Source organism: Rhodococcus sp. AH-ZY2 (assembly GCF_030916465.1).
Taxonomy (GTDB): domain Bacteria; phylum Actinomycetota; class Actinomycetes; order Mycobacteriales; family Mycobacteriaceae; genus Rhodococcus; species Rhodococcus ruber.
In genome coordinates, this window is the sequence record NZ_CP126458.1 from 2,742,985 (window position 1) to 2,857,066 (window position 114,082).

The following is a 114,082-nucleotide window of genomic DNA, read 5'->3' on the forward strand; positions in this document are numbered from 1 at the left end:
GCGAACTCGAGGATCTCGAGGGGAAGAACATCTTCCACCATCCGGCGATCCACTACATCGACGACGCCTCCACGTCCAAGCGGATCAACGACGTCTCGGGAGCGATCATCATCGCGGCCTCGGGAATGTGCGAGGCGGGGCGCATCCGTCACCACCTGAAGCACAATCTGCACCGCCGGGATTCGACGATTCTGTTCGTCGGCTTCCAGGCGCAGGGTTCGCTCGGCCGCGTGATTCTCGACGGTGCGAAGCGTGTCCGCATCTCCGGTCAGGACATCGACGTGCGGGCGCAGATCCGGCGGATCGACAGCTATTCCGCACACGCGGATCAGGCCGAACTCCTGGACTGGATCACGGCACGCGGTCCCGTGGCAGGCAGCCTGTTCCTCACCCACGGCGAGCCGGAGGCCGTGGCGGCGCTGGCCGAACTGGTGCACGAGCTCGATCCTTCGCTGTCGATCGTCACCCCGGAGATCGGCGAGAGCTACCAGGTGGCGCCCGGCGCCCCCGCGTCACGGGTTCGACCCGCTCGCGCGGACGTCGCGCGCCTGAGCGGGCGCGATTGGCAGAACGACTACGCCGAACTGGCAGTGAGCCTCAAGCAGCAGCTCGGACGCATCGCGGATGCGGAGTCGCGCCGGAAGGCCGTCACCGAGATCCGCGAGATCCTCGACAGCTACGCGGATGTCCACCCCTCGCACGGCACGCGGAAGCGCCGCTGAGCCGGTCCGCACCCCCTCGAGGCGCCCGAATCGCCTGGTTCGGGACCTTCTACCCTGCCCGACCGGGCCGTTCTCCTTCACATCCGCTCGCAGGCCGCCTACGCTCGAATCCGGCCACGCCCCCCTGCACAGTGGCCCTGCCCCGCCGGCGACGACGCGCGAAGCCGGCGGGGCCTCGCATCCTCCCCCTTCGGCAGCACTGCAGCGCCCGCACCTACCGGGGCGGCTACCTCTTGCGGGCGGTGAGCAGCAGGTACTCGGCGTCGTACGCGGTCCGGCCGGGCTCTCCGGCTCGATTCCAGTCCGTGAGGAACTGCAGAAAGCTCCGGTCGAGCTCCGCGGTCCGGTCCGGGTCGGCGGCGTTGAACCGGTACACCGCGATCACCGGACCGTAGTTGCGCTTCCAGTACTCGCGGAACTCGGCCGGCTCCGGGCTGTGGTCCATCACCACGCTTCGGCGATCCATGCTCAGGTCGCTGATCCGATCGCCGAACAACTCGCGGACGTGCCGCTCGTCGCCCCACATCGGGGGCGGCGACGCGCCTTGCGGGGGCGGCGGCGCATACGGGGCCATGAGCCGGAACAGCTGACCGATGAAGCCCTCCGGTGTCCAGTTGATCATCCCGATCGTCCCACCCGGCCGGCACACCCGCAGCAGTTCGTCGGCGACGGCCCGGTGGTGTGGTGCGAACATCGCGCCCACGCTGGAGAGCACGACGTCGAAGCCGGCGTCGGGGAACGGCAGGGCCTCCGCGTCCGCCTCCACCCACTCGAGGTCCACGCCCCGCTCCGCCGCGGCGCTGCGGCCCGCGACGAACAACTCCGGCGTCAGATCGGCGGCGGTGACGATCGCGCCCCGTTCGGCGGCCGGGATGGCAGCGTTGCCGGATCCGGCGCCCACGTCGAGGACCCGCAGGCCCGCCACCACCCCGGCCGCGGCGACGAGCGTCGGCCCGAACGTCGGGATCAGGTCGGCCGCGACCGCCGGATAGTTCCCGGCCGCCCACAACGCCCGGTGCCTGGCCTTCAGCGCCCGGTCGCCGTCACGTTCCACGATGCCGGTCATGATCACTCCTTCGTCCGATGCTGCGGGATCGTGTGTCCCGCACTGGCACCGAGACAGACGTCGCCGCCGCCGCAGGGACGCAATCCCGGCGGAGCGTGCAGGCACCGACGTGGGAGTGCGTCCTTTCCCCGGTACCGTCGTCTGTGGAGGGACACCGCCCGTACAGCGCCCCTTCCCGGAGGACCACACCATGACCACGGCATCCACCCTGACCACGGCATCCACCAGGTCCGCGACGGACGCGGACGCCCTGACCACCGAAGCCGTCTGGCGCGAGTTCGGAGCGCAGCTCCGCGTCTTCGTGCAGCGGCGGATCGCCGATCCGGACCGCGCCGACGACGTGCTCGGCGAAATCCTGCTGCGCGTCCACAGGAACCTCGGCCGGGTCGAGGACCGCGAGCACCTGATCCGGTGGGTGTACCGGATCGCCCGCAGCGCGATCATCGACGACTACCGACGGGCCGCCCGGGATCGGGACCGGCTCGCACCGCTCACCGGCGACGCGCCCGACCCGGCCGGACCGGACGGGGACGACGCGGCGACCGCCCAGCGGGAGCTGGCCGCCTGCCTGCGCCCGCTGCTCGACGGGCTCTCCCCCGAGCAGCGCCGAGCCGTCGAGCTGACCGACCTGGAAGGTCTGACGCAGGCCCGCGCCGCCGCCGTCGAAGGGGTGTCGCTGTCGGGAATGAAGTCCCGGGTCCAGCGGGGCCGGCGGAAGCTGGCCGAACTGCTCGGACGGTGCTGCGCCCTGACCCTCGATGCGCACGGGATGCCCGTGGACTACACCACCCCGACCGACTGCCGCTGCGCCGGCGACCCCCGCTGATCCAGGGGTGCTGATCCTGCGGTGCGCGCCGGTGTGCCGTCGCCGGACGGCACACCGGGGCGAGTTCCGATCAGCCGCAGCAGGCCCCCGCTGTCGGGCTGTCCTCGCTCGCGCAGGCGACCGCACACGCCGAACCCGTCAGCCCGTCCGGGTTGGCGGGATCGTCGTCGGTCACGGCGTAGTACTCCCACCATCCGTTGGGCACGTCGGGCGCGTCGACGAAAACCTTGTCCTGCACGGCATGGCAGCACAGATCCTGCTCGGCGATCGTGGCGGTCAGTCCGGCAGCACGGAACCGAGCCAGCGCTCCGGACACCTCGTCGGGGCCGTCCGTCTCGATCCCCAGGTGGTTCAGACGTTCGCGCGCACCGGGATTCTCGATCAGCACCAGCTTCAGCGGCGGGTCCTCGATCGCGAAGTTGGCGTACCCGGGGCGCTGTTTGTGCGGTGACACCCCGAACAACGCGGTGTAGAACTCGGTCGCCGCGGTGATGTCCTCGACGTTGAGAGCGAGCTGGACTCGGGTGGCAGACATGGCGGTCTCTCCTCGAAATCGGGACACCGGCCCGGGAATCCACCATGGATCCTCGTCACCGTGTGTCCTCCCTACTGACGACCGTCGCGCCGAACGGACGCAGCCGCGTCGTTCGCGCTCGGCGAATGCGTCCTTCGCCGCGGTGCGACGTCCGAAAGGAGACCCGGTCACCGACTCGAAAGGACCCGTCGTGAACACCACATCGACCACGCTGCCCGAGAACTGGAACCGCGCGATGGCCGTCGTCGCGCATCCCGACGACCTCGAGTACGGCGCGGCCGGCGCCGTCGCCCGCTGGACCCGCTCGGGCAAGTCGGTGGCCTACGTCGTCGCCACCGACGGCGAGGCCGGCATCGACGGCCGCACCCCCGCCGAGGCGGCACCTCTGCGACGCCGCGAGCAGCTCGAAGCCGCCGCCGTCGTCGGCGTCGAGGACGTGACATTCCTCGGATACCGCGACGGCGTCGTCGAATACGGACTCGACCTGCGCCGCGCCATCGCCCGCGAGATCCGGAGGTTCCGGCCGGACGTGCTGATCACCGCCACGTACGAGCCCACCTACGGACTGGACGGCGGGCGCATCGTCAATCAGGCCGACCACCGCGCCGTGGGCCTGGCGGTACTCGACGGCGCCCGCGACGCCGGCAATCGCTGGATCTTCCCCGAGTTGCTCGACGAGAACCTGCCTCCGTGGCACGGGGTCGGCCACGTGTACCTGATGGGCGCGAACGAGCCGTCGCACGCCGTCGACGTCACCGAGAGTCTCGACGCCGGAATCGAATCACTGCGCGCCCACCGGTCCTACCTGGACGGGCTGGGCCGGGACTTCGATCCTGCGGCGTTCCTGCGCGAGTTCACCGCGGCCGCCGGAACCCGAATCGGCGTGCGGCACGCCGTCGCCTTCCAGCAGATCCGGCTCCAGGGGGTGTGACGGCCGGAGCGGGAAGGGTGGGGCGGGCGGGGCTCGAACCCGCGACCAATGGATTATGAGTCCACGGCTCTAACCGACTGAGCTACCGCCCCGTCCGCGCGTATCCGAAGGTACGCGACGTGTGCCGAATGCTACCGGCCGCGACGGCCGGTCCCGGTCGCGGGTCACCCCGTGTCGCCGGGCCAGGCCGAACCGCGGCCACGAGGAGGCGTGTGTAACTTCCGTCACACCGGCCACGGTTCGTGCCGGCCGGGACGCGAAAACCCCTTCCACCCGAGATCGGGTGGAAGGGGTTTTCCGGAAGCTCCCCCGGCTGGACTCGAACCAGCAACCGTTCGATTAACAGTCGAATGCTCTGCCAATTGAGCTACAGGGGATTGTCCTGCGTGCCCCGCCGTTTCCCGCGGTGCGTGAAGAACTGTAGCGCCCCACCCGACGCGGCACCAAATCGCCTGCCTGTGAGCCCGGGGACCTGGATCGGGCAGGATGGGTAAGACGCTGACACGGCTGAACGGAGACGACGTTGATCGGACTTTTGGTGGGGGTTGCCGCGGGCTACGTCCTGGGGACACGGGCGGGCCGCGCCCGATACGAACAGCTCAGCAGGACGGCGAAGGCGGTCGCAGGTAGCCCGGTGACGAAGAAGGCGATCGAGGTGAGCCGGCAGAAGCTGGCCGACTCCCTCAGCCCGGAGCCGAAGCTCGAACCGATGAAGCCGCTCGACGAGCAGACCACGATCCTCGTCCCCCGCGACCAGTTGCGGCGGTGACGCGGGTGGCGTGAGGTCAGCCGGCCAGGCCGTCGCCGCTGGTGTCGCCGATGGCCTGGTCGAGCAGGCTGCGCCGATACTGCTCGAGTGCGACGAGGTCCCCGAGCAGCGAGTGGAACTCGTCGGATTCGGTGGCCGGGGAGATGCGCTGCAGTTTGGATTTGAGTTCGGCGACCTGCTCCCCCACCCAGACCTCCTGCAGCCGCGCGAGGACCCCGCCGATGTAGCGGGGCATCCGGTCCTCCTCCGCGGGCAGCGAGTCCACCGCGAGTTCCATGACCAGCGAGTGCACCACGGGGTCGGTGGCGGCGCGGCCGACGGCGTCGACCCATTCCGCGCCGCCGAGTCCCGCGCCGGTCCCGCCGACCGCGGCCACGGCTTCGCGGACGGCCGCGTAGGCCGGATCGGTGAACGTCTCCGCGGGCAGCGAATCGAACACGGTCCCGGCGATGCCGGGGTACTGCAGCGCCGCCTTGAGGGCGTCGCGCTGCGGCCACAGCGCCGGATCGTCGGGACGCGGCCGACGCAGGACCGTCTCCGCGGGCCCCGCCTCCGCCCGCTGGTGCGGCGCGACGGTGCGTGCCTTCTCGTCGCCGCCGCGCGCGACGCGACGGGACTCCTCCTGCACCCGGCGGCGGACGGCCGGAATGTCGTCCCAGCCCACCCAGTGCGACAACTGCACCGCGTAACTGTCGCGCAGCGTACGTTCCTTGATCCGGGCCACCACGGGAACCGTCCGGCGCAGCGCCTCCACCCGACCCTCGGCGGTGTCGAGGTCGTGCTCGGCGAGAATCGACTTGACGACGAACTCGAACATCGGGGTGCGCCGGGCGACGAGGTCGCGCACCGCTCCGTCGCCGGACTCCTGCCGCAGCTCGCACGGATCCATGCCCTGCGGTGCGATCGCGACGAATGTCTTCGCCGTGGTCTTCTGGTCGCCCTCGAACGCCTTCATCGCCGCAGCCCGGCCGGCGGCGTCGCCGTCGAAGGTGTAGATGATCTCACCGCGGAAGTAGCTGTCGTCCATGAGCAGTCGCCGCAGCATCGCCAGATGCTCGTCGCCGAACGCGGTGCCGCACGCGGCCACTGCGGTTTTCACGCCCGACAGGTGCATTGCCATGACGTCGGTGTAGCCCTCGACGATCACCGCCTGGTGTGCCTTGGCGATCTCCCGCTTGGCCAGGTCGAGTCCGAACAGCACCTGGGATTTCTTGTAGAGCAACGTTTCCGGGGTGTTGACGTACTTTGCCGCGAGCGTGTCGTCGTCGAACAGGCGGCGGGCTCCGAATCCGATGACGTCGCCGGCGAGGTTGCGGATCGGCCACAGCAGCCGCCGGTGGAACCGGTCGATGGGTCCGCGGCGACCCTGCTTGGACAGACCGGCCGCCTCGAGCTCGGCGAATTCGAAGCCGCGGGAGAGCAGGTGCCTGGTGAGCGCATCCCAGCCGGCGGGAGCGTATCCGCACCCGAACGCCGCGGCCGCGGCTTCGTCGAAGCTGCGTTCGGTCAGGTAGTCCCGCGCCGCCTGAGCGTCGGGCGTCCGCAGCTGCTCGGCGTAGAACTCCTGCGCCGCCGCGTTGGCGGCGACGAGCCGTGCGCGGGTGCCGCGGTCGCGCTGCACCGACGGTCCCCCGCCCTCGTAGTTGAGGGTGTAGCCGACCCGGTCGGCGAGCTGCTCGACGGCTTCGACGAAACTGATGTGCTCGATCTTCTGCAGGAACGAGTACACGTCGCCGCCCTCGCCGCAGCCGAAGCAGTGGAAGTGGCCGTGGTTGGGACGGACGTGGAAGGACGGGGACTTCTCGTCGTGGAAGGGGCACAGCCCCTTCATCGAATCGGCGCCGCCGCGCCTGAGGGCGACGTACTCGCCGACGATGTCCTCGATCCGGACGCGGTCACGGACGGCCGCGATGTCCCTGTCTGAAATTCGCCCGGCCACGACGACGAGTCTAGGCGCTACCCCCAACTCGCCTGCGCGGCGAGGCTGTCGCGGTCGATCCGCTCGAGCCGGGACTCGGTGCACGAAGCGATCTGGTCGACGATCACCCGCATGCGGGCGGCGTCGTCGGGCGCGGCGTCCCAGAGGGGGACGAAGAACGGGTCGAGGCCGACAGGGGCCGTGCGCTCGAGCCATTCGGCGACGCGGTGGATCCGTTCCCGCTGCCGTTCCTGACGCTGCCGGTGGGCGGCATCGGACATCACGAACTGCAGGGCCATGGTCTTGAGCAGGGCCACCTCGGACGCGACGACAGGCGGGACGACGAGGTCGGCGTCGTAGCGGGTGACCGGGCGATCGCCGGTGACGGCGCGGGTGCCGATGATCGCGGCCGTCGCGAAGCGGCCGACGAGTTCACTGGTGAGCCGCTTGAGCGCCACCGAGCACGCGAGGCTGCCGTCGTAGGTGTCGACGGCCTGGACCACCGGCATCTGCGACAGTCGCTTCGAGGCCTCCACCAGCTCGTTCGGATCGAGACCGGAGAACTCGCGCATGCCGAGATCGACGAGCGTGTTCACCGACGCCGGGTCGGTGAGCACGCGCAGGTCGATCCGTCCGTCGATCACGCCGTCCTCGACGTCGTGGACGGAGTAGGCGACGTCGTCGGACCAGTCCATGATCTGGGCTTCGAGGCACTTGCGCCGGTCCGGCGCGCCGTCGCGCACCCACTCGAGGACGTCGGCGTCGTCGTCGTAGGCGCCGAACTTCGCGCCGGGCGCCGGGCGGGTCCACGGATACTTCAGTGTCGCGTCGAGGGCCGCGCGGGTGAGATTGAGACCGGCGCTCGCGCCGTCGGGATGGACGATCTTCGGCTCGAGGCACGTGAGGATCCGCAGATTCTGCGCGTTGCCCTCGAATCCGCCGCACCCGGCGGCTACCTCGTCGAGGGCGCGCTCGCCGTTGTGACCGTAGGGCGGGTGCCCGATGTCGTGCGCGAGGCCGGCGAGGTCCACCAGGTCGGGATCGCAACCGAGCCCGTCGGCGATGCTGCGGCCGATCTGGGCGACCTCGATCGAGTGGGTGAGCCGGGTGCGCGGAGTGTCACCGTCGCGGGGGCCGACGACCTGGGTCTTGTCGGCGAGCCGCCGCAGGGCGGCGCTGTGCTGGACCCGGGCGCGGTCCCGCGCGAACGGCGTACGGCTCGCGGTCGCCGGCCCGGCACCGGCGAGCGCCGATACCTTCGGGACCTCGGTGACACGCCGTTCGAGGTCGTGTTCGTCGTAGCCCGGCATCACGTCCTCTTTCACTGTGCGGCCGTGTAGGGGAAGTCCGCCGAGTCGTGGGTGAGCTGGTACCAGATCAGCGCGCCCGTCTCACGGGCGATCCCGTGCAGCTGCGACTCCCGGGTGTACACGGCGGGTCCGGTGCGGGTCGGCGCGGTCCACGCGTCGAGACCGGCGTCGCGGGCCATGGTGCGAGTACGCAGCGAATGCCACGGATCGCTCACCAGCACCGCGGAGTGCAGCCCCTGCGCGCTCATCTCGCGTCCGACCGCCTCGACACTGAGCAGCGTGTCCGAGCCCTCCTCGACCGCGGTGATCGCCGACTCCGGCACACCCTTGGCGACCAGATAGTTCTTGCCGGAGGCCGCCTCGGTGAACAGGTCACCCTCCTGCTTCCCGCCGACGGTGACGATCCGTTCGGCTACCCGGTTCTCGTACAGGGTGAAGGCCTGGTCGAGGCGGGCCTGGAACACCGACGAGGGGGTGCCGGAGTATTGGGCGGCGCCGAGCACGACGATGGCGTCGGCCGGGCTCCAGTCGTCGATGCGCGCCACCTGCCACACCCGCACCGCGGTCCCGGCGAGGACCGCGATCGCCGCGAGCACCACTCCGAGCACCAGCCGGCGTGTCCAGCGCGCGACGCTCGTCCCGAACCCACGCCGGGTTTCGGGGAGGGGCGGTGCTGGGCGTAGACGGGCTGCGGTACTCACTCCCCGATTCTGCCAGTGTTGCGTGTGTGCCCACCCGGCGACGCGCCACGGGCGACGACGCAGGCGAGCCGATAGATTCGAACGCATGTCACCGCATTCGGTCGTCGTCCGGCCACGTCCGGTCCGTCCGCTCCACCGTTCGCTGTCGCTGTCGGTGCCGGTCCTGCTGGCGGCGCTGGCCTGGTTGTTGCTGCCCGGTTCGGCGACGGCCGAGCCGCCCTTCCGGCTCCCGCAGCCGATCACCGACACGGCCGGCGTACTGGGTCCGGCGGAGACGGCGCAGATCGAGCAGGCGGCGGACGCGCTCTACGCCGAGCACGGGGTGCAGTTGTGGGTGGCGTACGTGCCGACATTTTCCGGACTGTCGTCCGACGACTGGACCGAGCAGACCGCGCAGGCCAGCAACTTCGGCACCGACACCGCCCTGCTCGCCGTGGCCACGCAGGACCGCGAGTACGCGCTGTGGACGCCGAACGCGTTGTCCGGGGTCACCGCGTCCGAGCGGGACGCCATCAGCACGGATCGGATCGTGCCGCAGCTGCGGGACGAGAACTGGGCCGGGGCCGCGGTGGCGGCGGCCGAGGGTCTCGACGAGGCGTTGTCGGCCTCGGGTTCGGGCTCGGGCTCGGGCTCGGGCTCGGGCACCACGCTGCTCGTGGGGGGCGGGGTCATCGCCGCCGGCGCCGGCGGGGTGTACCTGTACTCCAAGCGCGCCAAGCGCAAGCGGGCCGAGGCGGGCGCCCGGGCCGCGGCGGACACCGACCCGGCCGACACCGACGCACTGAGTGCACTGCCGCTCGAAGGGCTCGAACTACATGCCCAGAAGATCCTGGTCGAGACCGACAACGCGGTCCGTTCGAGCCACGAGGCGCTCGAACTGGCGCGCGGGGAATTCGGCGATGCCGCGGTTCAACCGTTCGACCACGCCTACCGTCAGGCGCAGTCGGCCCTGGCGTCCGCGTTCGAGATCCGGCAGCGGCTCGACGACGCCATCCCCGAGACGCCTCAGCAGCAGCGCGACATGCTCGTGCAGTTGATCTCGTCGTGCGGGCGCGCGGACCGGGAACTCGACGCGCAGGTCGAGGCCTTCGACCGGATGCGCGATCTGCTGCTCGATGCACCCGCCCGCCTCGACGCACTCACCCAGCGCGCGATCGCGTTGCGGGCCCGCCTCCCCGAGGCCGAGGCGACGCTGGCGAACCTGCGCACGGAGTTCCCGGCCGGCGCGCTCGCCCCGATCACCGACAACGTGGCGCTGGCCCAGGACGAGATCGAGTTCGCCGAGAAGTCAGTCGACCAGGGCCGCACCGCGGTGGCGCGCCCCGTCGGCGAGCAGGGCGACGCGGTGCGCGCCATCCGGGAAGCGGAAGGCGCTCTGGGGCACGCGGCGACCATGCTCGACGCGATCGACCACGCCGCCGACGACATCCGGCGGGCGATCGCGACGTTGCCGGCGGCGATGGCCGACGCCGAACAGGGCATCGCCGACGCGGGACAGCTCGCCGATGCCGGGGGCGCGGAACTCGCCGAAGCCCGCAGGGCCGCGCAGGAGGCACTCGACCACGCGCGGGCGGCGATGAACACCGACCCGCTGGGCAGCTTCACCCGAGTCGTCGAGGCGGACGCCCGCCTCGACGCGCTGCGCGCCCGCACCCGTCAGGCACAGGAGCAGGCGCAGCGCAGCCGTCAACGTCTCGAGCAGGATCTGACGGCCGCCCAGTCCCAGGTCACCGCTGCCGCGGACTTCATCGGGACGCGGCGCGGCGTGATCGGCGCCGAAGCCCGCACCCGCCTGTCGGAGGCGCAGCGCCATCTGCAGGCCGCGCAGCAGCTCGCCGCCCACGACCCGGGCCGGGCCCTGCAACACGCTCAGGCGGCGGGGACCCTCGCGGCGAATGCGCTGCGCGCAGCGCAGAACGACGTGCAGCGTTGGGACCGTCAGCAGCGTCCGCCCCGCGGCGGCGCCTCCGGCGGCAACATCGCCGGTGCGGTGCTCGGCGGCATCCTGATAAACAGCGTCCTGACCGGTGGCCGCGGGGGCTTCGGCGGCGGGGGCTTCGGCGGCGGGGGCTTCGGCGGTGGGGGCTTCGGGGGCGGCGGGTTCGGCGGCAGCAGCGGCGGGCGGTTCTGACCGCGACCGTGCAGTGAGGGGGTCGCCTCGGGCGAGGCGACCCCCTCACTGCGGCTGCGCGGTCAGGCGCCGATCAGCCGCTGGGCCAGGTAACCCTCGACCTGGTCGAGCCCGACGCGCTCCTGCGCCATGGTGTCGCGCTCGCGGATGGTGACGGCCTGGTCCTCGAGGGTGTCGAAGTCGACCGTGATGCAGAACGGGGTGCCGATCTCGTCCTGGCGGCGGTAGCGGCGGCCGATGGCGCCGGCGTCGTCGAACTCGATGTTCCAGTACTGGCGCAGCTGCGCGGCGAGGTCCTTCGCCTTGGGGCTCAGATCCGCATTGCGCGACAGCGGCAGCACCGCCGCCTTGACCGGGGCGAGCCGGCGATCGAGGCGCAGCACGGTGCGCTTGTCGACGCCACCCTTCGCGTTGGGTGCCTCGTCCTCGCTGTAGGCGTCGACGAGGAACGCCATGAGCGAACGCGTCAGACCCGCTGCCGGCTCGATGACGTACGGGGTGTACCGCTCGTTGGTGGTCTGGTCGAAGAAGCTCAGGTCGGCACCCGAGTGCTGCGCGTGCGTCGACAGGTCGAAGTCGGTGCGGTTGGCGACGCCCTCGAGCTCGCCCCATTCGCTGCCCTGGAAGTGGAAGCGGTACTCGATGTCGACGGTGCGCTTGGAGTAGTGGGACAGCTTGTCCTGCGGGTGCTCGTACAGGCGCAGGTTGTCCTTGTTGATGCCGAGTCCGGTGTACCAGTCCATCCGGTAGTCGATCCAGTACTGGTGCCACTGCTCGTCCTCGCCCGGCTTGACGAAGAACTCCATCTCCATCTGCTCGAACTCGCGGGTCCGGAAGATGAAGTTGCCCGGGGTGATCTCGTTGCGGAAGCTCTTGCCGATCTGGCCGATGCCGAACGGCGGCTTCTTGCGCGACGTGGTGAGCACGTTGGCGAAGTTCACGAAGATGCCCTGCGCGGTCTCGGGACGCAGGTAGTGCAGCCCCTCCTCGCTCTCGATCGGGCCGAGATAGGTCTTGAGCATCATGTTGAAGTCGCGGGGCTCGGTCCACCGGCCCTTGGTGCCGCAGTCGGGGCAGGCGATCTCCGACATCGGAACAGCGTCGGGATCGTCGAGCTTGTTCTTCTCGGCGTACGCCTCCTGCAGGTGATCCTGGCGGTGGCGCTTGTGACAGCTCAGGCACTCGACGAGCGGATCGTTGAAGACCCCGACATGACCCGAGGCCACCCACACCTGACGCGGCAGGATCACCGACGAGTCCAGTCCGACGACGTCCTCGCGGCTGGTGACCATGTTGCGCCACCACTGCTTCTTGATGTTCTCCTTGAGCTCCACGCCGAGCGGCCCGTAGTCCCAGGCCGACCTCGTACCGCCGTAGATCTCACCGCAGGGATAGACCAGGCCCCGGCGCTTGGCCAGGTTGGCGACGGTATCGATCTTGGATTTCGGTGCCACTCGGATTCACTCCATCTTCGATGCGGGGTTTCGCAGCGTGCGTCGACCCGTAAGCCTATCGCTCCGGTCGGCGGGGCCGAACGTCGCGCCGGTTGACATGCACATTCGTGCATATCAAAATGGGATCGGTTTGCAATAACGCGGCCGAGGACCCGAAGGAGACCCGTTGAGCGTTGCCGACACCGGCCCCGGCGGCGACGCCAGCGCCGCGCCCCCTCCGCACGAGGACTGCCGTCCGGGCTCGGCGGCACCCGCCCCGGCCCCGGCTCCGTCGCGGGAGACCCTCGCCGCCGCCGGCGAGCTCCTGCGCGCCCTGGCCGCACCCGTGCGCATCGCGATCGTGCTGCAACTGCGCGAGTCCGAACACTGTGTCCACGAGCTGGTCGGGGCGCTCGGCGTCACCCAACCGCTGATCAGCCAGCACCTGCGCATCCTCAAGGCCGCAGGCGTGGTCCGCGGCGAGCGCGCCGGACGCGAGGTGCTCTACCGTCTCGTCGACGACCATCTCGCCCACATCGTCGTCGATGCCGTCGCCCACGTCGAGGAAGGTTGACCCCAGCCGTGCCGCCCGCCCCCAAACCCGTCGTCGGAGTCCGCTCCACCAGACAACGCAGTGCGATCTCCGCGCTGCTCGACGAGATCGAAGAATTCCGTTCGGCCCAGGACCTGCACGACGAACTGCGCCGGCGCGGCGAGGGCATCGGCCTGACCACCGTCTACCGCACCCTGCAGTCCCTTGCCGAAGCCGGCACCGTCGACGTGCTGCGCACCGACAGCGGGGAGTCCGTCTACCGGCGCTGCTCGTCCGGTCACCACCACCATCTCGTGTGCCGCGCGTGCGGATTCACCGTCGAGGTGGACGGGCCCGCGGTCGAGCGCTGGTCCCACGAGGTGGCCGAGGACAACGGCTTCGTCGACGTCAGCCACACCGTCGAGATCTTCGGCACCTGCCGCGAGTGCGCGGACGCCGAGCCCCCAACCTCCCGCTGAGCGCAGCCCTCCCGCCGAGCGCAGCCTCCGCTGAGCGGTGACCCTCAGCGGCACCCGCAGCCGTCGCAACCGCACCCGCCCAGCAGATCGACGGTCTCGCCGCCCGGCTCGTCGAACACGCACGCCCGGCCGCCGAGCCGCGTTGCGAGGTCGGGAGCCGACGGCACCAGCGCCGCCACGACCGCGACCGCGCGCGCCAGGTGCGCCGGCACCAGCGGGTGCGCCGGGACGCGCTGCACCGCCGTCACCCGATCCTGGTGGAGTTCGAGTCTCGCGTCCGGCCACTGCGCCTGCAGGTCGACGAGGACCTCGGCCGCGCGGGTGCGACCGGCGATCCGCTCCACCAGGTACGTCGTCAGCTCCACCACCCCCGCTCGGGAGTCGACGACGACGTAGGTGAGCACATCGTCGACCCAGATCGGTACATCGCCGTCCGTGTCGGGTTCGATCTCCTCGGTGAGGACCGTCGACAGGACACGCAGCACGGCCGCGCGCAGCGCGTCGTCGTCCCCGGTGACGATCGGGAGGTCCCAGTCGAGTTCGCTCACTCGGATCCGCCCGTACCCGCGACGGCCGAGCGCGCGTCGCCGGCACCACCGAGCACGAGCAGCAGCATCGTCGTCAGGGGCGAATCGTCGAGACCGGTGGCGGGAAAGGAGTACCGGAGCACCACGTCCGCCTCGGCGTCCCGCTCGACGAGGTGGATCGACCCGAACTGCAGCGCGTCGGCTGCCGTGGCGACGCGTGTGCGCAACGCGTCGTCTAGTGGCAGGTCCCACGCGAGGATTCCGGTCAGCGACACCACGTCGAGGCCTTCGGTGAGGGTCACCACCCGCACGGCGCAGGGCACGCCCGCGTAGTCGAATCCCAGCGCGTCGTCGCCGTTCGTCCTGGGTTCGTGCAGGGCGACGAACTCCGCCAGCGCGGACGCGATCCGCTCGCGCAGGCCCAGTCCGCTCGGGTCCATTCCGCCGGGGTCGGGTGCCCGATCGCCCGGTCCGGTCCCGGCGTCCGTCACTTCACACCCCCGAATCGACGGTCGCGCGAGGCGTACTCCACACACGCGGCCCACAGGTCCCGACGGTCGAAGTCGGGGAACATCTTGTCCTGGAACACCATTTCGGCGTAGGCCGACTGCCAGAGCAGGAAGTTCGAGGTGCGCTGCTCACCGGACGGCCGCAGGAACAGGTCCACGTCCGGCATGTCGGGCTCGTCGAGGTACCGCCCCACCGTGGCCTCGGTGACGCGTTCCGGGTCGAGCTCACCCGCAGCCACGCGACGCGCGATTTCCCTTGCAGCATCGGCGATCTCGGCGCGACCCCCGTAGTTCACGCACATGGTGAGGGTCATCACGTCGTTGTCGCGGGTCAGTTCCTCGGCGATCTCGAGTTCCTTGACGACGCTGCGCCACAGCTTGGGCCGTCGTCCGGCCCAGCGCACGCGCACCCCCATCTCGTGCATCTCGTCGCGCCGGCGGCGGATGACGTCCCGGTTGAAGCCCATGAGGAAGCGCACCTCGTCCGGGCTGCGCTTCCAGTTCTCGGTGGAGAACGCATACGCCGAGAGCCACTTGACGCCCATCTCGATGCAGCCGCACACGGTGTCCATCAGCACCGCCTCGCCGCGTTCGTGGCCGGCGGTGCGGGGCAGGCCGCGTTCCTGTGCCCAGCGTCCGTTGCCGTCCATGACCAGGGCGACGTGCCGCGGGATCAGTTCGGGCTGCAGACCCGGTGGGCGGGCGCCGGACGGATGCGGGTCGGGCGGCCGGATCTCGCGGTCACGCGATGCTTGCGGGGTGCGGCGTCGAATCACGCCCCCCATCCTGCCCGACCGTCTCCCCCTCCACAGTCACGGCATGGGGACGACTGCGTTCGATGAGGGGCAGGGTCCGCAACTGCCGCTCCAGATGCCACTGTAGATGGGCGGCGATCAAGCCGCTGACCTGCCCACGCGTGGCCGCGGACACCGTTTCGGTGCCCTGCCAGCGACCGTGGAACAGCGCGTCCATCAGGTCCAGCACACCCGCGCCGGGGGTCGCGGCACCCGGCGGACGGCACCGCACGCACACCGCTCCCCCGGCCGCGACATGGAATGCGCGATGCGGGCCGGGCTCGTCGCAGCGGGCGCAGCGGTCGATCGCCGGTGCCCAGCCGGCGTAGGCCATCGCGCGCAGCAGGTACGCGTCGAGAATCAGCTCCGGCGGCCGGATCCGGTCGGACAGCGCACGGAGGGCACCGACGGTGAGGCGGTGCAGTTGCGGAACGGGAGCGCGTTCCTCACCGGCGAGCCGTTCGGCGGTCTCGAGCACGGCACACGCGGTGGTGTAGCGGCCGTAGTCGTCGACGATGTCGGCACCGAACGCGTCGACGGTCTGGACCTGCGTGACGATGTCGAGGCTGCGACCCGGATGTAGTTGCACGTCGATGTGCGCGAACGGCTCGAGCCGGGCCCCGAACTTCGAGCGGGTGCGGCGCACACCTTTCGCGACGGCCCGCACGAGCCCGTGGCGACGGGTGAGCAGGGTGACGATGCGGTCGGCCTCGCCCAGCTTGTGCTGGCGCAGCACCACCGCGTGATCCCGGTACAACCTCACGATCCGAGTCTGTCACGTCCGGCCGACACCGGGCGCACCCCGCGTCCGCATTCACCCGATCGGCTCAGGTGGCGCTGCGCTCCTCGGCGCCCATCGCACCGAGCACGGCCTGCCGGGCGGCCGGACCACCGGTGATCCGGCGCTCGCTGACACCGTTGACGAGCAGCCGGCCCCAGCGCTGCTCGTCGAACTCGGCGGGGGCGGTGGAGTCGAGGAACTCCTCGACCACCCGGACGAACCTGATGGGGTCGTCGCGGAACGGGAAGTGACCGGAGTTGCGGAAGACCTCGAGCCGGGAATGCGGCATCGCCGAATGCGCCAGGTGCGCGTGCCCGACCGGGATCACACTGTCGTGCTCACCCCAGATCAGCTGCACGGGCAGGTCCTCGGTCAGATAGCAGCGGTCGAGCATCGTCACCACCTGACCACGCCAGTCCACGACGGCGCGCAACGTGCGCAGGAACGCCTCGCACGCCGTGGGATCGGGCAGGCCCCCCAGAACCCGGATCAGGTCCGAGGTGTCGTGCAGCAGGACACCGGGACGCAGGGGCGTGTCGTGCCATCGGCCCAGTAGCCCCCCGGCGATACGCACAGCGGGCATGGCACCCGGGATCCGCAGCAGCTTGAGCGCCTCGCTCAGCCCCGGCAGGGACAGCGCCCGCAGGGCGGGGTGGACGTCCTTGGTGACGCCACCGGCCGAGACCAGCACGAGCCGGTCGACCATCTGCGGGAACTGGTACGCGAACTGCATCGCGACACCACCGCCGAGGGAATGCCCGACCACCGTGACGCGGGCGATGCCCAGCACCGACAGCAGATCTCGGACCCCGTTGGCGTATCCGGCGACCGAGTAGTCGCTGCGGGGCTTGTCGGAGCGGCCGTGGCCGAGCAGGTCCGGGGCGATGACCGTGTACTTGCGGGCCAGATGCGGGATGATCTCCCGCCAGGTCGAGGAGTTGTCGCCGATCCCGTGGATCAGCAGCAGGGCGGGCCCGTCACCGGCGATCCGGAACGCGCGGCGGTAGCCGTGGATGGTCCGGAAGACCGTCCGCGTCTCCGTATCCGGTACGCGCCGGAGGGTGCGTGTGCGTGATGAACCCATGTGTAACTCCTGACAGCCGGTCTCCCTGACATCACGGGAGGCGCCCGCGATGTCCCCGGGGCATACCCAGCGCCCCGCCGCTGATGGCCTAGATGTGACGAGCATCACATTTTCCGGTGCAGGCCCTCGACCGGAGCCACTGGAACACGTTACTGTTCGTTCGAACGAACAGCACAGGAGGACGCCGCCGTATGACCGCACCCCGCGCCGACACCCGCGCGCCGGGCCTCGCCGCCGAGGCCGCCGCCCTCGCCGCGGGCGCCATCACGTCCGTCGCCGCGACGCGGGCCGCCCTGGACCGCATCGCGGCCGCCGATCCCGCCCTCAACGCCTTCCGGAGCGTCCGGCGGGAGCGGGCCCTCGCGGAGGCCGAACAGGCCGACCGGCGTCTCGCCGCCGGGGTCCGCCTCCCCTTGCTCGGCGTGCCGGTCGCGGTGAAGGACGACACGGACATCGCACAGGAGGTCACCGCGTTCGGATGCGCCGGCGAGTTCACCGTCCGCGAGCAGGACGCCGAGGTGGTGCGGCGACTGCGGGCCGCCGGTGCGGTGATCGTCGGCAAGACGAACACCCCCGAACTGGGCCAGTGGCCGTTCACCGGCGGCAGCGCGTTCGGTCACACCCGCAACCCGTGGCACCGCGACCACACCCCCGGCGGGTCGTCGGGGGGCAGTGCCGCGGCGGTGGCAGCGGGGATGGTGTCCGCGGCCCTCGGCTCGGACGGCGCCGGATCGGTCCGCATACCGGCCGCCTGGACCAACCTCGTGGGTATCAAGCCGCAGCGCGGGCGGATCTCGATGTGGCCCGATCCCGAGGCGTTCTACGGCCTGACCACGCACGGCCCCCTCGCGCGCACGGTCGCCGACGCCGCACTGCTGCTCGACGCGGTCGCAGGCGGCCACGTCGGCGACCTGCACGAAGCCGAGGCCGTCACGGTGTCCGACGCCGTGGGCCGCGACCCGGGCCGGCTCCGCGTCGCGCTCTCGTTCGCCCTGCCGTACACCGCTACCCGCACCCGGCTGCACGGCGAGATCCGCGCGGGGGTGGACTCCCTGGCCGGTGCCCTGCGCGCCCTGGGTCACGAGGTCACCCTCGCCGACCCCGCCTACGGCCCACTGCTGGGCCTGAACTTTCTGCCCCGGTCGATGGCGGGGATCGACGACTGGGTGCGACGCCTGCCGGACCCCGCCCTGGCCGACCCCCGGACCCGGGCGAACGCGCGCACCGGCCGGGTGCTCCGCGGCCGCGCGCTCCGTGCCGCCCGGGCCGCCGAACCGCGCATCCGCCGGCGCATCGGCGCGATCTTCGACCGGTTCGACGTGATCCTCGCCCCCACCACGGCGACCCCGCCCCCGGCGGTGGATGCGATGGACGGACTCGGCGGCTGGGCCACCGACAAGGTGATCACCGCCGCCTGCCCCTACACCTGGCCATGGAACGTCCTGGGCTGGCCCAGCGTGAACATCCCGGCGGGATTCACCGGATCGGGCCTGCCGATCGGCGCCCAGCTCATGGGGCACGAGAACGCGGAGCCTGTGCTGATCTCCCTCGCCTCCCAGCTCGAGTCGGAACTGCGCTGGGATCGTCACACGCCGCGGCGATGGTGGTGAGCGCGATGGGCACGGATGTCCGCGGCAGAATCGTCGCGGCGACCCTGCACCTGATCGGCACGGACGGCATCGCCGCGGTCACCAACCGCCGCATCGCCGCCCGGGCGGGGGTCTCGCTCGGGTCGATCACCTACCACTTCCCCACCCAGTCCGATCTGCTGCGCTCGGCGCTCACGACGTTCGTCGCCGACGAGACCACACGACTGCGCGAGCTCGCGCAGGAGTACCGGAGCCGGGATCCGAGCCTGGTCGACGCCGCAGCACTCACCGAGCAGGTGGCCGAGGACCTGTCGTTCTCGGCCGAGCGGATCGCCCCGTTCGAGCTCTACATCCAGGCGGGCAGGGATGCCCAGCTGCGGGACGCCGCGGCACAGTGCTGGTCCGCCTACGATGCACTGACCGCCACCATTCTCACCGAACTCGGCGTTCCCCGAGCGGAATCGATCGCGCCGACGCTGGTTGCCACGATCACGGGCCTGCAGCTGCGGCGCCTCGCCACCGGCGGCGCGGTGGACATCGCGACCTCCGTCCTGCACCTGGTCCGCAGTGCGGTGTCCGCGGACACCGCCGGAGACGACGCGGCCACCGATCACACCACGGTGGCGACGACGAAGACCACGTAGGCCGCGAGGGCGCTCCGCACGACGACGTCGACCGACCGGCGCGGGGCGCGCACCGCGAACAGGACGGAGGCCGTCGCCAGCAGCGCCCAGCACACCGGGTGGCCGTAGCGGATCGCCGCTTCCTGCACCCCGGTCGTGGCGCCGGCCTTCGCCGGCACCACGAACACCCAGAGCACGGCGAGCCCGAGACACAGTGCCGCGAGAACGACGCCGACCGCGGCGCGATTCCGCGTCACCACCGCCCGCACACCGCTCGCCGAATCACCGTTCACGGCTGCCTCTTCCGTGTTCGCGGGCCGGGGCGTGTCCCCGAGACCCCGGGGACCACCGTAGATCAGAAGCCGAGGCGGCCGAGCTGCTTCGGATCTCGCTGCCAGTCCTTGGCGACCTTGACGTGCAGATCGAGGTAGATCTTCACACCGAGCAGCTTCTCGATCTGCGACCGGGCGGCGGTACCCACCTCGCGCAGGCGCGCACCGCCCTTGCCGATGACGATGCCCTTCTGGCTCGGCCGCTCCACGTACAGCAGCGCGTGCACGTCGAGCAGTTCGCCCTGCTTCTCGGTTCGACCCTCCCGCTCGGAGATCTCCTCGATCACGACCGCGAGCGAATGGGGCAGCTCGTCGCCGAGCCCCTCGAGCGCAGCCTCGCGGATCAGCTCGGCCATGAGCGTCTCCTCGGGCTCGTCCGTCAGCTCCCCGTCGGGGTAGAACGCCGGGCCGGGTTCCATGTGCGAGGCGAGAACGTCGACGAGGACCTCGAGCTGTTCCCCCGAGGTGGCGGACACGGGAACGACGTCCACGTCGGGTCCCAGCAGCTCGGACACCGCGAGCAGCTGCGGTGCGAGTCGTTCCTTGCTCACCTTGTCGATCTTCGTGACGATGCCGATCAGCTTCGTGCGCGGGGCAACCTGCCGCACCTGTTCGACGATCCAGCGGTCACCGGGGCCGATCTTCTCGTCCGCGGGAATGCACACGCAGACCGCGTCGACCTCCGAATAGGTGTCGCGCACCAGGTCGTTGAGCCGCTGCCCGAGCAGGGTCCGCGGCCGATGCAGGCCGGGGGTGTCGACGAGGATGATCTGTGCGTGTTCCCGGTGGACGATGCCCCGGATGGTGTGCCGGGTGGTCTGCGGACGCGACGAGGTGATCGCAATCTTGCTGCCCACGAGCGCATTCGTCAGCGTCGACTTGCCGGTGTTGGGGCGGCCGACGAAACACACGAAGCCGGAACGGAAGTCGGGATCGGTCAATGCAGAACTCCTCGTCTGTGGTGCCGCCGAACGGGTCGGCACGGGGTGTGGGGCCTCGGCGACGAGGTCACCCGTCGACCGGCTCCTCGGCGACCGCGGCGGCCTCCTCGGTCGCGGGAACCCGTTGCACGTACACGGTGTTGATGCGGACCCGGCCGCGGGCGTCGCGGCCGCCCTCGCCGCGCAGCCGCAAACCGTGGATCTCCACCTCGGAGCCCGGCAACGGTACCCGGCCGAGCACGAATCCGAGCAGTCCACCGGCGGTGTCGACCTCGAGATCGTCGAGCGCGACGTCGAACAGGTCACCGAGGTCCTCGACGGGCAATCGAGCGGAGACCCGGAAGGTGCCGTCGCCGAGATCCTCGACGGGGGCGATCTCTGCGGTGTCGTACTCGTCGGCGATCTCGCCGACGATTTCCTCGATGATGTCCTCGATGGTGACGAGACCGGCGATGCCGCCGTACTCGTCGACGAGCAGCGCCATGTGATTGCGGTCGCGCTGCATGTCGGCCAGCAGATCGTCGAGACGCTTGGAATCGGGGACGAACACCGCCGGCCGCATCACCTCGGCCACGGTCACGCTCCGGCCGCCGTCGCGTGAATAGTAGGTCTGCTGCACCAGATCCTTCAGGTACACGACGCCGCGGATGTCGTCGACGTTCTCGCCGACCACGGGGATGCGGGAGTGCCCGCTGCGCACCGCGAGCGAGGTGGCCTGGCCGGCGGTCTTGTCCGCCTCGATCCACACCATCTCGGGACGCGGCACCATCACCTCGCGCGCCGTGGTGTCACCGAAGTCGAACACCGACTGGATCATCCGCCGTTCCTCGGCCGCGACGACGCCCCGCTCCTGAGCCATGTCCACCAGCTCGCGCAGCTCGATCTCGTTGGCGAACGGCCCGTTCCGGAATCCGCGGCCGGGCGTGATCGCATTGCCGATCAGGATCAGCAGCCTGCTCAGCGGGCCGAGCAGCACACCGATCACGCGCAGCGGCACCGTTGCGCCCAGGGCAATGGAATACGCGTGCTGGCGGCCGAGGGTGCGCGGACCCACGCCGATCACCATGTAGTCCACGAGCACCATGACCACGGCAGCGGTGACCAGCGCCCAGGTGTGGTCCATCCGGTCGAGCAGCGCCGCCACCAGCACGACCGTCGCGGTGATCTCGCACAGAATGCGGAGCAGCACCATCAGGTTGACGTACCGGGGGCGGTCTCCGAGGATCACCAGCAGCTTCTGCGCGCTGGGCCGTTCCCCCTTCGCCAGTTCCTCCACCCGGGCCGGGGAGACCGTGTTCAGCGCCGAGTCGACCGCCGCGAACAATCCGCCGAGCGCCACCAGCACGACGGCGGCGACGACGAGCGCTGGGGCACTCATGCCGGTGCTCCGATCACGACGCCGCTACCGCTCGGTCGGGTCGAAGAACCCGGCCTTGCCGAGGAGCTGCTGGTCGCGGGCGGCGAGCCGGGCCTCGTGCTCCGCGCGCCGCAGTTCCTCGTACCACTCCTCGAGGAGCTGATTCTGCAGACCGAACATCTCCTTCTCCTCGTCGGGTTCGGCGTGGTCGTAGCCGAGCAGGTGCAGAACGCCGTGGACGGTGAGCACCGCGAGTTCGTGCGCGAGTGAATGGCCGGCCTTGTCGGCCTGTTCCGCAGCGAAGGACGGACACAGCACGATGTCGCCGAGCATCGAGGGGCCGGGCTCGGGAGCGTCGGGGCGGCCGCCGGGTTCGAGCTCGTCCATGGGAAAGGACATCACATCGGTGGGGCCGGGCAGGTCCATCCAGCGCATGTGCAGATCGGCCATGGTGCCGGAGTCGACGAGCACCATCGACAGTTCTGCGGCGGGGTGCACGTCCATCCGGGCGATGACGAACCGTGCGATGTCGATCAGGTCCTCCTCGGCGACGTCCATCCCCGATTCGTTCGAGATCTCGATGCTCATCTGTGGAGTTCCTTCTGGGCAGCTGCGGACACGGCGGGTGCGAGGCGGGAGGGGCCCTCGGTCGCGGTCACCGGCGCGGCACCCGGTTCTGGGCCGCTGCCCGCCGCTGGGCGCGGTTGCCCATCGCGACGCCGGCCGGCCGATCGGCCTCGAATCGCTCGTAGGCGTCGACGATGTCGGAGACGAGCCGGTGACGCACCACGTCGCTGCTGTCGAGGACCGCGAAGTGGATGCCGTCGATGCCGTCGAGGATCTCGGCGGCGGCGGCCAGCCCGGAGCGGGCGCCTCCGGGCAGGTCCACCTGTGTGGTGTCGCCGGTGACGACGATCTTCGACCCGAAGCCGAGCCGGGTCAGGAACATCTTCATCTGTTCGGCGGTCGTGTTCTGGGCCTCGTCGAGGATGATGAACGCGTCGTTGAGGGTGCGTCCGCGCATGTACGCCAGCGGTGCGACTTCGATGACTCCGGCCTGCATCAGCTTCGGGATGGCTTCCGGATCCATCATGTCGTGCAGCGCGTCGTGCAGCGGGCGCAGGTACGGGTCGATCTTCTCGTGCAGCGTGCCGGGCAGGAAGCCGAGGCGCTCCCCCGCCTCGACGGCGGGACGCGTGAGGATGATGCGGGTGACCTGCTTCGACTGCAGCGCCTGCACGGCCTTGGCCATGGCGAGGTACGTCTTGCCGGTGCCGGCGGGCCCGATGCCGAACACGATCGTGTTGGTGTCGATGGCGTCGACGTAACGCTTCTGGTTGAGGGTCTTGGGCCGGATGGTCTTGCCGCGCCGGGACAGGATGTCGAGGCTGAGGACGTCGGCCGGCGCGTCGGACAGGCCCTGCGTGAGCATGCCCACGGTGCGGCGCACCGCGTCCGGGGTCACCGGCTGCCCGCGTCCGACGAGGGTGACGAGTTGCCCGAGCACCCGTTCCGCGAGCGCGACGTCCGCGGGCGCGCCGGTGAGGGTGACGGAGTTGCCGCGTACGTGGATGTCCGCGCCGAGTGCCCGTTCGAGGGCGATGAGATTCTCGTCGGCCGAGCCGAGCAGCGGTGCCGCAGCTTCGGGAGGCAGGTCCAAGTTGGAACGGACGGTGGTCCGTTCGGCGTTCCCGGTGTCTCGGGTGTCGTCTGGTTCACTCACGTGGACGGTACGGCCTGCTTTCGGGTCGGCTGGCGCACGACGGGTGTCGTGACGATGTCAGTCTAGCGCCGGGTGTCTCCGCGCCCCACCGCATTGCCGCCCGGCGCGGGTGCCCGGTGCTGATCCCACGGCGTTCGCCGGGCCCGCTGGACGACGGCGACGGCACGCTCCGGTGGAACCCCCATCAGGACGAGGGCGGCCAGGGCGACCGACTCACCCGCGTCGTGCACCATGCCGCGGTTGGCCTGCTCGAGGGTGGCCATCGTGAGCCCCTCGAGCATCCCGACGAGGACGACGGGCGGCAGGTACGCGGAGAACACCCCCGACCGGCGGCCCCGCTCCACGATCGCGAGGGTGCGGGTGCGCAGCGGGGCGATGAGCTCACCGATGCGCTCGTCGCCGACCTCCTTGCGCGCGAAGGACAACAGCACGCGGAAGCGGTCTCCGACGGGCCAGGTCATGAGGGCGGCGACGGCGAGCGCCAGGTCGGGTTCCTCGGGATCCGGCCGGTCGACCGCCGCCGCGAGCGCGGCGGCCGCCTCTTCCGCGATGCCGTCGACGAGCGCCTCGCGGCTCGGGAAGTGGGCGTAGACGGTGCGGCGCACCACGCCGGCAGCCTGGGCGACGTCGTCCATGCTGGCGTCCGGGTCGGCCGCGAAACACCCCATCGCCGCCTCGAGGATCCGGGCTCGGTTCCGGCTCGTCCGCCGCCGCGGCTCCCGGCCCGGTTCGGCCACGCTGAACACCTTCTTCCACCGGAGAGTGTGACGTCCGTCAACTTTACTTGCACACAGGTGTGCAACTTTCTAACTTGCACATGGATGTGCAAATTGCCGCCGCACCGGCATGTCGTGAGGAGCGCCGATGACCTCGAGCCTGGTCCGTCCGGCCACGGATCCCACCCGCCCGTATCCGCGCCGGTGGGCCGGCCTCGCGGTGCTCTGCCTGAGCCTGCTGATCGTCGTGATGGCCAACACCGCACTCATCGTCGCGGCGCCGAGCATGCTGCGCGAACTGCAGCTGACCAGCACCGACCTGCAGTGGGTCATCGACGGCTACACCGTGCCCTACGCCGCGCTGATGCTGCTCGCGGGCGTCCTCGGCGACCGTTACGGCCGCCGGCGCGCCCTCCTCACCGGCCTCGCCGTCTTCGCCGGGGGCGCCGTGTTCGGCAGCCTCGCCGGCACCGCGGCCGAAGTGATCGGCGCCCGCATCACGATGGGCGTCGGCGCCGCGGTGATCATGCCCGCAACCCTGTCCCTGCTCGTCGCCATGTTCCCCGCCGCGGAACGACCCCGCGCAATCGCCGCGTGGGCCGCGACGTCCGGACTGGCGATCGCGCTCGGGCCCCTGCTCGCGGGGTGGCTGCTCGAACAGCACGCGTGGGGCTCGACGTTCCTCGTCAACGTGCCGATCGCGGCATTCGCCGCGGTCGGGGCGCTCGCACTGGTGCCGCCCTCGCGGGCCGAGCACGTCACCCGCATCGACTGGGTCGGCGGCGCCCTGTCCGTAGCCGCCGTCGGCGCGCTCGTCGCCGGCATCATCGAGGGTTTCCACTTCGGTTGGCACGCAACGGCGCTCGGCGCGCTGACGGTCGCCCTCCTCGCCGGCGGCGGCTTCGTCGCCTGGGAGCTGCGGCACCCGCAGCCGCTGCTGGCCCTCGGGCGCGTCGCCGACCGGTCCGTCGCAGGTGCGTGCCTGTCCGTGCTGCTGCTCTTCCTCACGTCGTTCGGGGCGATCTACTTCGTGGCGCAGCAGTTCCAGTTCGTGTTCGGCTACAGTCCGCTCGAGACCGGCCTGCGCCTGCTTCCACTGGCCGCCGCGGTCTCGGTCGGATCGGCCGTGAGCGGCCGGCTGGCGCCGCGTCTCGGCGCGCGCGTCGCGATCGGTGCCGGCACGGCGGTCGCCGCCGCCGGAGTCCTCACTCTGACCCTCCTCGACGCCGGTTCCGGATACACGATCTTCCTCGTCGCGCTCGTTCTCCTCGGCCTCGGCATCGGGCTGGCCGCTCCGCCGGCCACCGACCTCGTGATGAGCGGATTCCCCGAGCCCGAACTCGGCGCCGCGGGCGGCCTCAACGACACCGCCGTCGAACTCGGCGGATCCCTCGGCATCGCCGTGCTGGGCTCGGTCCTGGCCACCACGTACCAGCGTGAGATCTCCGCGTTCCTCACCGGACTACCGCTCGCGAACCTCGACGGGCCGACGGCCGCGCAGGCCGACACGGCCGTCGCCGCCGCGGGCGATTCCGTGGGCGGCGCTGCCCTCGTCGCCGAGGAGCTGGCGAAGAACCCGTTCGCCTCCTCTTACGCCCGACCGCTTCTCGACGCGTCGGCCGACGCGTTCTCGGAGGCGATCACGTCGGCAAGCCTCGTCGGCGGCGTCGCCCTGGCCGTCGGCGCCGTCGTCGTCACCGCGGTCCTGCCCCCGCGCCGCTGAACCGTCAGCCCTCCCGACGCACCCGCGAACCGATCGGCTCCGGGGCGAGCAGCAGCTCGCGCGACAGCGCCCAGCTGCGCGTCCGCTTGTCGAGGAACGCAAAGTGATCCTCACCGTCGACGACGTGCAGTGCCACCGGATCACCCGCGGCGGCCGCCGCCTCGGCATAGCGCTCGGCGACCCTCACCGGCACCTGTGCGTCCTCGGTGCCGTGCACGAGCGCGACCGGCACCCCGATCGGCACCCGGTGCCGGGGCGACGCCGACCGGTACAACTGCGGGTCCGCCTCGTAGGGCTGACCGAACAGATCCTCGATGTAGCCCACCCGGCGGCCACGTTCGCCCGCGGACGCGAGGTCGAGCGCACCCGCCTGGGCGACGACGAGTTCGGGACGCACCTGCGTTCGCTGGCCCGCGAGCCACACGGCGAGCTGACCACCGGCCGAGTGCCCGACCACCCGCACCCGGTCCGGATCCAGTGCGACGCCCCCGGCCCGGGCCCGCTCGGCCACCGCGGTAGCGACGGCGTCGAGGGCGGCGACGATGTCGGCGGACATCTCCGGCCACCGCCCGCCCGCACCGATCCGCCGGTACTCGACGTTCCAGGCGGCCACGCCGTGCGCGGCAAGTTCGAGCGAGAGTGGCGTACCGAGGGTGAGGTGGTACTCGCCGCTCCAGAATCCGCCGTGGACGACCATCACCACCGGTACGGGCACGCCCGGATCCGTGGCGTCCGGCAGGTACAGGTGGCCGAACTGCTGCGGCTGCGGACCGTAGGCGATGCGCACTCGGGACATGTTCTCGAGTGTGTCAGTGGAGCGGTCGCGCATCCCAACGCGGGGTCAGCACACCCACCGCGCCCAGCGCGACCGCCGCAGCCGTGGACGTTCGCAGTACCGTCGGCCCGAGCAGCACCGGCCGCGCTCCCGCCGTCGTCAGCGCCGCGAGCTCGGCGTCGTCGACGCCGCCCTCCGGCCCGACCACGAGCAGCAGTTCGGCGGCAGCGGCCAGGGGCAGCGAACCGAAGGGGTCGGTCGCGGACTCGTGCAGGACCGCCGCGACGCCCCCGCGAGCGACCGTCGCGCGCACGGCCTCGGCGACGTCCGCGGTCCGATGGACCGGCGCGACCTCGGGCACGTGCGGACGCCGGGACTGTTTCGCGGCCGCCACCGCGACGGCCTGCCATCGCCCGACGCCCTTGGCGGCCTTCGGTCCGTCCCACCGGGCGACGCACCGCGCAGCCTGCCACGGCACGAACGCGTCCGCGCCCGCCTCCGTCGCCAGTTCCACCGCCAGTTCGGAACGATCGGATTTCGGCAATGCCTGCACCACGGTGACCCGGGGGCGCGGTGCGGGAACCTCCCGACGCGCCAGGACGCGGGCCTCGAGCCGGTCCTTCGCGGTGGCCGTCACCTCCACGTCGGCGAGGTGGCCGCGCCCGTCCGACAGGACGAGACGCTCGCCCACCGCGATGCGCCGCACGGTCGCCGCGTGGCGACCCTCCTTGCCGTCGAGGACCGCGACCGCTCCCGCCTCGGGCAGCGGATCGAGGTAGAACAGGGTAGCGGCCACCGCGCGGCCTCAGCGCGCGCTGAACGCGTCGCGCAGCCGGGAGAAGAAGCCCCCGGCGTGCTGCGAGCCGGTGGTGACGACCTCGGGCACCTCGTGCTCGCGCTTGCGCCGGAACTCCTCGAGCAGCTTGACCTGCTTGCCGTCGAGCTTCGCCGGGACGACGACCTCGAGGTGGGCGTGCACGTCCCCGCGCACCCCGGAACGCAGTTTGGGCATGCCGTGGCCGCGGAGCACCACCACCGACCCGGGCTGAGTACCGGGATCGACGGTGATCTCGGCGGGCCCGTCGACGAGGGTGTCGAGCACGACGGTGGTACCGAGTGCCGCGTCGACCATCGGGACCCGGATCGTGCAGTGCAGGTCGTCGCCGTCGCGCACGAACACGTCGTGCGCCTGCTCGATGATCTCGACGTACAGGTCGCCGGCGGGGCCGCCGCCGGGGCCGACCTCGCCCTGCGCCGCCAGCCGGATACGCATGCCGTTGCTGACACCGGCCGGCACCTTGACCGTGATCTCACGGCGGGCCCGCACCCGGCCGTCGCCGCCGCACTTGCGGCACGGGTCCGGGATCGTCTCCCCGGCGCCGCGACACGTCGGGCACGGGCGCGACGTCATGACCTGACCCAGGAACGAGCGCTGCACCGACTGCACCTCACCGGCGCCGCCACACGTCTCGCACCGTACGGCCTTGGAGTCGCCGTGGGTACCGGACCCGGCACACCCGTCGCACAGGATCGCGGTCTCCACGGCGATCTGCTTGGTGACACCGGTGGCGCACTCCTCGAGTGTCAGCCGGGTGCGCAGCAGCGAGTCCGCGCCGGGCTGGACGCGGCCCCGGGGTCCGCGGGACGTGGTCGCCCCGCCGCCGAAGAACGCCTCGAACACGTCGCCGAGACCACCGAAGCCGGCTCCCGAGAAGCCCCCGCCCGCCGCCCCCGGGCCGGTTTCGAGCGGATCCCCGCCGAGATCGACGATGCGCCGCTTCTCCGGGTCGGAGAGCACCTCGTACGCCGTGGAGATCTCCTGGAACCTCTTCTGCGCCGCCTCGTCCGGGTTCACATCCGGGTGGTGCTCGCGCGCAAGCTTGCGGTACGCCCGCTTGATCTCCTGATCGGTCGCGTTCTTCGACACGCCGAGCGTCCCGTAGTAGTCCCGTGCCACGTGAGTTCTTCGTCCTTCTCTATTCGCACAGCTAGTTGTGTCGTCGGATGGTCCGTCGGCGCCGACCGGCGCTCAGCGTTCGCCGAGCACCTCACCGATGTAGCGGGCGACCGCAGCCACCGACGCAATCGTCCCCGGATAGTCCATCCGGGTGGGGCCGAGCACACCGAGGCCACCGAAGACGGTGCCCGCGGCACCGTACCCGGTGGACACCACGGACGTGCCGCGCATCTGCTCGACCTGGGTCTCCTCGCCGATCCGCACCGTCACCCGCCCGGCGTCCTGGGTCGCCGCCAGGAGCTTGAGAACCACCACCTGCTCCTCGAGCGCCTCGAGCACGGTACGCAACGAGCCGGGGAAGCCCGCATGCGCGTCGAAGTCGGCGGCGTTGCGTGTCAGGTTCGCCGTGCCGCCGAGCACGAGCCGTTCCTCGGGATGTTCGACGAGGGTTTCCACCAGCACGGTCGCGCACCGGATGACCGCATCGCGCAGTCCGTCGGGCGCGTCCCCGGCGAGCTCGCTGACCGCGATCGATGCCGCGGCGAGCCGCTTACCGGTCAGCGCCGCCCCGAGCAGATCCCGCAACCGCGCCAGGTCCTCCTCGCCGAGAACGTCACCGAGCTCGACGATGCGCTGGTCCACCCGGCCGGAGTCGGTGATGAGCACCAGCAGCAACCGCGCAGGAGTCAGCGCAACGACCTCGAGATGGCGGACCGAGGACGCCGACAGCGTGGGGTACTGCACCACCGCGACCTGCCGGGTCAGCTGCGCCAGCAGCCGGACGCCGCGGCGCAGCACGTCGTCGAGGTCCACGCCCGACTCGAGGAACTGCAGGATCGCGCGGCGTTCGGCTCCCGAGAGGGGCTTGACGTCGGCGATCCGGTCGACGAACTGGCGGTAACCCTTGTCGGTGGGAACCCGGCCCGAGCTGGTGTGCGGCTGGGTGATGTAGCCCTCGGCCTCGAGCACGGCCATGTCGTTGCGGACCGTCGCGCTGGACACACCCAGGTTGTGGCGTTCGACGAGGGTCTTCGAACCGATCGGTTCCTTGGTGGACACGTAATCGGCCACGATCGCTCGCAACACCTCGAAGCGTCGTTCCTCGGTGCTCGACACCCCGCCCACCTCCGTCTCTGCAGTCGCACCCGGAACGGCACGCATCACCGCAGGACGGTGCACTGCGTGCCGTTTCGCTCCAGTTTAGTCGCCGGGCCGGGGTGGCGAGCGGCACGGCGCCCGCCGACGATGCGTCGTAAGTTGGTGCCATGATCTTCAAGGGCGTCCGGGACGGCAAGCCGTATCCCGACCACGGGCTCTCGCTGCGCGACTGGGCGCAGATCCCTCCCCGGCAGGTGCGGCTGGACCAGATCGTCACCACCACGAAGGTGCTCGAACTCGACCGGCTGCTGTCCGAGGACTCCACCTTCTACGGCGACCTCTTCCCCCACGCCGTCCAGTGGAAGGGCGTGCTGTACCTCGAGGACGGCCTGCACCGCGCCGTCCGCTCGGCGCTGCGCAACCGCACCGTCCTGCACGCGCGGGTGTTCGACTACGACGTCCTGTTCCCGCACACGGCGGACACCGACGCCGCCGAGTCGTAGACGTCGCACTGCCGCGCGGGCATGGTGTCACGCCGCCGGGCGGTCGAGCCGGCCCGCCGCCGTGCAGCTCGAGCCGGCCCGCCGCCGTGCAGCTCGAGCCGGCCCGCCGCCGTGCAGCTCAGGGCGGCCCACCGCCGTGCAGCTCAGGTCAGGATCGTGCGCACCACGGCGTCGGCGAGGAGCCGGCCCCGGTCGGTGAGCACCAGCCGGCCGGCGCGCAGTTCGGCGAGGCCGTCCGCGACGACCGTCTCGGCGGCGCCTCGTTCGTCCGGGGTGAGCACGTCCAGCGGCAGGCCGGTGCGCAGCCGCACCTCGAGCATCACCCGCTCGGTGTGGACGTCGGCGGCGGTGAGCAGTTCGCTGCCGCCGACGGGGAGTTCACCGGCGGCGAGCGCGTCCGCATAGCGCGCCGGGTGCTTGACGTTCCACCAACGCACGCCGCCGACGTGGCCGTGGGCCCCCGGCCCGGCCCCCCACCAGTCGCCGCCGTCCCAGTAGCCGAGGTTGTGGGCGCACCGGGCCGGCGGATCGTCGGCGCGCGCCCAGTTCGACACCTCGTACCAGGTCAGACCGGCGGCCTCGAGCCGCGCGTCGATGCGCTCGTAGCGGGCCGCGAGCACGTCGTCGTCGGGGGCCGGCAACTCACCCCGCCGCACCCGGCGGGCGAGCGCGGTGCCGTCCTCGACGATCAGTGCATACGCCGAGACATGATCGACCCCCGCCGCGAGCACGGCATCGAGGGACGCGTCGAGATCCTCGTCCCGCTCCCCCGGGGTCCCGTAGATCAGGTCGAGATTGACGTGGCCGAACCCGGCGGCGCGTGCCTCGCCCGCCGCCGCGACGGCCCGGCCCGGGGTGTGCGTGCGGTCGAGTACCGCCAGCACGTGCGGGGCAGCCGACTGCATGCCCAGCGACACGCGCGTGTATCCGGCCGCACGGATCCGGTCGAAGAAGTCCGGGGACGTCGACTCCGGGTTGGACTCCGTCGTCACCTCCGCGCCGGGGGCGAGGCCGAAACTCGATCGCACCGCGCCGAGCACCTGCCCCAGGCCGTCGGCACCGAGCAACGACGGGGTACCACCACCGACGAAGACGGTCTGCGCCGGCGGAGACCCGAGTAGCTGCGCCGCGGCATCGAGCTCTCGGCGCAGGCCCTCGAGCCACGACTGCGGGGACGCCGACGTGCCGAGCTCCCCGGCGGTGTAGGTGTTGAAGTCGCAGTAGCCGCAGCGCGTCGCGCAGAACGGGACGTGCACGTACACACCGAACGGGCGGGAACCGATCCCGGCCAGCGCCGAAGCCGGCAGCTCGAGTCCTGCACCGACTCCGACACCCGTTCCGCTCACTCCCCCAGTGTTCCAGAAGGCCTGTGTTCCAGGAGGCCGGTGTTCCGGATGGCCGGTGTTCCGGATGGCCGGTGTTCCGGATGGCCGGTGTTCCGGAAGTCGCACGGGGCTGTCGCTCGAACACGACCCGGACACGCCACTCCGGGTCCGGCCCTGCCACCTCGGCATTTCCCCGATTTCCGGTGTAAATACCGCCACGTTTCGAGAACAGGGCCGTGACATGGCACAATGGTCGCCATGACCGGACCCGGAGTGCGACTCGTGGCGCGACGCCACGTCGACCTCAAGCGCGTCTGTGCATCGCGGTGTCTGTCCTGCACCGCCGGTTTCTGCGCCGACTGTCGATAGTCGGCCCACCCCCTCCGGCAGCCCCGATTCCTGCCGGATCGAGGCATGTCCGCGCCGGGCTCAGCCCGCCCTGCCGACCCCCGATCCGGTCCCCCGCGAATTCCAGGAGTACCCGTATGTCGTCGACCACCGACGTCTCCCCCGCCGGCGATACGACCGAAACCGCCGCGCCCCGCCCCCGGCCTGCTCGCCCCGCCAAACGACGCGCGGAGGGCCAGTGGGCTCTCGGATACCGTGAGCCGCTCAACCCCAACGAGCAGGTCAAGAAGGACGACAACCCGCTCAACGTGCGCCGTCGCATCGAAGACATCTACGCGCACACCGGATTCGACGGCATCGACCGGACCGACCTGCGCAACCGGTTCCGCTGGTGGGGCCTGTACACGCAGCGCGAACAGGGCTACGACGGCACCTACACCGGCGACGAGAACATCGATCTGCTCGAGGCGAAGTACTTCATGATGCGGGTGCGCTGCGACGGCGGCGCCCTGAATCTCGCGCAGCTGCGCACCATCGCGGGGATCTCGACCGAGTTCGCGCGCAACACCGCCGACCTGTCGGACCGCGAGAACGTCCAGTACCACTGGATCGAAGTCGAGAACGTCCCGGAGATCTGGCGACGCCTCGAGTCCGTCGGCCTGAAGACGACCGAGGCGTGCGGCGACTGCCCGCGCGTGGTCCTCGGCTCCCCCCTCGCCGGCGAGTCCCTCGACGAGATCATCGACGGCACACCGGCGGTCGAGGAGATCGTCCGCCGCTACATCGGCGACCCGAAGTACTCGAACCTGCCGCGCAAGTTCAAGACCGCGATCTCCGGCCAGCAGGACGTGGTGCACGAGATCAACGACGTCGCGTTCGTCGGCGTGAACCACCCGGAGCACGGCCCCGGGTTCGACCTGTGGGTCGGCGGTGGCCTGTCGACGAATCCGATGCTGGCGCAACGGGTCGGCGCGTGGGTCCCGCTCGCCGAGGTACCCGACGTGTGGGAGGCCGTCGTGTCGGTCTTCCGCGACTACGGCTACCGCCGGCTGCGGTCGAAGGCTCGGCTGAAGTTCCTGGTCAAGGACTGGGGCGTGGAGAAGTTCCGCGAGGTTCTCGAAACGGAGTACCTGAAGCGGCCGATGCTGGACGGGCCCGCCCCGGAGCAGCCGACTCGACCGATCGACCACGTGGGCGTGCAGAAACTGCGCAACGGACTCAACGCGGTCGGCGTCGCCCCCATCGCGGGCCGGGTCTCCGGCACGATCCTCGCCGCCGTCGCCGACGCGGCCGAGAAGGCGGGATCCGATCGCATCCGCTTCACGCCCTACCAGAAGCTCATCGTGCTCGACGTGGCCGACGAGAAGGTCGATCAGCTGATCGCCGACCTCGACGAGCTGGGTCTGCCCGCGAACCCGACGCCGTGGCGCAAGAACCTGATGGCCTGCACGGGCATCGAGTTCTGCAAGTTGTCGTTCGTCGAGACCCGCAAGCGCTCGCAGGCGCTGGTGCCCGAACTCGAGCAGCGCCTCGCCGACGTCAACGCCCAGTTGGACGTTCCGGTGACGATCAACATCAACGGCTGCCCCAACTCGTGCGCACGGTCGCAGGTCGCCGACATCGGCTTCAAGGGCCAGCTCGTCGACGACGGGGACGGCAACCAGGTCGAGGGATTCCAGGTGCACCTCGGCGGGACGCTCGGCATGGACGCGGCATTCGGCCGCAAGCTGCGCCAGCACAAGGTGACCAGCGCCGAGACGGGCGACTACATCGAGCGGGTGGTGCGCAACTTCGTCAAGCACCGCAACGCGGGAGAACGCTTCTCGCAGTGGGTGTTGCGCGCGGACGAGGCCGATTTGCGATGACCGGGGAGCAGACGATCGAAGGACGGAACGTGACGACGACACGGACGACGGAGGAACTGCGGGAACTGGCCGCGCAGGGGGCGGCCGCTCTCGAGGGCGCCTCGGCGCAAGACCTGCTGCAGTGGACCGAGGAGAACTTCGGCGACTCGTACATCGTGGCGTCGAACATGCAGGACGGGGTGCTCGTGCACCTCGCGGCGCAGGTGCACCCCGGCGTGGACGTGCTCTTCCTCGACACCGGTTACCACTTCGCCGAGACCCTCGGCACCCGGGACGCCGTCGCGCAGGTGTACGGCGTGAACCTGGTCGAGGCCAAGGCGCAGCAGACGGTGGCCGAGCAGGACGCCCTGCTCGGTAAGGACCTGTTCGCGCGGGACCCCAACGAGTGCTGCCGCCTGCGGAAGGTGGTGCCGCTGAAGCAGACCCTGGCGGGCTACCAGGCGTGGGTCACCGGCATCCGCCGGGTGGAGGCCCCGACCCGGGCCAACGCCCCGCTGATCTCCTTCGACGACGCCTTCGGGCTGGTGAAGATCAACCCGATCGCCGCGTGGTCCGACGAGGACATGCAGAACTACATCGACGAACACGGGATCCTCGTCAATCCCCTGGTCGACGAGGGCTACCCCTCCATCGGGTGCGCCCCCTGCACCGCCAAACCACTACCCGGAGCCGATCCGCGCAGCGGACGGTGGGCCGGCCGAGCCAAGATCGAATGCGGGTTGCACGCCTCATGACACTCATCGACACGAAATTCACCGAATCCCGGAACACGTCGGACGGCACCAGGTTCGACACCCTCGACGCCCTCGAGTCGGAAGCGATCCACGTCTTCCGCGAGGTCGCCGGCGAGTTCGAGCGCCCGGTGATCCTGTTCTCGGGCGGCAAGGACTCGACGGTCCTGCTGCACCTGGCGCTCAAGGCCTTCTGGCCGGCGCCCCTGCCGTTCGCGCTGCTGCACGTCGACACCGGGCACAATCTTCCCGAGGTCCTCGAGTTCCGCGACCACGTCGTCGAGAAGTACGGGTTGCGGTTGCACGTGGCGAAGGTCGAGGACTACCTCGCCGACGGCCGCCTCACCGAGCGGCCCGACGGGATCCGCAACCCGCTGCAGACGGTGCCGCTGCTCGACGCCATCGCCGACAACCGTTTCGACGCGGTGTTCGGCGGCGGCCGCCGCGACGAGGAACGCTCCCGCGCCAAGGAACGGATCTTCTCCCTGCGCAATGCGTTCGGCCAGTGGGACCCCAAGCGGCAGCGGCCCGAGTTGTGGAACCTCTACAACGGCCGGCACGCCCCGGGCGAGCACGTGCGGGTCTTCCCGCTGAGCAACTTCACCGAGCTCGACATCTGGCGGTACATCGCCCGCGAGGACATCGAACTCGCGAGCATCTACTACGCCCACCAGCGCCCGGTGTACCGGCGGGACGGCATGTGGATGACACCCGGCGTGTGGGGCGGCCCGGCCGAGGGTGAGGAACTCGAGGTCCGGTCGGTGCGCTACCGCACGGTCGGTGACGGGTCCACGACCGGCGCGATCCTGTCCGAGGCGGCCGACAACGAGGCGATCCTCGACGAGGTCGCCGCGTCGCGGCTCACCGAGCGCGGCGCCACCCGCGGCGACGACCGCGTGTCCGAAGCGGCCATGGAGGACCGCAAGCGAGAGGGATATTTCTGATCATGAGCGACCTCCCCGTGCACAGCACGCAGCTGCTCCGGCTCGCCACCGCCGGCAGTGTCGACGACGGCAAGTCCACCCTGGTGGGCCGGCTCCTGTACGACACCAAGTCCGTGCTCGCCGACCAGATCGACGCGGTCACCCGCGCCTCGGTCGACAAGGGGCTCGACACCCCGGACCTGTCCCTGCTCGTCGACGGCCTGCGTGCCGAGCGCGAACAGGGCATCACCATCGACGTCGCGTACCGCTACTTCGCCACCCCCCGGCGCAGTTTCGTGCTGGCGGACACCCCGGGACACGTGCAGTACACCCGCAACACCGTCTCGGGGGCATCCACCGCCCAGCTCGTGGTGCTGCTCGTCGACGCACGCAAGGGTGTGGTCGCGCAGACCCGCAAGCACGCCGCCGTGCTCGCGTTGCTCGGCGTGCCCAAGCTCGTGCTGGCGGTCAACAAGATCGATCTGGTCGACGACCCGGCGGCCGTGTTCGCCGACATCTGCGGCCGGTTCAACGAGCTGACCCGGTCGCTCGGCTGGTCGCCGGAGGACGTGCAGGAGATCCCGGTCTCCGCACTGCACGGCGACAACGTCGCGGTCCGTTCGGAGAACACGCCGTACTACGACGGCCCGACGCTCATCGAGCACCTCGAGTCCGTCCCGGTCGACGCCGACGTCCACGGCCGCCACGAGATCGGGCTGCGGTTCCCGGTGCAGTACGTGATCCGGCCCCGCACCGCCGACTACCCGGACTACCGCGGCTACGCCGGACAGATCGCGGCAGGCACCGTCCGGCCCGGCGACGAGGTCGTGATCCTGCCCGCGGGCACCCGGACCACGATCGAGCGGATCGACACCGCCGACGGCGAGCTCGCGTTCGCCCATGCCGGCCGCAGCGTCACCCTCGTCCTCGCGGACGACGTCGACGTCTCGCGCGGGGACGTCATCGCCGCCCCGGCCGCCGCCCCGGAACCGATCGGCCAGTTCGAGGCGACGGTGTGCTGGCTGGCCGAGAAGCCGCTGCGGCCCGGCGCCCGGCTGCTGCTCAAGCACGGCACCCGCACGACCCAGGCGATCGTCGGGACGCTCGAGGAGCGCTTCGACGAACAGACCCTGACGTCGGTTCCCGCCCCCGAGTCGCTCGAACTCAACGAGATCGCCCGCATCACCGTCCGGGTCGCCGAACCCATCGCGGCCGACGACTACAAGGTCAACCGCCGCACGGGCAGCTTCCTGCTCATCGACCCCGCCGGTGGGAACACCCTCGCCGCGGGCCTGGTGGGCAACAGCCTCGCCGAGATCGAGCTCGGGGACCGCGTCCCCGCATGATCCCCCTCGTCGCCGTCGCGCACGGCAGCCGTGACCCGCGCTCGGCGCGCGCCATGGCTGCCGCGCTGGCGGCGCTGCGGGACCGCCACCCGGACCGGGAGGTGCGGCTTGCGTTCCTGGATCTGAACACCCCCTCGGTGGGGCAGGTCGTCGATGCCGTCGCCGCCGAGGGGCACCGCCGCGTCGTGGTGGTCCCGTTGCTGCTGGGCAGCGCCTTCCACGCCCGGGTCGATCTGCCCGCGCTCCTCGCCGAGGCCCGCGTCCGGCATCCGCGTCTCGACGTGGTCCAGGCGGACGTCCTCGGCGCGGACGACCGTCTCGTGTCCGCGGTCCGCGAGACGATCGGCGCGGCCGGTGTCTCCCGGACCGACCCGAGCGTGGGCGTCGCCCTGTGCGCGGTCGGATCCCGGCGCCGGGACGCCAATGCCGCCACCGCGGCGATCACCCCGCGCCTGCTGCGGGGCACGGCGTGGGCGTGGGGCCGCACGTGCTTCGCCACCGCCGCGGCGCCGACGGTCGTCGACGCCCTGGCGGACCTGCGTGCCGCCGGTGCCAGCACGCTCGTGCTCGCCCCCTGGATGCTCGCGCCCGGACTGCTGTGGGACCGCGCCGTCGCCGCCGCCCGGGCGGAGTTCCCGGAGGTCGTCTGTTCCGGCACCCTCGCGGACTCCCCCGCCGTCGGGTTCGTGGTCGACGAGCGCTACCGGCAGTCGCTCGTGCACGCCGGGGTCGCGTCGCGTCGCACCGCCTGACGCCCACCGATTGCCTCTGGCGCACTCCGGTCCTGTCGGCACAGACTGGACTCGAGGCAAGGAGGCATCGTCATGGCCACAGCACCGATTCGGCACGGGATCGTCGTCGGGGTCGACGGTTCGGACGGCTCGTTCTCCGCGGCGCACTGGGCCGCGTCCGCCGCCCGGATCTTCGGTGAGCCGTTGCACCTGGTCAACGTGCTCCCCGAGGCGCCGAGCGCCACCGGCAGATCCAGGGAGGAGTTCGCCAAGCTCTTGCAGGCCGACAGCGAACGGCTGCTCGAACGTGCCCGGCGCGCGGCGCTCGACGGTCGTACGGATGTCGAGGTCGACTGCAGCAGCCGGTCGGGCCCCCCGGCGAAGACCCTCGTCGAACTGTCGAATACGGCCCGTCTGCTGGTGGTCGGCCGAACCACGACCGGGGAACTGCGCTCGATGTTCGCCGGCTCCGACGTCGTCCGCGTCGCCAACCAGGCCCGCTGCCCGGTCGTGGCGTGGCGGGGCGAAGGCGACCACGAGGAGGTGGACACCCGGCCGGTCGTCGTCGGTGTCGACGGCAGCGCCTTGAGCACGGCCGCCATCGAGCACGCGTTCGAGTTCGCCTCGTTCCTCGGCGTCCCGTTGATCGCGGTGCACGCGTGGACCGAGCAGTCCACCCTGCGCGGCTACGACGAGTCCGCGCGCTTCGTCGACTGGTCGACGTACGCGCAGCAGAAGGCCGCCGACCTCGCGGAGAGCCTGGGCGGGTGGCGCGAGCGATATCCCGACGTCGAGGTGCGGCCCGAGCTCGAGCGCCGCGGCGCGATGGTGGCCCTCATCGAGCGCTCCGTCGACGCGCAACTCGTCGCGGTGGGCAGCCACGGTCGCAGCACGATCGCGTCGGCCCTCCTCGGCTCCACCGGTCAGGGCCTGCTCCACCATTCCCGCTGCCCGGTGCTCATCTGCCGGGAATGACCCTCGGTCCCAGAACTCCGCTTCGCGCAAGGAATTTCGAGCGCCTCGACCGTGGGGGCGGCATCCTCCTACTTCGTCGCCTCGGCGTAGATCACGGCGATGCTGCCGGTGCCGGGCCGGAACAGCTCGGCCTCGACCGCACTCCAGCCACCGAGATCGTCGACGGTCCACAGCGTTTCGGGGGCCGGGAAGTCTCCGGCGAACTCCCGCGCGACGCCCGGGTCGGCCGGCCGGAATCCGGCGGAAGCCCAAATCCTCTGCGCCTGCGCGGTGTAGAGGAAGTCGTTGAACTCCTGAGCGGCCACCACGTCGGGCGCGTTGTCGATCACCACCGCGGGACTGTCGATCCGGAGGGTGGTGGTCAAGGGCACGCGCCGGACCGCGGCGCCGTCGCGCTCGAGCCGGACCGCGTCGCGTTCCGACAGGAGCAGCACGTCGCCGGCACCCCGCACGAACATCTCCACGGCCTCTTCGGCGCTCGCGGGCCAGGACTCGATGTGGTCACCGACCAGCGCCGTGAGGTAGTCCCGGCCCGCCTGCGGGTCGGCACCGCCGTTGCTCGTCGCGGCGTAGGCGGCGAGCAGGTTGAGCTCGGCCGCGCCGGAAGCCGACGGGTCGGGCGTGATCACCTCGAGGCCCGGAGCGAGCAGGTCGTCCCAGTCCGTCACGCCCCACGGGTTGTCCTCCCGCACGAGCATCGCCACGACGGATCCGTACGGAATCCCCCGGTACGCCCCCGCGTTCCAGTCCGCGTCGACCAACCCGGCATCGACGAGCCCGGACAGGTCCGGCACCGTGGCGAAGGTCACGAAATCCGCCGAGGCGCCGTCGACGACGGCGGCAGCCTGCTGCGCGGACGGACCGGACGTGACGTCGAAGCGGACGTCCTCGCCGGCGTCGGTGCTGCCGAACGCGGCGATCACCGCGTCCAGCGCTGCCCGGGCCCCCTCGGCGGCGTACAGGTCGACGGTGGGGCCGGCGCCGGCCCCACCGTCGTCGCTCCCCCGCCCGTCACCGGCCGAGCACGCCGTGAGCGCGGCGGCGGCTGCGAGCGCGACGACGTGCCGGCTCGGACGGAATCTCACGACACACCTCCGGCGCGGATCAACGGGTCAGCAGCCAGGCCACGACGACGAGAACGAGCAGGGCGGCCAGGGTGAGGGTCACGCGTGAGCGCGGCATGTCAGCGATCCTCCGTCTTCGGTTCGGACGCGGCCGGCTCCCTGCGCCCGACGGCCGCGAGGACGCCCGCGAGGGCACGGTCGAGCAACCAGGCCACGCCGGCGCACACCGGCACCACGACACCCAGCACGAGCGCGACCTGCGGGACGAACGGGAGGCCGGCCAGCCACAACTCGAAGCCGTCCCACCACGATGCCGCCCGATCCACGCCCCCACCCTAGTCGGCACCCGTTCGGTGGACGCCGGGGGCCGGGTGCCGGGATCATGTGGTGATGGCACACACGTTTGAAGGATCGGGGCTCTCGTCCGCGCATTCGCACCCGCCGCACCGGAGCCCCTACCCGCCGATCGACGACTACGCGTTCCTGTCGGACTGCGAAACGACCTGCCTCATCGCCCGCAACGGGGCGGTCGAATGGATGTGCCTGCCCCGGCCGGACTCGCCCAGCGTGTTCGGCGCGATCCTCGACCGCAGTGCCGGCTACTTCCGCATCGGCCCGCACGACCGCACCGTCCCGGCGGCACGCCGGTACCTGCCCGGTGGACTGATCCTCGAGACGACGTGGCAGACCGAGACGGGATGGATAGTGGTGCGCGACGCCCTGGTGATGGCGCCGTGGCATGCCGTCCAGGAGCGGTCGCGGACCCACACGCGGACACCGACGGACTGGGACGCCGAGCACATGCTGCTGCGCACCGTCCGCTGCGTGAGCGGGACCGTGGAACTCGAGGTCAGTTGCGCCCCCGCGTTCGACTACCATCGCGCCCCGGCGCGCTGGGAGTACACGGGCAAGGTGTACGAGGAGGCCACGGCGTACTGCACCGCCGGTGAACCCGGGGAGCACCCCGAACTGCGGCTCACCACCGATCTCCGGCTCGGCCTCGAGGACGGGGAGGCACGGGCACGAACCCGGATGCGCAAGGGCGACAAGGCGTTCGTCGCCCTGTCGTGGTCGGACGTGCCGTGCCCGGGGACGTACGAGGAGGCCGCCGCGAAGATGGCCGAGACCGCGGACTTCTGGCGGGAGTGGATCACCACCGGTCGTTTCCCCGATCACCCCTGGCGCAGCTACCTGCAGCGCAGCGCACTGACCCTCAAGGGACTGACCTACGCGCCCACCGGGGCACTGCTCGCCGCAGCCACCACATCCCTTCCGGAAACACCTGGCGGAGAAAGGAACTGGGATTACCGCTACGCGTGGGTACGCGATTCGACGTTCGCGCTGTGGGGTCTGTACACGCTCGGGCTCGACCGGGAGGCCGACGCGTTCTTCGCCTTCATCTCCGACGCGTCCCGCAGCGAGGACGGCACATTGCAGCCGTTGCAGGTCATGTACGGCGTGGGCGGCGAGCGGGTGCTCACCGAATCGCAGCTCGAGCACCTGTGCGGCTACGACGGAGCGCGTCCGGTACGGATCGGAAACGATGCGTATCATCAAGTGCAGCACGACATCTGGGGCGCGATGCTGGACTCGGTGTACCTGCACGCGAGGACCCGCCGGCACATGCCCCAGTCCTTCTGGCCGGCCGTGAAACGCCTCGTCGGGCAGGCCGAGCAGCACTGGCGCCTGCCCGATCGCGGCATCTGGGAGGTGCGGGGTGAGCCCCAGCACTTCACCTCGTCCAAGGTGATGTGCTGGGTCGCGCTCGACCGGGGCGCACGGCTGGCGCGCACACACGGCCGCCCCGACTACGCGGTGCGGTGGGAGGCCGTGGCGGACGAGATCAAGGCGGACATCCTCGCGCACGGCGTCGACGAGCGCGGGGTGTTCACCCAGCGCTACGGGCACCCCTCCCTCGACGCCTCGGCGCTGCTGGTGGTGCTGCTGCGGTTCCTGCCGGCCGACGATCCGCGGGTGCGGGCGACGGTCCTGGCGATCGAGGACGAACTCACCGAGGACGGACTGGTCCTGCGGTACCGGGTGGACTCGACCGACGACGGGCTGACCGGCGAGGAGGGCACCTTCACGATCTGCTCGTTCTGGCTGGTCTCCGCCCTCGTGGAGATCGGGGAGGTGGAAAGGGCCCGCATCCTGTGCGAACGGCTCCTCGGCTACGCCAGCCCGCTCAAGCTCTACGCCGAGGAGATCGACCCGCGCTCGGGCCGGCACCTGGGCAACTTCCCCCAGGCCTTCACCCACCTGGCCCAGATCAATGCGGTCGTGCACGTGATCCGCGCGGAGGAGCAGATCGCGGCCGGCGAGTTCCAGCCCGCGCGCCGTGCGCCGTGACCCGCTACCAGGATCGGCGCAACAGTTCCTCCGCACGGTCCGCGATGTCCCGGACGATCTCGCCGGCGGGCCGTTGTTCCCGCACGAGCCCGGCGGCCTCCCCGGCGTAGACCACGCCCCGCCGGGGGTCGGCCGCGTCGTACGCGGCGGCGAGCGTCTCCTCGTCGGCGCCGCGCGCGTGCCATTCGGCGGTGTAGTCGTTCGCCAGGGCCCGGCCACCCCACCGCGCCGGCCAGGGCTGGTGCCGGGCCCGGTCGAAGACGTCGGTGTAGACGGTGTCGCTGCTGCGCGCCGCGACGAGCAGGTCCCGGGCGTACTCCGGTCCCACCGTCTCGGGACTCGCCAGCAACGCCGTGCCGACGAGCGCGCCCTCCGCACCGGCCGCGAGCACCGCAGCCAGTCCCCGCCCGGACGCGATGCCACCCGCGGCGAGCACCGGAAGCGACGTCGACTCGAGCACCTCCTGCAGCAGCGGCAACGTCCCGATGTGTCCGGTGTGACCGCCGGCCTCGTGCCCCTGGGCGACGACGGCGTCGACCCCGGCGGCCTCGACGACCCGCAGGTCGTCGATCGTGTTGATCTGCGAGATCACGACGGCACCGGCCGCCCGCACGCGCGGCACGTAGGGGGCCGGGTCGCCGAACGACAGCGACACCACGCGGGGCCGTTCGGCCAGCACCGCGTCGAGCAGACTGTCGTCGTCGGCGAGCGACCAGGTCATCAGCCCGAAACCGAGCGGTCCACCCCCGAGTTCACGAGCCACCGCCGACTCGGCGGCCAGCCACTCCGAGGTGTTGTAGCGCGCGGCCCCGATCAGGCCGAGCCCGCCGGCCCGGGTCACCTCCCCGGCCAGGCGGCCGCCGGCACGGCCGCCCATGGGGGCGCCGAGCAGCGGGACGGTGATGCCCAGGGTGCGGGTGAGCCAGGTCTCGAGCACGGTGGACTACTTCCCCTTCGGCTTGTCCGAGGACGCCTCGGACGAGAGCGCGGCCACGAACGCTTCCTGCGGGACGTCCACCCGGCCGATCGTCTTCATCCGCTTCTTGCCTTCCTTCTGCTTCTCGAGCAGCTTGCGCTTGCGGCTGATGTCGCCGCCGTAGCACTTGGCGAGCACGTCCTTGCGGATCGCACGGATGTTCTCCCGGGCGATGATCTTCGACCCGATCGCCGCCTGCACCGGCACCTCGAACTGCTGACGCGGGATCAGCTCCTTGAGCTTGGTGGTCATCTTGTTGCCGTACGCGGCGGCCGCGTCCTTGTGCACGATCGCGCTGAACGCGTCGACGGCCTCGCCCTGGAGCAGAATGTCCACCTTCACCAGTGCGGCCTCCTGCTCCCCGGCCTCCTCGTAGTCGAGGCTGGCGTAGCCGCGGGTGCGGGACTTCAGCGAGTCGAAGAAGTCGAAGATGATCTCGGCCATCGGCAGGGTGTAGCGCAACTCGACCCGGGTCTCGGACAGGTAGTCCATGCCGCCGAGTTCGCCACGCCGCGACTGGCACAGCTCCATGATCGAACCGATGAACTCGCTCGGGGAGATGATCGTGCACTTGACGATCGGCTCGTAGATCGCGCGGGCCTTGCCTTCGGGCCAGTCCGACGGGTTGGTGACGATGTGCTCCTGCCCACCTTCGAGGACCACGCGGTAGACCACGTTGGGAGCGGTGGAGATCAGGTCCAGGCCGAACTCGCGCTCGAGTCGTTCCCGGGTGATCTCCATGTGCAGCAAGCCGAGGAAGCCGCACCGGAAACCGAAGCCGAGTGCCACCGACGTCTCGGGTTCGTAGGTGAGCGCGGCGTCGTTGAGCTGCAGCTTGTCGAGGGCATCGCGCAGGACGGGATAGTCCGACCCGTCGACCGGATACAGGCCGGAGTAGACCATCGGGCGGGGTTCCCGGTAACCGGTGAGGGGTTCGGCGGCGCCGCCCCGCGCCGAGGTGACCGTATCGCCGACCTTTGACTGACGCACGTCCTTCACGCCGGTGATGAGATAGCCGACCTCGCCGACTCCGAGCCCGGTGGTGACCTTCGGCTCGGGCGAGACGATGCCCACCTCGAGCAGCTCGTGGGTGGCGCCGGTGGACATCATCTTGATCTTCTCGCGCGGCACGATCCTGCCGTCGACCACACGCACGTACGTGACGACGCCACGGTAGGTGTCGTACACCGAGTCGAAGATCATCGCGCGGGCGGGCGCGTCGCGGTCGCCGACCGGCGGCGGTACCTGCCGGATCACCTCGTCGAGCAGTTCCCGCACGCCCACCCCGGTCTTGCCCGACACCCGCAGCACCTCCTCGGGCTCGCAGCCGACGATGTGTGCGATCTCGGCGGCGTAGCGGTCCGGGTCGGCCGCGGGCAGATCGATCTTGTTCAGGACCGGGATGATCGTCAGGTCCTTGTCGAGAGCGAGATAGAGGTTGGCGAGGGTCTGCGCCTCGATGCCCTGGGCGGCATCGACGAGGAGCACCGCACCCTCACACGCCTCGAGCGCACGGGAGACCTCGTACGTGAAGTCGACGTGCCCGGGCGTGTCGATGAGGTGCATGACGTAGTCCTCGCCGTCGACCTGCCACGGCAGCCGCACGTTCTGGGCCTTGATGGTGATCCCGCGCTCGCGCTCGATGTCCATCCGGTCGAGGTACTGAGCACGCATCTGGCGCTCCTCGACCACACCGGTGAGCTGCAGCATGCGGTCCGCGAGCGTCGACTTGCCGTGGTCGATGTGCGCGATGATGCAGAAGTTCCGGATCTTCGCGGGGTCCGTGAACGTGGTGTCGGCGAAGGTGCTGATGTCGGGCTCCTGACTCGGACGGGCAGCAGCCCTGGCGGGCCGCGGTCACCCCTGCAGAATATCCAAGTCGCGGCGGGTCCGGTCCCGCGGCCGCACCTGTGCGGCGGCGGGCGCCGCTAAGCTCGCCGACGTGGCTGGCACATGGAAGAAACTCGGCAGGCAACTGGGACGGCTCGCGGTCGAGCAGGGGCCGCGGTTGCTCGAGCAGATGCAGCGCTCCGGCGCTCTCGACCGGGCCCGGACCGCCCTCGGCTCCGGGACAGCCGACACCACCCGACCGGTCCCGAAGCCGGGCCGTCCGGTGACCTCCCGTACTTCCCCCACCGCGCAGCGCGCCCGGCAGATCGCGTACGCCCCCGATCTCGACGGCCGCGCCGACCCGGGCGAGATCGTGTGGACGTGGGTGGCCTACGAGGAGGACGCGACCAAGGGCAAGGACCGGCCCGTGCTCGTCGTCGGACGCAACGGCGGCACCCTGCTCGGCCTCATGCTGTCGTCGAACGACGACCGGGACGGTCACCGGGACTGGCTGGCGCTCGGTAACGGCAGCTGGGACGCCGGCAACCGGCCCAGCTGGGTCCGGCTGGACCGCGTGCTCGACGTGCCCGAGGACGGCATCCGGCGCGAAGGCGCGGTGCTCGGCCGGTCCCGGTTCGAGCAGGTCGCGGCGCGCCTGCGCGCCGACTACGGCTGGCGGTAGCCGGCCGTCCTGTCACCGTCGGCGGTAGCCGCGTCCCGTCACCGTCGGCGGACGCCGGCCGGCGGCGCCACGGACGGCCGCAGCCCGGCGAACCGGCCGAACAGCGACCGGTAGACGAGCGCCCCGAGGGCGCCGCCGATCAGCGGAAACAGGATGAACAGCCAGAGCTGCGCGAGCGCACCGTCCTGGTACGGAGCGACCGCGATGCTCCGGGCCGGATTGACGGAGGTGTTGTCGATCGGGATCGAGATCAGGTGGATCACTGTCAGGGTGAAGCCGATCGACACGCCGGCCAGCAGCACGTCCGAGGCCTGGTCCGTCGCGGCGAGCACCACGAACACCAGGAGTGCGGTCAGCAGCACCTCCACGATCATGGTCGCGCCGATTCCGTAACCGTCGATGAGCACCCCGCCCAGCGGTCCTTCCACTGCCGACGGGCTGTGCGGTCCCCAACCGTTGGCACCGAGTCCCTGCGCGGCCCGGTCGTAGGTCGGGAGCGACTGCGCCACCGAGTAGATCGTCACGCCCGCGACGAGCCCGCCGAGGATCTGGGCCACGATGTAGAACACCGCCCGCTTGGCGGTGACCCGCCCGATCGCGAGCTGACCGACCGTCACCGCCGGGTTCACGTGACACCCGGAGATCGGCCCGATGGCGTAGACGAGGAAGAGCAGCGTCAGCCCGAACGCCAGCGCGACGCCCAGATTGCCGACCTTGTCTCCGGCGAAGACCGCCGTGCCGACCGCGGAGAACACGAGCACGAACGTGCCGATCGCCTCCGCTGCGTACTTCTTCGCGTCCGAGAATTCTTCCTTCTCGACGGCTTCGAGCGCCGTCTCGGGCTCGGCACCGCCGCGTACCCGGTCCGCCTTCCGGTTCGCCGCCCGGTCCTCGGGACCAGTCTCGTGTTCGTTCGTCATGCGCCCACCTCGCGTCGTGCGGCCCCGAAGGACCGGATCCGATGTGTCGAACATCCGCACTGGCGAACACCGCGGGTCGAAGACGGGCCCACCGGCCGCACAGCACTACCGCAACAGAACACAGCGGACACTACGCAAGCCGGATGACCGCCACAACAACTTCCGGTGACGTCGAGGACAGTTCCCGGCAGGCCGGCCGGACGCGACCGTATCGGCACCCGGTGTGCGGTCCCGGGTACCAGTTTTGGGGTTCCGCCGGGCCGCTGGTATCGTGGCCCGTCGGTGCCGTAGTGCGCCCAGAGCTTTCCGACCAACTACCAGCAAGACGACAGGATTTTACGCGTGGCCAACATCAAGTCCCAGGTGAAGCGGATCCGCACCAACGAGCGCAACCGACTCCGCAACCAGTCGGTCAAGTCCTCGCTGCGCACGGCGATCCGTTCCTTCCGCGAGGCCGCGGCCGCCGGTGACAAGGACAAGGCCACCGAGCTCCTCGTCTCCACCAGCCGCAAGCTCGACAAGGCAGCCAGCAAGGGCGTCATCCACGCCAACCAGGCCGCCAACAAGAAGTCCGCTCTGGCCAAGGTCGCCAACGGACTCTGAGGTAGAACGCAAGCTCTGCTCCGGAAGCTGCCCGGTCCTCGGACCGGGCGGCTTCCGTCGTCTAACGGGTCCGGCCGGCCAGCTCCGCGACGCGGCGCACGGCGCGCTCGACCGCGTAGTCGGCGTCCGCGGCCGCGCCCTTGACGTCGGCATTGAGATCGGCCACCACTCGCAGCGCCGCCCCGATCGATCCGGGATCCCACGTGCGTGCCTGCCCCTGGGCCTTCTTCACCTTCCAGGGCGGCATCCCGAGTTCCGAGGCCATCTTGAACGGGTCGCCGCGCCCGGCCGAACCGACTCGTGCGATCGTGTGGACGGCATCGGCGAGGGCGTCGGCGAGCAGGACGTGCGCGACACCACGATGCGTCGCCCACCGCAGCGATTCCAGCGCCCCGGCCTCGTCACCCGCGACGGCCTTCTCGGCCACCTCGAACCCCGTGACCTCGGCCTTGCCGGAGTAGTAACGCTGCACGGCGGCAGCATCGATCTTGCCGCCCGTGTCGGCGACGAGCTGACTGCACGCCGCCGCCAGCTCCCGCAGGTCGGAGCCCACGGCGTCGATCACGGCCTGCACGACCTCCGGTGCTACTCGAACACCGGCGGTGCGGAACTCGGCCCGCACGAAGTCCACGCGCTCGGCCGGCTTGGTGATCCGGGCGCACTCGTGGGTCTCGGCGCCGCACTTCTGCAGTTCGCCCACCATGGCTTTCGCGCGGCCACCGCCGCTGTGCAGGACGACGAGGGTCACCCCCTCGGGCGGGTCGGTCGCCGCGTCGACGATCAGTGCGACGGCGTCCTTGCCGGCCTCCGCGGCGGATTCGAGGACGACCACCCGGTCCTCGGCGAACAGCGACGGGCTCAGCAGCTCGGCGAGTTCGGCGGCGCCGGCGTCGCCGGCGCGCAGCCGCGAGACGGTGAGCTCGGGACCAGACCCCGTCCGGGCCCGGACGGCACCGACGATCCGCGCGACGGCCCGTTCGACGAGGAGGTCTTCGTCACCGAGCACGAGATGCAACTGCGGGTTGGTCACCGATCGATCGTGCCACGTCCCCCGGACATCACCGTCGGTGCCCCGGCCGGGCGTCCGCGCCGTAGCCGCAGCAGGTACCGGGCAGCGACGAGCCCGCCGACGACGGCGACCGCTCCGCTCACGCCCGCCGGGACGGGCACCTCGGCCAGGGGCAGGGCCGTGGCACGCGCTGCCACCTCGAGGATCCACCACAGCATGGGCGCGGTCCCGCGAGCGAGCAGCTCCGCCACGGCCGGCGACACCGCGGAGACCGCCGCGACGGTGGTACCGAGCACGGTCAACGGCGGAAGCACCGGTGCGACCAGGACGTTGGCCGCGATCGCCACGACGCTGACGGTGCCGGACAGCGCGGCGACGATCGGTGCGGTCACGACGAATGCGGCCGCCGAGACGGCGAACACCTCGGCCGCCGCGCGGGGCCACCCGCGGGCCCGCAGCCGGGTCACCCAGAGCGGTGCCACCAGCACCAGGCCGGCGGTGGCCGCGACCGACAGGGCGAACCCGGCGTCCGTCGCGAGTTCGGGTGCGGCGACGAGCAGCACCCCGACCGTGGCCGCCAGGGCGGGCAGCCCGTTCCGTCGTCGGCTCGTCACGAGCGCGAGCAATCCGATCGCGCCCATCGCGGCGGCACGCAGCACGCTCGGCGACGGGCGCACGACGACGACGAACGCCACCAGCGCGACGGCCGCGAGCGCGGCGCCCGTGCGGGGGCCGAGGCCGAGTCCCCGCACGGCGAGCAGCACCGCGCCGAGAACGATGCTGACGTTGGCACCGGACACCGCAGTCAGGTGGGTCAGGCCCGCTACCCGGAAGCTCTCCCGCACGTCGTCGGGCAGGCGTGAGGTGTCGCCGACCACGAGGCCCGGCAGGAGGCCGGCCGCAGCGGGCGGGAGCACCGCTCCGGACGCCGAGGCGAGTCGCTCGCGGATCCGCCCCGCCCACTGCTGCACCCGCGAGGGGGCCTGCACCGACCGGGGTGGGCCGTCGGCCCGGACCACGGCCACCGTCAGGTCCGCGCCGCCGGATTCGGCGAGCCGGCCGCGCAGGGTGACCCGTTGCCCCGGCAGCAGCTCCGCCCACTCCTCGGCGGGGGCGAACACCACGACGGCCCCGCCGCCGGTGTACCGACCGGCCCCCAGGTCGGCGCGGTGCACTCTCGCCGGGACCAGGACCTGATCTCCCCCGAATCCGCTGTCCCCCAGTCTTTTCGGATCCTCGGTCGGTTCGACCGCCAGGGTGGCCCAGCCGTCACGCGCGGCCGCGCCGGCAAGCGGATGCGTCTCGACCGCCCATACCCGTAGTGCGACTGCCGCAGAGAACCCGGCGGCGACGACGAGAGCCGCGAGCAACGGGGCGGCCCCGGCACGGAACCGCCCCCGGCGTATCGGCACGAGCGTGGCCGCCGCGCACAGCGCGGCAATCGCCGCGAGCCCCAGCGCAACCTGCCAGCCGGCGTGCAACCCGAGCGCGGTTGCGGCCCACGCCGCGGCCGCGCTCGGTACCAGGCGCGCGTCGTCACGGCCGGATTCGGTCACACCACCACCAGCGTCCGCAGGCGCGCCAGCCGCGCGGGACCGATCCCGTCGACCTCGGCGAGTTGTTCGACGTCGTTGAACGGACCGTTGTCCCGGCGCCACGCGACTATCGCGGCGGCGGTGACAGGACCGACGCCGGGCAGCGCATCGAGGGCCGCCTCGTCGGCGGTGTTGAGATTCACCGGCCCCCCGGCCTCGGGCGCGCCGGACGTTCCGGCGTCCCCTGCCCCTGCGGCGCCGGAGATTCCGCTCGCCGGCGGAACCGGTGGCAGGGTGCCGACCACGATCTGGTCGCCGTCCGCGAGGCGTTGCGCCAGGTTCAATCCGGTCAGGTCCGCCCCCTCGAGGGCGCCGCCCGCGGCCGTGAGCGCATCGGCCACCCTCGAGCCGGGCGCGATTCGTACGAGGCCGGGCTTGCCCACCAGGCCCACCACACTGACCACCACCTCCTCCGGCGCCGAGTCCTGCCGGGGCGCAACGGGATCCGCCGGCGGTGCTGCGACCTCCACCGCCGGCAGCGGCGGAAGCGGTTCCGCGACGGGACGATCGCGCCAGGTCACGACGAGCGTGACGAGCACGACCACGACACCGACCACCGCCAGGGCCCCGGTCCCGCCGCGACCGGTCTGCCAGCGGGCCGCACGCAACCGCTCGAACGGACCCGGCGGATCGGCGGTGCCGGCCGCGTCGTACCACGGGTACGGATCGTCGTCCGGCGCCGCCGGAGGACGGTCGCCGGCGGACCGGGCGATCCCGTCGAGCCGTCTGCGCACGAGGTCGTGCTCGTCGCTGCTGCCCATGGCGCGACGCTAACCGGACACGACCGCCGCCACCGCGAAGGCTGGGACGAGTCGTCGAATCTGTGGATGAACCGTCCGCCTGTGGACAACTCCTACGCTCGGGAGACGACCACCCCGACGGCGCCGGGACCGACGTGGGCGCCGAGGACCGCGTCGAGTTCCGACACCGACAGCGGCGTCCCGGCGGGCAGCCGGCCGGCGAGTTCCGCGGCGAGCCGCTCGGCGCGTTCGGGGGCCTCGCGGTGGTGCACGGCCACCGCGGTCACCGGCTCCGCGGTGTCGACGACGCCGTCGACGAGTTTCGTCATCGCCTTGGTCATGGTGCGGGTCTTCTCCCGCAGCACCAGCCGGCCGTCGACGAGGTGCAGCACGGGTTTCATCGCCAGAGCGGTGCCGAGCAGCGCTGTGGCGGTACCGATGCGGCCGCCGCGGCGCAGGTGGTCGAGCCGGTCGACCACCAGCAGTGTCCGGCTGTGGGCGGCGACCTCCACCGCCCGTTCGTACACCGCCCGCACATCCGCACCGGACCGGGCGGCTTCCGCCGCCGCCAGAGCAGCGAATCCCAGACCCATTGCGGTGGTTCGACTGTCGACCAGTTGCACCCGGTCGCCGAGGGCATCGGCGGCATAGCGGGCAGCCGACCAGGTACCCGACAGTTCACGGGACAGGTGCACGGCCACCACCCCGTCGCCGCCGCTGTCGGACAGCGCCTCGGCGTACGCTTCCGTCAGTTCCGCCGGGGAGGGACCGGAGGTCGTGACGCCGGAGAGGTCGGCGGGCAGGTCGTCCACGCCCTCGCGCAACTCGACACCGTCCGCGATCACGTGCAGCGGCACGACACGGATGTCGTAGCGCTCCACCAGTTCCGGGTCGAGACAGCACGACGAATCGGTCACCACTACTACAGACACGCCGCCTACCGTATGTTCTCCGCGGCGACGCGCGCATCCCGGTGCACCATCCGTACCGCCTCGGCCACCGCGGCGGCAACTTCGCTGTGCCCGTTCCAACCCCAGTGGATGCCGTCCGGATTCGCGTCCCCGGAGTGGATGTCCGCGTGCACGGCCTCGCCGAGATCGACCAGCGGAACCGACTTCTCGGACGCCCACCGGTTGATGGCCCGGGCTGCGGCGGGACGACCGCGGTGCACCGCGCGGTACTGCGCGCTGCGGTGTACCGACGGCAGCGTGGCGATCACCGGAAGGTCCGGCCGCATGTACGCCAGCGACTCGCGGATGGTCTCGAGGTAGTCCACACTGACCCGCGGCGGCAGGGCCACCGGCCAGCCGAGCGGGGACAGCCGGGGCTGCAGCCACCCGTAGGTCTCCCGTACGACGCGGCGTAACCGCGGTGGGCGTACGTAACGCAGTGTTTCGCGCAGCGCCGTCGGCAGCGGGGACGGCAGGGTGTCCATGCCCCCGACGGCCAGCACGACGGCACCGGCCCGCGGGATCGTCGCCCACACGCGCGGATCCTGGGTCATGGCCCACCACGCGTCGCGGGTCGTCCACCCGATCCGTGCGACGAGCTCCACGTCCCAGTCGAGTTCGCGCGCCACGATGTTCGGCCAGATTCGCGGATGGTCCGCCGGGAGCCCGCCCTTCGGGCCGTAGTAGCTGAGGGAGTCCCCGATCACCAGCAGCGTCGGCCGGCGCGGACCGGCCGTCGGCCGTGGCTCAGAGGACGTCATCGGCCGCCACCGTCGCCGTCGCGTTCCACACGTCGAGGCGCCACGCGGGCCGGTCACCGTATCCGCTGAGCTGGACCCAGCCGGTGTTGCCGAGTCCGCCGAGGACCGGCCACCGGTCGACCGGAAGATCGAGCAGGGCGGCCGTGAGTGCCGCGATCAGTCCGCCGTGCGCGACGACGATGATCGGCCGATGCACCCACTGCTCGTGCTTGTCGAGCAGTTCCTGGATCACCGGGGCGCTGCGCCGCGCCACGTCGACCCGGCTCTCACCCTCGGGGGGTGCCCAGGTGGCGTCGGCCCGCCACGCCGCGCGGGCCCCCGGGGACACCGCGTCCACGTCGTGATGGGTCAGGCCCTGCCACCGGCCGAGATGGGTCTCGCGCAGCCTCGGATCGATTTCCACCGGCAGCCCGGCCTGGTCACCGAGTTCGACGGCGGTGTCGTAGGCGCGCCGCAGATCGGACGAGACGATGGCCACGGGACTGTGCTCGACGAGGACCCTGGCCGCGGCCACGGCCTGCCGCCGCCCCAGCGCGGACAGCTCGGTGTCGAGCTGCCCCTGCATGCGACTGGTGGCGTTGTATTCGGTCTGGCCGTGGCGTACCAGGATCAGCCGCCGGACCGGTACCGCGTGGGTCACCGGTCCCCCGGTGCGTCGTCCGGGACGGGAGTGGTGCCGCCTGCCGCTGCACCGGCGCCGGTGTCACCGGTCGGCGCGGGCGCGCCGGTGTCACCCGCCGGCGCGGGCGCGCCGGTGTCACCCGACGGCGCGGGCGCGCCGGTGTCACCCGCCGGCGCGGGCGCGCCGATGCCGTCGACGGTGATCACCGGGCAGTCCTTCCACAACCGGTCGAGTGCGTAGAAGTTGCGTTCGTCGTCGTGCTGGATGTGCACCACCACGTCGACGTAGTCCAGCAGCGTCCAACGACCCTCGCGGGTGCCTTCGCGCCGCACGGGCTTGTGCCCGGCGAGCCGCAGTTTCTCCTCGACGTTGTCGACGATCGCGTTGACCTGGCGCTCGTTGGCCGCGGACGCGATCACGAAGCAGTCGGTGATGACCAGTTGCTCGGACACGTCGAGCACCACCACGTCGGTGGCCAGTTTCTCGTCGGCCGCGCGGGCCGCGATGCGTGCCATCTCGATGGCTTCTGCAGTTGCCGTCACTGCGGGGTCTTCCTCTCGGGGTGGGGACAGGACTCGGGGTGGGGATGAGACACGGTCGTCGTGCCGTCGGGGCGCCGCGAGTTCGCGGGCCGATACAGGTTGCGCTTGCTGATGTACTGCACCACCCCGTCGGGCACCAGGTACCAGATGGGTCTGTGCTCACGCACCCGCGTCCGGCAGTCGGTCGACGAGATGGCCAGCGCAGGTATCTCGACGAGACCGACGGTGTCGGACGGCAGCTTCGCGAGATGCTCGGCGAGGTGCTCGACGTGCAGGTCGTAGCCCGGACGCGACACCCCCACGAACCGGGCCAGCTCGAACAGCTCGGCCCAGTCCTGCCACGACAGGATCGATGCCATCGCGTCGGCGCCGGTGATGAAGTACAACTGGGCGTCGGGCATCAGGGCACGCAGGTCGCGCAGTGTGTCCACGGTGTAGGTGGCCTTCTCGCGTTCGATGTCGACCCGGCTGACGGAGAACTGCGGATTCGAGGCGGTCGCGATGACCGTCATCAGATAGCGGTCCTCTGCCGTGCTGACATCGTGTCCCGACTTCTGCCAGGGATGTCCGGTGGGCACGAACACGACCTCGTCGAGATCGTACCGGTCGGCTACTTCGCTGGCTGCGACGAGATGCCCGTGGTGGATGGGGTCGAAGGTTCCGCCCATGACACCGACGCGCCGGCGCGGCGGGGAATTCGGGACGGATGGCTCGTGCACGATGGTCCAGCTTACGGGTTCACACCGGCAGCAGGGCCGCCACCACCTGCGCGAGCTGCTGTGCGGACCGGCACTCGTGCATCGTGATCACCTCGCGGTACACCTCGGCCGCCGAATCTCCGGCTCCCCATTGGCCGCGTGGTTCCGGATTGAGCCAGTGGGCGTGCCGGGCAACGGCCACCAGGTGTTCGAGCGCGGCGAGGTTGGGATCGCGATAGTTGGTCCGTGCGTCGCCGAGCACGAGCAGTGAGCTGCGGCTGGTGAGGCTGTGCGCGTACCGCTCGGTGAACACGCCGAGCGCGTGACCGTAGTCGGAGTGGCCGTCGTAGGCGATCAGCTCGGCCTCACGCAGCATCCGCGACATGGCGACCCCGAGATCCGCGCCGGCGGAGAAGTGGTGAGTGACCTCGTCGGTGCTGTCGATGAACGCGAACACCCGGACGCGGGAGAACTGCTCGCGCAAGGCGTGCACGAGCAGCAGCGTGAAGTGGGAGAAGCCGGCGACCGATCCGGAGACGTCGCACAGCACCACGAGCTCCGGACGGGCGGGGCGTGGCTTGCGATTGACGAGGTCGATGGGCACTCCGCCGGTGGACATCGACTTGCGCAGGGTCCGGCGCAGGTCGATCGCCCCCGCGCGGGCCCGTCGCCGGCGCGCGGCGAGCCGGCTCGCGAGCAGCCGCGCCAGCGGGGTGACGCTGCGGCGCAGCGCGGTGAGCTCGGCGTCGGTGGCTCGCAGGAAGTCGACCTCCTCGGCCAGTCTGGGCACCCCGTACGTGGCGACGCGGTCGCGTCCGACCTGTTCGGCGGTGCGGCGCCGCGTCTCGCGTTCGACCATCGCCCGGAAGTCCGCCACCCGGCGCGCTGCCGTGCGGCGGGCCACCTCGGTGGCGTACTCGGTGTCCTGAGCCCGCTCCTCGGGACCGGCATTGCCGAGCAGTCCCTCGAGGATCTTCGACACCAGTGTCTCGGGCGAGACCTGGCGCAGGGCCTGGTACGCCGAGAACGACGACTTGTCACCCGAGGTGTACTGGCCCAGTTCCTCGACGATCTGCGCGGTCAGCAACTCGACGAGCTCGAACGCCTCGGCGGAGTCGTCGGCGAGCATCTCGGCGATCAGGTCCCGCAGCGCCTCGAAATCGATCTCGCCGTCCGGGGTGCGTGGCAGCGTCGGATCGATCCCGCCGGCCTCGCGGCGTCCCACCGCTGCCGGGAACCACAGGTCGAACAGGGCGTCGAAGGTCGGCCGATGGGTGGGCCGGCGCAGCAGAGCGCACGCCAGCCCCTCGCGCAGGGCGTCGCGGTCGAGCAGGTCGAGCACCGAGATGACCCGGCCGGCGTCGACGGTCTCCGACGGTCCTACGGGGATGCCGCGGCGGCGCAGCGCCTCGACGAACCCGACGAGGTGGCCGGGCAGCCCGTGCGGCGCCGACGGCCCGTGGTCCCGCAGCGGCGGGCGTGCCCCGGCCATGTCAGTTCAACCGCAGCTCGGCCGCGGCCCGCAGCTGATCGGACTGGTGTTTGAGGATCACGCCGAGCGTGGCCCGGACCGCCGCGTCGTCGAGGGTGTCCAGGCCCAGGGCGAGCAGTGTGCGGCCCCAGTCGATCGTCTCCGCCACCGACGGCAGCTTCTTGAGCTGCATGCCGCGCAGCACCCGGACCGTGCGGACGAGCTGCTCGGCGACCGCCTCCGGCAGCTCCGGAACCCGGCTCGCCAGGATGCGGCGCTCGAGGTCGGCATCGGGAAAGTCGAGATGCAGGAACAGGCAGCGTCGCTTGAGGGCCTCGGACAACTCGCGGGTCGCGTTCGAGGTGAGCACGGTAAAGGGCTTGCGGGTGGCGCTGATGGTGCCGAGTTCGGGCACGGTGACCGCGAAGTCGCTGAGCACCTCGAGCAGCAGACCCTCGATCTCCACGTCGGCCTTGTCGACCTCGTCGACGAGCAGCACCGTCGGGTCCTCCCGGCGGATGGCCGTCAGCAGCGGGCGCGGCAGAAGGAATTCCTCGGAGAACACATCCTGCTTGGTCGCGTCCCAGGAGTGGTCGGTACCGGCCTGGATCCGCAGGATCTGCTTGGCGTGGTTCCACTCGTAGAGCGCCCGCGACTCGTCGACCCCCTCGTAGCACTGCAGCCGCACCAGCTCGGCGCCGGAGGTCTGCGCCACCGCCCGGGCCAGCTCGGTCTTGCCCACCCCGGCGGGGCCTTCGATGAGCAGCGGCTTGCCGAGGCGATCGGCGAGGAACACCGCGGTGGCGGTGGCCTTGTCGGCGAGGTATCCCGTCTCGGCGAGGCGGTCGATCACCTCGTCGACGTCGGCGAAGATCGGCGGGGTGGTCGGCAGCGCACGGTCCACGCTGTGTCCTTTCGTCGGGGCAGGCCGGTCGGGGTGCGGGGTCTCGTCGACGCCGTCGGGCCGACCTCAGGCCGGCCGGGTGTGGCCGTCGCCCCAGACCACCCACTTGGTGGAGGTGAGTTCCGGCAGTCCCATCGGGCCGCGGGCGTGCAGCTTCTGGGTGGAGATGCCGATCTCGGCGCCGAACCCGAACTGCTCGCCGTCGGTGAACGCCGTCGAAGCGTTGACCATGACGGCTGCGGCATCGACCCGCGCGGAGAACTCACGGGCCGCGGCGAGGTCGGAGGTGACGATGGCCTCGGTGTGCCCGGTGCCGTACCGGTCGATGTGCGCGACGGCCGCGTCCAGGTCGTCGACGACGGCGAGCGCGACGTCGAGGCTCAGGTACTCGTCGGCCCAGTCCGATTCGGTGGCCGGTTCGAGGCCGGGCAGGTCGCCGTGCACGGTGACGCCGTGGCTGCGCAGTACCTGCAGCAGCCGGGGCACGACGTCGTCGGCGACGGCCTTGTCCACCAGGATCGTCTCGGCGGTGTTGCACACGCTGGGCCGGCGGGTCTTGGCGTTGACCACGATCTTCTCGGCCATCTCCGGATCGGCCGACGCATGCACGTACACGTGGCAGTTGCCCACGCCCGTCTCGATGGTGGGCACGGTGGCGTCGCGGACGACGGCGGAGATCAGGCCGGCGCCGCCACGAGGGATGACGACGTCGACGAGTCCGCGGGCCTGGATGAGGTGCGTGACCGAGGATCGGTCCGCGCTCGGCAGCAGTTGCACGGCGTCCTCCGGCAGTTCCTGCGTGGCGAGGGCGCCGCGCAGGGCCTCGACGAGCGCCGCGTTGGAACGGGCGGCGGACGACGACCCGCGCAGCAGGGCCGCGTTGCCGGACTTGAGGGCCAGCCCGAAGGCGTCGACGGTCACGTTCGGCCGGGCCTCGTACACCATCCCGACGACGCCGAGCGGCACCCGCATCTGCCGGATCTCGAGGCCGTTGGGCAGGGTCGAGCCGCGGACGACCTCGCCGATCGGGTCGGGCAGCCCCGCGACCTGGCGCAACCCCGCCGCAATGCCCTCGACCCGGGCCTGGGTGAGACGGAGCCGGTCGAGGAGGGATTCCTCGGTGCCTGCCGCGCGGGCGGTCTCGATGTCCTCGGCGTTGGCAGCGAGCACCGCGTCGGACGCGGCGAGCACGGCGTCCGCCGCGGCGTGCAGGGCGGCGTCCTTCTGCGCGGTGGTGAGCAGGGCGAGCCGGCGGGAGGCGACGCGGGCGCGACGGGCCGCGGCGTGCACGGCCTCGCGGGTGTCCCCGGCGCCGGTCGCCCGGACGTCCCCGGAAACGGTCGCAGATGAGTCAGGGGTCACGGCAGTCATGGCCTCCAGACTAGTCCGCGTCCGGACGGCTCAGCGCAGCCCGGTCCCCCGGGCCAGGGCGGTGTCGACCAGGGTGGAGAGCAACGTGCGGTACTCGAGGCCGCTGGCCTCCCACATGCGCGGGTACATCGAGATCGACGTGAACCCGGGCATGGTGTTGATCTCGTTGATCACCGGCCCGTCCTCCGTGACGAAGAAGTCGACCCGGGACAGGCCCTGGCAGTCGAGGGCGCGGAAGGCGCGGACCGCGAGGTCCCGGATCCGGTCGGAGACGTCGTCGTCGAGCTTGGCGGGCACGTCGAACTCGCACACGTCGTCGAGGTACTTGGTGTCGAAGTCGTAGAACGCCTCGTGATCGCCGGACGGGTCGGGCATCCGGATCTCGGCGACGACGCTGGCGCGCACGTCGCCGTCGGGGAACTCCAGTACACCGCATTCGACCTCGCGGCCGACGATCGCGGATTCGACGATCACCTTCGGGTCGTGCCGGCGAGCCTTGTCGATCGCCGCATCGAGCGCCACCCAGTCGGCGACACGGCTGATCCCGATGGAGGATCCGCCGCGGGCGGGCTTGACGAACACGGGGAGGCCGAGACGCTGCTTCTGCTGCTCGGTGACGGTCGCGGTGCCGGGCCGCAGCACGACCTGGAATCCGACGGGCAGACCCTCCGCGGCCAGCAACTTCTTGGTGAACTCCTTGTCCATCCCGGCGGCGCTGGCGAGGACGCCCGGTCCCACGTACGGGACGCCGGCGAGTTCGAGCAGCCCCTGGATGGTGCCGTCCTCGCCATAGGCGCCGTGCAGCACGGGGAACACGACGTCGACGGAGGCGAGGACCTTGCCGAACTCGCCCTCGGCGAGGGCGACGATGTCACCGGCCCGGGTGGGATCGGCGGTGAGCACCAGCGCCGAACCGTCCGCGTCGACGGTCGGCAGTTCGCGGCCCGCCTTGGCGAGCCGTTCCGGGTCCGAGTCGGCGAGCACCCAGGCGCCGTCGGTGGTGATACCGATCGGGACGGCCTCGTAGCGTTGCGGGTCGAGGTGGCGCAGGATGCTGCCTGCCGAAACGCAGGAGACGGAGTGCTCGTTGCTGCGGCCACCGAAGACGACGGCCACCCGGATTCGGGGTGTGCTCACGGCACAAACCGTACCGGTGCCGCCCGCCCGGCCGGTATCCGAGTCCTGCTCAGCGCCGGGCGAGCGCACGGTCGAGATCGTCGAGCAGGTCGGCGGTGTCCTCGATCCCGCAGGACAACCGCACGAAGCCGGGCGGTACGGGATCACCCCAGCGGGCACGCCGGTCCGCGGTGGTGTGGATGCCCCCGAAACTGGTCGCGGCGGTGACGAGCTCGCTCACCGCGACGAACCGGTGGAACTGCTGCTCGTCGTCGAGCCGGAACGTCACCAGCGGCCCGAACCGGCGCATCTGCGCCGCGGCGACGGGGTGCGCGGGATCGTCGTCCAGACCGGGGTATCGGACGCCACCGACCGCGGGATGCTCACGCAGCATCGTGGCCACGGCGAGCGCGTTGGCGCACTGCCGGTCGAAGCGCAACCCGGCGGTGCCCAGGCTTCGGTGTGCCAGCCACGTCTCGAACGGACCGAGGACGGTGCCGGAGAGCAGGCGCTCGCGGTCGAGGGGTGGCACGAGTGCGCCGTCGGCCACGGCGAGGTACCCCATCAGCAGATCGCTGTGCCCGCTGAGCGATTTCGTGCCGCTGGCGACGACGACGTCCGCGCCCAGCGCGAGTGGCTGCTGCCCCAGCGGGGTGGCGGTGGTGTTGTCCACCACGAGCAGGGCGCCTGCGGTCCGGCACAGTGCCGCGGTGGCGCGCAGGTCGACGACGTCCAGTCCCGGGTTGGACGGGGTCTCGGCGAGCACGAGCGCGCCCGCACCGGCACCGGCGAGGACCGCGCGCAGACCTCCGTCGCCGAACTGGGCGCAGGTGAGTTCGTGAACCGTGATGCCGAGGGGTTCGAGGCATTCGCGCGCGTAGGCCCGCACCTGGTAGTACCCGTCGGCGGGGACGACGACGGTGCCGCCGCCCCGGCTCAGCGACCGCAGCGCGACGGTGACCGCCGACATTCCGGATCCGACGACCCGGGCTGCCGCCGCGCCCTCGAGCGCGGCCAGCGCGGATTCGAGGGCCCGCCAGCCCGGATGGGAGGCGCGGGCGTAGGTGTCGGTTTCGGTGCCCTCCGCCCCGAGCTGGTAGGGGGCCGCGAGAACCGGGCCGGGTTGCAGCGGCTCCCCCGGCGCATGTTCGGCGGCAACAGCTTTCACGCAACGCGTCGAGTCCCCCGGCACGCCCTCACTCCGGCTTGACTCGACGGCCGAGGAGCAGTCCGATCGCCTCGGGCACCGACATGCCCTCGTAGCAGACGCGGTGCACGGCGTCGGTGAGCGGCATCTCCACGTCGTAACTGGCCGCCAGCGCCCGGACGGAGGTGCACGACTTGACCCCCTCGGCCACCTGGCCGTGGGTGGCCTCCTGCGCACTCTCGAGTGTCCCTCCCCGTCCCAGCCGCTCGCCGAACGACCGGTTGCGCGACAGGGGCGAGGTGCACGTGGCCACGAGGTCGCCCACGCCGGCGAGTCCGGCCAGCGTGGCCGGCTTGGCGCCGAGGGCAGTTCCCAGCCGCGTGATCTCGGCCAGGCCGCGAGTGATGATGGAGGCGACGGTGTTGTCACCGAGTCCGACCCCGGCCGCCATGCCGCACGCGAGGGCGATGACGTTCTTGCACGCGCCACCGATCTCGCAGCCGATCACGTCCGTATTCGTATACGGCCTGAAATAACCAGTGGCACATGCTCTTTGAATCTCGAGAGCGCGAGTGGAGTCGGAGCATGCGATCACCGTGGCGGCGGGCTGCCGATCGGCGATCTCACGGGCGAGATTCGGTCCGGACAGCACCGCGATGCGGTCGTGCTCGGCGCCGGTCACCTGAGCGATCACCTGGCTCATCCGCATGAGGGTGCCGCTCTCGATGCCCTTCGCCAGGCTCAACAGGGTCGCGTCGGGACCGATGTCGTCGCGCCACGCCCCGAGATTCGCGCGCAACGTCTGCGACGGCACCGCGAGGACGAGGAAGTCCACTCCGTCGAGAGCGACGCGATGATCCGCGGTGGCGCGCACCGTGGCGGGCAGTTCGACGCCGGGCAGGTAGTCCGGGTTCTCGTGCCGGGTGGCGATGGCCTCGGCCACCTCCGCACGCCGCGCCCAGATCGTCACGTCCGTTCCGGCCTCCGCCAGCACCTTGGCGAAGGCCGTCCCCCACGACCCCGCTCCCAACACCGCAGCCTTGCTCACGCAGTCCCCTTACTCGTGTCCGATCCCGTCCGCAGACCAGCGCCGCGGCTGCTCCAGTATCGCCCACCGCCCGCGCCCGCGACCGCCGTCGCCGCCGACTGGCAGAATCGACGACCATGACCACCGCGCACGCGCTGATTCCCGTCAAGGCCCTCGGCCTGGCGAAGTCGCGGCTCGCGCACGTCCTCGACCCCGGCGACCGAGCCGCCCTGGTGCTCGCGATGCTCGCCGACACCCTGCACGCGGCGCTGGCGGTCGAGGGGCTCGCCGTCACCGTCATCACCACCGACGCCGACGTCGCCGCGCTCGCCCTCGGCGCGGGCGCGCACACACTCGCCGATCCCCCGGCCGCCGGCACGGCCGGCGCATCCGTCGATCCCGCCCCCGTCGATCCCGCCTCCGTCGATCCCGCCTCCGTCGATCCACTGAACGCAGCGCTCGCCGCCGCCGCCCACCGGGTGCGCTCCCGCGAGCCGGGCGTGGATCTGATCGCGCTGCACGCGGACCTGCCGGCGCTGCGGCCCGCCGAGTTGTCCGCGGCGCTGTCCGCGGCACGCGAGGCCGGCCGGGCGGTCGTCGTGGACCACACCGGCACCGGCACCTCGGCGCTGCTGCACTGCACGCCCGGACCCCTCGTCCCGCTGTTCGGTCCCGATTCGGCGCACCGTCACGTGCGGGCGGGCGCCCGCCCCCTACCCGGGGACTGGCCCGGGCTGCGGCTCGACGTCGACACCGTCGCCGACCTCGAGGCCGCGACGGTGCAGGGCGTCGGGCCCGCGACGGCGTCGGCGCTCGGACGGATCGGATGGCCGATGCCTGTTCGTCATCCCGACTTCGGGTGACGGACGCCGACGGATTGTCCGCCGTTCCGAAACTGAGGGATGATCGACGTGTGAAACACGGCGATTCCACGGACCAGCGCATCGACACCGACCCTCCCGGGTTCGCCGGGGCATCCGGCGACGGAGGAGGCGGCCTCGACGGTGCGACCGCTACCCGTTCGGCCTCGGCGCCGAGCGCCCCGCCCGCCGCCACGACGCTGCAGGCCGTCGCCGACGGTCTGCCCCCGGACCGCTACCTCAACCGCGAACTGAGCTGGCTCGACTTCAACGCGCGGGTGCTCGCGCTGGCCGAGGACACGTCGCTGCCGCTGCTCGAACGCGCCAAGTTCCTCGCCATCTTCGCTTCGAATCTCGACGAGTTCTACATGGTGCGCGTCGCCGGCCTCAAGCGTCGCGCCGAGACCGGCTTGTCGGTCCGCTCCGCCGACGGGCTGTCGCCACGAGCGCAACTCGCGCTCATCGCGCGCAGCACCCAGGAGATCGCGCGCCGCCACGCCCTCGTCTTCCTCGACTCGGTCCTGCCCGCTCTGACTGCCGAAGGCATTTCGATCATCCGGTGGGACGATCTGGCGGACGACGAGAAGCAGCGCCTGACCGCTCACTTCGCCGAGCAGGTGTTCCCGGTTCTGACCCCGCTCGCGGTCGATCCGGCGCACCCGTTCCCGTACATCAGCGGGCTGAGCCTCAACCTCGCTGTCACCGTGAAGGATCGCCAGTCCGCCGGCGAGCACTTCGCTCGGGTCAAGGTGCCCGACAACGTCGATCGCTTCGTGCGGGTCCGGCGGGACGGCTCACCGGACGAGATCGACGCATTCCTTCCGCTCGAGGAACTCATCGCGGCACACCTCGACGTGCTGTTCCCGGGGATGGAGATCGTCGAGCACCACGCCTTCCGGGTCACCCGCAACGCCGACTTCGAGGTCGAGGAGGACCGCGACGAGGACCTCCTGCAGGCACTCGAGCGGGAACTCGCCCGTCGCCGTTTCGGTTCCCCGGTGCGCCTCGAGGTCGCCGACGACATGACCGAGCACATGCTCGAACTGTTGCTGCGCGAGTTGGACGTCGATCCCGCCGACGTGGTGCAGCTGCCGGGACTGCTGGACCTGTCGAGTCTGTGGCAGGTGCACGACGTCGACCGGCCCGATCTGAAGGACCGGCCGTTCGTGCCGGCCACCCACCCCGCTTTCGGCGAGCGCGAGACCCCCAAGAGCGTGTTCTCGACGCTGCGCGAGGGCGACGTGCTGGTGCACCACCCCTACGATTCCTTCTCCACCAGCGTGCAGCGGTTCATCGAGCAGGCCGCAGCCGACAGCCAGGTGCTCGCCATCAAGCAGACCCTCTACCGCACCTCGGGCGACTCCCCCATCGTCAACGCGTTGATCGCCGCGGCGGAGGCCGGCAAGCAGGTGGTGGCGCTGGTGGAGATCAAGGCACGCTTCGACGAACAGGCGAACATCAAGTGGGCCCGCAAGCTGGAGCAGGCCGGCGTGCACGTGGTGTACGGCCTGGTGGGTCTCAAGACCCACTGCAAGACGTGCCTCGTGGTCCGCCGCGAGGGCTCGCTCATCCGCCGCTACTGCCACATCGGCACCGGCAACTACAACCCGAAGACTGCGCGTCTGTACGAGGATGTCGGTCTGCTCACCGCGGCACCGGAGATCGGCGCGGACCTGACCGACCTGTTCAACACTCTCACCGGGTACTCGCGGAAGGCGAAGTACCGCAACCTGCTCGTCGCCCCGCACGGCGTGCGGTCGGGCATCATCGAACGGATCGACACCGAGATCGAGCACCACCAGGCCGGACGCGACGCCGGGATCCGCCTGAAGGCCAATGCGCTCGTCGACGAACAGGTCATCGACGCGCTGTACCGTGCCTCCCGCGCCGGGGTACCGGTCGAGATCGTCGTGCGCGGCATCTGCGCGCTCAAGCCCGGAGTGCCGGGGCTCAGTGAGAACATCACGGTGCGATCCATTCTCGGAAGATTCCTGGAGCATTCGCGCGTCCTGCATTTCCGGGCGGCCGACGAGATCTGGATCGGCAGCGCAGACATGATGCATCGCAACCTCGACCGCCGGGTGGAGGTGATGGCCCAGGTGAAGGATCCCCGGCTGGCTGCGCAACTCGACTCGATCTTCGAGTCGGCGCTCGATCCGGCGACCCGGTGCTGGACGTTGCGGGCCGACGGCACCTGGCTCGCGTCGCCGGCACCGGGAACCGCCGCCCGCGACCACCAAGAAGAGCTCATGCGCAGCCGCAGCTCCTGATCGGAAGGATGTCGGTGTCCCCCGTTTCCGACAACGCAATGCGAGCCAACATCTTCGCCGCCGGGGCCGTCCTGTGGCGAAGGAACCCGACCGCCCGGAACCGTATCGAGATCGCCGTCGTGCACCGGCCGCGCTACGACGACTGGTCCTTCCCCAAGGGCAAGCTCGATCCCGGCGAGACTCCCGTCGTCGCCGCCGTACGCGAGATCGAGGAGGAGACCGGGATTTCCGCGCGCCTCGGCCGGTCTCTCGGCAAGGTCACCTACCCGGTTCCGGGTCACCGGAAGCTCAAGCGAGTGGACTACTGGGCCGCCGCGGCATGCAGCGGCCGGTTCGTCCCGAACGACGAGGTCGACGAACTGCGCTGGCTCGCACCCGACGACGCCTACGCGGCCCTGTCGTACCCGATGGACCACACGGTGCTGCGGCGCTTCCAGGCCCTGCCGTCGGACACGGCGACGGTGCTGATCGTGCGGCACGCGAAGGCCGGCAGCCGCAAGAACCACCGCGGCGACGATCGGGACCGGCCCCTCGACGCGGCGGGCCGCGCCCAGGCCCAGGCCCTCGTGCCTCAACTGCTCGCGTTCGGCGCCGACAGCGTGGTCGCCGCGGACCGGGCGCGCTGTGTGCAGACGGTGCAACCGCTCGCGGACCGGCTCGGGGTCGAGGTCGCCGTCGAGCCCTCCCTGACGGAGGAGGAATACGGCGCCGATCCGCAACTCGGACGCAAGCGGGCACTCGAGCTCGCCCAGCGCGGTGGCGTGCCGGTGATCTGCAGCCAGGGCAAGGTGATTCCGGACCTCGTGCGATGGTGGGCCGAGCACGACGGGGTGGTCGCGCCGAACACGCGTAACCGGAAGGGCAGCACCTGGGTCCTGTCGCTGGCCGGCGACCGGCTCGTCGCAGTGGACCACATCGACAGCCCACTGCCCCCCGGCGCCGCCTGAACGCACGTCGGCGGCCATCGGGGGAGATCTCCCCCGATGGCCGCCGAACGGACGGGACCCGGGCGGTAGCGCCGCTCTCGGCGGCGCCCCTTCTCGGCGACGGTCTTCCGGACCCGCGCCGTGCCGGAACTGCTACTTCTTGGCGGCGGCCTTGCGGGCCGGTGCCTTCTTGGCCGCCGTGGTCTTCTTCGCCGCGGTGGTCTTCTTGGCCGCGGTGGTCTTCTTGGCCGCGGTGGTCTTGGCCGGAGCCTTGGCCGCCGTGGTCTTCTTGGCCGCGGTGGTCTTCTTGGCCGCGGTGGTCTTGGCCGGAGCCTTGGCCGCCGTGGTCTTCTTGGCCGCGGTGGTCTTCTTCGCCGCGGTGGTCTTGGCCGGAGCCTTGGCCGCCGTGGTCTTCTTCGCCGGAGCGGCCTTGGCGGCGGTCTTCTTCGCCGCCGCGGTCTTCTTGGCGGCGGTCTTCTTCGCCGCCGCGGTCTTCTTGGCCGCCGCAGCCGCGCCGCGCTTGACGGCCGGACCGGTCGCGGGGAGCTTCTGCGAACCGGCGATGACCGCCTTGAACTGAGCGCCGGGGCGGAACGCCGGCACCGACGTCGGCTTGACCTTCACGGTCTCACCCGTACGCGGGTTGCGCGCGACCCGGGCTGCGCGGCGGCGCTGCTCGAAGACACCGAATCCGGTGATGGTGACGCTCTTGCCCGAGTGCACTGCACGCACGATCGCGTCGACCATGTGCTCCACGGCCGCCGTTGCTGTGCGCCTGTCCGAACCGAGTTTCTCGGTCAGAACATCGATCAGCTCTGCCTTGTTCATTGCATTCCTCCGCACATTACGGTCCACCGTCAGACCGACTCGAGTCCACGGTAGACCCGCAAACGGGCAAGAGTCTATGTGCCACGCCAATTCTCATGCAAATTGCCGGCGGGCCGGATCCGGACGTGCAGTCGGATCCGGCCCGCCGAGGCTCGATTCGAGGGCTCGATCAGGGCGCCGGAAGGGTTCGTGGTTTCCAAGAAGGCCTTGCGTTTTCGTACTCGGAAATCGCCTCTACCTGGCGCAACGTGAGTCCGATGTCGTCGAGACCCTCCAACAGCCGCCACCGGGTGTAGTCGTCAATGCTGAACGGCACCACGGTGGTTCCGGCGGTCACGGTACGAGCGCCGAGATCGACCTCGAGCTCCAGCCCCGGCTGCTGTTCGATGAGCTTCCAGAGCAATTCGACGTCCGGTTGTTCGACCTGCGCGGCCAGCAATCCGGCCTTGCCGGCGTTGCCCCGGAAGATGTCGGCGAAGCGGGACGAGATGACGACGCGGAAACCGTAGTCGGACAGCGCCCACACGGCGTGCTCGCGCGAGGACCCGGTGCCGAAGTCCGGGCCGGCCACCAGGACGCTGCCCCGGTCGAACGGCGGGGTGTTCAGCACGAAGGACGGATCCGTGCGCCACGCGGCGAACAGCCCGTCCTCGAATCCGGTTCGAGTGACTCGCTTCAGGTACACCGCAGGGATGATCTGATCGGTGTCGACGTTCGACCGGCGCAGCGGGACGCCGATTCCCTTGTGAGTGGTGAAGGCTTCCATCGAAAATTCTCCTTCGGTTCCGTGACCTAGTCCAGATCCGCCGGAGCGGAGAGAGTGCCGCGCACCGCAGTCGCCGCCGCGACCTGAGGCGAGACGAGGTGGGTGCGTCCGCCCTTGCCTTGGCGGCCTTCGAAGTTCCGGTTCGAGGTCGAAGCGCAGCGCTCACCCGGTGCCAACTGGTCCGGATTCATGCCCAGGCACATCGAGCAGCCGGCCTGACGCCATTCCGCCCCTGCGGCCGTGAATATCTCACCGAGACCTTCGGCTTCGGCTTGGGCACGAACGCGCATCGATCCGGGCACGACGAGCATGCGGACACCGTCGGCGACCGTGCGGCCCTGCAGGACGTCGGCGACGGCCCGCAGATCCTCGATCCGGCCGTTGGTGCACGACCCGACGAAGACGGTGTCGACGGGCACCTCCCGCAGCGGCGTCCCGGGTTCGAGTCCCATGTACCGCAGTGCCTTCTCGGCCGCGAGGCGCTCGCTCTCGTCCGCCATCGCCGCCGGATCGGGCACCGACGCACCGAGGGGCGCGCCCTGCCCCGGGTTGGTGCCCCACGTGACGAAGGGCGTCAGAGCCGACCCGTCGATGCGGACCTCGGCGTCGAAAACCGCATCCTCGTCGGTCTTCAACTGCTCCCACGCCGCCACCGCGGCGTCCCAGTCCGCGCCCTGCGGGGCGTGCGGGCGGCCCTTCAGGAACTCGTAGGTGATCTCGTCCGGTGCGATCATCCCGGCCCGGGCGCCCGCCTCGATGGACATGTTGCAGATGGTCATCCGCGCTTCCATCGACAGCTTCCGGATGGCCTCGCCGCGGTACTCGAGCACGTAGCCCTGGCCGCCGCCGGTGCCGATCTCGGCGATGACGGCGAGGATCAGGTCCTTGCTCGAGACGCCGGGGGGCAGTTCGCCGTCGACGGTGATCGCCATCGTCTTGAACGGGCGCAGCGAAAGCGTCTGGGTCGCCAGCACATGCTCGACCTCGCTGGTGCCGATACCCATCGCCAGGGCACCGAAGGCGCCGTGGGTGGAGGTATGACTGTCGCCGCACACCACCGTCGTGCCCGGCTGCGTCAGTCCGAGCTGTGGTCCGACGACGTGGACGATGCCCTGCTCCACGTCCCCCATCGGATGCAGCCGGATGCCGAACTCCTCACAGTTGCGGCGCAACGTCTCGACCTGGGTGCGCGAGACGGGGTCGGCGATGGGCTTGTCGATGTCGACCGTGGGCACGTTGTGGTCCTCGGTCGCGATGGTCAGGTCCGGGCGCCGCACGGGCCGATTCGCCAGCCGCAGTCCGTCGAACGCCTGCGGGCTCGTGACCTCGTGCACGAGATGCAGATCGATGTAGATCAGGTCCGGCTGCCGTGCCGCCCCCTCTCCCGTACCGCGCACGACCACGTGCTGGTCCCACACCTTCTCCGCCAGAGTCTTTCCAGCCATCTTCTCCACCTGTCGTACGTGACGAACGCGGTTCCCGTTCCCGGGCTGTCCCGGGCCGCGAATACTGTCGTCCCCGCCGGTTTCCGCGTGGGCTATGCTTCCCATTATGCGAGACGGAGGTATCGACCTATGAGACAGCATAGCGGGATCGGAGTGCTGGACAAAGCCATGGCGGTCCTCCACGCGGTGGCTCGGCAACCGTGCAACCTCACCGAACTGTGCGCTCGCACCGGACTACCCCGCGCCACTGCCCACCGCCTCGCGGTCGGGCTCGAAGTGCACCGGCTGCTCGCGCGCGACGGCGACGGCCAGTGGCGACCGGGCCCCGGCCTGGCCGAACTGTCCGCGGGCGCGGGTGACCCGCTCGTCGATGCGGCCTCGCTCGTTCTCCCGCGGCTGCGCGAGATCACCGGGGAGAGCGTGCAGTTGTACCGGCGGGAGGGCACGCACCGGGTATGCGTCGCCGCACTCGAACCACCGACAGGTCTGCGCGACACCGTCCTCGTGGGTGCGAGACTGCCGATGACTGCCGGGTCCGGCGCGCGGGTCCTGCTCGCCTGGGCCGACGCCGCGACGCAGCGGGCGATCCTGCCGGAGGCCGCATTCGGCGAGCGGGTGCTCGCCGAGGTGCGTCGCCGGGGCTGGGCGCAGAGCGTCGCCGAACGCGAACCCGGCGTCGCCTCGGTGGCCGCACCGGTGCGCGATGCCTCCGGTTCGGTCGTCGCCGCCATCTCCGTCTCGGGACCCGTCGACCGGATGGGCCGCCGGCCCGGAGCGCGGTGGGCCGCGGACCTGCTCGCGGCCGCCGACGCCCTGCACAAGCGGCTCTAGAAGGCTGTCGCATCCGCCGGCTCCTGTGCCACAGTGCACGGATGGGAACCCACCAGCGCGCACAGATCACGATGTCCGACGCCGAGATCGGCGACTTCCTCGGCCGCAGCCGCGTCGCGACGATGGCCACCGTCGGCCCCGGCGGCCTCCCCCACCTCGTCGCGATGTGGTACGCCGTGCTCGACGGCGAGATGTGGTTCGAGACGAAGCTGAAGTCGCAGAAGGCGGTCAATCTGCGGCGCGACAACCGGATCAGCGCGCTCGTCGAGGACGGCCACACGTACGACACGCTGCGCGGAGTCTCCCTGGAGGGGCATGCCGAGGTGGTCGAGGACCGGGACGTGCTGTTCCGCGTGTGCCGGAGCGTGTGGGAGCGCTACACGGGCCCGTACACCGAGGACGTGCGTCCCGCGATCGAGCAGATGATGCACAAGCGTGTCGCGGTGCGCGTCGTCGCGGAACGAACCCGGTCCTGGGATCACCGCAAGCTGGGACTGGCGGCCATGCCGATCGGCGGCAGCACCGCGCCGTACCTGTTCGAATCGCTGGAAAACCGGGCGACAGACGCAGGGCTGCCGGGTTAGATTCCCGATGGCCCGGCCGAGTACCGGGTGGGGAAGGGAGACAGCGATGCACGAGCCGAACGAGGAGCGGATCGCGGAGCAGTTCCGCGCAGCCCTCGAACGCAAGAATCAGCACGCCCGCCGCGGCACGGACCATCTCGACGGGAGGGCCAAGGCGCAGGCGCCGCACGGCAGCGCCGACCACCGCCGCAATTTCCGGCGCAAGAGTGGTTGACGAGCGCAGAACGACGAAGGTCCCTGCCGATCCGTGGATCGGCAGGGACCTTCGTTTGGTAGCCCCGACGGGATTTGAACCCGCGCTACCGCCTTGAGAGGGCGGCGTCCTAGGCCGCTAGACGACGGGGCCAGGAACTTTCACTGCTCGGAGAAGAACACCCTTCGAACTCGCGATCGAAGGGCCTTCCGTGGTAGCCCCGACGGGATTTGAACCCGCGCTACCGCCTTGAGAGGGCGGCGTCCTAGGCCGCTAGACGACGGGGCCAGGAACTTCTTCTCCGGTACTCCCCCACCTTGCGGCGGAGGCTCAGCCAGCTTAACCGGCCGAGGCTCGGTGACAAAATCACCGGGCAGACGCTGGGGTACCAGGACTCGAACCTAGAATGGCTGAACCAGAATCAGCTGTGTTGCCAATTACACCATACCCCAATGGCTTGTTCCGGAGACCCGCCTCGCGGCGGTGCGGCCTCCGTTCCGAACCGAGAAGAAGGTTAGCACCATCGGTGCCCCCAATTACAAATCGCCTGGTCAGGCCGGGTAAATCCGGCCCGGCCCGGCCACGGGCGATCCCGCCGCCGGGCCCGGACCGGCTCAGGCGATGCGGGCGCGGGCGGCACGCAGACGCGCCAGCGAGACGTCCCGGCCGAGCAGTTCCATGGACTCGTACAGCGGCGGACTGATGTGCGAGCCCGTGAGGGCCACGCGCACCGGCGCGAAGGCCTTGCGAGGCTTGAGGCCGAGCTCGTCGATCAGCGCGGCCTTGAGGGCCTCCTCGAGGGACGCCGCCTTCCACTCGGCCACGCCACCGGCCGCAGCGATCGTCGAATCGAGCACGGGCGCGGCGTCGGGACCGAGGTTCTTGGCTGCGGCCGCCTCGTCGAGGACGAAGTCGGCCTCGTCGACGTAGAGGAACTTCAGCAGGTCCCACGCGTCCGACAGCACCACGATGCGGGTCTGGACCAGCTCGGCCGCCTCCGCGAACCGGGCGTCGTCGACGTCCGCGGTGATACGGCCGTGCTCCACGAGGAACGACTTCAGCCGTGCCGTGAAGTCGCCCGGCTCGAGCAGGCGGATGTGCTCGGCGTTGATGGCGTCGGCCTTCTTCTGGTCGAACCGCGCCGGATTCGAGTTCACCTTGGCGATGTCGAACGCGGCCACCATCTCGTCGAGCGAGAAGACGTCACGGTCGTCGGCCAGCCCCCAGCCGAGGAGCGCGAGGTAGTTGAGCAGGCCCTCGGCGATGAAGCCGCGGTCGCGGTGGATGAACAGGTTGGACTCGGGGTCGCGCTTGGAGAGCTTCTTGTTGCCCTGACCCATCACGAACGGCAGGTGACCGAACTCGGGCGTGAAATCGGTCACGCCGATGCGCTGCAGCGCCTCGTAGAGAGCGAGCTGGCGCGGCGTCGACGAGAGCAGGTCTTCGCCCCGCAGCACGTGGGTGATCCGCATGAGGGCATCGTCCACGGGGTTGACCAGGGTGTAGAGCGGGATGCCGTTGCCGCGGGTCAGTGCGAAATCGGGCACGGTGCCGGCCTTGAACGTGGTCTCACCGCGGACCAGATCGTTCCAGGTCAGGTCGTGATCGGGCATGCGCAGGCGCACGACGGGCTTGCGCCCCTCCTCGCGGTACGCCTGCCGCTGCTCGGCGGTCAGGTCACGGTCGTAGTTGTCGTAGCCGAGCTTCGGGTCGCGGCCGGCAGCGCGGTGGCGCGCCTCGACCTCTTCCGGCGTGGAGAACGACTCGTACGCCTCGCCCGCGTCGAGCAGCCGGGCGACGACGTCGAGGTGCAGGTCTCGCCGCTGCGACTGCCGGTACGGCTCGTACGGGCCGCCCACCTCGGGGCCCTCGTCCCAGTCGAGCCCGAGCCACCGGAGCGCGTCGAGGATGGCCCGGTACGACTCCTCGGTGTCGCGGGCGGCGTCGGTGTCCTCGATGCGGAACACGAAGGTGCCGCCGTGGTGACGGGCGAAAGCCCAGTTGAACAGGGCGGTGCGCACGAGGCCCACGTGCGGGGTTCCGGTCGGGGACGGACAGAAACGAACGCGTACTTCGCTGTTGGTCATGGCTCACTCGGGTCGAGGGATCGAAAAGACCCCTCCAGGCTAGTCCCGGCCGATCGCGAAGCCGCGGCCTACCTGCGCTTGGCGGTCACCGGGTTGGTCAGCGTGCCGATGCCCTCGACGGTGATCGAGACGGTGTCGCCGTCGACGAGCGGTCCGACGCCCTCCGGGGTGCCGGTGAGGATCACATCGCCCGGCAACAGGGTCATCACCGCCGAGACCCACTCGATCAGCTTCGGAATGTCGTGCACCATCAACGACGTTCGGCTCCGCTGACGCGTCTGTCCGTCGACCTGCGCGGTGATCTCGAGATCCGTGGGATCGATGTTCGTCTCGATCCAGGGCCCGAGGGGGCAGAACGTGTCGTGCCCCTTGGCCCGCGTCCACTGTCCGTCCTGCTGCTGATGGTCACGCGCCGAGACGTCGTTGGCCACCGTGTAGCCGAGGACGACGTCGAGCGCCTTCGCGGCCGGAACGTCCTTGCAGGGGCGGCCGATGACGACGGCGAGTTCGGCCTCGTGGTGGACGAGGTTGCTGCTCGGCGGGAGCACGATCGGCGCCCCCGGGCCGACGATGGAGGTGTTCGGCTTGAGGAAGATCACCGGCTCGTCGGGGACCTCGTTGCCGGACTCGGCCGCGTGGGCAGCGTAGTTGCGGCCGACGCAGACCACCTTGCTCGCCAGGATCGGCGCCAGGAGCCTGACGTCGGCGAGCGGCCAGCTGCGGCCGGTGAAGGTCGGGGTGCCGAAAGGATGTTCGGCGATCTCCTTCGCGATCGCGGCGTCCCCCTCCCCCTCGATGCTGACGAAGGCGACACCGTCCGGGCTGGCAATTCGACCAAGGCGCATGCCGGGGAGTCTATCCGTGCCGCCGCCCTGCGGACCACGTCGCCCAGGTATAGGCTCCCACACAGAAGTTCACTCTACGGGATTCTTGTTTCAGATAGTGAGATGACATGACGGTTCGGGACATCGGCGCGCGGCGCTGGGTCATCCTGGCGCTCGGCGTGTTCGCGCAGGCGGCTCAGGCAGTCCTCGTCAACGGCGCCGCCTTCCTCATCCCCACGCTGCACGAGGACTGGGGCCTCACGCTTGCACAGGCCGGAACACTTTCCGCCGCACCGTTATTCGGAGTCGTCTTCAGTCTCGTCGCATGGGGTGCCCTGGCCGATCGGTACGGCGAGCGGCGGGTCCTGGCCGTCGGACTCGCACTGGCCGCGGCGGCCGCGGCCGCGGCCGCCGCCAGCGGGACAGCGCCGATGCTCGCGCTCATGCTGGCCCTCGGCGGCGCCGCCGCGGCGAGTGCCAACGCCGCGAGCGGCCGCGTCGTCGTCGGCTGGTTCCCACCGCAGCAGCGCGGTCTCGCCATGGGGATCCGGCAGATGTCGCTGCCGCTCGGCGTCGCCGTCGCCGCACTGGCCATTCCTCCGCTCGCGCGCGACCACGGAATCGGCTCGGCCCTGGCCTTCGCCGCCGCGGTGTGTGCCGTCGCCGCGGTAGCGTGCGCGATCGGCATCGTCGATCCACCGCGGCCGGAACGCGCCCGGGCCGCCGAACTCGGCCTGCTCGACAACCCCTACCGCGCCGGGCGGTCGCTGCAACGGATCCACGCGGCGTCGGTCCTGCTGGTGGTGCCGCAGTACGTGGTGTGGACCTATGCGCTGGTGTGGCTGATCTCCGAGCGCGGCTGGACCGAGTCCGCCGCGGGCCTGGTCATCACCGCCGCGCAGTTCCTCGGTGCGCTGGGTCGCGTCGCCGCCGGCGGGTGGTCCGACCGGGTCGGCAGCCGCCTGCGGCCGCTGCGGCTCGTGGCGCTCTCGGTGGTGCTGTCCATGGCCGCGCTCGCGGCCGCCTCGCTCACCGACTCGGCCGTCGCCGTCACGCTCCTGATCGTGGCCTCGGTGACGACGGTGGCCCCGAACGGCCTGGCCTTCACCGCGGTCGCCGAGATCGCGGGACCGTTCTGGGGTGGCCGCGCGCTGGGCATCCAGAACACCGGCCAGTTCGTCGCCGCGGCGTGCGTGGGTCCCGCGTTCGGCGGGCTCATCGCACTGGCCGGCTTTCCCGCGGCGTTCGCGCTCGCCGCGCTGATCCCGGCCGCCGCGGTGCCCCTGGTCCCCCGCAAATGAGCCGGTGCGGCCTCCCGGACGCCGGGAGGCCGCACCGGGACGGGGTCAGAGGGCGGCCGCGATGCGGTCGCCGACCTCCGTGGTCACGATCGGACCCGCGCCGCGGGCGGCGAGGTCCGCCTCGACCGCACGCTCGACCCGGGCCGCCTCGTCCGGCCGGCCGAGGTGGCGTAGCAGCAGGGCGACCGACAGGATCGCCGCGGTCGGGTCGGCGATACCCTTGCCCGCGATGTCCGGGGCGCTGCCGTGGACCGGCTCGAACATCGACGGGTTGGTGCCGGAGGCATCGATGTTGCCGCTGGCCGCCAGTCCGATGCCCCCGGTGACCGCACCGGCGAGATCGGTGACGATGTCGCCGAACAGGTTGTCGGTCACGATCACGTCGAACCGGCCCGGGTCGTCGACCATGTAGATGGTGGCGGCGTCGATGTGGCAGTAGGCCGTCTCGACGTCCGGGTACTGCGCGCCCACCGTCTCGACCGCACGCGTCCAGATGGCACCGGCGTTGGAGAGCACGTTGGTCTTGTGGATCAGGGTGAGGTGCTTGCGGCGGCTCTGCGCGAGCTCGAAGGCGTACCGCACGACGCGTTCGGCTCCGAACCAGGTGTTGATCGAGACCTCGGTGGCGATCTCGTGGGGGGTTCCGACGCGGATGGCACCGCCGTTGCCGGTGTAGGGGCCCTCGGTGCCCTCCCGCACCACGACGAAGTCGATCTCCGGCTGGGCCGCGAGCGGGGACCTCGCCCCGGGGTACAACCGCGACGGCCGCAGATTGACATGGTGATCGAGCGCGAACCGCATGTTCAGCAGCAGACCCCGCTCGAGCACGCCCGGGGTGACGGAGGGGTCGCCGATGGCGCCGAGCAGGATCGCATCGTGCGCGCGGATCGCCGCCAGGTCGGCGTCCGGGAGCAGTTCCCCGGTGGCGTTGTACCGCCGGGCGCCGAGGTCGTACTCGGTGGTCTCGAGGTCGGGGACGAGCGTCCCGAGCACCTTGAGGGCCTCTGCCGTGACCTCGACACCGATGCCGTCACCGGGAATGACCGCTAGCTTCATGGACACACTCTCTTCCTCTTCGCGACGACGGCCGCGACCGTGTTCGACGATCGCGGCCATCGGGTACAGCGGGGTGGTTCAGGACAGGTCGACCTGCGCGACGCGGGCGTCGAGCTGCTCCACGATCTGGGCGACCTCGGCGTCGCCGACGACCCGGTCGACCCGCAGGATCACCGTGGCGCCGGGTCCTTCGACGTCCTGGCTCAGCGCCGCCGCCTGGATGTCGATCCCGGCGTTGCCGAGGACCGTGCCGAGGACCCCGAGCACGCCCGGCCGGTCCTCGTAGTGGACGACGAGGTTGTGGCCCTCGGCACGCAGGTCGAAGCTGCGGCCGTTGATGTTGACGATCTTCTCGATCTGCTGCAGGCCGGTCAGCGCGCCGGTGACTGTGGTGACGAGTCCGTCGGCGGCCACGGCGCGGACCTCCACCGCGCTGCGGTGCGTGGAGGCCTCGCTGTGCTTGTCGACCTCCACACTGACGCCGCGCTGCTCGGCGAGGGCCGGGGCGTTGACGAAGGTGACCGGCTCGTCACTGCTGGCGGAGAACAGACCGCGCAGTGCCGCGAGGCCCAGGATCTCGACATTCTCCGCGGACAGCTCACCGCTGGCGACGACCTGCACGTTCTGCACCGCCTCCGGCGACAGCGTGCCGGCGATGAGACCGAGCTTGCGCACGAGCTCGAGCCACGGTGCGACCTCCTCGCCGACCGGACCGCCGGAGACGTTCACGGCGTCCGGGACGAACTCGCCGGCCAGAGCCAGCAGCACGCTCTTGGCGACGTCGGTGCCGGCGCGGTCCTGGGCCTCGGTCGTGGAGGCGCCCAGGTGCGGGGTGACGACGGTGTTGTCGAGGTCGAACAGCTTCGAGTCCGTGCAGGGTTCGGAGTGGAAGACGTCGAGGCCGGCGGCCCGAACCTTGCCGGAGACGAGGGCGTCGTGGAGGGCGTCCTCGTCGATGAGACCACCGCGGGCGGCGTTGACGATGATGACGCCGTCCTTGGCCCGCGCGAGCCGCTCGGCGTTGATCAGCCCCGCCGTCTCCTTGGTCTTGGGCAGGTGCACGGAGATGAAGTCGGCGCGCTCGATCAGCTCGTCGATGTCGACCAGTTCGATCCCCAGCTGGGCGGCACGGGCCGGCGGCAGGTAGGGGTCGTAGGCGATGACGTGGGTCTCGAAGGCGGCGAGGCGCTGGGCGAACAGCTGTCCGATCCGGCCCAGGCCGACCACGCCGACGGTCTTGCCCAGGATCTCGGTGCCGTTGAAGCTCGACCGCTTCCAGGTGCGCTCACGCAGCGTGCGGTCGGCGGCGGGGATCTGCCGGGCCGTGGCCATCAACAGCGCCACGGCGTGCTCGGCGGCCGAATGGATGTTGGACGTCGGAGCGTTGACGACCATCACACCGCGTTCGGTGGCGGCCGGGATGTCGACGTTGTCGAGGCCGACGCCGGCGCGACCGACGATCTTCAGCTTCGTGGCGGCGGCGAGGACCTCGGCGTCGACCGTGGTCGCCGAACGGACCAGCAGGGCGTCCGCCTCGGGCACCGCCGCGAGCAGCGCGGGACGGTCCGGGCCGTCGACCCAGCGCACCTCGACGCCGTCACCGAGCGCATCGACGGTCGACTGCGCCAGCTTGTCGGCGATCAGGACAACGGGACGGCCATTCTGGCTCACGTGCGAACTCCCCTGTGGTTGGTTTGTCTGACGGGTCGTCGACGGCGCCGCACCCCGAGGTGCGCGAAGCAGCCGTGACCCGGCTCAGTTTAGTGCGTACGTGTCTCTTCCGGACCGCCACCCTGCGAGGCGCAGTGGATTTCGCGACGGGCGTGCCGGCCGGGGCAGCGCCCGGTCGGCGGCACGCGCCGGCCGGTACCGGGTGCGGGAGCTCAGCGCCGACGATTCCTCTTGCGCGGCAGCGACTTCGACACGCGACCCGCGGTGTGATCGGGGTTACCGCGCGGCGCGGGTTCCGGGGACGGCGACGACGCGCGGTGCCGGAAGGCGACGACCGCTGTCCGCACAGTGGGATAGAAGCGGTCGGGGGTGAACCGGTCCCCCACCCCGAACTGTACGAGCCGGTCCTTGATGGGCCCCTTCATGGCGGCGAAGGCCAGGCGGATCTTCCTGCCTGCGAGGTATCGGTCCAGGTCGACGAGTTCGTCGACGGCGGTGGTGTCGAGACCGGTGATCGGTTCGGCAGCGATCACGACCCATTCGACCGGCTCGGGCGACTGCGCGACCAGCGAGCGGACGTAGTCGTCGAAGATCGAACCGTTGGCGAAGAACAGGGGGGCGTCGAACCGCACCAGCAGCAGACCGGGGATGCGATGCCCTTCGGGGTGACGGTTGATGTCGTGGAAGCCCGCGACACGGGTGAGCTCGACGAGCTCGGTGCGGTACGGCGACCATGCGTGCCCCACGACGGCGACGAACGAGAGGCCGATAGCGACGAGGATCCCCTCCAGAACTCCGACGAGCGCCACCCCGAGGAAGGCCGCCGCCGCGAGGCCGGCCTCGATCCGGCTCATCCGCCACATGCGGACCACCCCGCGCACGTCGATGAGCGCCGAGGCCGCGACCAGGACGACCGCTGCGAGCGTCGCCTCGGGCAGATAGGCGGTCACGCCGGGGGCGAGCAGCACGAACAGCAGGACAGCGACGGCGCCGACCACCCCGACGAGCTGGGTGCGGGCGCCGTTCTGCTCGGCGACGGGCGTGCGGGACGAGCTGGCCGAGATGGGGAATCCCCCGAACAGACCGGTCGCGACATTGGCGGCGCCGATGGCCTTCATCTCGGTACTGCCGTCCACGTCGTCGCCGCGGCGGGCCGCGAAGGTCCGCGAGAGCACCCCCGTGTCCGCGAACGCGATGAGCGCGATGCCGGCTGCCGGGCCGAGCAGCGCGAGCACGTCGGCCCAGCTCACCGCGGCCACGGACGGTGCCGGCAACCCGGAGGGCAGCGCCCCGACCATGGCGATCCGCTCCGTCAGGCCCAGCAGCGCGGACACCCCACACGCTCCGGCCACGGCGACCAGGACACCCGGGATGCGCGCCCGCAGGAGGCGGAACGCCACGATCACCACCAGGGACGTCACCCCGACGGCGGTGGCGACGGGGTCGACGTCACCCGCGGCGACCGCGCGGACGATCGCGGCGAGGTCCTGGGGCAGACCCGGTTCGTCGATCGCGAAGCCGAACAGTGTCGGCAGCTGCCCCACCACGACGACCAGCGCGATGCCGTTGAGGTAGCCGAGCCTGATCGGTTTGGACAGCAGTTCGGTGACGAAGCCGAGCCGCAGGAAACCGGCGGCGACGAGGATCACACCCACGAGCAGGGCCAGGACTCCCGCGAGGGCCAGGGCCTCCTGTGGATCGCCGGTCGCGGCGAGCGGGAGCACCGCCGCGGCGATGAGCGGCGCGAGGGCCGAATCGGGACCGAGCACAAGCACTTTCGACGGCCCCAGCAGGGCGTACACCAGCAGCGGGACGATCGTGGCGTACAACCCGGCGTAGGCGGGCAGGCCGGCCGCCGTCGCGTAGCCCATGCCCGCGGGGACGAGCAGCGCGGTGAGCGCCAGACCGGCGGTGAGGTCGGGGCGCAGCCACTCCCGCCGGTAGGTGCGGGCAACGGCGACCCCCGGCAGCTTTCCCAGACCCCAGGACATCAGGGCATTATCCACCCGGGAACGCCGACGGCCCGGCACCACAGCGGTGCCGGGCCGTCGAAGCGGCGGGATCCGATCAGGCGGTCTCGGTGATCGGCCGGTCCACCCAGCTCATCAGGTCGCGCAGCTGCTTGCCGACGACCTCGATGCCGTGCTCGGCGTTCTGCTTACGCAGGCCCTCGAGCTCCTTGTTGCCGCCCTCGACGTTCGCGACGAGACGCTTGACGAAGGTGCCGTCCTGGATGTCCTTCAGGATCTCCTTCATGCGCTCCTTCGTGCCGGCGTCGATGACACGCGGGCCGGAGAGGTAGCCACCGAACTCCGCGGTGTCGGACACCGAGTAGTTCATGCGGGCGATGCCACCCTCGTACATGAGGTCGACGATGAGCTTGAGCTCGTGCAGCACCTCGAAGTACGCCATCTCCGGGGCGTAGCCCGCCTCGACCATGACGTCGAAACCGGTCTTGACCAGTTCCTCGGTGCCACCGCAGAGCACGGCCTGCTCACCGAACAGGTCGGTCTCGGTCTCCTCCTTGAAGGTGGTCTTGATGACGCCGGCGCGGGTGCCGCCGATACCCTTGGCGTAGGACAGCGCCAGCGCCTGGCCCTCCCCCTTCGGGTCCTGGTGGACGGCGATGAGCGCGGGCACGCCCTTGCCGTCGACGAACTGCCGGCGCACCAGGTGGCCGGGGCCCTTCGGGGCGACCATCGCGACCGTGACGAACTCCGGTGCCTCGATGAGACCGAAGTGGATGTTCAGGCCGTGGCCGAAGAACAGCGCGTCGCCGTCCTTCAGATTCGGCGCGATGTCCTCGGTGAAGATCGACGCCTGCGCGGTGTCGGGCGCCAGCACCATGATGACGTCGGCCCACTCGGAGACCTCGGCCGGAGTGCCGACCGCCAGGCCCGCCTCCTCCGCCTTGGCCCGCGACTTCGAGCCCTCCTTCAGGCCGATGCGCACCTCGACGCCCGAGTCACGCAGGCTCAGCGAGTGCGCGTGTCCCTGGCTGCCGTAGCCGATCACCGCGACCTTGCGGCCCTGGATGATCGACAGATCGGCGTCGTCGTCGTAGAACATCTCGACTGCCACAGTTGTTACCTCTCTCAGCAAATAAGGGTGTGTTCAGGCTAACGGGTGGCCGTGATCGACTTCGGACCGCGTCCGACCGCGACGACCCCGGACTGCACGATCTCGCGGATGCCGTAGGGCTCGAGCATCCGCAGCAGGGCGTCGAGCTTGGAGCGGGTACCGGTGGCCTCGATGGTGAGCGATTCGGGCGAGACGTCGATCACCTTGGCGCGGAACAGATTCACCGTCTCGATGACCTGCGTGCGCACGCTCGCGTCCGCCCGCACCTTGATCAGCAGCAGCTCGCGGGCGACCGAGGCATCCTCTTCCTGCTCGACGATCTTGATGACGTTCACGAGCTTGTTGAGCTGCTTGGTCACCTGCTCGAGCGGAAACTCGTCGACGGTCACGACGATCGTCATCCGGGAGATCTCCGGGATCTCGGTGCCGCCCACCGCGAGGGACTCGATGTTGAACCCGCGGCGGGAGAACAGGCTCGCCACGCGGGCCAGCACGCCCGGCTTGTCCTCGACGAGAACGCTGAGGGTGTGACTGGTGCTCACTGACGATCCTCTCCTGGTGCTGCGGCACCGCGCTGTTCCGGGTGCCGCTCGTGCTCGAGTGCCTCGTGGATGACGGCCGGCTCCGCGGCCGCCTCGTCCTCGTCGAAGAGCGGACGGATGCCCCGCGCCGCCATGATCTCGTCGTTGCTGGTGCCGGCGGCGACCATCGGCCACACCTGGGCGTCCTGACCGACGATGAAGTCGATGACGACCGGACGGTCGTCGATGGACTGCGCCCGGCGGATCGCCTCCTCGACGTCCTCCTCGCGCTCGACCCGGATGCCGACACAGCCGAGAGCCTCGGCCAGCTTGACGAAGTCGGGGATGCGCAGGGTGTGGGTGGACAGATCGGTGTTCGAGTACCGCTCCTCGTAGAACAGCGTCTGCCACTGCCGGACCATGCCGAGGTTGCCGTTGTTGATGAGTGCGACCTTGATCGGCACACCCTCGACCGCGCAGGTCGCCAGCTCCTGGTTCGTCATCTGGAAGCAGCCGTCACCGTCGATGGCCCACACCTCGGCGTCGGGCACACCCATCTTGGCGCCCATGGCCGCCGGCACGGCGTAGCCCATGGTGCCCAGCCCACCGGAGTTGAGCCAGGTGCGCGGCTTCTCGTAGTCGATGAACTGCGCAGCCCACATCTGGTGCTGCCCGACGCCGGCGCAGTAGATCGCGTCCGGTCCGGCGAGCTTGCCGACCATCTGGATCACGTACTCCGGCGAGAGCATGCCGTCGGCCGGCCGGTCGTAGCTGAGCGGGTAGGTGCGCCGGATCCCGTCGAGGTACTCCCACCACTGGGCGTAGTCGAGCGTGGTACCCGTCGCGAGATCCGCCCGGATCGCCTCGATCAGCTCGACGATCACCTCCTTGCAGTCACCCACGATCGGCACGTCGGCGTGCCGGTTCTTGCCGATCTCGGCCGGGTCGATGTCCGCGTGGATGACCTTCGCGTCGGGCGCGAACGAGTCGAGCTGACCGGTGACGCGGTCGTCGAACCGTGCACCGAGCGTGATCAGCAGATCGGACTTCTGGAGGGCGGCGACCGCCGCGACGGTGCCGTGCATGCCGGGCATGCCGCAGTTGAGCTGATGGGTGTCGGGGAAGGCGCCGCGGGCCATGAGAGTCGTGACGACCGGGATACCGGTGAGCTCGGCCAGCTCGAGCAGCTCCGGAGAGGCCTCCGCCTTGATCACGCCGCCGCCGATGTACAGCACGGGCGACTTCGCCTCGGCGATCAGGCGTGCGGCCTCACGGACCTGCTTGCCGTGCGGCTTGGTGACGGGACGGTAGCCGGGCAGGTGCATCTCCGGCGGCCAGCTGAAGGTGGTCTGGGCCTGCAGGATGTCCTTCGGGATGTCCACCAGGACGGCCCCCGGACGGCCGGATGCGGCAAGGTAGAACGCCTCGGCGAGGACGCGGGGGATCTCGGCTCCGTCGGTCACGAGGAAGTTGTGCTTGGTGACGGGCATGGTGATGCCCGAGATGTCGGCCTCCTGGAAGGCGTCGGTGCCGATCAGACCGCGGCCGACCTGACCCGTGATCGCCACGACGGGAACGGAGTCCATCTGCGCGTCGGCGAGCGGGGTGACGAGGTTCGTGGCGCCGGGGCCGGAGGTGGCCATGCACACGCCGACCTTGCCGGAGGCCTGGGCGTATCCGGTCGCGGCGTGGCCCGCGCCCTGCTCGTGGCGGACCAGCACGTGCCGGACCTTCTGCGAGTCGAACAGCGGATCGTAGACGGGAAGGATCGCACCGCCCGGAATGCCGAAGACCGTGTCGACGTCGAGCTCCTCGAGGGCTCGGACCACCGACTGGGCGCCGGTGACCCGCTCGGGGGCGACCTGGCGTCGGGTACCGGGCTGGGCGGCCGCGGCCGCGGGCGACGGGGCCGCAGCCCCGGGCTTGCGCGGCGACGGTTGAGGCCTTGCGGTTGGTGCGCTCACTGCGATTCCTCTGGTTCTGGCTCCGGGCAACAAAAAACCCCCGTCAGCAGCATCTGCTGTACGAGGGTGGCGCGTCGTGGGCGAGTTGCGAGAAGCGGCTCAGGCGACGACGCGCCGGCCGATTACGAGCAACCCATTCTGATTCACGCGCTCGACGGTAGGCGCGCGAACGTCCGACAGTCAACTTGGTTCGGTCACCTGTCCCAGAATGTGAGATGCCTCGGCTGCAATGGGAAGATGGTGAGGTGTCATCTCCACAGCAGCCCGTGCCACCACGCCCATCATCCCATACGGCGGAACAGCAGCCGCAGGTCATCCAGATTTCCCGGCTCGCCCTGCTCGCGTGCGGGTTCGTGCTGCTCGGAGTGGCCTCTCCGGCGCTGGCCTGGCCCGCCGCGTTCGGCTGGATGGTGGTGATCCCGTTCCTCGTCGCCGCGTGGGTGCTGCGGGTGCGCACCGTCGTCGGCCCCGAGGGCATCACGGCCCGATCCGCGTTCTCCACCCGGACGCTCGCGTGGGACGAGCTCGACGGGCTGCGGTTCCCCAAGCGGGGCTGGGCACGCGCGCGCCGCACCGACGGCACCGAGGTACCCCTCCCGGTCGTCACGTTCGGCCGCCTCCCCCAGCTCGCCGCGGGCAGCGGCGGGCGCATCACCGACCCGTACGCCGCCGCGCACGACGCGCAGGCACGGGAACAGGCCGCGGACACCGAGCCGGACGCGGACGTCGAGTCGAAATAGCACACGGGTAGATTCGACGTCGCCCAGGCCCGCTCCCGCCCCGCCCGGGGGAGCCCGGCCCCCGGTGTCGCCGCGCCCGCGCAGCATGCAGCCCGAAGAGCCCTAGCCCCCGAGGAATCCGATGCCCCCGTTGAGGTCACGCACCACCACCGCCGGACGCAATGCCGCCGGGGCCCGCGCCCTGTGGCGCGCCACCGGCATGACCGACTCCGACTTCGGCAAACCGATCGTCGCGATTGCGAACTCCTACACGCAGTTCGTGCCCGGCCATGTCCACCTCAAGGACGTCGGCGACATCGTCGCCGAGGCGGTCCGGGCCGCGGGCGGTGTACCGCGCGAGTTCCACACCATCGCCGTCGACGACGGCATCGCCATGGGTCACGGCGGCATGCTGTACTCCCTGCCCAGCCGCGAGATCATCGCCGATTCGGTGGAATACATGGTCAACGCGCACACCGCCGACGCGCTGGTGTGCATCTCCAACTGCGACAAGATCACCCCGGGCATGCTCAACGCTGCGATGCGCCTGAACATCCCTACGGTGTTCGTCTCGGGCGGTCCGATGGAGGCCGGCAAGGCGGTGGTCGTCGGCGGTGTCGCACAGGCCCCCACCGACCTGATCACGGCGATCTCGGCGTCGGCCAACGACGCCGTCACCGACGAGGGCCTCGACGAGGTCGAGCGCAGCGCCTGCCCGACGTGCGGGTCGTGCTCGGGCATGTTCACCGCGAACTCGATGAACTGCCTGACCGAGGCGCTCGGACTGGCACTGCCCGGCAACGGCTCGACGCTGGCCACCCACTCCGCACGCCGCGCGCTGTTCGAGCGGGCCGGGACCACGGTCGTCGAGGCGGCGCTGCGCTGGTACCGGGACGAGGACGAGTCGGTCCTGCCGCGCAACATCGCCTCCCCCGCCGCGTTCCGGAACGCCATGGCGCTCGACGTCGCGATGGGCGGCTCGACCAACACCGTGCTGCACACGCTCGCCGCCGCGCAGGAGGGCGAGGTCGACTTCGACCTCACCACGATCGACGCGATCAGCCGCAAGGTGCCGTGCCTGTCGAAGGTCTCCCCCAACTCGGACTACCACATGGAGGACGTCCACCGGGCCGGCGGCATCCCGGCGATCCTCGGTGAGCTGCGCCGGGGCGGCCTGCTCGAGACGGACGTGACCACCGTCCACACCGCGAGCTTCGACGAGTGGCTCGACACGTGGGACATCCGTTCCGGCAAGGCCTCCGACGAGGCCGTCGAGCTGTTCCACGCGGCTCCCGGCGGCGTCCGCACCACCGAGCCCTTCTCCACCGACAACCGCTGGTCGTCGCTGGACACCGACGCCGCAGGCGGCTGCATCCGGGACGTCGAGCACGCCTACACCGTCGAGGGCGGACTCGTCGTCCTGCGCGGCAACCTCGCCCCGGACGGTGCGATCCTCAAGACCGCCGGCATCGACGAGGATCTGTTCACCTTCGAGGGCCCGGCGCTCGTCGTCGAGTCGCAGGAGGAGGCCGTCTCGATGATCCTCGGCAAGAAGGTGCAGCCCGGTGACGTGGTGGTGGTCCGCTACGAGGGACCCGCGGGCGGCCCCGGCATGCAGGAGATGCTGCACCCCACCGCGTTCCTCAAGGGCGCGGGCCTGGGCAAGCAGTGCGCCCTGATCACCGACGGCCGCTTCTCCGGTGGCACCTCCGGGCTGTCGATCGGGCACATCTCGCCCGAAGCTGCGTCCGGTGGGGTCATCGGTCTGCTCGAGAACGGCGACCGGATCCGGATCGACGTTCCCTCGCGCACCCTCGAGGTCCTCGTCGACGACGCCGTTCTCGCCGAGCGGCGCGCCAAGATGGAGGCGTCGGAGCGGCCGTGGCAGCCCGTCGACCGGCAGCGCACGGTCACCACCGCCCTGCGCGCCTACGCCGCGTTGGCCACCTCGGCCGACAAGGGGGCCGTCCGGAAGGTGCCGTAGGAACCGGTGTGTCCTTCGGGCTGCCCTGGCCGCCCGAAGGACACACCGGCCGCGTCAGCGGCCGAACAGCCAGAGGCAGACCCCGGCGGCGACGCCGAGCAGCAGTGCGACGAAGGAGCCGATGAACGGCCGGGTCGCCCAGCCGCGGGTGCCGTCGATCGCGATGCGGCCCGGACCGGTCAGGACGATCACGGCCGCAGTGGCCGCGAGCAGGGTCTCGTACTCGACCCCGGCGGGCGCGAAGTACTGCAGTCCCGGCTCGGCGGACTGCCGGAACAGCCACGCGTTGATCATGATCGCCAGCACTGCGGCGGCGGCCAGCGGGGTGAGCAGCCCGAGGATCAGCAGCGCTCCGGCCGCGACCTCCCCCACCGCGCCGAGCACCGCGAGCAGGGCCGGACGCTGGTAGCCGGCGTCGGCGAGCATCGCCTCGAACCCGTCCATGCCGGGACCGCCCCACAAACCGGTCAGCTTCTGCAGCCCGTGCACCACCATCGTGCCGCCGACGACGAGCCGCAGCACGAGCAGCCCCAGGTCCAGGGTGCCGCGCCGCGCCTCGGCCGGACCGGTCGACACCCCCGCCTCCGCGTCGCCGGCGGCCGCGGTCGCGCCGCCGGGCTCGTACCGGTACAGCTGCTCGGTCGGCGCGACGCCGGAGTCCTCGTAGCCGTACTGCGCCGGCCGGTCGAAGGCGGAGTTGTCGAGGTCGAGGTCGTCGTCGGATTCGAGCATCGACGAACGAGGGCGCCGCAACTCCAGCGTGGGTTCGTCGTAGGGACTCGACACCGGCTCCGCGGCATCCTGCGGCGTCGGCTCCGGGATGTGGTCTTTCGCCTTGTCGGTCACCGAACCAGGGTAGGTCGACCGGGTGGGCCGACCCGGGAACCGAGGCGGGGCGCGCCGCCCCGGTAACGTCATGGACATGACGAGGCGCGCGAGAGTCGGTGGGTCGCGACGGATGCGAACGACGGTCGCGTCGATCGTGGGTCTGCTCGCCCTCACCACGTCGTGCGCCCGGTTCGACGACGCAACCACCACGCCGTTCACCCCGGAACCGAGTTTCGACGCGGGCGCCGAACTCGAACCGCTCGAACCCCCGACGGCAACCACGACGACGGGCGCACCGCCCACACCGCCGGGCCCGTGTCAGGACCCCGATCCCGCGGTGGTCGCCACCTGTCTCGATACCACCGGCGGACTGGTCACCCTGCCCGACGGCGGTTCCGCTCTCGTCGCGGAGCGGCGCACGGGCCGGATCCTGCGGGTGGCGCCGCAGACGGAGCCGGTGGAGGTGGCGACCGTGCCGGTCGACGGTTCCGGCGACGGCGGGCTGCTCGATCTCGCGCTGTCGCCGACCTACGACGAGGATCGGCTGCTCTACGCCTACATCACCACCCCGACCGACAACCGCGTCGTGCGGCTCGCCGCGGGCGACGTCCCCAAGCCCGTGTTCACCGGGATCCCGCGGGGGGCGAGCGGGAACGCGGGCGCGCTCGAGTTCACCTCCCCCACCGACCTGGTGGTGCTGACCGGCAACGCCGGAGATGCGGCCGCGGCGGCCGATCCGGGGTCGCTCGCCGGGAAGCTGCTGCGCATGCCCGTGCCGGCGCCGGGTGCGGCTGCCGCGCCGTCGGTCGTGCTGTCCGGGATCGGGACGGCGGGTGACGTGTGCCGGGACCCCGCCGGAAACCTGTGGATCACCGACCGCACCGTCCTCGAGGACCGGCTGCAGCGTGTCGACGTGGACGGCGCGGTGAGTGCATCCCCGGCGTGGACGTGGCCCGAGCGTCCGGGCGTGGCCGGATGCGCGGCCGGCGCGGACGCCGTCGCGGTGTCGCTGACGGACGGCAAGGCGGTGGCGGTGGTTGCCGTCGACCCCGGAACCGGGGCGGTGACGGCCGCGCCCGTGACGGCCGTGCAGGACCGCTACGGCCGGCTCGGCGGCGCGGCGGTGGGTGGCGACGGGCAGCTGTGGGTGTCCACCGTCAACAAGTCCGGCGGCGAACCGGGCCCGAACGACGATCGGGTCGTGCTGATCCAGTTCCCCGCGGGGGGCGGCGGCTTCGACTAGCCGGACCCGTTCGGCACGGGTCCTTCACGACAGCGTGAAGGGCGGTTCGGCCGCGTCGGTGAACGCGCCGCTCACGTTGCCCAGCAGACCCGGTTTCGACAGGTCGAGCCTGCGGCAGGTCGAGAAGTCCAGGTCGGCCGACCGGGTCCACACGATGTTCGGGCTGAACGACGACTCGAACATGTACAGTCCCTCGGTCAGGTCCGTCAGCGTGCGCCAGATCGTCATCGAGATGTTCGGCCGTTGCGGATCGGGCTCGCCGAACGGTTGCGCGACGTTGCGCATGACGCTCAGCAGCGCCGCATACGCACGGGCCGGCGTCTCCACGGTGGGCAGCCGGTCGAGATAGTAGCTTGCCCGGACGAAGCGGTCGGACGCTTCCGTCGTGCCCGGCAGCGGCTCGGATCCCCCGAAGCCGGTGAAGTTCTTCCGGAGTTCGATCTGCTCGTCGTACGGCGGCGAGTTCGTCATCACGGTGTGTGCGCGGTCGTGGTGTACCCGCAGCGTTCCCCCGATGTGCTCGAGGATCAGGGAGTCGCCGTTCGCGTCCTCGAGGGCGAGATGCACGGTTGCGGGACGCTGGGACCGCGGTTCGATCAGCGGACGGACCTGGAAGGGCCGGTCGGCCATCAGCGCGAGACACTCGTCGACGGTCCCGCACAGGTCCAGGAAGATCTGCGGCCACAGGGACACCGCGAGCGCGGGAACATCCGGGTTCCGTTCCCCGAAATCGGCTTCCGCGAGCCACAGCACGTGGGCGGCCAGACCGGCCTCGTTGATCCCGTCGCTCGTGGCGTTGTCCCAGACGGTGGCCACCAGGCTGCCGTAGCGGGCCGTCCAGGCCATGGGGTCGGGATCACGGTCGTGCCCGATCCGGTCGGCCCCGCGCGGCAGCGACCACAGGTTCGTGTCCATCTCCTCGCGCCAGTCCATGTTCCGGCCGACGAGAACGCCGTGCCCGCTTCCGGTCCACATTGCCCGAGTGCACATTGATCCTCCACGATGTCCGACGGGAAATCCGGCCGCCCGTGCGCCGCGAGCGTCGACCCGCTCCCCGCGACGACAGTGACGATACGGACGTTTCGGTCGAATCTCAGCACTTTCGCGGAGGACCCGCACCCCCGACGATCCGAATCACTCGACTTCCACTGTGTGGCAACTGCTTCCGTCACACTTCCCCGCTCAGCCCGCGACGGTGCAACAATGTCGCCGATCGGTCCGAAGCAGTGGCACGCCCGAGGGAGGGGCCCGCATGACCACACGCCTGAATCCGTACATCAGCTTTCGCGACAATGCCCGCCAGGCCATGGAGTTCTACCGATCCGTGTTCGGCGGAGAACTGGACCTGAGCACGTTCGCGGAGATGCACGCGAGCGACGACCCGTCCGAACAGGACAAGATCATGCATTCGATGCTGGCGAGCCCGAACGGTCTCGTCCTGATGGCGGCGGACACCCCCAACCAGATGAGCCACAACCCGGGAGACAACATCTCGATCTCGCTCAGCGGCGACGACGAGGCCGAGCTGCGTGGCTACTGGGACAAGCTGAGCGACGGCGGAACCGTTGCCATGCCGCTCGAGCGAGCACCGTGGGGCGACCAGTTCGGCATGTGCACCGACAGGTTCGGCATCCAGTGGATGGTGAACATCGCCGGCGAATCGCAGTAGACACACGAGAGAGGGTGGCCTGCCGTCCCGGCGGGCCATCCTCTCTCGTGGAAGAACATGTCCTGAAAGAACTCAGCTGCAGGCGGCGAGCACGAGCTCCTTGACCAGGGCCGGGTCGGCCTGACCACGGGTAGCCTTCATCACGTCGCCGACGATCTTGCCGGCCGCCTGGACCTTGCCGCTGCGGATCTTGTCGGCGATGTCGGGGTTGGCGGCCAGCGCCTTCTCCACCTCCGACTTGATCAGCGAGTCGTCGCGCACGACCACCAACTCGGGGTGGGCAGCGAGGATCTGCTTCGGGTCGCCCTCTCCGGCGAGCACGTAGTCGACGACCTTGCGGGCGAGCTTGTTGGTGAGCGTGCCGTCGGCGACGAGGGCGATCACCTCTGCGACCTGCACCGGGGTGATGGGCAGCTCGACGAGTTCGACGCCGCGGCTGTTGGCCTGCTGCGCAAGGTAGGCGACCCACCAGGACCGCGACTCCGAGGCCGGGGCACCGGCCTCGGTGGTGGCGATGATCAGGTCCAAGGCGCCGGCGTTGACGAGGTCACGCATCTCCTCGTCGGAGATGCCCCACTCGGCCTGGATCCGGGCGCGCCGCAGCCACGGCAGCTCGGGCAGGGTGGCGCGCAGTTCCTCGACCCACTCCGTGCTCGGAGCGATCGGTTCGAGGTCCGGTTCCGGGAAGTAGCGGTAGTCCTCCGCCGTCTCCTTGCGCCGGCCCGGGGAGGTGGTGCCGTCCGCCTCCTGGAAGTGCCGGGTCTCCTGCACCACGGTGCCGCCCGCGGTCAGAACCGCGGCCTGGCGGCGCATCTCGTACCGCACAGCGACCTCGACCGACTTCAGGGAGTTGACGTTCTTCGTCTCGGTCCGCGTGCCGAACTCCGCCGCTCCGATCGGATTGAGCGAGACGTTGGCATCGCACCGCATCGAGCCCTGGTCCATGCGCACGTCGGACACGTCGAGGGCCTTCAGCAGGTCCCGCAGCGCGGTGACGTAGGCGCGGGCGACCTCGGGGGCGCGCTCGCCGGCACCGACGATCGGCTTGGTGACGATCTCGATGAGCGGCACCCCGGCCCGGTTGTAGTCGAGCAGCGAGTGGCTCGCCCCGTGGATGCGGCCCGTGGCGCCACCCACGTGCAGCGACTTGCCGGTGTCCTCCTCCATGTGCGCGCGCTCGATGTCCACGCGCCACGTGGTGCCGTCGTCGAGGACCACGTCCAGGTGGCCGTCCGTGGCGATCGGCTCGTCGTACTGCGAGATCTGGTAGTTCTTCGGCTGGTCCGGGTAGAAGTAGTTCTTCCGCGCGAACCGGCCCCACGGCGTGATCGAGCAGTTCAGCGCCAGCCCGATGCGGATCGCCGACTCCACCGCCGCCTGGTTGACCACGGGCAGCGAACCGGGCAGACCGAGGCACACCGGGCACACCTGGGTGTTCGGTTCGGCTCCGAACGTGGTCGGGCACGGGCAGAACATCTTGGTGGCGGTGTGCAGCTCGACGTGCACCTCCATGCCCATCACGGGCTCGAACTTCGCGAGCACCTCGTCGTAGGCGAGCAGATCATCGGACATGGCGGCAGTCATGGGCTCGATTTTAGACGGTGCCGACATCCGGCGATCCGGCGCTCACGCCCGGCGTGAGCTCACCCGAAGATGATGCGCATCTCCTCGTAGCGGTCCTTCGGCACCCGCTTGTGGTTGGCGAGCGCCTCGTCGAAACCGACCCGGACGATGTCGGTTCCGTGCAGCGCCACCATGTGGCCCCACTCCTCGTCGGCGACGAGATCGGTGACCGCCATACCCAGGCGGGTGGCGAGTACCCGATCGAAGGCCGTGGGCACGCCGCCCCGCTGGATGTAGCCGAGGATCGTGGCACGGGTCTGGATGCCTGTCCGTTCCTCGATCATCGGGGCGAGGACGTCGGCGATGCCGCCGAGCCGCGGCCGGTCGAACTCGTCGCGTCCCTTGTCGGAGTACGCCTCGGCCATGTCCGGCAGGGTGAATCCCTCCGCGACCACCACCATCGGGGCGCGGCCGCGGTCCCGGACGCTGGTGACCCACTCGCAGATCTGCTCGATGCTCTCGGGTTGTTCGGGGATGAGGATGGCGTGGGCGCCCCCGGCCGTGCCGGAGTGCAGCGCGATCCATCCTGCCTCCCGGCCCATCACCTCGAGGACCATGCAGCGCTTGTGCGAGTTGCCGGTGGTGCGCAGCCGGTCGATCGCCTCGGTGGCGATCTCGACGGCGGTGTCGAAGCCGAAGGTGTAGTCCGTCTGGCCGAGATCGTTGTCGATCGTCTTGGGCACCCCGACGATCCGGATGCCCTCCTCGAACAACCGCTTGGAGGCGGCGGCCGTGCCCTCGCCGCCGATGGCGATCACGGCGTCGACGCCCATGCGCTCGAGTGTGCGGGCGATGTTCTCGGCGCCGCCGTCCGGCCCCTGGTAGGGGCCGAACCGGCTGGTGCCCAGGATGGTGCCACCCTGATGCGACAATCCGCGGACCTTGCTGCGGTCCAAGGGGATCGCATCGCCTTCCACCAATCCGCGCCAGCCGTCGAGGAACCCGACGAACTCCTGGTCGTAGACGGTCCTCCCCTTGAGGACCGCTCCGCGGATCACCGCGTTCAGGCCGGGGCAGTCCCCGCCGCTGGTGAGAATGCCGATGCGCGTCATTCGTTCCTCCGTGCAGGTTGTCGGTGGTCCTCCCGGCAATACTGCCCCGGCCCGGCGCCCGCGGCATCCCGATCGCGGGCGTCGCTCACCCGGGCACGACCAGTCCGGACTCGTATGCCAGCACCACCGCCTGTGCCCGGTCCCGCAGGTGCAACTTCCCGAACACCTTCCCCACGTGCGTCTTGACCGTCTGCTCGGCGACGAACAGGTGAGCGGCGATCTCCTGGTTCGACAGTCCACGCGCGATCAGCTCGAGCACCTCACGTTCGCGCGGGGTGAGCGCGTCGAGTGCCCGCTCGCGGCCGCGGCGCGGCGATCGCCGGCGGGTGACGTCCGCGATGAGGCGGCGGGTGACGGTCGGGGCGAGTAGCGCCTGGCCGTCGGCGACGACGCGGACCGCCCGGATCAGTTCCTCGGCGGGCGCGTCCTTGAGCAGGAACCCGCTGGCGCCGAGGCTCAGTGCCTCGTAGACGTAGTCGTCGATGTCGAACGTGGTGAGCATCAGGACCCGCGTCGGCGGATCGATCCGCCCGGCGAGGATGTGCCGGGCCGCGTCGAGTCCGTTCATCTCCGGCATCCGGACGTCCATCAGGACCACGTCGGGTCGCAGGCGGGCCGCCTCTGCGACGGCCCGCCGGCCGTCCGGAGCGTCGCCGACCACGCTGATGTCGGGTTGGGCAGCGAGCAGCGCGCCGAAGCCCTGCCGAACCATGGCCTGGTCGTCGGCGATCAACACGGTGATGGGGGTCGGGTCCGTCACGGCCTCAGCCTAGGCGGCCTGGACGCGCGGCAGCTGCGCGCGCACCTCGAAACCACCGCCCGGGGCGGGATGGGCGACGAGGTGGCCTCCGACCGCCAGGGCCCGGTCGACCATGCCGCGGATGCCGTTCCCGCCGCTGCGGTCCCCCGACCCGGGCCCCGCCCGCCCGGGGCCGTTGCACACGGTCACGCTCACCTCGTCCGGCCCGTAGCCCACGCGGACCCGCACCGGCGCACCGGAGGCGTGGCGGGCGGCATTGGCGAGCGATTCCTGCAGGATGCGGTACACCGTCAGGGCCGTGGCGTCCGAGACGCCGGACGGGTCACCGTTCTCCGCGGTGGACAGGACCATGCCGGCGCGGCGCGCCCCCTCGAACAGGTCCCCGAGCCGGTCCAGGCCGGGCTGCGGGTCCTGCGCCCGTTCGTCGCCGGCGGCCCTGTCGTCGGGGAGGTTCTCGCTCCGGAGCACCCCGAGCATGCCGCGCACCTCGTTCAGCGCCTCGCGCGCGGTCGCCCCGATGGAGTCGAATTCGGCGCGCACCGGCTCGGAAACGTCCGGCAGACGGTACGGGGCGCTCTGCGCCTGGACCACGACGAGGGACATGTGGTGCGCGACGATGTCGTGCAGGTCTCGGGCGATGCGGGCCTTCTCCTCGAGGATCGCCCGGCGGGCCCGTTCGAGTTCGCTGAGCTCCTCCTGCCGGGCAAGCTGGCGGCGGGACAGCACGAGCCACCGCACGAGCAGGCCGAACACCGCCATCGCGCTCAGGCCGAGTGCCCACCCCCAGCCGTTCTGCCCCGGCACGTGGGTGAAGAACAGCACCACGGTGGCCGCCCACACGAGCCCGGCGACCTGCAGGGGAGCGCGCATGCTCACCGCGACGAGAAGCGCGCACAGCACGAGGATGTGCACCACCTGCCAGGGGTAGTCGTAGCCGGGGGCGAGGTCGAAGGCGCGGGGGATCGCCAGCGCGGCCCCGGCCGAAACCGCCCAGCCGAGGGCGGGATCGGTCCGGATCGCCACGAACGGCCAGGCCGCGAGCGCCGCGACGACGGGCATCAGCGCGACGGGCACCTCGTGGGTGAGGTGCAGGGTGGGCCACGCGACCGCATACAGGATCAGGGTCACCGCCACGATCGCGATCGTCCACCGACGGCCGCGGCCGTGTTCTCTCGTCCAGCGCACGGCACCACGGTAGGTCCGGGGCGTGGGCACTGTCGTCATACCGGGGAGTGAGAGCCGCCTGGCCCCGTGGCGGTAGACGCTCGTGGCCGGACCGCTCCGTCGCGGGATCTCCGGCAGTCCCCGCCGTCCCTAACGTCCGCCACATGCGCAGACCACCGATGACAGCACTTCTGGGCACGGCCGCAGCGCTGTGTCTGGGAACCGCGTGGGCACAGCCCGCTCCGCCCGCGCAGCCGGATCCGGGCGCCGTGATTGCGACAGTGGCGGCACTGTCCGAGGGCGACACCGGGGCGGCGCTCGACGCCTTCCCGGACGGCTTCGAGCCGGCGATGCACTATCGACCGGTCACCGAGGACGGGATCCTGGTGGACCCGCTCGGCGGCTGCTCCTCCCCCGTCCCCCTGCCGGACTTCTTCGAAACGCCCTGCCGGGAGCACGATCTCGGATACGACCTGTTGCGGTACGCGCGGTCGTCGGGACACGAACCGGGTCCGCAGGCGCGGCGCGGCCTGGACGCCCGGCTGAGCCGGCAGCTGCACGAGGCGTGCCGCGCGACGGCGCCCGGCGACGACTGGTGCGGCGTCACTGCGACTGTGGCTTCGTTTGCAGTGCGGGTGAATTCGTGGCGGCAAGGCGACGGGGCCCCGGTCCCCGAGTCACCGCTTCCGTACGCGGCCGCGGTGTGGGCGCTGGTTGCGGCGGCGCGATGGACGCCCCGATGAGCGGGCGCGCGACGTCCCCCGGCGCGGGGTTCGACGTCCTCGCACGGCGCTGCCCGCGGGTGGCGGCGACCGTGGCGGTGACGGTGGCGGTGTGGGTCTCGCTCGCGCCGTCGCTGCTGCCCCGTCCGGCCCTGGCGCAGGCCGCGGTCTCGGGATGCGCCGCCGCAGCCGCGGCGGGAGCCGCCGGCCTGTGCCGCCGGCGGAACGCGGGATCCGCGCGCCCGGTGGCGCGGGCGGTGGCGCTGCTCGCCGCGGCCGTCGCGCTGGGGTGGACGGTTCTCGCGGCGGCGCAGTGGCAGGACGGGTTGCGGGCCGCGATGGGGCGGCCCCCGACGGGGACGGGGCACTGGATCGTCGTGTGCGTGTGCTCCTCGTGCATACTCGGCGCGACACGGGTGCTCGGCCGGGTTCCGGAGGCGTGGCGGCGGCGGGCGGACGTCCGCGCGGGCGTCGCCACGGCCGCCGCGGTGACGCTGGGAGCGGTCGTCGCGGTTGCTCCCGTCGGGGCCGGGCCGGCGTACCCGGACACGGCGCCCGTCGCCGCCACCGCGGCCGGGAGCCCGTCGTCGCTGGTGGCATGGCAGTCACTGGGCGACGAGGGCCGCCGTTTCGTGAGCGCCGACGCTCGAGCGATCCGCACGTACGTGGGGCTCGGATCCGCCCCGGACGTCCGGTCGCGCGCAGCGCTGGCCGTCCGCGAGCTCGAGCGCGCGGGCGGGTTCGCACGCGCCCACGTCGTAGTGGTGGTGCCCACCGGTTCGGGGTGGGTCGACCCCGGCGCGGTGCGGGGGTTCGCCGCGCTGTTCGGCGGCGACGTCGCGCTCGTCGCGCAGCAGTACTCGTCCGCACCCAGCTGGGTGACGTTCCTGTTCGACCGGGACGCGGCCGCGGAGTCGGCCCGCGCCCTGCTCACGTCGGTGCGTTCCCGCATCGATGCCCTGGACCCGGTCCGGCGTCCGCAGGTGCACGTGTACGGGCAGAGCCTCGGCGCGGTCGGGGGCAGCGCCGCCCTGGCGTCGACGGCGACGGGTCCGTGCGCGGCGATCTGGGCCGGCCCACCGGCGGGCGCGGTGCGCACGGACGGGGCGGCCGTCACCGCGAACACGTCGGATCCGGTGGTGTGGTGGCGCCCCTCGCTGCTGTGGTCACCGCCCGATCTGTCCCGTGCGCGACGCGACGCGCCCGTGCCGCGGTGGCTGCCGGTGGTCAGCTTCGTGCAGGCGACGCTGGATCTGCCGGTGGCGCTGGACGCGCCCCCGGGTCACGGGCACCGCTACGGCCCGGACCAGGCCCGGTGCGACCGCCCCTGACGGCGGCAGTCGCACCGGGGACCCGGGCTCAGGCGACGATCGGGCCGCGGGCGGCCTCGAACGCGGCGCCGACGCGGTAGAGCCGTTCGTCGGCGAGCGCCGGGGCCATGATCTGCAGACCGACGGGCAGCCCGTCGTCGGCGGACAGCCCGGACGGAACGGACATCGCGCAGTGTCCGGCGAGGTTGGTCGGGAGCGTGCACAGATCCGACAGGTACATCGCCAGCGGGTCGTCGACCTTCTCGCCGATCTTCCACGGGGTGAACGGGCTGGTCGGCGAGACGAGGACGTCGACCTGCTCGTACGCCTTCTCGAAGTCCCGCGCGATGAGGGTGCGGACCTTGAGCGCCTGCCCGTAGTAGGCCTCGTAGTAGCCGGAGGACAACGCGTAGGTGCCGATCATGATGCGGCGCTTGACCTCCTTGCCGAACCCGGCGGCCCGGGTGGCGGCCATGACCTGCTCGGCGCTCATCGTGCCGTCGTCGACGCGCAGGCCGTAGCGCATGGCGTCGAAGCGGGCCAGGTTGGACGAGACCTCGGACGGCAGGATCAGGTAGTACGAGGCGAGCGCGTATTCGAAGTGCGGGCAGGAGACCTCGACGACCTCGGCGCCGAGCGCGGTGAGTTCGGCCACGGCCGCGTCGAACGACGCCAGCACGCCCGGCTGGTAGCTGTCCGAGTGCAGTTCCTTGACGACCCCGATGCGCAGACCCTTCAGGTCGCCCTGCGCGCCCTGGCGGGCGGCCTCGACGACGGGCCGGACGGGTGCGTCCACCGACGTGGAGTCGCGCGGGTCGTGTCCGGCGATCACCTCGTGCAGCAACGCCGTGTCGAGCACGGTGCGGCCGCACGGGCCGCCCTGGTCGAGCGACGAGGCGCAGGCGACGAGACCGAACCGGGAGACCGTGCCGTAGGTGGGCTTGGTGCCGACCGTGGCGGTGACGGCGGCAGGCTGGCGGATCGACCCGCCGGTGTCGGTGCCGATGGCCAGCGGTGCCTGATAGGAGGCCAGCGCGGCTGCCGAACCGCCACCGGACCCACCGGGGATACGGGTGGTGTCCCACGGGTTGCGGGTGGGTCCGTACGCCGAGTTCTCGGTGGACGAGCCCATGGCGAATTCGTCCATGTTGGTCTTGCCCAGGATCGGGATGCCCGCCTGCCGCAGCTTCGTCGTCAGGGTCGCGTCGTACGGCGACATCCAGCCCTCGAGGATCTTCGAGGCACACGTGGTGGGCATGTCGGTCGTGGTGAACACGTCCTTGAGGGCGATCGGGACACCGGCGAGCGGCGAGGCCGGGCTCTCCCCCGCCGCGACCGCGCGGTCCACCTCGGCCGCCGCGGCCAGCGCCTGGTCGCTCGCCACGTGCAGGAACGCGTGGTACTCGCCGTCGACCTCGGCGATGCGGTCGAGGTGCGCACGAGTCACCTCGACCGACGACAGGTCGCCGGAGTGGATGCGTTCGGCGAGATCGGCCGCGGACAGCCGGGTGAGATCGGTGCTCATTCGCCCTCCCCCAGGATCTGCGGGACGGAGAAGCGGCCGTCCTCGACCAGCGGGGCAGCGGCGAGCGCCTGTTCCGGAGTCAGACCCGGGTGCACCTCGTCGGGGCGGGTCACGTTGGTCACCGCGTTCGGGTTGGCCATCGGCGCCACATCGTCCGCGGCCACCTCCGACACAGCCTTGACGTGGCTGAGGATCGTATCCAGCTGGCCGGCGAACTCGTCGAGTTCGGCGTCGGTCAGCGCGAGCCGGGACAACCGGGCGAGGTGCGCGACCTCGTCACGGGAGATGGCAGGCACCTTCGGTGACCCCTTTCCGATGAAGAAACGAACGTGCCGTCCAGGGTAGTGCGTGCCGAACGGCACGGTTTCGCCGGTTCCCCGGACCGTCGCCGGCCGCCCGCCGTGTTGCAGTTCGGAGAAACACCTGTGTCGTTCGTGTGACAACGCGCGCGTGACCGGCGGTTTCCCGGCTCGCCTCGGTGCCGCCGTGCGGGACCGGCGTCCGGCGGGGGTGCGGGAGTGAAAAGATGGTGTCCGTCGCCGGCCGCCCGCCTCGGCCGTGACTTCGGAACCGGGAAAGGACGCTCGTGTCGTACCTGTTACGCGTCCAGCTTCCCGATCGTCCCGGCAGCCTCGGCTCACTCGCCGTTGCGCTCGGGTCGGTCGGTGCGGACATCCTCTCGCTCGACGTCGTCGAGCGCGGTGCCGGCTTCGCGATCGACGATCTCGTCGTCGACGTCGATGCCGGTTCGCTGCCGGACACGCTCATCACGGCCGCCGAACGCCTCGAGGGCGTCACGGTGGACTCGATCCGGCCCTATGCGGGAATCCTCGACACCCACCGCGAACTCGAGCTGATCGACCAGGTCGCCACCGCCCGCCACGACCGGTTGCAGGTGCTCGTCGACGGTGCACCCCGGGTGCTGCGCGTCGGCTGGGCGACCGTCGTGGACACCGGCCCGCACGGCGCGTACCGGGTGGTGGGCAGTTCCGGTGCCCCCGAGACCCGGCCGGCGGACGTGCCGTGGATGCCGCTCGAGAAGCCGATGCTGCTCGACCACGAGGGCGAGTGGGTGCCCGACCTGTGGCGGACGATGAACACTACCCTGGCGGCGGCGCCGCTGGGCACCCACGGGCGGGTACTGATGCTCGGCCGGCCCGGCGGCCCGGAGTTCCGCCCGTCCGAGGTGGCCCGGCTCGGCTACCTGGCCGGCATCATCGGCACCGTCCTCGGCTGAGCGGACGGCTCAGACCAGTTCGCGCACCAGGGTGGTCAGCTCCACGCCGGGGACCGGCGCCCAGTCCCGCTCGGTGACCGGGACGAATCCGTTGCGGTCGTAGATGCGGCGCGCCTCGACCATGTCCGGCTGGGTGGACAGCACCACCGCGCGATCACCGCGGTCGTACGCGGTGTCGAGGACGTGCCGCACCAGCGCCGACCCGACCCCGCGCCCGCGTGCCGACGCCGCGACGGCCAGCATCCGGAACTCGAGTTCGCCCTTCTCGGCGATGTTCGCGAAGCGTGATGCCGGTTCGGCCAGCGTCACCGACCCGACGATCTCGCCGTCGGCCAGTGCGATCACCACCTCGGCGTGTTCGTCGCGGGTGGCGGTGTCGCGCAGACGCTCGGCGTACGGGTCGTCGGGCTCGACGAATCCGCCGCCGACGTACACGTCGACGGTGAGGGCGCCGACGGCGTCGTACTCGTCCGGGCTCACGCGTCTGATCTCGATCACTCGAGGACTATCGCAGTGCCCACCCCCTCCGCCCAAACGGTTCCCGCGCGATCCTCGTCACACCGGCACCGGCCGCCGGTCAGCTCTCGAGCTCGCCGAACTCCTCCTCGATCGCGTCCGTGCCACCCGAGACGCCGGCCGGGCCGAGCTCGAGCAGGCGGCGGAACCCCTCCTCGTCGAGGACAGGGACGCCCAGCTCGGCCGCCTTGTCGGCCTTCGTTCCCGGCGCGTCCCCGACGACGACGAACGCGGTCTTCTTCGACACCGAGCCGGCCGCCTTGCCACCGCGGAGCAGGATCGCCTCCTTGGCCTGATCCCGTGAGAACCCCTCGAGCGAGCCGGTGACGACGATCGACAGACCCTCGAGTGTGCGTTCGACGGATTCGTCGCGCTCGTCGAGCATGCGCACCCCGGCCGCGCGCCACTTCTCGACGATCGCGACGTGCCAGTCGACCGCGAACCATTCGCCCAGCGCCGCTGCGATGGTCGGTCCGACCCCCTCCACTGCGGCGAGCTCGTCGACGGACGCCTCCCGGATCCGGTCGAGGCTGCCGAACTCGGTGGCCAGTGCCCGCGCGGCGGTCGGGCCGACGTGCCGGATCGACAGCGCGACCAGCACCCGCCACAGCGGCTTGTCCTTGGCCGCGCGAAGATTCGCGAGCAGGCGGGCGCCGTTGGCGGACAGTGCCCCTGCCTTCGTGCGGAAGAGCGAGGTGCGCAGCAGGTCGTCGGCGGTCAGGTCGAACAGGTCGCCCTCGTCGGCGATGACCCCGGCCTCGAGCAGCGCGGTGGCCGCCTCGTACCCGAGCGCCTCGATGTCGAACGCGCCGCGGCCCGCGACGTGGAAGACCCGCTCGCGCAGCTGCGCCGGGCAGTACCGCTGGTTGGGGCAGCGCAGGTCCACGTCGCCCTCCTTGGCGGGGGCGAGCGGTGTCCCGCACTCGGGGCATTCGGCGGGCATGACGAACTCGCGTTCGGTGCCGTCACGCAGGTCCACGACCGGTCCGAGCACCTCGGGGATGACGTCACCGGCCTTGCGGAGCACCACGGTGTCGCCGATCAGCACCCCCTTGCGTGCGACCTCCGACGCGTTGTGCAACGTGGCGAGGGAGACGGTCGATCCGGCGACCGTGACCGGTTCCATGTAGGCGAACGGGGTGACCCGGCCGGTGCGGCCGACGCTGACGCGGATGTCGAGCAACTTCGTGGTCACCTCCTCCGGCGGGTACTTGTAGGCGATCGCCCACCGGGGCGCGCGCGAGGTGCTGCCGAGCCGCCGCTGCAGGGACACCTCGTCGATCTTGACCACGAGCCCGTCGATCTCGTGTTCGACGTCGTGGCGGTGTTCACCCCAGTACCGCATCCGGGTGAGGACCTCGTCGACGCCGACGACACGGGCGGTGTGCCCGGAGACGGGCAGCCCCCAGGCGGCGAGGGCGGCGTAGGACTGCGACAGCGACACCGGCTCGAATCCCTCGACGTGGCCGAGCCCGTGGCAGATCATCCCGAGGCGCCGTCGCGCGGTCACCGCAGGGTTCTTCTGCCGCAGCGATCCGGCCGCCGTGTTGCGCGGATTGGCGAACGGGGCCTTGCCCTCGGCGACGAGGGCGGCGTTGAGCGCGTGGAAGTCCTCGAGCCGGAAGTACACTTCGCCCCGCACCTCGAGCACGCGGGGAATCGGGAATTCCTCGGTCGCGGTGAGTCTTTCGGGGATGTCGTCGATCGTGAGAGCGTTGAGCGTGACCTCCTCGCCGGTGCGGCCGTCGCCGCGGGTGGCGGCCCGGCGCAGCCGGCCGTCCTCGTACACCAGGCTCAGCGCGACGCCGTCGATCTTCACCTCGCAGAGGTAGTGCAGGTCCGGGCCGGTCTCGGCTTCCACGCGGGAGACCCAGGCCCGCAACTCGTCCTCGGTGAAGACGTTGTCGAGGCTGAGCATCCGTTCGAGGTGGTCGACGGCGGTGAAGTCGGTGGCGAAGCCGCCCCCGACGAGCTGGGTGGGGGAATCGGGGACGCGCAGGTCCGGGTAGTCGTCCTCGAGCTGCTTCAGCGCGCCGAGCAACTGGTCGAAGGCACCGTCGGAGATGATCGGCGCATCGCGCACGTAGTAACGGAACTGGTGCTCGCGCACCTCCTCCGCGAGTTGCTGCCAGCGCTCACGCACGTCGGGCGGAGCTTGGGTGGGCGCGTCCGTCGATTCACTCACGCCGGAAAGACTAGTCGAGCGATACGACGTTCCCGGCCGCTGCGGACCCGAGCGAGTCGGGATCGTCCGTGAACGCGGCGGCGATGTCGCGGGCGAGGCGCAGTGCCCGGCGCGCCCACGCGGGATCGGCGCCGGCCAGGCCGCAACGCGGGGTGACCCCGACCGAACGCAAGGTGGCACGGGGAAAGCCCAGCCGATCGATCAGCGCGGTCGCGGGGCCGGCGAGCTCACGCCAGGTGGGGACGGCGGCGTCGGGCGCGGTGGAGGGGACCAGCCCGAGCAGGAGGGTCGTTCCGGCGTCGATCAGCTCACCGACTCCGTCGAGGTCGGCGGCGGTGAGCTGCGCGACGTCGAGCGCGACGGCGTCGACACCGCTGCGACGCAGCATCCCCGTCGGCACGCCCGGGGCGCAGCAGTGCACCGCGACGGGCCGGCCGATCGCCGCCAGTGCGGTCTCGAGGAGGTGCTGCGCCTCCGGCTCGGGGAGCGCGGGCACCGACTCGAGGGACGTGCGCCCGGTCAGGGTCCCGGCCAGGACGGCGGGCAGCGCGGGCTCGTCCAGCTGGACCACCACGTCGGCGCCGAGGCGACGGGTCAGTTCCGCGGCGTGCCGCGCCAGCCCCTCGCCGAGGGACTCGGCGAGGTCACGCACGGCACCGGCGTCGGTGAGCACGCGCCGGCCGCCGGCCAGCTCGGTGTGCGCGGCGAGGGTGAAGGGTCCGGCCGCCTGCACCTTCAGAGTCCGACCCGGTCCGAGTCCCGCTGTCTCCCAAGCTTCTTCGAGTACATCAAGGTCTCGGCGCAGCAGATCGCCGGCGCGGGCCGCGACCACGCCGCGACGACCGCCGAGCCGATATCCGGTGGTGGACGTGTCGAGATGCAGGTCGACCAGCAGCGCGCCGGTACGGCCGACGAGATCGGCCCCGAGGCCCCGGGCCGGCAGCTCGACCAGGTGCGGCAGCGCCTCGAGCTCGCCGAGCACGGTCGCCGCCGACTCCCGGGCGTCGACGCCGGGCCACGAGCCGATGCCGGTAGCGACACCGGACCAGGATTCCGCGCTCACCGGGTCGTCGCCGTACCGGTGCCGGCGATGGTGCCGCTGCCGAGGACGACGTCGCCGGCCACGTCCGGCCGGTACAGCACCACGGCCTGTCCGGTGGCCACGCCGGTGAGGGGTTCGCGCAGGGTCACCTCGAGACCGGTGCCGACGGTCTCGGCGACGGCCGCCGCGACACCGCCGTGGGCGCGCACCTGCACGACGCACTCGAGCGGTCCGGCCGGCGCGGTGCCACTGGACCACACCGCGCGCTCGGCGCGGATCGTCCACACCTTCAGATCCTCCGCGGAGCCCACCTTCACGGTGCCGGTGTCCGGCTCGATCGCGGTGACGTAGCGGGGGCGGCCGTCCGCGCCCGGGCCGGCGATGCCCAGCCCCTTGCGCTGCCCGACCGTGAAACCGTGCACCCCTTCGTGTTCGGCGAGCACTGCGCCGGACCGTGCGTCGACGACCCGGCCGGGACGGACCCCGATGCGAGCGCCGAGGAAGGCGCGGGTGTCACCGGAGGGGATGAAGCAGATGTCGTGGCTGTCGGGCTTGTCCGCCACCGCGAGACCCCGCTCGGCCGCTTCGGCGCGGATCCGTTCCTTGGGGGTGTCCCCGACTGGGAACATCGCACGCGCGAGCTGATCCGCCGTCAGCACGCCGAGCACGTACGACTGGTCCTTGCCGGCGTCGACCGCGCGTCGCAGGACGCCGTCCTCGAGCCGGGCATAGTGGCCGGTGGCGACCGCGTCGAAGCCGAGTGCCACGGCTCGGTCGGCGAGGGCCGCGAACTTGATCTTCTCGTTGCAGCGCAGGCACGGATTCGGGGTGTGGCCGGCGGCGTAGGACTCGACGAAGTCGTCGATGACCTCTTCCTTGAACCGGTCGGCGAAATCCCAGACGTAGAACGGGATTCCGAGCACGTCGGCGGCCCGGCGGGCATCGCCCGCATCCTCCTTCGAGCAGCAGCCCCGCGACCCGGTCCGCAGCGTCCCCGGCGCCGTGGACAGCGCCAGGTGCACGCCGACGACGTCGTGGCCGGCATCGACCGCGCGGGCCGCGGCCACCGCCGAGTCCACGCCACCGCTCATTGCCGCGAGCACCCTCATCGATGTCACCTCTCTCGACTACCGGCGCCGGCCAGTCCGGCGGCCCGCGCCCGTCCCACCACCTGCGGCAGCGCCGCCACGACGGCCTCCACGTCGGCGCGAGTCGACGTGTGGCCCAACGAGAATCGCAACGACCCACGGGCCGTGCGGGGGTCCGCACCCATCGCGACGAGCACGTGGCTGGGCCTGGCCACGCCGGCGGTGCAGGCCGAACCGGTCGAGCACTCGATCCCGGCCGCATCCAGCAGCATGAGCAGCGAATCGCCCTCGCAGCCGGGGAAGGTGAAGTGTGCGTTGCCGGGCAGGCGGTCCGCACCGCGCGGGCCGTTGAGGATCGCGTCCGGTACCACGCCCGTCACGCCGGCGATCAGCTCGTCACGCAGCGCCGTGAGGACGGCGGCGCGTTCGCCGAGTTGGGCCGTCGCCTCGCGCAGCGCCGCGGCCATGCCGGCGATCCCGGCCGTGTCGTGCGTTCCCGACCGGACGTCGCGCTCGTGCCCTCCGCCGTGCGTCAGCGGCACGCACGGCACCTGGCGGCCCAGCAGCAGGGCACCGACCCCTTGGGGACCACCGAACTTGTGCGCGGCGATCGTCATGGCGGCGAGCCCGCTCGCGGCGAAGTCCACCGGCAGATGACCCACCGCCTGCACGGCGTCGCTGTGCATCGGCACCCCGTACTCGGCGGCGACGGCGGCGAGTTCGGCGACGGGCATCACGGTGCCCACCTCGTTGTTGGCCCACATCACCGACACGAGGGCCGTCTCGTCGGAGTGCTCCGCCAGGGCCCGGCGCAGCGCATCCGGCTCGACCCGCCCGTCGGCCTCGACGGGCAGCCAGGTGACCTCGGCATCCTCGTGGGCGACGAGCCATTCGACGGCATCGAGCACCGCGTGATGCTCGACGGCGCTCGCGATCACCCGGCGACGGCGCGGATCGGCGTCGCGGCGCGCCCAGTAGATGCCCTTGACCGCGAGGTTGTCGCCCTCCGTGCCCCCCGAGGTGAAGACGACCTCCGAGGGACGGGCGCCGAGGTCCGCGGCGACGGACTCCCGGGCCTCCTCGACGCGGCGGCGCGCCGCGCGTCCCGACCCGTGCAGGGAGGACGCGTTGCCGACCGTCGCGAAGACCTCCGTCATCGCCGACACGGCCGCGGGCAGCATCGGCGTGGTCGCGGCGTGATCGAGGTAGACGGTCTTCGAGGTGCCGGAGGCTCCGGCGGGGTTCGAGGTCATGACCGGACCAGGATAGCGGGTCGGGCTCCGCGCCCGCCGCCCTCACCGTCCGGCCCGGAGTTCCTCCCGGCCGGCGGTGTCGTGGACGGCGCGGCCGAGCCTGGCGAGTTCGGCTCCGTCGTCGTTCCGCCGCACGGACCGTTCGCACCGCGCGGCGAGGTCGCGGCGATCGGAGCCGGGCCGCTCGAGCGGGGCGAGCACCACTTCCACCACGACGCCCCGGTGCCGCAGCAGCCGCCGCAACGAGGCGCCGATCGTCTCGTCGCCGACGAACGCCGGGCTGGTGGCGATCGTCCCGGCGGCGTCGGCGTACCGGAGCCCGACCGGTTGCACCGGGCGCTGGGCGTCGATCGCGGCCTGGAACAGCGCCGGACGGAATCCGCCGTACGCCCTGCCGCACCACGTGGTGCCCTCCGGGAACGCCGCGACCGTCTCCCCCGCCGCGAGTCGGTCGCGGATTCGTGCGACCACGACGGGTAGCTCGCGCAGGCGTTCGCGCGCGATGGGAATGACCCGCATCCGCCGGGCCAGCGCGCCGAGCAGTCCCCACTCCAGCAGGTCGCTGCGGGCGACGAACCCCGCGGGCGCGACGGCGGTGAGGACGAGCACGTCGGTCCAGGACACGTGCGGGGCGACGACGAGCACGCCCCCGCCCTCCTCGTCCCGGCCCCGCAGGTCGGTCACCGTCAGCCGCAGCCCGGCACACCGCAGCAGCACGTGGGCGAACGCCCGCTGGGCGGCGAGGCGCCCGGGGCGGGGCAGGAGCCGGCCGGCCGTCAGGAACGGGGCGGTCGTCAGCACCGCCACGACGAGCATCCATCGGCCCGCGGCCGTGACGAAATTCACGCGTCCCGCATCGGCCGGGAGGCAGCCCGCGCCGCAGGGACTGGCCGGCATCCAGGCGTGGGCGCGCGTGTTCACGGCCGCCCTCCGGCGGCGTTCACGCCCGTGCTCCCGCGGCCGCCTCGGCGTTCTCGGCGGCGGTCCGCAGCCGGTCGAGGTAGCGCGCGTCGGCACCGGCGAGGCTCTGCAGCGCCACGAAGTCGGCCACGCCGAAGTCGGGGTCGTGGGCGGGCTCGCCACAGATGCGGGCACCGAGCCGCAGATATCCGCGCAGCAGCGGCGGCAGCACCGGCCGGGCGGGCGGGGGGATGTCCTCGAGGGCGCGGCCGTCGACGACGACGGGTTTCCGGGGGAGCACCCGCCGGTCCGCTTCGACCGCGTGCCGGGCCAGCAGCACGTCGCGCACCGCCCGTACGTTGGCGCCGGGCACGTCGGCGGGGTGGGTGCGTATCGGCACCGACACGCACCCCATCACCCAGTTGTGCCCGGTGAGTTGCAGGTAGCGCAGGATCCCGGCCCACATCAGCGACAGGACCGAGCCGGAACGGTGGGCGGGGTCGACGCAGGCGCGTCCCATCTCCACCGCCCGCAGACCGTCGGGATCGAGGGCGGTGAGGTCGAATTCGGTGGCGGTGTAGTAGCCCCCGGCGGCGCGGGCGGCGTCCGGCGGCAGCATCCGGTAGCAGCCCACCACCGCGCCGGTGTGGTTCTCGCGCACCAGCAGGTGGTCGCAGTACTCGTCGAAACGGTCGGCGTCGATGCCCGGCGCCATGCCTGCGGGAAGACGGAACCCGGGTTCTGCGGCGAAGACCCGGTAACGCAGCCGCTGGGCGGCCTCGCGGTGTTCCCGGTCGGCGGACACGAGAAGGGAATAGCGCGGCCCCGACAGCATCGCCTCCGGCCGCGGGTCCCGGGCCGGCGCCAGCAAAGTGGTCATGGCGCAATGTGTATCGAGCCGGTACGTCGCGGCAGGGGCGGCACGGTGTCGCCTCCGTGCACGTCCGGTGAACATGCCCCGGCACGCACGCGGCCCCGCACCCGGACGGGTGCGGGGCCGTGGCAGGACCTCGGGAATCAGCCCTTGTGCTTCTTGATCTCCTCGGTCAGCTGCGGAGCGACGTTGAACAGATCGCCCACGACGCCGTAGTCCGCGATCTCGAAGATCGGGGCCTCTTCGTCCTTGTTGACCGCGACGATCGTCTTCGACGTCTGCATGCCGGCCCGGTGCTGGATGGCGCCGGAGATGCCCAGCGCCACGTACAGCTGCGGCGAGACGGTCTTGCCGGTCTGACCGACCTGGAACTGGCCCGGGTAGTAGCCGGAGTCGACGGCGGCGCGGGAGGCACCGACGGCCGCACCGAGCGAGTCGGCAAGCTCCTCGACGACGGTGAACTTGTCGGCGCTGCCGACGCCGCGGCCGCCGGAGACGACGATCGACGCCTCGGTCAGCTCCGGACGGTCGCCACCCACGATCGGGTTGCGCGCGGTGACCTTGACCGCGTTCTCCTCCTGCGCCGGAACCTCGACGTCCACCCGCTCGGCGGCACCGGCCTGCGGCTGGGCCTCGACGGCACCGGGGCGCACGGAGACGACCGGCACCTCACCGTTGGCCTTGGCGTCGACGGTGTACGCGCCACCGAAGATCGAGTGCACGGCCGAACCGTCGGACTTGACGTCGATGACGTCGCAGAGCAGGCCGGAACCGATGCGTGCGGCGAGGCGGCCCGACACCTCCTTGCCCTCGACGCTGGCGGCGGTGATCACCGCGGCGGGGCTGGCGGACTCCACGAGCGAGGCCAGCACGTCGACCTTCGGGGTCACCAGGTAGCCGTCGATGTCGTCGGACTCGGCGGCGTAGACCTTGGCGGCGCCGGCGGCAGCGAGCGCGTCCTGCAGCTTGTCGGCGGTGCCGGCCGGGCCGGTCACGACCGCGGCGGGCTCACCCAGTGCACGGGCGGCGGTGATCAGCTCGGTGCTGACCTTCTTCAGCGCACCCTCGGCGTGCTCGACGAGCACGAGTACTTCTGCCATTGCTCTTTCTCTCCCTTGGTATGTCTGCTGTGTCGCGTGGGTGCGATCAGATGATCTTCTGGCCGACGAGGTACGCGGCGATCTTGCTGCCGCCGTCACCCTCGTCCGCGACGCGCTCACCAGCGGTACGCGGGGGCTTCGGGCTGACACCGGTGACGGTGCTGCCGGCGTTGGACACGCCGAAGATCTCGGGATCGAGCCCGATGTCGGCGAGAGTGAGGGCCTGAACTTCCTTCTTCTTCGCAGCCATGATGCCCTTGAAGGACGGGAAGCGGGGCTCGTTGATCTTCTCGGTGACCGAGACGATGGCCGGGAGCGTGGCCTCGAGGGTGAAGACACCCTCGTCGGTCTCGCGCTCGCCGCTGACCTTGCCGTCGGCGACGTTGAGCTTGCGCATGTGGGTCAGCTGCGGCAGGCCGAGGTACTCGGCGATGATCGCCGGCACGGCACCCATCCGGCCGTCGGTGGCCTCGTTGCCGGCGATGACCAGGTCGACGCCCTCGATCTGGCCGAGAGCCGCCGCGAGCGCGTACGCGGTCTGGATCGAGTCCGAGCCGTGGATGGCCGGGTCGTTGAGGTGGATTGCCTTGTCGGCACCCATGGACAGCGCCTTGCGGATCGCGTCGGTGGCGCGGTCCGGACCGGCGGTGAGCACGGTGACCTCCCCGCCGTCGCGCTCCTTGATGAGCAGGGCTTCCTCGACGGCGCGCTCGTTGATCTCGTCGAGCACCGCGTCGGCGGCCTCGCGATCGAGCGTGAAGTCGCCGTCGCTGAGCTTGCGCTCGGACCACGTGTCGGGGACCTGCTTGATCAAAACGACGATGTTCGTCATGGGTCTACGTCGACCTCCTGTGTATGACTTCCTTGGATCGGCGAGGCGCAACGCCTTGACCGAGCTCTCGTGCTTCGCACGGGGGTGTGCGATAGATTACCTTACGCTAAGTTACCCGCTGGTAACTTGGATGGGAACCTCGTTCACCATAACCACACGAAGGGAGCCGCACGGCTGTGATCTGGACCACCGACGACGAGGTCGACAAAGGTGGGGCTAATGTCTGGGCGGTGAGCGAATCCACCGTCCCCGCCGGCGACGCCCCTCGACTGCCCCTCACCGGTGAACGCACCGTTCCCGGCATCGCGGAGGAGAACTACTGGTTCCGCCGCCACGAGGTGGTCTACCGCGACCTGCTCCCCCGGTGTGCGGGCCGCACCGTGCTCGAGGCGGGCGCCGGCGAGGGCTACGGCGCCGACATGATCGCGGATGTCGCGACCGCCGTCGTCGGGCTCGACTACGACGAGAGTGCCGTCGCGCACGTGCGTGCCCGGTACCCGCGCGTGGACATGCGGCACGCCAACCTCGTCGAGCTGCCGCTCGCCGACGCGTCCGTGGACGTCGTGGTCAACTTCCAGGTCATCGAGCACCTGTGGGACCAGTCCGGGTTCCTGCGCGAATGCCACCGGGTGCTCCGGGACGGCGGCGAACTGCTCATCAGCACCCCCAACCGCATCACGTTCTCCCCCGGCCGCGACACCCCGCTCAACCCGTTCCACACCCGGGAACTGAACGCCGCCGAACTCAACGAACTCCTCGAGGGAGCCGGCTTCCGCGTCGCGCTCACCACCGGGGTGCACCACGGGCCCGTGCTGCGCGCCCTCGACGCCAAGCACGGCGGCTCCTTCATCGACGCCCAGATCGAGCGCGCTCTCGCCGGCGAGCCCTGGCCCGCGGACCTGACCGCGGACGTCGCCGCGGTGACAGTCGACGACTTCCTTCTCGCGCCCGAGAACATCGACGCCAGTCTCGATCTCGTCGCGATCGCGGTGAAGGATCCGGCGCGGTGACCACTCCCGCCCCCCGGCGGGAACCGGGACTGTTCGCGCTCGTGCTGCACTCGCACCTGCCGTGGCTCGCCCACCACGGTCGCTGGCCGGTCGGCGAGGAATGGCTCTACCAGTCTTGGGCCGCAACGTATCTCCCGGTGACCGATGTTCTGCGCCGGCTCGCCGCCGAGGGCCGCACACACCTGGTCACCCTCGGGGTGACACCCGTGCTGGCCGCGCAGCTCGACGATCCACACTGCCTGACCGGCATGCACCACTGGCTGGGCAACTGGCAGTTGCGGGCCCACGAGGCCGCGGGCATGCGGGAGCCGTCCTACCGCGCGCTCGGGGCCCGTGAGCACCGGCAGGCGACCGCCGCCCTCGAACAGTTCGAAACCCGTTGGCGCCACGGCGGATCGCCGGTGTTCCGCGAACTCCTCGACGCCGACGCGGTCGAGTTGCTCGGCGGGCCTCTGGCCCACCCGTTCCAGCCGCTGCTCGACCCTCGGCTGCGGGCATTCTCCCTCGTCGAGGGCCTGGCCGACGCGCACGCACGCTGGGCGCACACGCCGCCGGGAATCTGGGCTCCCGAGTGCGCCTTCACCCCCGGCATGGAGACCGGATACGCCGCCGCCGGGGTCGGGCACTTCATGGTGGACGGTCCCGCGCTGCGCGGTGACACGTCTCTCGGGCGGACCGTGTGGGACTCCGACGTCGTCGCCTTCGGCCGGGACCTGCAGGTGTCCTACCGGGTGTGGTCGCCGAAGTCCGGTTATCCGGGCCATGCCGCCTACCGCGACTTCCACACCTACTGCCACGACACCGGGCTCAAGCCCGCCCGGGTCACCGGGCGGACCGTCGCCCCCCAGGACAAGGCACCCTACGACCCCGACCTGGCGTCCGCGGCCGTCGACCGGCACGTGGCCGACTTCGTCGACACGATCCGCCGGCGACTGCGCCGCGAGTCCGAGCGCCTCGGGCGCGACGCCCTGGTGGTTGCCGCGTTCGACACCGAACTGTTCGGCCACTGGTGGCACGAGGGCCCCCTGTTCCTGGAACGACTGCTGCGGGCACTGCCGGCGGCGGGCATCGAGGTGGGCACCCTGGCCGACGCACGCGACCGCGGGTACGTGGGCGCCCCCGTCGAACTGCCCGACAGCTCCTGGGGATCCGGGAAGGACTGGCGGGTGTGGGCCGGCGAGCAGGTACGCGATCTCGTCCAGCTTGACGAGGAGGTCGTGCGCACCACCCTCGACACCCTCGACAAGGTCCGCGCCGGGTCCCGGGGCCTCACGCTGCGCAACCGGGTCCACGACCAGATGCTGCGCGAGGCGCTGCTGACGGTGTCGAGCGACTGGGCGTTCATGGTCAGCAAGGACACCGCCGCCGGCTACGCGCGGGACCGGGCCCACAAGCATGCCCACGCGTTGCGGGAGATCGCCGCGGCGGTCGCCGCCGGCCGCGACGAGACGGCGGCGCGGCTGGCCGCCGGCTGGAACCGAGCGGACAATCTGTTTCCCGGGCTCGATGCCCGCCGCCTGCCCGATCGGATGGGAGCCCCGTCGTGAAGGTACTGATCGTCTCCTGGGAGTACCCGCCGGTCGTCGTGGGCGGCCTGGGCCGGCACGTGCACCACCTCGCCACCGAACTCGCCGCCGCCGGGCACGAGGTGGTCGTGCTCTCGCGCCGGCCGTCCGGCACGGATGCCGGTACCCATCCCACGATCGGCCACATCGCCGAGGGGGTGCTCGTCGTGGCCGTCGCCGAGGATCCGCCGCACTTCGAGTTCGGCGAGGACATGCTGCCCTGGACGCTTGCGATGGGCCATGCCATGGTGCGGGCGGGCCTGAATCTGACCAAGGGCGGAATCGGCGACGGCTGGTACCCGGATGTGGTGCACGCGCACGACTGGCTCGTCGCACACCCGGCCGTGGCGCTCGCCGAGTACTTCGACGTGCCGCTCGTGTCCACCCTGCACGCGAGCGAAGCGGGCCGGCACAGCGGCTGGCTGTCGAGCCGCATGAACCGGCAGGTGCACTCGATCGAATGGTGGCTCGCCAACGAGTCCGATCGGCTCATCACGTGTTCGGCCTCGATGAACGAGGAGGTCGTCGCGCTCTACGGACCGGAGCTGCCGCCGGCGACGGTGATCCGCAACGGAATCGACGTCACCGCCTGGTCCTACCGGGAGCGGGCGCCGCGCTCCGGGCCGCCGCAACTGCTGTTCGTCGGCCGGCTCGAGTACGAGAAGGGGGTCCAGGATGCGATCGCCGCCCTGCCCCGGATCCGGCGCACGCACCCCGGAACCACGCTCGTCGTCGCCGGGGAGGGCACCCAGTTCGAGTGGCTGCGCGAGCAGGCGCGTGTGCACCGCGTCGCGCGGTCGGTGACGTTCGTCGGCAACCTCGACCGCACCGAGTTGCTCGGCCGGCTGCACCGCGCCGACGCGATCGTGCTGCCGAGTCGCTACGAGCCGTTCGGGATCATCGCGCTCGAGGCCGCGGCCGCCGGGACACCGCTCGTCGCATCGACCGCGGGCGGCCTCGGGGAGGCGGTGGTCGACGGCGAGACCGGACTCGCGTTCGCCCCCGGTGACGTCGCCGGGCTGGCATCGGCGGTCCGGCGGACCCTCGACGATCCCGCGGCCGCCCAGATGCGGGCGCGGGCGGCGCGCGAGCGTCTCACGGAGGACTTCGACTGGCGGTTGGTGGCCGCCGAGACCGCCCAGGTGTACGCGGAAGCGAAACGACGTGTGCGCCAACTGCTTTCACGGCCGACGATTCCCCAGCGCCCCCTCCCCGACCGGTAGCGCCGGCCCGTCTCACCGGGCCGGCAGCAGCGGGGGTTCGCGGTGCGCCCAGGGGCGGGCCTGTTCGAGCTGACCCGCGAGCGAGAGCAGCAGTCCCTCCGAGCCCAAGGGCCCGAGAAACTGCACGCCCAGCGGCAATCCCGCCGCGGTCCAGTGCAGTGGCACCGAAATCGCCGGGCGCCCGGTGATGTTCGCGAGCTGGGTGTACGGCGTCCGGGCCAGGTTCTCGTCGACGATGCGGTCCATCAACCCCGCCCACCGCGCCGCACGGCCGAGCCGAGCCGTCACGATCAGGCGCGCGGCGCGCTGCAGCGCGGGCGGTGTGGCCAGTTCCCCCACGCGCGCCGGCGGATACGCCAGGGTCGGAGTGAGCAGCAGGTCGTACCGCTCGTGGAACGCGCCGAGCTGCTGCGTGTACCCGTTCCACCGGCGCAGCGACGCAAGATAGTCCGACGGCCGGACGGAGTCGCCGAGCGCGGCGAGGAACCGCGTGTCCGGCTCGAACGCCTCGGGCCCACACCCGGTGCTCCGGCGCGCCTGCCGGACGTCGGCGGCGAGCCAGGCGAACCACATCGTCAGCCAGTCGGTGGACAGCCGTCGCTCGTCGATTCCCGTCGCGGCGGGCTCGACGACGTGGCCCAGCTCGTCGAGCAGCGTCGCGGCGTCTTCGACCGCCGCGACGGCCTCCGGATCGACCCCCGTGCCGATCGGGGACTCCGTCGCGAATCCGATGCGCAGCGCCCGCGGGGGGACGCTCGCCGCGGAGGCATACGACTCCGGCGATACCGCCGGGAGATAGGGTCCGTTCGGGTCGGCGCCGGCCAGCACGTCGAGCATGACCGCCGCGTCGCGCACCGTCCGGGTGACGACTCCGTTGCTGACCGCCCCGTGCCGGTCCTCGTCCACCGCGGGACCGCTCGGCACCAGGCCCCGGCCCGGCTTCAGGCCGACCAGACCGCAACAGGCAGCAGGGATGCGGATCGAGCCGCCACCGTCGTTCGCGCCGGCCGCCGGGACCACGCCGGCGGCGACTGCCGCCGCCGATCCGCCGGAGGACCCACCCGGGGTGTGCGCGGGATTCCACGGATTACGGGTCGGGCCGTTCGCCACGGGCTCGGTGACCCCCTTCGTCCCGAACTCCGGGGTGTTCGTCTTACCGAACACGACGAGTCCCGCACTCAGCCAACGATCGACCACCACCGCGTTGCGCGCGGCGGGCAGGGTCGCCAGGGACCGGCTCCCACTGCCGGTCGGTAACCCGGCGATGTCCTGGAGCAGATCCTTGACCAGGAACGGAACACCCGCGAACGGGCCCTCGAGCGGCTCGTCGGCCCGGCGGCGCGCCTGCTCGTCGAGCCGGCGTACGACGGTGTTCAGCGTCGGTTCCACTGCCTCGAGGCGGGCGAGGGCCGCGTCGAGCAGTTCGCGTGGCGTGACCTCACGACCGGCGACGAGCTCGGCGAGCCCCACGGCGTCGTAGTGGCGGTAGTCGGCGTAGTCCATCGCAGGACCCCTGATCAGGATCCGGGTTCCGCTGCCGGTTCGCGGCCGGCCTTCTTGCGCGCGATGTCCTCGAGCGCGGCGACGTAGGCGGCGCGGTCGGCGGCCCCGGACTCCCAGTCCGTGCGACGGTTCCTGACCACCTTGGCCGGCGCTCCGACCGCGATGCTGTAGTCCGGGATGTCGCCCTTGACCACCGCGTGCGCACCGAGGACGCAGCCGCGTCCGGTGCGGGTGCCGCGCAGTACCGTGACCTTCGTCGCGATCCAGGTGTCGGGTCCGATCCGCACCGGGCCCTTGACGATCCCCTGGTCCTTGATCGGATAGGTGATGTCCTCGGTGCGATGGTCGAAGTCGCAGATGTAACACCAGTCGGCGACGAGCGTCGAGGCGCCGATCTCGATGTCGAGGTAGGTGTTGACGACGTTGTCCTTGCCGAAGACCACCTTGTCTCCGATGCGGAGCGACCCCTCGTGGCAGCGGATGGCGTTGCCGTCGCCGATGTGCACCCACCGCCCGATCTCGAGCCTGGACAGCTCCGGGGTGGAGTGGATCTCGACGTTCTTGCCGAGGAACACCATGCCCCGCAGGACGACGTGCGGGTTCGCGAGCCTGAACTTGGCCAGACGGTAGTATCGCACCAGGTACCACGGCGTGTACGCCTTGTGCGCCAGCACCCATCGCAGCGAGGCGACGGTGAGGAATCGGGCCTGGTCCGGGTCCCGCCGCCGGGAACCGCGCCACCTCGTGCGCAACGGTGCGCCCCACATGCTCGTCATGGTTGCCAGCGTACGGTCCGCCTCGTGCGCGGAGTGCGCCACCCGGCCCGATAGTGTGGCACATCGGGTCATTCGAGCCACGGCGAGGAGATGAGTGATGCGGGCTGCCCTGCGGACGGTGATGCTGACGACCTCGGCGGCATTGGTGCTGACCGGATGCGGCAG

Annotated in this window: 108 protein-coding genes, 5 tRNA genes and 1 pseudogene (2 of these 114 running past the window's edge); 38 read left to right on the top strand and 76 right to left on the bottom strand. The window is 71.1% G+C overall.

The window, feature by feature from the left end; translation table 11 throughout:
• Positions 1-722: the 3' portion of an MBL fold metallo-hydrolase gene (locus tag QNA09_RS13585; RefSeq protein WP_010594283.1), read on the top strand. Its footprint begins 883 nt before the window's first position; 722 of the gene's 1,605 nt are visible here — the last part of the coding sequence; its start codon lies beyond the left edge, outside the window; the stop codon is at positions 720-722.
• Between the two features lie 226 nt (positions 723-948).
• Here the strand turns inward: QNA09_RS13585 and QNA09_RS13590 are convergent, their stop codons facing one another.
• On the bottom strand, positions 949-1,788 hold the full coding sequence (locus tag QNA09_RS13590) for a class I SAM-dependent methyltransferase (RefSeq protein WP_029540024.1): 840 nt from the start codon (positions 1,786-1,788) through the stop codon (positions 949-951).
• A 190-nt stretch (positions 1,789-1,978) separates the two neighbouring features.
• Here QNA09_RS13590 and QNA09_RS13595 point away from each other — a divergent pair, with 190 nt between their 5' ends.
• Positions 1,979-2,614: a sigma-70 family RNA polymerase sigma factor gene (locus QNA09_RS13595; protein WP_010594281.1), complete on the top strand. Its 636-nt coding sequence runs from the start codon at positions 1,979-1,981 to the stop codon at positions 2,612-2,614.
• Between the two features lie 70 nt (positions 2,615-2,684).
• Here the strand turns inward: QNA09_RS13595 and QNA09_RS13600 are convergent, their stop codons facing one another.
• Complete coding sequence (locus QNA09_RS13600; protein WP_017680336.1) at positions 2,685-3,149, bottom strand: ArsI/CadI family heavy metal resistance metalloenzyme; 465 nt, start codon at positions 3,147-3,149, stop codon at positions 2,685-2,687.
• A 190-nt stretch (positions 3,150-3,339) separates the two neighbouring features.
• On the opposite strand from QNA09_RS13600, the gene QNA09_RS13605 reads away from it, so the two are divergent.
• Positions 3,340-4,080 carry a PIG-L deacetylase family protein gene (locus tag QNA09_RS13605; protein ID WP_010594278.1) on the top strand — a complete coding sequence of 247 codons (741 nt, stop codon included), beginning with the start codon at positions 3,340-3,342 and terminating at the stop codon, positions 4,078-4,080.
• A gap of 18 nt (positions 4,081-4,098) precedes the next feature.
• On the opposite strand, the gene QNA09_RS13610 is transcribed toward QNA09_RS13605, so the two are convergent.
• Together QNA09_RS13610 and QNA09_RS13615 are read right to left on the bottom strand one after the other, a co-directional pair.
• Positions 4,099-4,172, bottom strand: a tRNA-Ile gene (locus QNA09_RS13610).
• A 212-nt stretch (positions 4,173-4,384) separates the two neighbouring features.
• Positions 4,385-4,457, bottom strand: a tRNA-Asn gene (locus QNA09_RS13615).
• A gap of 146 nt (positions 4,458-4,603) precedes the next feature.
• On the opposite strand from QNA09_RS13615, the gene QNA09_RS13620 reads away from it, so the two are divergent.
• Positions 4,604-4,849, top strand: a complete 246-nt coding sequence (locus tag QNA09_RS13620) for a hypothetical protein (protein ID WP_010594277.1) — start codon at positions 4,604-4,606, stop codon at positions 4,847-4,849.
• A 16-nt stretch (positions 4,850-4,865) separates the two neighbouring features.
• Here the strand turns inward: QNA09_RS13620 and dnaG are convergent, their stop codons facing one another.
• From dnaG to QNA09_RS13635, 3 genes are read right to left on the bottom strand one after another with little or no spacing between them, the layout of a single operon-like run.
• Positions 4,866-6,788: a DNA primase gene (dnaG, locus tag QNA09_RS13625; protein WP_010594276.1), complete on the bottom strand. Its 1,923-nt coding sequence runs from the start codon at positions 6,786-6,788 to the stop codon at positions 4,866-4,868.
• 17 nt (positions 6,789-6,805) lie between these two features.
• On the bottom strand, positions 6,806-8,077 hold the full coding sequence (locus QNA09_RS13630) for a deoxyguanosinetriphosphate triphosphohydrolase (protein ID WP_010594275.1): 1,272 nt from the start codon (positions 8,075-8,077) through the stop codon (positions 6,806-6,808).
• A gap of 11 nt (positions 8,078-8,088) precedes the next feature.
• Positions 8,089-8,778: a YdcF family protein gene (locus QNA09_RS13635; RefSeq protein WP_026137657.1), complete on the bottom strand. Its 690-nt coding sequence runs from the start codon at positions 8,776-8,778 to the stop codon at positions 8,089-8,091.
• An 85-nt stretch (positions 8,779-8,863) separates the two neighbouring features.
• Between QNA09_RS13635 and QNA09_RS13640 the strand changes: the two genes are divergently transcribed.
• Complete coding sequence (locus QNA09_RS13640) at positions 8,864-10,909, top strand: TPM domain-containing protein (protein WP_119699857.1); 2,046 nt, start codon at positions 8,864-8,866, stop codon at positions 10,907-10,909.
• 62 nt (positions 10,910-10,971) lie between these two features.
• Here QNA09_RS13640 and QNA09_RS13645 read toward each other — a convergent pair whose 3' ends face one another.
• Positions 10,972-12,363, bottom strand: a complete 1,392-nt coding sequence (locus QNA09_RS13645; protein WP_010594272.1) for a glycine--tRNA ligase — start codon at positions 12,361-12,363, stop codon at positions 10,972-10,974.
• Positions 12,364-12,529: 166 nt separating this feature from the next.
• Between QNA09_RS13645 and QNA09_RS13650 the strand changes: the two genes are divergently transcribed.
• Both QNA09_RS13650 and QNA09_RS13655 read left to right on the top strand, forming a co-directional pair.
• Positions 12,530-12,916 (top strand): metalloregulator ArsR/SmtB family transcription factor, encoded by a 387-nt coding sequence (locus QNA09_RS13650; protein WP_010594271.1) that lies wholly within the window; start codon positions 12,530-12,532, stop codon positions 12,914-12,916.
• A gap of 8 nt (positions 12,917-12,924) precedes the next feature.
• Entirely contained in the window at positions 12,925-13,353 is a 429-nt protein-coding gene (locus tag QNA09_RS13655; protein WP_010594270.1) for a Fur family transcriptional regulator, read from the top strand.
• Between the two features lie 44 nt (positions 13,354-13,397).
• Here the strand turns inward: QNA09_RS13655 and QNA09_RS13660 are convergent, their stop codons facing one another.
• From QNA09_RS13660 to QNA09_RS13680, 5 genes are all read right to left on the bottom strand, one after another.
• The gene (locus QNA09_RS13660; RefSeq protein ID WP_059174735.1) at positions 13,398-13,901 is read right to left on the bottom strand and encodes a hypothetical protein; all 504 of its coding nucleotides are present in this window, start codon (positions 13,899-13,901) and stop codon (positions 13,398-13,400) included.
• On the bottom strand, positions 13,898-14,371 hold the full coding sequence (locus QNA09_RS13665; RefSeq protein WP_010594268.1) for a hypothetical protein: 474 nt from the start codon (positions 14,369-14,371) through the stop codon (positions 13,898-13,900). The genes QNA09_RS13660 and QNA09_RS13665 overlap by 4 nt, the downstream gene beginning before the upstream one ends.
• Positions 14,368-15,174, bottom strand: coding sequence for an isoprenyl transferase (locus QNA09_RS13670; protein ID WP_043805362.1), 807 nt, complete (start codon positions 15,172-15,174; stop codon positions 14,368-14,370). Before QNA09_RS13670 ends, QNA09_RS13665 begins: the two co-directional genes overlap by 4 nt.
• Entirely contained in the window at positions 15,131-15,946 is an 816-nt protein-coding gene (gene recO, locus QNA09_RS13675) for a DNA repair protein RecO (RefSeq protein WP_072786381.1), read from the bottom strand. The genes QNA09_RS13670 and recO overlap by 44 nt, the downstream gene beginning before the upstream one ends.
• Positions 15,947-16,010: 64 nt before the next feature.
• Positions 16,011-17,048, bottom strand: coding sequence for an alpha/beta fold hydrolase (locus tag QNA09_RS13680; RefSeq protein ID WP_010594265.1), 1,038 nt, complete (start codon positions 17,046-17,048; stop codon positions 16,011-16,013).
• A 191-nt stretch (positions 17,049-17,239) separates the two neighbouring features.
• On the opposite strand from QNA09_RS13680, the gene QNA09_RS13685 reads away from it, so the two are divergent.
• Positions 17,240-18,658 (top strand): amidase, encoded by a 1,419-nt coding sequence (locus tag QNA09_RS13685; protein ID WP_017680327.1) that lies wholly within the window; start codon positions 17,240-17,242, stop codon positions 18,656-18,658.
• Positions 18,649-19,281 carry a TetR/AcrR family transcriptional regulator gene (locus QNA09_RS13690; protein WP_017680326.1) on the top strand — a complete coding sequence of 211 codons (633 nt, stop codon included), beginning with the start codon at positions 18,649-18,651 and terminating at the stop codon, positions 19,279-19,281. The genes QNA09_RS13685 and QNA09_RS13690 overlap by 10 nt, the downstream gene beginning before the upstream one ends.
• Here QNA09_RS13690 and QNA09_RS13695 read toward each other — a convergent pair.
• The 6 genes from QNA09_RS13695 to QNA09_RS13720 all read right to left on the bottom strand — a co-directional run bounded on the left by QNA09_RS13695 (position 19,248) and on the right by QNA09_RS13720 (position 24,350).
• A complete protein-coding gene (locus tag QNA09_RS13695) occupies positions 19,248-19,553 on the bottom strand; it encodes a hypothetical protein (RefSeq protein ID WP_010594262.1) in 306 nt (101 codons plus the stop codon). The two genes, QNA09_RS13690 and QNA09_RS13695, sit on opposite strands and share 34 nt — an antisense overlap.
• 62 nt (positions 19,554-19,615) lie before the next feature.
• Positions 19,616-20,533, bottom strand: coding sequence for a GTPase Era (gene era / locus QNA09_RS13700; protein ID WP_010594261.1), 918 nt, complete (start codon positions 20,531-20,533; stop codon positions 19,616-19,618).
• A gap of 67 nt (positions 20,534-20,600) precedes the next feature.
• Positions 20,601-21,911 (bottom strand): hemolysin family protein, encoded by a 1,311-nt coding sequence (locus tag QNA09_RS13705; protein WP_017680325.1) that lies wholly within the window; start codon positions 21,909-21,911, stop codon positions 20,601-20,603.
• 24 nt (positions 21,912-21,935) lie between these two features.
• Positions 21,936-22,478: an rRNA maturation RNase YbeY gene (gene ybeY, locus QNA09_RS13710; protein WP_003937044.1), complete on the bottom strand. Its 543-nt coding sequence runs from the start codon at positions 22,476-22,478 to the stop codon at positions 21,936-21,938.
• A gap of 67 nt (positions 22,479-22,545) precedes the next feature.
• Complete coding sequence (locus tag QNA09_RS13715; RefSeq protein ID WP_010594259.1) at positions 22,546-23,613, bottom strand: PhoH family protein; 1,068 nt, start codon at positions 23,611-23,613, stop codon at positions 22,546-22,548.
• Positions 23,614-23,675: 62 nt separating this feature from the next.
• Positions 23,676-24,350 carry a TetR/AcrR family transcriptional regulator gene (locus QNA09_RS13720; RefSeq protein WP_048771123.1) on the bottom strand — a complete coding sequence of 225 codons (675 nt, stop codon included), beginning with the start codon at positions 24,348-24,350 and terminating at the stop codon, positions 23,676-23,678.
• 127 nt (positions 24,351-24,477) lie between these two features.
• On the opposite strand from QNA09_RS13720, the gene QNA09_RS13725 reads away from it, so the two are divergent.
• Entirely contained in the window at positions 24,478-26,052 is a 1,575-nt protein-coding gene (locus QNA09_RS13725) for an MFS transporter (protein ID WP_010594256.1), read from the top strand.
• Positions 26,053-26,056: 4 nt separating this feature from the next.
• Here the strand turns inward: QNA09_RS13725 and QNA09_RS13730 are convergent, their stop codons facing one another.
• The 4 genes from QNA09_RS13730 to hrcA all read right to left on the bottom strand — a co-directional run bounded on the left by QNA09_RS13730 (position 26,057) and on the right by hrcA (position 29,900).
• Positions 26,057-26,848: a S9 family peptidase gene (locus tag QNA09_RS13730; protein WP_026137654.1), complete on the bottom strand. Its 792-nt coding sequence runs from the start codon at positions 26,846-26,848 to the stop codon at positions 26,057-26,059.
• Positions 26,849-26,861: 13 nt separating this feature from the next.
• Positions 26,862-27,623, bottom strand: a complete 762-nt coding sequence (locus QNA09_RS13735; RefSeq protein WP_017680321.1) for a 16S rRNA (uracil(1498)-N(3))-methyltransferase — start codon at positions 27,621-27,623, stop codon at positions 26,862-26,864.
• 9 nt (positions 27,624-27,632) lie between these two features.
• Positions 27,633-28,784, bottom strand: a complete 1,152-nt coding sequence (dnaJ, locus tag QNA09_RS13740; protein WP_010594253.1) for a molecular chaperone DnaJ — start codon at positions 28,782-28,784, stop codon at positions 27,633-27,635.
• A gap of 72 nt (positions 28,785-28,856) precedes the next feature.
• Positions 28,857-29,900: a heat-inducible transcriptional repressor HrcA gene (hrcA, locus tag QNA09_RS13745; RefSeq protein ID WP_017680320.1), complete on the bottom strand. Its 1,044-nt coding sequence runs from the start codon at positions 29,898-29,900 to the stop codon at positions 28,857-28,859.
• A 149-nt stretch (positions 29,901-30,049) separates the two neighbouring features.
• Here hrcA and QNA09_RS13750 point away from each other — a divergent pair, with 149 nt between their 5' ends.
• Positions 30,050-30,385, top strand: coding sequence for a type II toxin-antitoxin system VapB family antitoxin (locus QNA09_RS13750; protein ID WP_010594251.1), 336 nt, complete (start codon positions 30,050-30,052; stop codon positions 30,383-30,385).
• A gap of 143 nt (positions 30,386-30,528) precedes the next feature.
• Here the strand turns inward: QNA09_RS13750 and hemW are convergent, their stop codons facing one another.
• Positions 30,529-31,731 (bottom strand): radical SAM family heme chaperone HemW, encoded by a 1,203-nt coding sequence (gene hemW, locus QNA09_RS13755; protein WP_119699858.1) that lies wholly within the window; start codon positions 31,729-31,731, stop codon positions 30,529-30,531.
• Positions 31,732-32,195: 464 nt separating this feature from the next.
• On the opposite strand from hemW, the gene QNA09_RS13760 reads away from it, so the two are divergent.
• The 6 genes from QNA09_RS13760 (at position 32,196) to QNA09_RS13785 (ending at position 38,629) form a co-directional block, all read left to right on the top strand.
• Positions 32,196-33,923, top strand: a complete 1,728-nt coding sequence (locus QNA09_RS13760; protein WP_010594248.1) for a nitrite/sulfite reductase — start codon at positions 32,196-32,198, stop codon at positions 33,921-33,923.
• Positions 33,920-34,657 carry a phosphoadenylyl-sulfate reductase gene (locus tag QNA09_RS13765; RefSeq protein WP_010594247.1) on the top strand — a complete coding sequence of 246 codons (738 nt, stop codon included), beginning with the start codon at positions 33,920-33,922 and terminating at the stop codon, positions 34,655-34,657. The genes QNA09_RS13760 and QNA09_RS13765 overlap by 4 nt, the downstream gene beginning before the upstream one ends.
• The gene (cysD, locus tag QNA09_RS13770) at positions 34,654-35,598 is read left to right on the top strand and encodes a sulfate adenylyltransferase subunit CysD (protein WP_010594246.1); all 945 of its coding nucleotides are present in this window, start codon (positions 34,654-34,656) and stop codon (positions 35,596-35,598) included. Before QNA09_RS13765 ends, cysD begins: the two co-directional genes overlap by 4 nt.
• Before the next feature lie 2 nt (positions 35,599-35,600).
• Positions 35,601-36,923, top strand: a complete 1,323-nt coding sequence (locus tag QNA09_RS13775) for a sulfate adenylyltransferase subunit 1 (protein ID WP_010594245.1) — start codon at positions 35,601-35,603, stop codon at positions 36,921-36,923.
• Positions 36,920-37,675, top strand: coding sequence for a sirohydrochlorin chelatase (locus QNA09_RS13780; protein WP_010594244.1), 756 nt, complete (start codon positions 36,920-36,922; stop codon positions 37,673-37,675). The genes QNA09_RS13775 and QNA09_RS13780 overlap by 4 nt, the downstream gene beginning before the upstream one ends.
• Before the next feature lie 72 nt (positions 37,676-37,747).
• Complete coding sequence (locus QNA09_RS13785) at positions 37,748-38,629, top strand: universal stress protein (protein ID WP_010594243.1); 882 nt, start codon at positions 37,748-37,750, stop codon at positions 38,627-38,629.
• 68 nt (positions 38,630-38,697) lie between these two features.
• Here QNA09_RS13785 and QNA09_RS13790 read toward each other — a convergent pair whose 3' ends face one another.
• On the bottom strand, positions 38,698-39,714 hold the full coding sequence (locus tag QNA09_RS13790; RefSeq protein ID WP_010594242.1) for an extracellular solute-binding protein: 1,017 nt from the start codon (positions 39,712-39,714) through the stop codon (positions 38,698-38,700).
• Between the two features lie 98 nt (positions 39,715-39,812).
• On the bottom strand, positions 39,813-40,019 hold the full coding sequence (locus tag QNA09_RS13795; protein WP_010594241.1) for a hypothetical protein: 207 nt from the start codon (positions 40,017-40,019) through the stop codon (positions 39,813-39,815).
• A gap of 64 nt (positions 40,020-40,083) precedes the next feature.
• Between QNA09_RS13795 and QNA09_RS13800 the strand changes: the two genes are divergently transcribed.
• On the top strand, positions 40,084-42,042 hold the full coding sequence (locus QNA09_RS13800) for a glycoside hydrolase family 15 protein (protein WP_010594240.1): 1,959 nt from the start codon (positions 40,084-40,086) through the stop codon (positions 42,040-42,042).
• A gap of 4 nt (positions 42,043-42,046) precedes the next feature.
• Here the strand turns inward: QNA09_RS13800 and QNA09_RS13805 are convergent, their stop codons facing one another.
• Both QNA09_RS13805 and lepA read right to left on the bottom strand, forming a co-directional pair.
• The gene (locus tag QNA09_RS13805) at positions 42,047-42,979 is read right to left on the bottom strand and encodes a nitronate monooxygenase family protein (protein ID WP_010594239.1); all 933 of its coding nucleotides are present in this window, start codon (positions 42,977-42,979) and stop codon (positions 42,047-42,049) included.
• 6 nt (positions 42,980-42,985) lie between these two features.
• The gene (lepA, locus tag QNA09_RS13810) at positions 42,986-44,773 is read right to left on the bottom strand and encodes a translation elongation factor 4 (RefSeq protein WP_230831611.1); all 1,788 of its coding nucleotides are present in this window, start codon (positions 44,771-44,773) and stop codon (positions 42,986-42,988) included.
• A gap of 187 nt (positions 44,774-44,960) precedes the next feature.
• Between lepA and QNA09_RS13815 the strand changes: the two genes are divergently transcribed.
• Positions 44,961-45,530, top strand: a complete 570-nt coding sequence (locus QNA09_RS13815; RefSeq protein WP_026137651.1) for a type II toxin-antitoxin system PemK/MazF family toxin — start codon at positions 44,961-44,963, stop codon at positions 45,528-45,530.
• Positions 45,531-45,568: 38 nt separating this feature from the next.
• Here QNA09_RS13815 and QNA09_RS13820 read toward each other — a convergent pair whose 3' ends face one another.
• Positions 45,569-46,450, bottom strand: coding sequence for an aquaporin (locus QNA09_RS13820; protein WP_010594236.1), 882 nt, complete (start codon positions 46,448-46,450; stop codon positions 45,569-45,571).
• Positions 46,451-46,792: 342 nt separating this feature from the next.
• On the opposite strand from QNA09_RS13820, the gene rpsT reads away from it, so the two are divergent.
• The gene (gene rpsT, locus QNA09_RS13825) at positions 46,793-47,053 is read left to right on the top strand and encodes a 30S ribosomal protein S20 (RefSeq protein ID WP_003937021.1); all 261 of its coding nucleotides are present in this window, start codon (positions 46,793-46,795) and stop codon (positions 47,051-47,053) included.
• A 61-nt stretch (positions 47,054-47,114) separates the two neighbouring features.
• Here the strand turns inward: rpsT and holA are convergent, their stop codons facing one another.
• The 14 genes and pseudogenes from holA to QNA09_RS13895 form a co-directional block, all read right to left on the bottom strand.
• On the bottom strand, positions 47,115-48,083 hold the full coding sequence (gene holA / locus QNA09_RS13830) for a DNA polymerase III subunit delta (RefSeq protein ID WP_059174583.1): 969 nt from the start codon (positions 48,081-48,083) through the stop codon (positions 47,115-47,117).
• A complete protein-coding gene (locus QNA09_RS13835) occupies positions 48,080-49,618 on the bottom strand; it encodes a ComEC/Rec2 family competence protein (RefSeq protein WP_064066333.1) in 1,539 nt (512 codons plus the stop codon). Before QNA09_RS13835 ends, holA begins: the two co-directional genes overlap by 4 nt.
• Positions 49,615-50,418, bottom strand: a complete 804-nt coding sequence (locus tag QNA09_RS13840) for a ComEA family DNA-binding protein (RefSeq protein ID WP_119699859.1) — start codon at positions 50,416-50,418, stop codon at positions 49,615-49,617. The genes QNA09_RS13835 and QNA09_RS13840 overlap by 4 nt, the downstream gene beginning before the upstream one ends.
• 92 nt (positions 50,419-50,510) lie before the next feature.
• Positions 50,511-51,329 carry a DegV family protein gene (locus QNA09_RS13845; protein WP_026137650.1) on the bottom strand — a complete coding sequence of 273 codons (819 nt, stop codon included), beginning with the start codon at positions 51,327-51,329 and terminating at the stop codon, positions 50,511-50,513.
• A gap of 5 nt (positions 51,330-51,334) precedes the next feature.
• Entirely contained in the window at positions 51,335-52,108 is a 774-nt protein-coding gene (gene octT / locus QNA09_RS13850; RefSeq protein WP_026137649.1) for a diglucosylglycerate octanoyltransferase, read from the bottom strand.
• Positions 52,095-52,748 (bottom strand): histidine phosphatase family protein, encoded by a 654-nt coding sequence (locus tag QNA09_RS13855; protein ID WP_010594229.1) that lies wholly within the window; start codon positions 52,746-52,748, stop codon positions 52,095-52,097. Before QNA09_RS13855 ends, octT begins: the two co-directional genes overlap by 14 nt.
• A gap of 134 nt (positions 52,749-52,882) precedes the next feature.
• Positions 52,883-53,272 (bottom strand): annotated as a pseudogene (gene rsfS / locus QNA09_RS13860) (ribosome silencing factor); the annotation flags it as partial.
• Positions 53,269-53,991, bottom strand: a complete 723-nt coding sequence (gene nadD / locus QNA09_RS13865; protein ID WP_228287198.1) for a nicotinate-nucleotide adenylyltransferase — start codon at positions 53,989-53,991, stop codon at positions 53,269-53,271. The pseudogene rsfS and the gene nadD, both read right to left, overlap by 4 nt.
• 19 nt (positions 53,992-54,010) lie before the next feature.
• Positions 54,011-55,462 (bottom strand): VWA domain-containing protein, encoded by a 1,452-nt coding sequence (locus tag QNA09_RS13870; RefSeq protein WP_017680311.1) that lies wholly within the window; start codon positions 55,460-55,462, stop codon positions 54,011-54,013.
• 1 nt (position 55,463) lies between these two features.
• Positions 55,464-56,345 carry a MoxR family ATPase gene (locus QNA09_RS13875; RefSeq protein ID WP_003937011.1) on the bottom strand — a complete coding sequence of 294 codons (882 nt, stop codon included), beginning with the start codon at positions 56,343-56,345 and terminating at the stop codon, positions 55,464-55,466.
• A gap of 66 nt (positions 56,346-56,411) precedes the next feature.
• Entirely contained in the window at positions 56,412-57,716 is a 1,305-nt protein-coding gene (locus tag QNA09_RS13880) for a glutamate-5-semialdehyde dehydrogenase (protein WP_010594225.1), read from the bottom strand.
• Between the two features lie 30 nt (positions 57,717-57,746).
• Positions 57,747-58,853, bottom strand: a complete 1,107-nt coding sequence (locus QNA09_RS13885) for a D-alanine--D-alanine ligase family protein (protein ID WP_190242395.1) — start codon at positions 58,851-58,853, stop codon at positions 57,747-57,749.
• A 49-nt stretch (positions 58,854-58,902) separates the two neighbouring features.
• Entirely contained in the window at positions 58,903-60,024 is a 1,122-nt protein-coding gene (locus tag QNA09_RS13890) for a cystathionine gamma-lyase (RefSeq protein ID WP_119699860.1), read from the bottom strand.
• Positions 60,025-60,028: 4 nt separating this feature from the next.
• Positions 60,029-61,027: an NAD(P)H-dependent glycerol-3-phosphate dehydrogenase gene (locus QNA09_RS13895; protein ID WP_010594222.1), complete on the bottom strand. Its 999-nt coding sequence runs from the start codon at positions 61,025-61,027 to the stop codon at positions 60,029-60,031.
• A gap of 116 nt (positions 61,028-61,143) precedes the next feature.
• On the opposite strand from QNA09_RS13895, the gene cofC reads away from it, so the two are divergent.
• Genes cofC through QNA09_RS13910 form a run of 3 tightly spaced genes read left to right on the top strand, consistent with a single transcriptional unit; the run spans position 61,144 to position 65,083 of the window.
• The gene (cofC, locus tag QNA09_RS13900) at positions 61,144-61,869 is read left to right on the top strand and encodes a 2-phospho-L-lactate guanylyltransferase (RefSeq protein WP_119699861.1); all 726 of its coding nucleotides are present in this window, start codon (positions 61,144-61,146) and stop codon (positions 61,867-61,869) included.
• A gap of 50 nt (positions 61,870-61,919) precedes the next feature.
• Positions 61,920-64,136: an RNA degradosome polyphosphate kinase gene (locus QNA09_RS13905; protein WP_017680309.1), complete on the top strand. Its 2,217-nt coding sequence runs from the start codon at positions 61,920-61,922 to the stop codon at positions 64,134-64,136.
• Positions 64,137-64,144: 8 nt separating this feature from the next.
• A complete protein-coding gene (locus tag QNA09_RS13910) occupies positions 64,145-65,083 on the top strand; it encodes an NUDIX hydrolase (RefSeq protein ID WP_040275136.1) in 939 nt (312 codons plus the stop codon).
• Positions 65,084-65,215: 132 nt separating this feature from the next.
• On the opposite strand, the gene QNA09_RS13915 is transcribed toward QNA09_RS13910, so the two are convergent.
• From QNA09_RS13915 to leuC, 3 genes are all read right to left on the bottom strand, one after another.
• Positions 65,216-65,890 carry an HU family DNA-binding protein gene (locus QNA09_RS13915; RefSeq protein WP_165276447.1) on the bottom strand — a complete coding sequence of 225 codons (675 nt, stop codon included), beginning with the start codon at positions 65,888-65,890 and terminating at the stop codon, positions 65,216-65,218.
• Between the two features lie 169 nt (positions 65,891-66,059).
• Positions 66,060-66,656: a 3-isopropylmalate dehydratase small subunit gene (gene leuD / locus QNA09_RS13920; protein WP_017680306.1), complete on the bottom strand. Its 597-nt coding sequence runs from the start codon at positions 66,654-66,656 to the stop codon at positions 66,060-66,062.
• Positions 66,657-66,682: 26 nt separating this feature from the next.
• Positions 66,683-68,101 carry a 3-isopropylmalate dehydratase large subunit gene (gene leuC / locus QNA09_RS13925; protein ID WP_010596556.1) on the bottom strand — a complete coding sequence of 473 codons (1,419 nt, stop codon included), beginning with the start codon at positions 68,099-68,101 and terminating at the stop codon, positions 66,683-66,685.
• A gap of 129 nt (positions 68,102-68,230) precedes the next feature.
• Here leuC and QNA09_RS13930 point away from each other — a divergent pair, with 129 nt between their 5' ends.
• From QNA09_RS13930 to QNA09_RS13940, 3 genes are read left to right on the top strand one after another with little or no spacing between them, the layout of a single operon-like run.
• Positions 68,231-68,932, top strand: coding sequence for an IclR family transcriptional regulator (locus QNA09_RS13930; RefSeq protein ID WP_010596557.1), 702 nt, complete (start codon positions 68,231-68,233; stop codon positions 68,930-68,932).
• Between the two features lie 41 nt (positions 68,933-68,973).
• Positions 68,974-69,516 carry a pyridoxamine 5'-phosphate oxidase family protein gene (locus tag QNA09_RS13935; RefSeq protein WP_010596558.1) on the top strand — a complete coding sequence of 181 codons (543 nt, stop codon included), beginning with the start codon at positions 68,974-68,976 and terminating at the stop codon, positions 69,514-69,516.
• 46 nt (positions 69,517-69,562) lie between these two features.
• On the top strand, positions 69,563-69,730 hold the full coding sequence (locus QNA09_RS13940) for a DUF5302 domain-containing protein (protein WP_010596559.1): 168 nt from the start codon (positions 69,563-69,565) through the stop codon (positions 69,728-69,730).
• A 56-nt stretch (positions 69,731-69,786) separates the two neighbouring features.
• Here QNA09_RS13940 and QNA09_RS13945 read toward each other — a convergent pair.
• The 5 genes from QNA09_RS13945 to QNA09_RS13965 all read right to left on the bottom strand — a co-directional run bounded on the left by QNA09_RS13945 (position 69,787) and on the right by QNA09_RS13965 (position 72,641).
• A tRNA-Glu gene (locus QNA09_RS13945) sits at positions 69,787-69,862 on the bottom strand.
• Between the two features lie 59 nt (positions 69,863-69,921).
• Positions 69,922-69,997, bottom strand: a tRNA-Glu gene (locus tag QNA09_RS13950).
• A gap of 92 nt (positions 69,998-70,089) precedes the next feature.
• Positions 70,090-70,161: transfer RNA gene (locus QNA09_RS13955), tRNA-Gln, on the bottom strand.
• 162 nt (positions 70,162-70,323) lie between these two features.
• Positions 70,324-71,796, bottom strand: coding sequence for a glutamate--tRNA ligase (gene gltX, locus QNA09_RS13960; protein ID WP_040275089.1), 1,473 nt, complete (start codon positions 71,794-71,796; stop codon positions 70,324-70,326).
• Between the two features lie 68 nt (positions 71,797-71,864).
• Complete coding sequence (locus QNA09_RS13965; protein ID WP_017680301.1) at positions 71,865-72,641, bottom strand: fumarylacetoacetate hydrolase family protein; 777 nt, start codon at positions 72,639-72,641, stop codon at positions 71,865-71,867.
• 107 nt (positions 72,642-72,748) lie between these two features.
• On the opposite strand from QNA09_RS13965, the gene QNA09_RS13970 reads away from it, so the two are divergent.
• Positions 72,749-73,921, top strand: a complete 1,173-nt coding sequence (locus QNA09_RS13970) for an MFS transporter (protein ID WP_017680300.1) — start codon at positions 72,749-72,751, stop codon at positions 73,919-73,921.
• 45 nt (positions 73,922-73,966) lie between these two features.
• On the opposite strand, the gene QNA09_RS13975 is transcribed toward QNA09_RS13970, so the two are convergent.
• The 6 genes from QNA09_RS13975 to QNA09_RS14000 all read right to left on the bottom strand — a co-directional run bounded on the left by QNA09_RS13975 (position 73,967) and on the right by QNA09_RS14000 (position 82,214).
• Complete coding sequence (locus QNA09_RS13975) at positions 73,967-74,977, bottom strand: 3-isopropylmalate dehydrogenase (protein WP_010596565.1); 1,011 nt, start codon at positions 74,975-74,977, stop codon at positions 73,967-73,969.
• Positions 74,978-75,055: 78 nt separating this feature from the next.
• Complete coding sequence (gene serA, locus QNA09_RS13980) at positions 75,056-76,648, bottom strand: phosphoglycerate dehydrogenase (RefSeq protein ID WP_010596566.1); 1,593 nt, start codon at positions 76,646-76,648, stop codon at positions 75,056-75,058.
• Positions 76,649-76,860: 212 nt separating this feature from the next.
• Positions 76,861-78,639 carry a SulP family inorganic anion transporter gene (locus QNA09_RS13985; RefSeq protein WP_010596567.1) on the bottom strand — a complete coding sequence of 593 codons (1,779 nt, stop codon included), beginning with the start codon at positions 78,637-78,639 and terminating at the stop codon, positions 76,861-76,863.
• Between the two features lie 76 nt (positions 78,640-78,715).
• Positions 78,716-79,717 (bottom strand): ketol-acid reductoisomerase, encoded by a 1,002-nt coding sequence (gene ilvC, locus QNA09_RS13990; RefSeq protein ID WP_029540232.1) that lies wholly within the window; start codon positions 79,715-79,717, stop codon positions 78,716-78,718.
• Positions 79,718-79,767: 50 nt separating this feature from the next.
• The gene (gene ilvN / locus QNA09_RS13995; RefSeq protein ID WP_010596569.1) at positions 79,768-80,271 is read right to left on the bottom strand and encodes an acetolactate synthase small subunit; all 504 of its coding nucleotides are present in this window, start codon (positions 80,269-80,271) and stop codon (positions 79,768-79,770) included.
• The gene (locus QNA09_RS14000) at positions 80,268-82,214 is read right to left on the bottom strand and encodes an acetolactate synthase large subunit (protein ID WP_026137646.1); all 1,947 of its coding nucleotides are present in this window, start codon (positions 82,212-82,214) and stop codon (positions 80,268-80,270) included. Before QNA09_RS14000 ends, ilvN begins: the two co-directional genes overlap by 4 nt.
• Positions 82,215-82,480: 266 nt before the next feature.
• On the opposite strand from QNA09_RS14000, the gene QNA09_RS14005 reads away from it, so the two are divergent.
• Positions 82,481-82,954 (top strand): PH domain-containing protein, encoded by a 474-nt coding sequence (locus QNA09_RS14005; protein WP_040275068.1) that lies wholly within the window; start codon positions 82,481-82,483, stop codon positions 82,952-82,954.
• A 121-nt stretch (positions 82,955-83,075) separates the two neighbouring features.
• Positions 83,076-84,917, top strand: coding sequence for a dihydroxy-acid dehydratase (ilvD, locus tag QNA09_RS14010; protein ID WP_010596572.1), 1,842 nt, complete (start codon positions 83,076-83,078; stop codon positions 84,915-84,917).
• Positions 84,918-84,971: 54 nt separating this feature from the next.
• Here the strand turns inward: ilvD and QNA09_RS14015 are convergent, their stop codons facing one another.
• Positions 84,972-85,763 carry a DoxX family protein gene (locus QNA09_RS14015; RefSeq protein ID WP_040275066.1) on the bottom strand — a complete coding sequence of 264 codons (792 nt, stop codon included), beginning with the start codon at positions 85,761-85,763 and terminating at the stop codon, positions 84,972-84,974.
• 112 nt (positions 85,764-85,875) lie between these two features.
• On the opposite strand from QNA09_RS14015, the gene QNA09_RS14020 reads away from it, so the two are divergent.
• A complete protein-coding gene (locus QNA09_RS14020; protein WP_017682351.1) occupies positions 85,876-86,988 on the top strand; it encodes a PQQ-dependent sugar dehydrogenase in 1,113 nt (370 codons plus the stop codon).
• Positions 86,989-87,012: 24 nt separating this feature from the next.
• Here QNA09_RS14020 and QNA09_RS14025 read toward each other — a convergent pair whose 3' ends face one another.
• Positions 87,013-87,963, bottom strand: a complete 951-nt coding sequence (locus tag QNA09_RS14025; protein WP_119699862.1) for a linear amide C-N hydrolase — start codon at positions 87,961-87,963, stop codon at positions 87,013-87,015.
• 277 nt (positions 87,964-88,240) lie between these two features.
• Between QNA09_RS14025 and QNA09_RS14030 the strand changes: the two genes are divergently transcribed.
• Entirely contained in the window at positions 88,241-88,657 is a 417-nt protein-coding gene (locus QNA09_RS14030; protein ID WP_010596576.1) for a VOC family protein, read from the top strand.
• Positions 88,658-88,729: 72 nt separating this feature from the next.
• On the opposite strand, the gene gatB is transcribed toward QNA09_RS14030, so the two are convergent.
• The 4 genes from gatB to QNA09_RS14050 all read right to left on the bottom strand — a co-directional run bounded on the left by gatB (position 88,730) and on the right by QNA09_RS14050 (position 93,316).
• Positions 88,730-90,241: an Asp-tRNA(Asn)/Glu-tRNA(Gln) amidotransferase subunit GatB gene (gatB, locus tag QNA09_RS14035; RefSeq protein ID WP_017682349.1), complete on the bottom strand. Its 1,512-nt coding sequence runs from the start codon at positions 90,239-90,241 to the stop codon at positions 88,730-88,732.
• 59 nt (positions 90,242-90,300) lie between these two features.
• Positions 90,301-91,332 (bottom strand): 6-phosphofructokinase, encoded by a 1,032-nt coding sequence (locus QNA09_RS14040; protein WP_010596578.1) that lies wholly within the window; start codon positions 91,330-91,332, stop codon positions 90,301-90,303.
• 85 nt (positions 91,333-91,417) lie between these two features.
• Positions 91,418-92,092, bottom strand: coding sequence for a response regulator transcription factor (locus QNA09_RS14045; RefSeq protein ID WP_010596579.1), 675 nt, complete (start codon positions 92,090-92,092; stop codon positions 91,418-91,420).
• 9 nt (positions 92,093-92,101) lie between these two features.
• Positions 92,102-93,316 carry a histidine kinase gene (locus tag QNA09_RS14050; protein WP_082061362.1) on the bottom strand — a complete coding sequence of 405 codons (1,215 nt, stop codon included), beginning with the start codon at positions 93,314-93,316 and terminating at the stop codon, positions 92,102-92,104.
• A gap of 104 nt (positions 93,317-93,420) precedes the next feature.
• Between QNA09_RS14050 and QNA09_RS14055 the strand changes: the two genes are divergently transcribed.
• A complete protein-coding gene (locus QNA09_RS14055; protein ID WP_225222834.1) occupies positions 93,421-93,999 on the top strand; it encodes a hypothetical protein in 579 nt (192 codons plus the stop codon).
• Entirely contained in the window at positions 93,984-95,309 is a 1,326-nt protein-coding gene (locus QNA09_RS14060) for an alpha/beta-hydrolase family protein (RefSeq protein WP_010596582.1), read from the top strand. The genes QNA09_RS14055 and QNA09_RS14060 overlap by 16 nt, the downstream gene beginning before the upstream one ends.
• A gap of 28 nt (positions 95,310-95,337) precedes the next feature.
• Here the strand turns inward: QNA09_RS14060 and gatA are convergent, their stop codons facing one another.
• Both gatA and gatC read right to left on the bottom strand, forming a co-directional pair.
• Positions 95,338-96,813 carry an Asp-tRNA(Asn)/Glu-tRNA(Gln) amidotransferase subunit GatA gene (gatA, locus tag QNA09_RS14065; RefSeq protein WP_017680823.1) on the bottom strand — a complete coding sequence of 492 codons (1,476 nt, stop codon included), beginning with the start codon at positions 96,811-96,813 and terminating at the stop codon, positions 95,338-95,340.
• The gene (gene gatC, locus QNA09_RS14070) at positions 96,810-97,109 is read right to left on the bottom strand and encodes an Asp-tRNA(Asn)/Glu-tRNA(Gln) amidotransferase subunit GatC (RefSeq protein ID WP_003936975.1); all 300 of its coding nucleotides are present in this window, start codon (positions 97,107-97,109) and stop codon (positions 96,810-96,812) included. Before gatC ends, gatA begins: the two co-directional genes overlap by 4 nt.
• A gap of 290 nt (positions 97,110-97,399) precedes the next feature.
• Between gatC and QNA09_RS14075 the strand changes: the two genes are divergently transcribed.
• Positions 97,400-98,050 (top strand): amino acid-binding protein, encoded by a 651-nt coding sequence (locus tag QNA09_RS14075; RefSeq protein ID WP_010596585.1) that lies wholly within the window; start codon positions 97,400-97,402, stop codon positions 98,048-98,050.
• A 9-nt stretch (positions 98,051-98,059) separates the two neighbouring features.
• Here the strand turns inward: QNA09_RS14075 and QNA09_RS14080 are convergent, their stop codons facing one another.
• The 9 genes from QNA09_RS14080 to QNA09_RS14120 all read right to left on the bottom strand — a co-directional run bounded on the left by QNA09_RS14080 (position 98,060) and on the right by QNA09_RS14120 (position 107,840).
• The gene (locus QNA09_RS14080; protein WP_010596586.1) at positions 98,060-98,548 is read right to left on the bottom strand and encodes a GNAT family N-acetyltransferase; all 489 of its coding nucleotides are present in this window, start codon (positions 98,546-98,548) and stop codon (positions 98,060-98,062) included.
• Between the two features lie 79 nt (positions 98,549-98,627).
• Positions 98,628-100,751: an NAD-dependent DNA ligase LigA gene (gene ligA, locus QNA09_RS14085; RefSeq protein WP_026137779.1), complete on the bottom strand. Its 2,124-nt coding sequence runs from the start codon at positions 100,749-100,751 to the stop codon at positions 98,628-98,630.
• Positions 100,752-100,761: 10 nt separating this feature from the next.
• Complete coding sequence (locus QNA09_RS14090; RefSeq protein ID WP_119699863.1) at positions 100,762-101,814, bottom strand: methionine synthase; 1,053 nt, start codon at positions 101,812-101,814, stop codon at positions 100,762-100,764.
• A complete protein-coding gene (gene mnmA, locus QNA09_RS14095; protein WP_119699864.1) occupies positions 101,811-102,902 on the bottom strand; it encodes a tRNA 2-thiouridine(34) synthase MnmA in 1,092 nt (363 codons plus the stop codon). The genes QNA09_RS14090 and mnmA overlap by 4 nt, the downstream gene beginning before the upstream one ends.
• Before the next feature lie 5 nt (positions 102,903-102,907).
• A complete protein-coding gene (locus QNA09_RS14100; RefSeq protein ID WP_010596591.1) occupies positions 102,908-104,134 on the bottom strand; it encodes a cysteine desulfurase family protein in 1,227 nt (408 codons plus the stop codon).
• A gap of 42 nt (positions 104,135-104,176) precedes the next feature.
• Entirely contained in the window at positions 104,177-105,055 is an 879-nt protein-coding gene (locus tag QNA09_RS14105) for a 1-acyl-sn-glycerol-3-phosphate acyltransferase (protein ID WP_026137781.1), read from the bottom strand.
• Between the two features lie 19 nt (positions 105,056-105,074).
• Positions 105,075-105,914: a GNAT family N-acetyltransferase gene (locus QNA09_RS14110; protein WP_010596593.1), complete on the bottom strand. Its 840-nt coding sequence runs from the start codon at positions 105,912-105,914 to the stop codon at positions 105,075-105,077.
• A 137-nt stretch (positions 105,915-106,051) separates the two neighbouring features.
• Positions 106,052-107,008: an electron transfer flavoprotein subunit alpha/FixB family protein gene (locus tag QNA09_RS14115; RefSeq protein ID WP_010596594.1), complete on the bottom strand. Its 957-nt coding sequence runs from the start codon at positions 107,006-107,008 to the stop codon at positions 106,052-106,054.
• A 46-nt stretch (positions 107,009-107,054) separates the two neighbouring features.
• On the bottom strand, positions 107,055-107,840 hold the full coding sequence (locus tag QNA09_RS14120; protein ID WP_010596595.1) for an electron transfer flavoprotein subunit beta/FixA family protein: 786 nt from the start codon (positions 107,838-107,840) through the stop codon (positions 107,055-107,057).
• A gap of 230 nt (positions 107,841-108,070) precedes the next feature.
• Between QNA09_RS14120 and QNA09_RS14125 the strand changes: the two genes are divergently transcribed.
• From QNA09_RS14125 to QNA09_RS14135, 3 genes are read left to right on the top strand one after another with little or no spacing between them, the layout of a single operon-like run.
• On the top strand, positions 108,071-108,850 hold the full coding sequence (locus QNA09_RS14125; RefSeq protein WP_228287200.1) for a bifunctional 2-polyprenyl-6-hydroxyphenol methylase/3-demethylubiquinol 3-O-methyltransferase UbiG: 780 nt from the start codon (positions 108,071-108,073) through the stop codon (positions 108,848-108,850).
• Positions 108,847-110,397 carry a glycoside hydrolase family 57 protein gene (locus tag QNA09_RS14130; RefSeq protein WP_119699866.1) on the top strand — a complete coding sequence of 517 codons (1,551 nt, stop codon included), beginning with the start codon at positions 108,847-108,849 and terminating at the stop codon, positions 110,395-110,397. The genes QNA09_RS14125 and QNA09_RS14130 overlap by 4 nt, the downstream gene beginning before the upstream one ends.
• The gene (locus QNA09_RS14135) at positions 110,394-111,638 is read left to right on the top strand and encodes a glycosyltransferase family 4 protein (protein ID WP_119699867.1); all 1,245 of its coding nucleotides are present in this window, start codon (positions 110,394-110,396) and stop codon (positions 111,636-111,638) included. The genes QNA09_RS14130 and QNA09_RS14135 overlap by 4 nt, the downstream gene beginning before the upstream one ends.
• 12 nt (positions 111,639-111,650) lie before the next feature.
• Here the strand turns inward: QNA09_RS14135 and QNA09_RS14140 are convergent, their stop codons facing one another.
• Both QNA09_RS14140 and QNA09_RS14145 read right to left on the bottom strand, forming a co-directional pair.
• Complete coding sequence (locus QNA09_RS14140) at positions 111,651-113,141, bottom strand: amidase (protein WP_040275056.1); 1,491 nt, start codon at positions 113,139-113,141, stop codon at positions 111,651-111,653.
• 14 nt (positions 113,142-113,155) lie between these two features.
• Positions 113,156-113,917 carry an acyltransferase gene (locus tag QNA09_RS14145; protein ID WP_010596600.1) on the bottom strand — a complete coding sequence of 254 codons (762 nt, stop codon included), beginning with the start codon at positions 113,915-113,917 and terminating at the stop codon, positions 113,156-113,158.
• A gap of 97 nt (positions 113,918-114,014) precedes the next feature.
• Here QNA09_RS14145 and QNA09_RS14150 point away from each other — a divergent pair, with 97 nt between their 5' ends.
• Positions 114,015-114,082, top strand: the 5' end (the start) of a protein-coding gene (locus tag QNA09_RS14150; protein WP_010596601.1) for a PQQ-binding-like beta-propeller repeat protein. It continues 1,234 nt past the right edge of the window; the window shows 68 of its 1,302 coding nt (coding positions 1-68); its start codon is at positions 114,015-114,017; its stop codon lies off the right edge, out of view.

Excerpts from the sequence above, each read along its gene's own strand:
- QNA09_RS13590 (WP_029540024.1), bottom strand. The coding sequence starts at position 1,788 with ATGACCGGCATCGTGGAACGTGACGGCGACCGGGCGCTGAAGGCCAGG.
- QNA09_RS13595 (WP_010594281.1), top strand. The coding sequence starts at position 1,979 with ATGACCACGGCATCCACCCTGACCACGGCATCCACCAGGTCCGCGACG.
- QNA09_RS13600 (WP_017680336.1), bottom strand. The coding sequence starts at position 3,149 with ATGTCTGCCACCCGAGTCCAGCTCGCTCTCAACGTCGAGGACATCACC.
- QNA09_RS13630 (WP_010594275.1), bottom strand. The coding sequence starts at position 8,077 with ATGCCGGGCTACGACGAACACGACCTCGAACGGCGTGTCACCGAGGTC.
- QNA09_RS13640 (WP_119699857.1), top strand. The coding sequence starts at position 8,864 with ATGTCACCGCATTCGGTCGTCGTCCGGCCACGTCCGGTCCGTCCGCTC.
- QNA09_RS13670 (WP_043805362.1), bottom strand. The coding sequence starts at position 15,174 with ATGGGGGGCGTGATTCGACGCCGCACCCCGCAAGCATCGCGTGACCGC.
- QNA09_RS13680 (WP_010594265.1), bottom strand. The coding sequence starts at position 17,048 with ATGGGTTCATCACGCACACGCACCCTCCGGCGCGTACCGGATACGGAG.
- QNA09_RS13685 (WP_017680327.1), top strand. The coding sequence starts at position 17,240 with ATGACCGCACCCCGCGCCGACACCCGCGCGCCGGGCCTCGCCGCCGAG.
- QNA09_RS13690 (WP_017680326.1), top strand. The coding sequence starts at position 18,649 with ATGGTGGTGAGCGCGATGGGCACGGATGTCCGCGGCAGAATCGTCGCG.
- QNA09_RS13705 (WP_017680325.1), bottom strand. The coding sequence starts at position 21,911 with ATGAGTGCCCCAGCGCTCGTCGTCGCCGCCGTCGTGCTGGTGGCGCTC.
- ybeY (WP_003937044.1), bottom strand. The coding sequence starts at position 22,478 with ATGAGCATCGAGATCTCGAACGAATCGGGGATGGACGTCGCCGAGGAG.
- QNA09_RS13725 (WP_010594256.1), top strand. The coding sequence starts at position 24,478 with ATGACCTCGAGCCTGGTCCGTCCGGCCACGGATCCCACCCGCCCGTAT.
- QNA09_RS13730 (WP_026137654.1), bottom strand. The coding sequence starts at position 26,848 with ATGTCCCGAGTGCGCATCGCCTACGGTCCGCAGCCGCAGCAGTTCGGC.
- QNA09_RS13750 (WP_010594251.1), top strand. The coding sequence starts at position 30,050 with ATGATCTTCAAGGGCGTCCGGGACGGCAAGCCGTATCCCGACCACGGG.
- QNA09_RS13760 (WP_010594248.1), top strand. The coding sequence starts at position 32,196 with ATGTCGTCGACCACCGACGTCTCCCCCGCCGGCGATACGACCGAAACC.
- QNA09_RS13765 (WP_010594247.1), top strand. The coding sequence starts at position 33,920 with ATGACCGGGGAGCAGACGATCGAAGGACGGAACGTGACGACGACACGG.
- cysD (WP_010594246.1), top strand. The coding sequence starts at position 34,654 with ATGACACTCATCGACACGAAATTCACCGAATCCCGGAACACGTCGGAC.
- QNA09_RS13775 (WP_010594245.1), top strand. The coding sequence starts at position 35,601 with ATGAGCGACCTCCCCGTGCACAGCACGCAGCTGCTCCGGCTCGCCACC.
- QNA09_RS13780 (WP_010594244.1), top strand. The coding sequence starts at position 36,920 with ATGATCCCCCTCGTCGCCGTCGCGCACGGCAGCCGTGACCCGCGCTCG.
- QNA09_RS13785 (WP_010594243.1), top strand. The coding sequence starts at position 37,748 with ATGGCCACAGCACCGATTCGGCACGGGATCGTCGTCGGGGTCGACGGT.
- QNA09_RS13800 (WP_010594240.1), top strand. The coding sequence starts at position 40,084 with ATGGCACACACGTTTGAAGGATCGGGGCTCTCGTCCGCGCATTCGCAC.
- QNA09_RS13820 (WP_010594236.1), bottom strand. The coding sequence starts at position 46,450 with ATGACGAACGAACACGAGACTGGTCCCGAGGACCGGGCGGCGAACCGG.
- QNA09_RS13840 (WP_119699859.1), bottom strand. The coding sequence starts at position 50,418 with ATGGGCAGCAGCGACGAGCACGACCTCGTGCGCAGACGGCTCGACGGG.
- octT (WP_026137649.1), bottom strand. The coding sequence starts at position 52,108 with ATGACGTCCTCTGAGCCACGGCCGACGGCCGGTCCGCGCCGGCCGACG.
- QNA09_RS13870 (WP_017680311.1), bottom strand. The coding sequence starts at position 55,462 with ATGGCCGGGGCACGCCCGCCGCTGCGGGACCACGGGCCGTCGGCGCCG.
- QNA09_RS13880 (WP_010594225.1), bottom strand. The coding sequence starts at position 57,716 with ATGACTGCCGTGACCCCTGACTCATCTGCGACCGTTTCCGGGGACGTC.
- cofC (WP_119699861.1), top strand. The coding sequence starts at position 61,144 with ATGACCACCGCGCACGCGCTGATTCCCGTCAAGGCCCTCGGCCTGGCG.
- QNA09_RS13910 (WP_040275136.1), top strand. The coding sequence starts at position 64,145 with ATGTCGGTGTCCCCCGTTTCCGACAACGCAATGCGAGCCAACATCTTC.
- QNA09_RS13915 (WP_165276447.1), bottom strand. The coding sequence starts at position 65,890 with ATGAACAAGGCAGAGCTGATCGATGTTCTGACCGAGAAACTCGGTTCG.
- leuD (WP_017680306.1), bottom strand. The coding sequence starts at position 66,656 with ATGGAAGCCTTCACCACTCACAAGGGAATCGGCGTCCCGCTGCGCCGG.
- leuC (WP_010596556.1), bottom strand. The coding sequence starts at position 68,101 with ATGGCTGGAAAGACTCTGGCGGAGAAGGTGTGGGACCAGCACGTGGTC.
- QNA09_RS13930 (WP_010596557.1), top strand. The coding sequence starts at position 68,231 with ATGAGACAGCATAGCGGGATCGGAGTGCTGGACAAAGCCATGGCGGTC.
- QNA09_RS13935 (WP_010596558.1), top strand. The coding sequence starts at position 68,974 with ATGGGAACCCACCAGCGCGCACAGATCACGATGTCCGACGCCGAGATC.
- QNA09_RS13940 (WP_010596559.1), top strand. The coding sequence starts at position 69,563 with ATGCACGAGCCGAACGAGGAGCGGATCGCGGAGCAGTTCCGCGCAGCC.
- gltX (WP_040275089.1), bottom strand. The coding sequence starts at position 71,796 with ATGACCAACAGCGAAGTACGCGTTCGTTTCTGTCCGTCCCCGACCGGA.
- QNA09_RS13965 (WP_017680301.1), bottom strand. The coding sequence starts at position 72,641 with ATGCGCCTTGGTCGAATTGCCAGCCCGGACGGTGTCGCCTTCGTCAGC.
- QNA09_RS13970 (WP_017680300.1), top strand. The coding sequence starts at position 72,749 with ATGACGGTTCGGGACATCGGCGCGCGGCGCTGGGTCATCCTGGCGCTC.
- QNA09_RS13975 (WP_010596565.1), bottom strand. The coding sequence starts at position 74,977 with ATGAAGCTAGCGGTCATTCCCGGTGACGGCATCGGTGTCGAGGTCACG.
- QNA09_RS13985 (WP_010596567.1), bottom strand. The coding sequence starts at position 78,639 with ATGTCCTGGGGTCTGGGAAAGCTGCCGGGGGTCGCCGTTGCCCGCACC.
- ilvC (WP_029540232.1), bottom strand. The coding sequence starts at position 79,717 with ATGTTCTACGACGACGACGCCGATCTGTCGATCATCCAGGGCCGCAAG.
- ilvD (WP_010596572.1), top strand. The coding sequence starts at position 83,076 with ATGCCCCCGTTGAGGTCACGCACCACCACCGCCGGACGCAATGCCGCC.
- QNA09_RS14020 (WP_017682351.1), top strand. The coding sequence starts at position 85,876 with ATGCGAACGACGGTCGCGTCGATCGTGGGTCTGCTCGCCCTCACCACG.
- QNA09_RS14025 (WP_119699862.1), bottom strand. The coding sequence starts at position 87,963 with ATGTGGACCGGAAGCGGGCACGGCGTTCTCGTCGGCCGGAACATGGAC.
- QNA09_RS14030 (WP_010596576.1), top strand. The coding sequence starts at position 88,241 with ATGACCACACGCCTGAATCCGTACATCAGCTTTCGCGACAATGCCCGC.
- gatB (WP_017682349.1), bottom strand. The coding sequence starts at position 90,241 with ATGACTGCCGCCATGTCCGATGATCTGCTCGCCTACGACGAGGTGCTC.
- QNA09_RS14040 (WP_010596578.1), bottom strand. The coding sequence starts at position 91,332 with ATGACGCGCATCGGCATTCTCACCAGCGGCGGGGACTGCCCCGGCCTG.
- QNA09_RS14050 (WP_082061362.1), bottom strand. The coding sequence starts at position 93,316 with ATGACGACAGTGCCCACGCCCCGGACCTACCGTGGTGCCGTGCGCTGG.
- QNA09_RS14055 (WP_225222834.1), top strand. The coding sequence starts at position 93,421 with ATGCGCAGACCACCGATGACAGCACTTCTGGGCACGGCCGCAGCGCTG.
- QNA09_RS14060 (WP_010596582.1), top strand. The coding sequence starts at position 93,984 with ATGGACGCCCCGATGAGCGGGCGCGCGACGTCCCCCGGCGCGGGGTTC.
- gatA (WP_017680823.1), bottom strand. The coding sequence starts at position 96,813 with ATGAGCACCGATCTCACCCGGCTGTCCGCGGCCGATCTCGCCGAACGC.
- mnmA (WP_119699864.1), bottom strand. The coding sequence starts at position 102,902 with ATGAGGGTGCTCGCGGCAATGAGCGGTGGCGTGGACTCGGCGGTGGCC.
- QNA09_RS14100 (WP_010596591.1), bottom strand. The coding sequence starts at position 104,134 with ATGACCTCGAACCCCGCCGGAGCCTCCGGCACCTCGAAGACCGTCTAC.
- QNA09_RS14110 (WP_010596593.1), bottom strand. The coding sequence starts at position 105,914 with ATGACCACTTTGCTGGCGCCGGCCCGGGACCCGCGGCCGGAGGCGATG.
- QNA09_RS14115 (WP_010596594.1), bottom strand. The coding sequence starts at position 107,008 with ATGGCAGAAGTACTCGTGCTCGTCGAGCACGCCGAGGGTGCGCTGAAG.
- QNA09_RS14120 (WP_010596595.1), bottom strand. The coding sequence starts at position 107,840 with ATGACGAACATCGTCGTTTTGATCAAGCAGGTCCCCGACACGTGGTCC.
- QNA09_RS14140 (WP_040275056.1), bottom strand. The coding sequence starts at position 113,141 with ATGGACTACGCCGACTACCGCCACTACGACGCCGTGGGGCTCGCCGAG.
- QNA09_RS14145 (WP_010596600.1), bottom strand. The coding sequence starts at position 113,917 with ATGACGAGCATGTGGGGCGCACCGTTGCGCACGAGGTGGCGCGGTTCC.